Annotated in this window: 169 protein-coding genes, 1 tRNA gene and 1 pseudogene (1 of these 171 cut by a window edge); 53 read left to right on the top strand and 118 right to left on the bottom strand. The window is 69.9% G+C overall.

The annotated features are described in order from the left end of the window. The 5 genes and pseudogenes from TR46_RS15345 to TR46_RS37985 form a co-directional block, all read right to left on the bottom strand. On the bottom strand, nt 1-745 hold the 5' portion of the coding sequence (locus TR46_RS15345) for a DNA polymerase III subunit beta family protein (RefSeq protein ID WP_439654363.1). 380 nt of this gene lie to the left of the window's left edge; 745 of the gene's 1,125 nt are visible here — the first part of the coding sequence; the start codon lies at nt 743-745; the stop codon falls past the left edge of the window. A gap of 131 nt (nt 746-876) precedes the next feature. Further along, nucleotides 877-1,560, bottom strand: coding sequence for a DUF8010 domain-containing protein (locus TR46_RS15340; RefSeq protein WP_052432831.1), 684 nt, complete (start codon nt 1,558-1,560; stop codon nt 877-879). Next, nucleotides 1,557-1,979 (bottom strand): acyl-CoA thioesterase, encoded by a 423-nt coding sequence (locus TR46_RS15335; RefSeq protein ID WP_084718511.1) that lies wholly within the window; start codon nt 1,977-1,979, stop codon nt 1,557-1,559. The genes TR46_RS15340 and TR46_RS15335 overlap by 4 nt, the downstream gene beginning before the upstream one ends. Before the next feature lie 104 nt (nt 1,980-2,083). Next, a complete protein-coding gene (gene ettA, locus TR46_RS15330) occupies nt 2,084-3,748 on the bottom strand; it encodes an energy-dependent translational throttle protein EttA (protein WP_042400409.1) in 1,665 nt (554 codons plus the stop codon). 101 nt (nt 3,749-3,849) lie between these two features. Beyond that, a pseudogene (locus TR46_RS37985) lies at nt 3,850-4,206 on the bottom strand (single-stranded DNA-binding protein); the annotation flags it as partial. Nucleotides 4,207-4,349: 143 nt separating this feature from the next. Between TR46_RS37985 and TR46_RS15320 the strand changes: the two are divergent. The 11 genes from TR46_RS15320 to TR46_RS15280 all read left to right on the top strand — a co-directional run bounded on the left by TR46_RS15320 (nt 4,350) and on the right by TR46_RS15280 (nt 11,175). Then, nucleotides 4,350-4,832: a hypothetical protein gene (locus TR46_RS15320; protein ID WP_152626500.1), complete on the top strand. Its 483-nt coding sequence runs from the start codon at nt 4,350-4,352 to the stop codon at nt 4,830-4,832. Beyond that, nucleotides 4,829-5,560 carry an HNH endonuclease gene (locus TR46_RS41105; protein ID WP_063770597.1) on the top strand — a complete coding sequence of 244 codons (732 nt, stop codon included), beginning with the start codon at nt 4,829-4,831 and terminating at the stop codon, nt 5,558-5,560. Before TR46_RS15320 ends, TR46_RS41105 begins: the two co-directional genes overlap by 4 nt. After that, on the top strand, nt 5,557-6,042 hold the full coding sequence (locus TR46_RS15310; RefSeq protein ID WP_042400406.1) for a hypothetical protein: 486 nt from the start codon (nt 5,557-5,559) through the stop codon (nt 6,040-6,042). Before TR46_RS41105 ends, TR46_RS15310 begins: the two co-directional genes overlap by 4 nt. Nucleotides 6,043-6,080: 38 nt before the next feature. Beyond that, entirely contained in the window at nt 6,081-6,386 is a 306-nt protein-coding gene (locus TR46_RS15305; RefSeq protein ID WP_152626499.1) for a hypothetical protein, read from the top strand. After that, nucleotides 6,386-6,580, top strand: a complete 195-nt coding sequence (locus tag TR46_RS15300; protein ID WP_042400401.1) for a hypothetical protein — start codon at nt 6,386-6,388, stop codon at nt 6,578-6,580. Before TR46_RS15305 ends, TR46_RS15300 begins: the two co-directional genes overlap by 1 nt. Then, complete coding sequence (locus tag TR46_RS42325) at nt 6,577-6,726, top strand: hypothetical protein (RefSeq protein WP_161790139.1); 150 nt, start codon at nt 6,577-6,579, stop codon at nt 6,724-6,726. The genes TR46_RS15300 and TR46_RS42325 overlap by 4 nt, the downstream gene beginning before the upstream one ends. Nucleotides 6,727-6,831: 105 nt before the next feature. After that, nucleotides 6,832-7,077, top strand: coding sequence for a hypothetical protein (locus tag TR46_RS15295; protein ID WP_042400398.1), 246 nt, complete (start codon nt 6,832-6,834; stop codon nt 7,075-7,077). 61 nt (nt 7,078-7,138) lie between these two features. Further along, a complete protein-coding gene (locus tag TR46_RS37980; RefSeq protein ID WP_052432828.1) occupies nt 7,139-8,530 on the top strand; it encodes a GIY-YIG nuclease family protein in 1,392 nt (463 codons plus the stop codon). Between the two features lie 43 nt (nt 8,531-8,573). Beyond that, nucleotides 8,574-8,738, top strand: a complete 165-nt coding sequence (locus tag TR46_RS42320) for a hypothetical protein (protein ID WP_161790138.1) — start codon at nt 8,574-8,576, stop codon at nt 8,736-8,738. A gap of 77 nt (nt 8,739-8,815) precedes the next feature. Next, a complete protein-coding gene (locus TR46_RS15285) occupies nt 8,816-9,019 on the top strand; it encodes a hypothetical protein (RefSeq protein WP_042400396.1) in 204 nt (67 codons plus the stop codon). Beyond that, nucleotides 9,019-11,175, top strand: coding sequence for a cell division protein FtsK (locus TR46_RS15280; RefSeq protein ID WP_084718509.1), 2,157 nt, complete (start codon nt 9,019-9,021; stop codon nt 11,173-11,175). The genes TR46_RS15285 and TR46_RS15280 overlap by 1 nt, the downstream gene beginning before the upstream one ends. 445 nt (nt 11,176-11,620) lie before the next feature. Here the strand turns inward: TR46_RS15280 and TR46_RS15275 are convergent, their stop codons facing one another. From TR46_RS15275 to TR46_RS15250, 6 genes are all read right to left on the bottom strand, one after another. Beyond that, nucleotides 11,621-11,860: a hypothetical protein gene (locus TR46_RS15275; protein ID WP_042400393.1), complete on the bottom strand. Its 240-nt coding sequence runs from the start codon at nt 11,858-11,860 to the stop codon at nt 11,621-11,623. A 58-nt stretch (nt 11,861-11,918) separates the two neighbouring features. Then, entirely contained in the window at nt 11,919-12,296 is a 378-nt protein-coding gene (locus TR46_RS39440) for a hypothetical protein (protein WP_042400392.1), read from the bottom strand. Between the two features lie 180 nt (nt 12,297-12,476). After that, the gene (locus TR46_RS15265; protein ID WP_042400390.1) at nt 12,477-12,896 is read right to left on the bottom strand and encodes a DUF6907 domain-containing protein; all 420 of its coding nucleotides are present in this window, start codon (nt 12,894-12,896) and stop codon (nt 12,477-12,479) included. Nucleotides 12,897-13,090: 194 nt separating this feature from the next. Continuing rightward, the gene (locus TR46_RS15260) at nt 13,091-13,309 is read right to left on the bottom strand and encodes a hypothetical protein (protein WP_042400387.1); all 219 of its coding nucleotides are present in this window, start codon (nt 13,307-13,309) and stop codon (nt 13,091-13,093) included. Further along, the gene (locus tag TR46_RS15255; protein WP_042400385.1) at nt 13,309-13,488 is read right to left on the bottom strand and encodes a hypothetical protein; all 180 of its coding nucleotides are present in this window, start codon (nt 13,486-13,488) and stop codon (nt 13,309-13,311) included. Before TR46_RS15255 ends, TR46_RS15260 begins: the two co-directional genes overlap by 1 nt. Then, entirely contained in the window at nt 13,485-13,727 is a 243-nt protein-coding gene (locus TR46_RS15250; protein WP_042400383.1) for a hypothetical protein, read from the bottom strand. Before TR46_RS15250 ends, TR46_RS15255 begins: the two co-directional genes overlap by 4 nt. Nucleotides 13,728-13,820: 93 nt before the next feature. Between TR46_RS15250 and TR46_RS15245 the strand changes: the two genes are divergently transcribed. Next, nucleotides 13,821-14,585 carry a GntR family transcriptional regulator gene (locus TR46_RS15245; RefSeq protein WP_042400380.1) on the top strand — a complete coding sequence of 255 codons (765 nt, stop codon included), beginning with the start codon at nt 13,821-13,823 and terminating at the stop codon, nt 14,583-14,585. 155 nt (nt 14,586-14,740) lie between these two features. Here the strand turns inward: TR46_RS15245 and TR46_RS15240 are convergent, their stop codons facing one another. Beyond that, nucleotides 14,741-15,055 (bottom strand): hypothetical protein, encoded by a 315-nt coding sequence (locus tag TR46_RS15240; RefSeq protein WP_152626498.1) that lies wholly within the window; start codon nt 15,053-15,055, stop codon nt 14,741-14,743. 105 nt (nt 15,056-15,160) lie between these two features. Here TR46_RS15240 and TR46_RS43655 point away from each other — a divergent pair, with 105 nt between their 5' ends. Further along, a complete protein-coding gene (locus TR46_RS43655) occupies nt 15,161-15,940 on the top strand; it encodes a DUF4236 domain-containing protein (RefSeq protein WP_063770596.1) in 780 nt (259 codons plus the stop codon). Nucleotides 15,941-15,965: 25 nt separating this feature from the next. Here TR46_RS43655 and TR46_RS38850 read toward each other — a convergent pair whose 3' ends face one another. From TR46_RS38850 to TR46_RS44260, 23 genes are all read right to left on the bottom strand, one after another. Continuing rightward, complete coding sequence (locus tag TR46_RS38850; RefSeq protein ID WP_042400372.1) at nt 15,966-16,964, bottom strand: tyrosine-type recombinase/integrase; 999 nt, start codon at nt 16,962-16,964, stop codon at nt 15,966-15,968. A gap of 37 nt (nt 16,965-17,001) precedes the next feature. Continuing rightward, complete coding sequence (locus tag TR46_RS15225; RefSeq protein WP_042400366.1) at nt 17,002-17,460, bottom strand: hypothetical protein; 459 nt, start codon at nt 17,458-17,460, stop codon at nt 17,002-17,004. Nucleotides 17,461-17,523: 63 nt separating this feature from the next. Next, the gene (locus TR46_RS15220) at nt 17,524-17,823 is read right to left on the bottom strand and encodes a helix-turn-helix domain-containing protein (protein ID WP_042400360.1); all 300 of its coding nucleotides are present in this window, start codon (nt 17,821-17,823) and stop codon (nt 17,524-17,526) included. Nucleotides 17,824-17,978: 155 nt separating this feature from the next. Beyond that, nucleotides 17,979-18,416 (bottom strand): hypothetical protein, encoded by a 438-nt coding sequence (locus TR46_RS37970; RefSeq protein ID WP_152626496.1) that lies wholly within the window; start codon nt 18,414-18,416, stop codon nt 17,979-17,981. Further along, nucleotides 18,409-19,137, bottom strand: a complete 729-nt coding sequence (locus TR46_RS15210; protein ID WP_042400357.1) for a hypothetical protein — start codon at nt 19,135-19,137, stop codon at nt 18,409-18,411. Before TR46_RS15210 ends, TR46_RS37970 begins: the two co-directional genes overlap by 8 nt. Then, a complete protein-coding gene (locus TR46_RS37965) occupies nt 19,119-19,511 on the bottom strand; it encodes a helix-turn-helix domain-containing protein (protein ID WP_052432826.1) in 393 nt (130 codons plus the stop codon). Before TR46_RS37965 ends, TR46_RS15210 begins: the two co-directional genes overlap by 19 nt. Further along, complete coding sequence (locus tag TR46_RS15200; RefSeq protein WP_042400354.1) at nt 19,508-19,747, bottom strand: hypothetical protein; 240 nt, start codon at nt 19,745-19,747, stop codon at nt 19,508-19,510. Before TR46_RS15200 ends, TR46_RS37965 begins: the two co-directional genes overlap by 4 nt. Further along, nucleotides 19,737-20,243: a winged helix-turn-helix domain-containing protein gene (locus TR46_RS15195; protein WP_042400343.1), complete on the bottom strand. Its 507-nt coding sequence runs from the start codon at nt 20,241-20,243 to the stop codon at nt 19,737-19,739. Before TR46_RS15195 ends, TR46_RS15200 begins: the two co-directional genes overlap by 11 nt. Beyond that, a complete protein-coding gene (locus TR46_RS15190; RefSeq protein ID WP_042400340.1) occupies nt 20,237-20,491 on the bottom strand; it encodes a hypothetical protein in 255 nt (84 codons plus the stop codon). Before TR46_RS15190 ends, TR46_RS15195 begins: the two co-directional genes overlap by 7 nt. Next, on the bottom strand, nt 20,488-20,961 hold the full coding sequence (locus tag TR46_RS37960; protein ID WP_161790137.1) for a helix-turn-helix domain-containing protein: 474 nt from the start codon (nt 20,959-20,961) through the stop codon (nt 20,488-20,490). The genes TR46_RS15190 and TR46_RS37960 overlap by 4 nt, the downstream gene beginning before the upstream one ends. 285 nt (nt 20,962-21,246) lie before the next feature. After that, complete coding sequence (locus TR46_RS41100) at nt 21,247-21,444, bottom strand: hypothetical protein (protein ID WP_152626494.1); 198 nt, start codon at nt 21,442-21,444, stop codon at nt 21,247-21,249. A gap of 17 nt (nt 21,445-21,461) precedes the next feature. After that, nucleotides 21,462-21,668: a hypothetical protein gene (locus TR46_RS41095; RefSeq protein WP_152626493.1), complete on the bottom strand. Its 207-nt coding sequence runs from the start codon at nt 21,666-21,668 to the stop codon at nt 21,462-21,464. A 155-nt stretch (nt 21,669-21,823) separates the two neighbouring features. Further along, nucleotides 21,824-22,546: a hypothetical protein gene (locus TR46_RS15175; RefSeq protein WP_042400334.1), complete on the bottom strand. Its 723-nt coding sequence runs from the start codon at nt 22,544-22,546 to the stop codon at nt 21,824-21,826. Then, nucleotides 22,543-22,779, bottom strand: a complete 237-nt coding sequence (locus TR46_RS15170; protein WP_042400330.1) for a hypothetical protein — start codon at nt 22,777-22,779, stop codon at nt 22,543-22,545. The genes TR46_RS15175 and TR46_RS15170 overlap by 4 nt, the downstream gene beginning before the upstream one ends. 296 nt (nt 22,780-23,075) lie before the next feature. Next, a complete protein-coding gene (locus tag TR46_RS15165; protein WP_236655339.1) occupies nt 23,076-24,668 on the bottom strand; it encodes a DNA primase family protein in 1,593 nt (530 codons plus the stop codon). Beyond that, nucleotides 24,665-24,922 carry a hypothetical protein gene (locus tag TR46_RS15160; RefSeq protein WP_161790136.1) on the bottom strand — a complete coding sequence of 86 codons (258 nt, stop codon included), beginning with the start codon at nt 24,920-24,922 and terminating at the stop codon, nt 24,665-24,667. Before TR46_RS15160 ends, TR46_RS15165 begins: the two co-directional genes overlap by 4 nt. Continuing rightward, the gene (locus TR46_RS15155) at nt 24,919-25,233 is read right to left on the bottom strand and encodes a hypothetical protein (protein WP_042400313.1); all 315 of its coding nucleotides are present in this window, start codon (nt 25,231-25,233) and stop codon (nt 24,919-24,921) included. The genes TR46_RS15160 and TR46_RS15155 overlap by 4 nt, the downstream gene beginning before the upstream one ends. Before the next feature lie 174 nt (nt 25,234-25,407). Then, a complete protein-coding gene (locus TR46_RS15150; RefSeq protein ID WP_042400310.1) occupies nt 25,408-25,728 on the bottom strand; it encodes a hypothetical protein in 321 nt (106 codons plus the stop codon). Continuing rightward, nucleotides 25,725-26,078: a hypothetical protein gene (locus tag TR46_RS15145; RefSeq protein ID WP_042400307.1), complete on the bottom strand. Its 354-nt coding sequence runs from the start codon at nt 26,076-26,078 to the stop codon at nt 25,725-25,727. Before TR46_RS15145 ends, TR46_RS15150 begins: the two co-directional genes overlap by 4 nt. Continuing rightward, the gene (locus TR46_RS15140) at nt 26,078-26,374 is read right to left on the bottom strand and encodes a hypothetical protein (RefSeq protein WP_042400304.1); all 297 of its coding nucleotides are present in this window, start codon (nt 26,372-26,374) and stop codon (nt 26,078-26,080) included. Before TR46_RS15140 ends, TR46_RS15145 begins: the two co-directional genes overlap by 1 nt. Beyond that, nucleotides 26,371-26,706 carry a hypothetical protein gene (locus TR46_RS15135; RefSeq protein ID WP_042400301.1) on the bottom strand — a complete coding sequence of 112 codons (336 nt, stop codon included), beginning with the start codon at nt 26,704-26,706 and terminating at the stop codon, nt 26,371-26,373. The genes TR46_RS15140 and TR46_RS15135 overlap by 4 nt, the downstream gene beginning before the upstream one ends. A gap of 114 nt (nt 26,707-26,820) precedes the next feature. Continuing rightward, on the bottom strand, nt 26,821-27,006 hold the full coding sequence (locus TR46_RS15130) for a hypothetical protein (protein WP_042400298.1): 186 nt from the start codon (nt 27,004-27,006) through the stop codon (nt 26,821-26,823). Continuing rightward, a complete protein-coding gene (locus tag TR46_RS44260; RefSeq protein WP_236655341.1) occupies nt 27,006-27,209 on the bottom strand; it encodes a helix-turn-helix domain-containing protein in 204 nt (67 codons plus the stop codon). The genes TR46_RS15130 and TR46_RS44260 overlap by 1 nt, the downstream gene beginning before the upstream one ends. Before the next feature lie 163 nt (nt 27,210-27,372). Between TR46_RS44260 and TR46_RS15125 the strand changes: the two genes are divergently transcribed. Beyond that, nucleotides 27,373-28,269 (top strand): hypothetical protein, encoded by an 897-nt coding sequence (locus tag TR46_RS15125; protein WP_042400296.1) that lies wholly within the window; start codon nt 27,373-27,375, stop codon nt 28,267-28,269. Nucleotides 28,270-28,325: 56 nt separating this feature from the next. Here the strand turns inward: TR46_RS15125 and TR46_RS37955 are convergent, their stop codons facing one another. After that, complete coding sequence (locus TR46_RS37955) at nt 28,326-29,927, bottom strand: recombinase family protein (RefSeq protein ID WP_084718504.1); 1,602 nt, start codon at nt 29,925-29,927, stop codon at nt 28,326-28,328. Nucleotides 29,928-29,951: 24 nt separating this feature from the next. After that, nucleotides 29,952-30,134, bottom strand: a complete 183-nt coding sequence (locus tag TR46_RS15120) for a single-stranded DNA-binding protein (RefSeq protein WP_052432823.1) — start codon at nt 30,132-30,134, stop codon at nt 29,952-29,954. Nucleotides 30,135-30,580: 446 nt separating this feature from the next. Here TR46_RS15120 and TR46_RS15115 point away from each other — a divergent pair. From TR46_RS15115 to TR46_RS15095, 5 genes are all read left to right on the top strand, one after another. Next, a tRNA-Arg gene (locus TR46_RS15115) sits at nt 30,581-30,653 on the top strand. 114 nt (nt 30,654-30,767) lie between these two features. Then, on the top strand, nt 30,768-31,739 hold the full coding sequence (locus TR46_RS15110; RefSeq protein WP_042400293.1) for a tyrosine-type recombinase/integrase: 972 nt from the start codon (nt 30,768-30,770) through the stop codon (nt 31,737-31,739). A 244-nt stretch (nt 31,740-31,983) separates the two neighbouring features. Next, nucleotides 31,984-32,343: a helix-turn-helix domain-containing protein gene (locus TR46_RS15105; protein ID WP_042400291.1), complete on the top strand. Its 360-nt coding sequence runs from the start codon at nt 31,984-31,986 to the stop codon at nt 32,341-32,343. A 231-nt stretch (nt 32,344-32,574) separates the two neighbouring features. After that, nucleotides 32,575-32,976, top strand: coding sequence for a helix-turn-helix domain-containing protein (locus TR46_RS15100; RefSeq protein ID WP_042400288.1), 402 nt, complete (start codon nt 32,575-32,577; stop codon nt 32,974-32,976). A gap of 60 nt (nt 32,977-33,036) precedes the next feature. Further along, nucleotides 33,037-33,483, top strand: a complete 447-nt coding sequence (locus tag TR46_RS15095) for a hypothetical protein (protein ID WP_152626491.1) — start codon at nt 33,037-33,039, stop codon at nt 33,481-33,483. 8 nt (nt 33,484-33,491) lie between these two features. Here the strand turns inward: TR46_RS15095 and TR46_RS15090 are convergent, their stop codons facing one another. From TR46_RS15090 to TR46_RS15075, 3 genes are all read right to left on the bottom strand, one after another. After that, nucleotides 33,492-33,677, bottom strand: coding sequence for a hypothetical protein (locus TR46_RS15090; RefSeq protein ID WP_042400283.1), 186 nt, complete (start codon nt 33,675-33,677; stop codon nt 33,492-33,494). Nucleotides 33,678-33,912: 235 nt separating this feature from the next. Then, nucleotides 33,913-34,104 (bottom strand): hypothetical protein, encoded by a 192-nt coding sequence (locus TR46_RS15080; protein ID WP_042400278.1) that lies wholly within the window; start codon nt 34,102-34,104, stop codon nt 33,913-33,915. Between the two features lie 22 nt (nt 34,105-34,126). Continuing rightward, nucleotides 34,127-34,507: a hypothetical protein gene (locus TR46_RS15075; RefSeq protein WP_042400275.1), complete on the bottom strand. Its 381-nt coding sequence runs from the start codon at nt 34,505-34,507 to the stop codon at nt 34,127-34,129. 276 nt (nt 34,508-34,783) lie between these two features. Here TR46_RS15075 and TR46_RS15070 point away from each other — a divergent pair, with 276 nt between their 5' ends. The 5 genes from TR46_RS15070 to TR46_RS15050 are packed head-to-tail and all read left to right on the top strand — an operon-like array spanning nt 34,784 to nt 37,331. Beyond that, nucleotides 34,784-36,046 (top strand): NsdA family TPR-like regulatory protein, encoded by a 1,263-nt coding sequence (locus TR46_RS15070; protein ID WP_042400273.1) that lies wholly within the window; start codon nt 34,784-34,786, stop codon nt 36,044-36,046. After that, nucleotides 36,043-36,372 (top strand): 4a-hydroxytetrahydrobiopterin dehydratase, encoded by a 330-nt coding sequence (locus TR46_RS15065; protein WP_042400270.1) that lies wholly within the window; start codon nt 36,043-36,045, stop codon nt 36,370-36,372. The genes TR46_RS15070 and TR46_RS15065 overlap by 4 nt, the downstream gene beginning before the upstream one ends. A 47-nt stretch (nt 36,373-36,419) precedes the next feature. After that, a complete protein-coding gene (locus TR46_RS15060; protein WP_042400267.1) occupies nt 36,420-36,668 on the top strand; it encodes a hypothetical protein in 249 nt (82 codons plus the stop codon). Between the two features lie 45 nt (nt 36,669-36,713). Further along, nucleotides 36,714-36,935, top strand: coding sequence for a hypothetical protein (locus TR46_RS15055; RefSeq protein WP_042400265.1), 222 nt, complete (start codon nt 36,714-36,716; stop codon nt 36,933-36,935). A gap of 51 nt (nt 36,936-36,986) precedes the next feature. Then, nucleotides 36,987-37,331, top strand: coding sequence for a DUF8825 domain-containing protein (locus TR46_RS15050; RefSeq protein WP_042400262.1), 345 nt, complete (start codon nt 36,987-36,989; stop codon nt 37,329-37,331). Nucleotides 37,332-37,392: 61 nt separating this feature from the next. Here TR46_RS15050 and TR46_RS42315 read toward each other — a convergent pair whose 3' ends face one another. From TR46_RS42315 to TR46_RS42305, 30 genes are all read right to left on the bottom strand, one after another. Then, nucleotides 37,393-37,557 carry a hypothetical protein gene (locus tag TR46_RS42315; protein WP_161790135.1) on the bottom strand — a complete coding sequence of 55 codons (165 nt, stop codon included), beginning with the start codon at nt 37,555-37,557 and terminating at the stop codon, nt 37,393-37,395. A gap of 636 nt (nt 37,558-38,193) precedes the next feature. Further along, a complete protein-coding gene (locus tag TR46_RS41090; RefSeq protein ID WP_152626490.1) occupies nt 38,194-38,400 on the bottom strand; it encodes a hypothetical protein in 207 nt (68 codons plus the stop codon). Nucleotides 38,401-38,450: 50 nt separating this feature from the next. Beyond that, nucleotides 38,451-39,002: a hypothetical protein gene (locus TR46_RS15045; RefSeq protein ID WP_042400260.1), complete on the bottom strand. Its 552-nt coding sequence runs from the start codon at nt 39,000-39,002 to the stop codon at nt 38,451-38,453. Beyond that, the gene (locus TR46_RS37950) at nt 38,999-39,892 is read right to left on the bottom strand and encodes a glycoside hydrolase domain-containing protein (protein WP_052432822.1); all 894 of its coding nucleotides are present in this window, start codon (nt 39,890-39,892) and stop codon (nt 38,999-39,001) included. The genes TR46_RS15045 and TR46_RS37950 overlap by 4 nt, the downstream gene beginning before the upstream one ends. Then, entirely contained in the window at nt 39,889-40,341 is a 453-nt protein-coding gene (locus TR46_RS43420; protein ID WP_052432821.1) for a hypothetical protein, read from the bottom strand. Before TR46_RS43420 ends, TR46_RS37950 begins: the two co-directional genes overlap by 4 nt. 72 nt (nt 40,342-40,413) lie before the next feature. Beyond that, the gene (locus TR46_RS37945; RefSeq protein WP_052432820.1) at nt 40,414-40,803 is read right to left on the bottom strand and encodes a DUF1003 domain-containing protein; all 390 of its coding nucleotides are present in this window, start codon (nt 40,801-40,803) and stop codon (nt 40,414-40,416) included. Nucleotides 40,804-40,863: 60 nt separating this feature from the next. Then, nucleotides 40,864-41,307 carry a VIT1/CCC1 transporter family protein gene (locus tag TR46_RS15025; protein ID WP_152626489.1) on the bottom strand — a complete coding sequence of 148 codons (444 nt, stop codon included), beginning with the start codon at nt 41,305-41,307 and terminating at the stop codon, nt 40,864-40,866. A gap of 8 nt (nt 41,308-41,315) precedes the next feature. Further along, nucleotides 41,316-42,086 carry a collagen-like domain-containing protein gene (locus tag TR46_RS41085; RefSeq protein ID WP_152626488.1) on the bottom strand — a complete coding sequence of 257 codons (771 nt, stop codon included), beginning with the start codon at nt 42,084-42,086 and terminating at the stop codon, nt 41,316-41,318. A 29-nt stretch (nt 42,087-42,115) separates the two neighbouring features. Further along, entirely contained in the window at nt 42,116-42,484 is a 369-nt protein-coding gene (locus TR46_RS15015; RefSeq protein ID WP_152626487.1) for a hypothetical protein, read from the bottom strand. Nucleotides 42,485-42,532: 48 nt separating this feature from the next. Beyond that, nucleotides 42,533-44,008 carry a glycosyl hydrolase family 28-related protein gene (locus TR46_RS15010; protein ID WP_084718503.1) on the bottom strand — a complete coding sequence of 492 codons (1,476 nt, stop codon included), beginning with the start codon at nt 44,006-44,008 and terminating at the stop codon, nt 42,533-42,535. Then, nucleotides 44,005-44,310, bottom strand: a complete 306-nt coding sequence (locus TR46_RS15005) for a hypothetical protein (RefSeq protein WP_042400234.1) — start codon at nt 44,308-44,310, stop codon at nt 44,005-44,007. Before TR46_RS15005 ends, TR46_RS15010 begins: the two co-directional genes overlap by 4 nt. 8 nt (nt 44,311-44,318) lie before the next feature. Then, the gene (locus TR46_RS15000) at nt 44,319-45,509 is read right to left on the bottom strand and encodes a hypothetical protein (protein ID WP_152626486.1); all 1,191 of its coding nucleotides are present in this window, start codon (nt 45,507-45,509) and stop codon (nt 44,319-44,321) included. A gap of 17 nt (nt 45,510-45,526) precedes the next feature. Next, complete coding sequence (locus TR46_RS14995) at nt 45,527-46,609, bottom strand: hypothetical protein (RefSeq protein WP_042400221.1); 1,083 nt, start codon at nt 46,607-46,609, stop codon at nt 45,527-45,529. Nucleotides 46,610-46,625: 16 nt separating this feature from the next. After that, nucleotides 46,626-47,879: a phage distal tail protein gene (locus TR46_RS37940; protein ID WP_052432819.1), complete on the bottom strand. Its 1,254-nt coding sequence runs from the start codon at nt 47,877-47,879 to the stop codon at nt 46,626-46,628. Nucleotides 47,880-47,946: 67 nt separating this feature from the next. Next, nucleotides 47,947-52,089 (bottom strand): transglycosylase SLT domain-containing protein, encoded by a 4,143-nt coding sequence (locus TR46_RS14985; RefSeq protein ID WP_042400218.1) that lies wholly within the window; start codon nt 52,087-52,089, stop codon nt 47,947-47,949. Nucleotides 52,090-52,162: 73 nt separating this feature from the next. Next, nucleotides 52,163-52,483, bottom strand: a complete 321-nt coding sequence (locus TR46_RS14980) for a hypothetical protein (RefSeq protein ID WP_042400215.1) — start codon at nt 52,481-52,483, stop codon at nt 52,163-52,165. Continuing rightward, complete coding sequence (locus tag TR46_RS14975) at nt 52,483-52,884, bottom strand: hypothetical protein (protein WP_042400212.1); 402 nt, start codon at nt 52,882-52,884, stop codon at nt 52,483-52,485. Before TR46_RS14975 ends, TR46_RS14980 begins: the two co-directional genes overlap by 1 nt. An 82-nt stretch (nt 52,885-52,966) precedes the next feature. Next, on the bottom strand, nt 52,967-53,542 hold the full coding sequence (locus TR46_RS43650) for a helix-turn-helix domain-containing protein (protein ID WP_201776406.1): 576 nt from the start codon (nt 53,540-53,542) through the stop codon (nt 52,967-52,969). 63 nt (nt 53,543-53,605) lie between these two features. Then, nucleotides 53,606-54,109, bottom strand: a complete 504-nt coding sequence (locus tag TR46_RS14965; RefSeq protein ID WP_236655338.1) for a hypothetical protein — start codon at nt 54,107-54,109, stop codon at nt 53,606-53,608. A 182-nt stretch (nt 54,110-54,291) separates the two neighbouring features. Then, the gene (locus tag TR46_RS14960; RefSeq protein WP_042400202.1) at nt 54,292-54,657 is read right to left on the bottom strand and encodes a hypothetical protein; all 366 of its coding nucleotides are present in this window, start codon (nt 54,655-54,657) and stop codon (nt 54,292-54,294) included. Then, complete coding sequence (locus TR46_RS42310; protein WP_161790134.1) at nt 54,654-54,809, bottom strand: hypothetical protein; 156 nt, start codon at nt 54,807-54,809, stop codon at nt 54,654-54,656. Before TR46_RS42310 ends, TR46_RS14960 begins: the two co-directional genes overlap by 4 nt. Before the next feature lie 13 nt (nt 54,810-54,822). Beyond that, entirely contained in the window at nt 54,823-55,323 is a 501-nt protein-coding gene (locus tag TR46_RS14955; RefSeq protein WP_152626484.1) for a hypothetical protein, read from the bottom strand. Between the two features lie 18 nt (nt 55,324-55,341). Continuing rightward, entirely contained in the window at nt 55,342-55,719 is a 378-nt protein-coding gene (locus TR46_RS14950; RefSeq protein ID WP_052432817.1) for a hypothetical protein, read from the bottom strand. A 10-nt stretch (nt 55,720-55,729) separates the two neighbouring features. Beyond that, nucleotides 55,730-56,083, bottom strand: a complete 354-nt coding sequence (locus TR46_RS14945; protein ID WP_042400195.1) for a hypothetical protein — start codon at nt 56,081-56,083, stop codon at nt 55,730-55,732. Between the two features lie 10 nt (nt 56,084-56,093). Next, nucleotides 56,094-56,831 carry a hypothetical protein gene (locus TR46_RS14940; RefSeq protein WP_042400193.1) on the bottom strand — a complete coding sequence of 246 codons (738 nt, stop codon included), beginning with the start codon at nt 56,829-56,831 and terminating at the stop codon, nt 56,094-56,096. A gap of 3 nt (nt 56,832-56,834) precedes the next feature. Next, nucleotides 56,835-57,194 carry a hypothetical protein gene (locus tag TR46_RS14935; RefSeq protein ID WP_042400190.1) on the bottom strand — a complete coding sequence of 120 codons (360 nt, stop codon included), beginning with the start codon at nt 57,192-57,194 and terminating at the stop codon, nt 56,835-56,837. 9 nt (nt 57,195-57,203) lie between these two features. Next, nucleotides 57,204-57,647, bottom strand: a complete 444-nt coding sequence (locus TR46_RS14930) for a hypothetical protein (RefSeq protein WP_042400187.1) — start codon at nt 57,645-57,647, stop codon at nt 57,204-57,206. Nucleotides 57,648-57,698: 51 nt separating this feature from the next. After that, nucleotides 57,699-58,712: a GIY-YIG nuclease family protein gene (locus TR46_RS37935; protein WP_161790133.1), complete on the bottom strand. Its 1,014-nt coding sequence runs from the start codon at nt 58,710-58,712 to the stop codon at nt 57,699-57,701. Nucleotides 58,713-58,831: 119 nt separating this feature from the next. Then, a complete protein-coding gene (locus TR46_RS14920; protein ID WP_042400184.1) occupies nt 58,832-59,746 on the bottom strand; it encodes a major capsid protein in 915 nt (304 codons plus the stop codon). 88 nt (nt 59,747-59,834) lie between these two features. Further along, nucleotides 59,835-60,698, bottom strand: a complete 864-nt coding sequence (locus tag TR46_RS42305; protein WP_052432815.1) for a hypothetical protein — start codon at nt 60,696-60,698, stop codon at nt 59,835-59,837. A gap of 127 nt (nt 60,699-60,825) precedes the next feature. On the opposite strand from TR46_RS42305, the gene TR46_RS14910 reads away from it, so the two are divergent. After that, nucleotides 60,826-61,146: a hypothetical protein gene (locus tag TR46_RS14910; protein ID WP_152626479.1), complete on the top strand. Its 321-nt coding sequence runs from the start codon at nt 60,826-60,828 to the stop codon at nt 61,144-61,146. Here the strand turns inward: TR46_RS14910 and TR46_RS14905 are convergent. The 13 genes from TR46_RS14905 to TR46_RS14845 all read right to left on the bottom strand — a co-directional run bounded on the left by TR46_RS14905 (nt 61,112) and on the right by TR46_RS14845 (nt 71,352). Then, nucleotides 61,112-62,038 carry a phage minor capsid protein gene (locus tag TR46_RS14905; protein ID WP_042400179.1) on the bottom strand — a complete coding sequence of 309 codons (927 nt, stop codon included), beginning with the start codon at nt 62,036-62,038 and terminating at the stop codon, nt 61,112-61,114. The genes TR46_RS14910 and TR46_RS14905 overlap by 35 nt on opposite strands. A gap of 14 nt (nt 62,039-62,052) precedes the next feature. Further along, nucleotides 62,053-62,229 (bottom strand): hypothetical protein, encoded by a 177-nt coding sequence (locus TR46_RS42300; protein ID WP_161790132.1) that lies wholly within the window; start codon nt 62,227-62,229, stop codon nt 62,053-62,055. Between the two features lie 11 nt (nt 62,230-62,240). Beyond that, entirely contained in the window at nt 62,241-62,582 is a 342-nt protein-coding gene (locus tag TR46_RS14900; protein WP_042400178.1) for a hypothetical protein, read from the bottom strand. Between the two features lie 2 nt (nt 62,583-62,584). Continuing rightward, nucleotides 62,585-62,836 (bottom strand): hypothetical protein, encoded by a 252-nt coding sequence (locus tag TR46_RS14895; protein ID WP_042400176.1) that lies wholly within the window; start codon nt 62,834-62,836, stop codon nt 62,585-62,587. Between the two features lie 15 nt (nt 62,837-62,851). Then, complete coding sequence (locus tag TR46_RS14890; RefSeq protein ID WP_152626478.1) at nt 62,852-64,633, bottom strand: phage portal protein; 1,782 nt, start codon at nt 64,631-64,633, stop codon at nt 62,852-62,854. Nucleotides 64,634-64,649: 16 nt separating this feature from the next. Continuing rightward, on the bottom strand, nt 64,650-65,960 hold the full coding sequence (locus TR46_RS14885; RefSeq protein WP_042400174.1) for a PBSX family phage terminase large subunit: 1,311 nt from the start codon (nt 65,958-65,960) through the stop codon (nt 64,650-64,652). Nucleotides 65,961-65,963: 3 nt separating this feature from the next. After that, nucleotides 65,964-66,437 (bottom strand): hypothetical protein, encoded by a 474-nt coding sequence (locus TR46_RS14880; protein ID WP_042400173.1) that lies wholly within the window; start codon nt 66,435-66,437, stop codon nt 65,964-65,966. A 31-nt stretch (nt 66,438-66,468) separates the two neighbouring features. Beyond that, nucleotides 66,469-66,765, bottom strand: a complete 297-nt coding sequence (locus tag TR46_RS14875; RefSeq protein ID WP_042400170.1) for a hypothetical protein — start codon at nt 66,763-66,765, stop codon at nt 66,469-66,471. Between the two features lie 25 nt (nt 66,766-66,790). Then, entirely contained in the window at nt 66,791-67,243 is a 453-nt protein-coding gene (locus TR46_RS43085) for a hypothetical protein (RefSeq protein WP_042400167.1), read from the bottom strand. Nucleotides 67,244-67,400: 157 nt separating this feature from the next. Then, nucleotides 67,401-69,362 (bottom strand): hypothetical protein, encoded by a 1,962-nt coding sequence (locus TR46_RS14865; RefSeq protein ID WP_042400162.1) that lies wholly within the window; start codon nt 69,360-69,362, stop codon nt 67,401-67,403. 11 nt (nt 69,363-69,373) lie between these two features. Next, complete coding sequence (locus TR46_RS14860; RefSeq protein WP_152626477.1) at nt 69,374-69,751, bottom strand: hypothetical protein; 378 nt, start codon at nt 69,749-69,751, stop codon at nt 69,374-69,376. Nucleotides 69,752-70,290: 539 nt separating this feature from the next. Beyond that, on the bottom strand, nt 70,291-70,524 hold the full coding sequence (locus TR46_RS14850; RefSeq protein ID WP_042400153.1) for a MerR family transcriptional regulator: 234 nt from the start codon (nt 70,522-70,524) through the stop codon (nt 70,291-70,293). Nucleotides 70,525-70,638: 114 nt separating this feature from the next. Further along, nucleotides 70,639-71,352 (bottom strand): hypothetical protein, encoded by a 714-nt coding sequence (locus TR46_RS14845; RefSeq protein WP_042400149.1) that lies wholly within the window; start codon nt 71,350-71,352, stop codon nt 70,639-70,641. A gap of 155 nt (nt 71,353-71,507) precedes the next feature. Between TR46_RS14845 and TR46_RS14840 the strand changes: the two genes are divergently transcribed. Beyond that, nucleotides 71,508-71,687, top strand: a complete 180-nt coding sequence (locus TR46_RS14840) for a hypothetical protein (RefSeq protein ID WP_042400146.1) — start codon at nt 71,508-71,510, stop codon at nt 71,685-71,687. Between the two features lie 195 nt (nt 71,688-71,882). Here TR46_RS14840 and TR46_RS14835 read toward each other — a convergent pair whose 3' ends face one another. From TR46_RS14835 to TR46_RS14785, 11 genes are all read right to left on the bottom strand, one after another. Beyond that, on the bottom strand, nt 71,883-72,107 hold the full coding sequence (locus TR46_RS14835) for a hypothetical protein (RefSeq protein ID WP_152626475.1): 225 nt from the start codon (nt 72,105-72,107) through the stop codon (nt 71,883-71,885). 8 nt (nt 72,108-72,115) lie between these two features. Beyond that, nucleotides 72,116-72,316, bottom strand: a complete 201-nt coding sequence (locus tag TR46_RS14830) for a DUF4236 domain-containing protein (protein ID WP_042400139.1) — start codon at nt 72,314-72,316, stop codon at nt 72,116-72,118. A gap of 110 nt (nt 72,317-72,426) precedes the next feature. After that, entirely contained in the window at nt 72,427-72,837 is a 411-nt protein-coding gene (locus tag TR46_RS14825) for a hypothetical protein (protein ID WP_042400137.1), read from the bottom strand. Nucleotides 72,838-72,846: 9 nt separating this feature from the next. Beyond that, nucleotides 72,847-74,742, bottom strand: coding sequence for an FtsK/SpoIIIE domain-containing protein (locus tag TR46_RS14820; protein ID WP_042400134.1), 1,896 nt, complete (start codon nt 74,740-74,742; stop codon nt 72,847-72,849). Nucleotides 74,743-74,801: 59 nt separating this feature from the next. Then, nucleotides 74,802-75,653, bottom strand: a complete 852-nt coding sequence (locus TR46_RS44255) for a DUF2637 domain-containing protein (RefSeq protein WP_052432813.1) — start codon at nt 75,651-75,653, stop codon at nt 74,802-74,804. Next, nucleotides 75,650-75,961, bottom strand: coding sequence for a hypothetical protein (locus TR46_RS14810; RefSeq protein WP_042400131.1), 312 nt, complete (start codon nt 75,959-75,961; stop codon nt 75,650-75,652). Before TR46_RS14810 ends, TR46_RS44255 begins: the two co-directional genes overlap by 4 nt. 26 nt (nt 75,962-75,987) lie before the next feature. Next, nucleotides 75,988-76,194 (bottom strand): hypothetical protein, encoded by a 207-nt coding sequence (locus TR46_RS14805; RefSeq protein ID WP_042400129.1) that lies wholly within the window; start codon nt 76,192-76,194, stop codon nt 75,988-75,990. 30 nt (nt 76,195-76,224) lie between these two features. After that, complete coding sequence (locus tag TR46_RS14800; protein WP_042400126.1) at nt 76,225-76,434, bottom strand: hypothetical protein; 210 nt, start codon at nt 76,432-76,434, stop codon at nt 76,225-76,227. Then, the gene (locus TR46_RS14795; RefSeq protein ID WP_042400123.1) at nt 76,431-76,616 is read right to left on the bottom strand and encodes a hypothetical protein; all 186 of its coding nucleotides are present in this window, start codon (nt 76,614-76,616) and stop codon (nt 76,431-76,433) included. Before TR46_RS14795 ends, TR46_RS14800 begins: the two co-directional genes overlap by 4 nt. Nucleotides 76,617-76,695: 79 nt before the next feature. Further along, nucleotides 76,696-76,944 (bottom strand): hypothetical protein, encoded by a 249-nt coding sequence (locus tag TR46_RS14790; protein WP_042400122.1) that lies wholly within the window; start codon nt 76,942-76,944, stop codon nt 76,696-76,698. Beyond that, complete coding sequence (locus TR46_RS14785) at nt 76,941-77,282, bottom strand: hypothetical protein (RefSeq protein WP_042400119.1); 342 nt, start codon at nt 77,280-77,282, stop codon at nt 76,941-76,943. Before TR46_RS14785 ends, TR46_RS14790 begins: the two co-directional genes overlap by 4 nt. Before the next feature lie 157 nt (nt 77,283-77,439). Between TR46_RS14785 and TR46_RS41060 the strand changes: the two genes are divergently transcribed. After that, the gene (locus TR46_RS41060; protein WP_152626474.1) at nt 77,440-77,760 is read left to right on the top strand and encodes a hypothetical protein; all 321 of its coding nucleotides are present in this window, start codon (nt 77,440-77,442) and stop codon (nt 77,758-77,760) included. Further along, nucleotides 77,714-78,220 (top strand): GIY-YIG nuclease family protein, encoded by a 507-nt coding sequence (locus tag TR46_RS37915; protein WP_052432812.1) that lies wholly within the window; start codon nt 77,714-77,716, stop codon nt 78,218-78,220. The genes TR46_RS41060 and TR46_RS37915 overlap by 47 nt, the downstream gene beginning before the upstream one ends. A 59-nt stretch (nt 78,221-78,279) precedes the next feature. On the opposite strand, the gene TR46_RS45045 is transcribed toward TR46_RS37915, so the two are convergent. The 4 genes from TR46_RS45045 to TR46_RS14765 form a co-directional block, all read right to left on the bottom strand. Continuing rightward, nucleotides 78,280-78,411 (bottom strand): hypothetical protein, encoded by a 132-nt coding sequence (locus TR46_RS45045; protein ID WP_269084260.1) that lies wholly within the window; start codon nt 78,409-78,411, stop codon nt 78,280-78,282. A 10-nt stretch (nt 78,412-78,421) separates the two neighbouring features. Beyond that, nucleotides 78,422-78,916 (bottom strand): hypothetical protein, encoded by a 495-nt coding sequence (locus TR46_RS14775; protein ID WP_042400117.1) that lies wholly within the window; start codon nt 78,914-78,916, stop codon nt 78,422-78,424. A gap of 118 nt (nt 78,917-79,034) precedes the next feature. Next, nucleotides 79,035-79,250: a hypothetical protein gene (locus TR46_RS14770; RefSeq protein ID WP_042400112.1), complete on the bottom strand. Its 216-nt coding sequence runs from the start codon at nt 79,248-79,250 to the stop codon at nt 79,035-79,037. Between the two features lie 128 nt (nt 79,251-79,378). After that, nucleotides 79,379-79,831, bottom strand: coding sequence for a helix-turn-helix domain-containing protein (locus tag TR46_RS14765; protein ID WP_042400108.1), 453 nt, complete (start codon nt 79,829-79,831; stop codon nt 79,379-79,381). 240 nt (nt 79,832-80,071) lie between these two features. Here TR46_RS14765 and TR46_RS14760 point away from each other — a divergent pair, with 240 nt between their 5' ends. The 24 genes from TR46_RS14760 (at nt 80,072) to TR46_RS14650 (ending at nt 91,135) form a co-directional block, all read left to right on the top strand. Beyond that, complete coding sequence (locus tag TR46_RS14760) at nt 80,072-80,302, top strand: helix-turn-helix domain-containing protein (RefSeq protein WP_042400102.1); 231 nt, start codon at nt 80,072-80,074, stop codon at nt 80,300-80,302. 46 nt (nt 80,303-80,348) lie between these two features. Continuing rightward, nucleotides 80,349-81,233: a hypothetical protein gene (locus TR46_RS37910; protein ID WP_152626471.1), complete on the top strand. Its 885-nt coding sequence runs from the start codon at nt 80,349-80,351 to the stop codon at nt 81,231-81,233. Next, nucleotides 81,230-82,567 (top strand): replicative DNA helicase, encoded by a 1,338-nt coding sequence (locus TR46_RS14750; RefSeq protein WP_042400096.1) that lies wholly within the window; start codon nt 81,230-81,232, stop codon nt 82,565-82,567. The genes TR46_RS37910 and TR46_RS14750 overlap by 4 nt, the downstream gene beginning before the upstream one ends. Nucleotides 82,568-82,596: 29 nt before the next feature. Then, complete coding sequence (locus TR46_RS14745) at nt 82,597-83,040, top strand: DUF7448 domain-containing protein (RefSeq protein ID WP_042400091.1); 444 nt, start codon at nt 82,597-82,599, stop codon at nt 83,038-83,040. Between the two features lie 122 nt (nt 83,041-83,162). Beyond that, nucleotides 83,163-83,582 (top strand): hypothetical protein, encoded by a 420-nt coding sequence (locus TR46_RS14740; protein ID WP_042400085.1) that lies wholly within the window; start codon nt 83,163-83,165, stop codon nt 83,580-83,582. Beyond that, nucleotides 83,582-83,881: a hypothetical protein gene (locus TR46_RS14735; protein ID WP_042400079.1), complete on the top strand. Its 300-nt coding sequence runs from the start codon at nt 83,582-83,584 to the stop codon at nt 83,879-83,881. Before TR46_RS14740 ends, TR46_RS14735 begins: the two co-directional genes overlap by 1 nt. Next, nucleotides 83,874-84,419: a hypothetical protein gene (locus TR46_RS37905; RefSeq protein ID WP_052432810.1), complete on the top strand. Its 546-nt coding sequence runs from the start codon at nt 83,874-83,876 to the stop codon at nt 84,417-84,419. Before TR46_RS14735 ends, TR46_RS37905 begins: the two co-directional genes overlap by 8 nt. Next, the gene (locus TR46_RS14725) at nt 84,412-84,624 is read left to right on the top strand and encodes a hypothetical protein (RefSeq protein ID WP_042400076.1); all 213 of its coding nucleotides are present in this window, start codon (nt 84,412-84,414) and stop codon (nt 84,622-84,624) included. The genes TR46_RS37905 and TR46_RS14725 overlap by 8 nt, the downstream gene beginning before the upstream one ends. 32 nt (nt 84,625-84,656) lie before the next feature. Next, nucleotides 84,657-85,127, top strand: a complete 471-nt coding sequence (locus tag TR46_RS14720) for a hypothetical protein (RefSeq protein ID WP_042400073.1) — start codon at nt 84,657-84,659, stop codon at nt 85,125-85,127. A 71-nt stretch (nt 85,128-85,198) separates the two neighbouring features. Further along, nucleotides 85,199-85,531: a hypothetical protein gene (locus TR46_RS14715; RefSeq protein ID WP_042400070.1), complete on the top strand. Its 333-nt coding sequence runs from the start codon at nt 85,199-85,201 to the stop codon at nt 85,529-85,531. A 42-nt stretch (nt 85,532-85,573) separates the two neighbouring features. Then, on the top strand, nt 85,574-86,131 hold the full coding sequence (locus TR46_RS14710; RefSeq protein ID WP_042400069.1) for a hypothetical protein: 558 nt from the start codon (nt 85,574-85,576) through the stop codon (nt 86,129-86,131). After that, nucleotides 86,124-86,585: a hypothetical protein gene (locus TR46_RS14705; RefSeq protein ID WP_042400066.1), complete on the top strand. Its 462-nt coding sequence runs from the start codon at nt 86,124-86,126 to the stop codon at nt 86,583-86,585. Before TR46_RS14710 ends, TR46_RS14705 begins: the two co-directional genes overlap by 8 nt. Beyond that, a complete protein-coding gene (locus tag TR46_RS14700) occupies nt 86,582-86,827 on the top strand; it encodes a helix-turn-helix transcriptional regulator (protein WP_042400063.1) in 246 nt (81 codons plus the stop codon). Before TR46_RS14705 ends, TR46_RS14700 begins: the two co-directional genes overlap by 4 nt. Further along, nucleotides 86,824-87,072 carry a hypothetical protein gene (locus TR46_RS14695; RefSeq protein WP_042400061.1) on the top strand — a complete coding sequence of 83 codons (249 nt, stop codon included), beginning with the start codon at nt 86,824-86,826 and terminating at the stop codon, nt 87,070-87,072. Before TR46_RS14700 ends, TR46_RS14695 begins: the two co-directional genes overlap by 4 nt. A 79-nt stretch (nt 87,073-87,151) precedes the next feature. After that, nucleotides 87,152-87,967: a hypothetical protein gene (locus TR46_RS37900; RefSeq protein WP_052432809.1), complete on the top strand. Its 816-nt coding sequence runs from the start codon at nt 87,152-87,154 to the stop codon at nt 87,965-87,967. A 19-nt stretch (nt 87,968-87,986) separates the two neighbouring features. Next, nucleotides 87,987-88,433, top strand: coding sequence for a hypothetical protein (locus TR46_RS14685; protein WP_042400058.1), 447 nt, complete (start codon nt 87,987-87,989; stop codon nt 88,431-88,433). Next, the gene (locus TR46_RS14680) at nt 88,430-88,654 is read left to right on the top strand and encodes a hypothetical protein (RefSeq protein WP_042400055.1); all 225 of its coding nucleotides are present in this window, start codon (nt 88,430-88,432) and stop codon (nt 88,652-88,654) included. The genes TR46_RS14685 and TR46_RS14680 overlap by 4 nt, the downstream gene beginning before the upstream one ends. Beyond that, nucleotides 88,651-89,169: a DUF6221 family protein gene (locus TR46_RS14675; RefSeq protein WP_042400052.1), complete on the top strand. Its 519-nt coding sequence runs from the start codon at nt 88,651-88,653 to the stop codon at nt 89,167-89,169. Before TR46_RS14680 ends, TR46_RS14675 begins: the two co-directional genes overlap by 4 nt. Further along, the gene (locus TR46_RS14670) at nt 89,169-89,474 is read left to right on the top strand and encodes a hypothetical protein (protein ID WP_042400049.1); all 306 of its coding nucleotides are present in this window, start codon (nt 89,169-89,171) and stop codon (nt 89,472-89,474) included. Before TR46_RS14675 ends, TR46_RS14670 begins: the two co-directional genes overlap by 1 nt. Beyond that, entirely contained in the window at nt 89,471-89,827 is a 357-nt protein-coding gene (locus TR46_RS14665) for a hypothetical protein (protein ID WP_042400047.1), read from the top strand. The genes TR46_RS14670 and TR46_RS14665 overlap by 4 nt, the downstream gene beginning before the upstream one ends. After that, entirely contained in the window at nt 89,824-90,039 is a 216-nt protein-coding gene (locus TR46_RS14660) for a hypothetical protein (RefSeq protein ID WP_042400044.1), read from the top strand. Before TR46_RS14665 ends, TR46_RS14660 begins: the two co-directional genes overlap by 4 nt. Next, the gene (locus TR46_RS14655; protein ID WP_042400041.1) at nt 90,036-90,440 is read left to right on the top strand and encodes a hypothetical protein; all 405 of its coding nucleotides are present in this window, start codon (nt 90,036-90,038) and stop codon (nt 90,438-90,440) included. The genes TR46_RS14660 and TR46_RS14655 overlap by 4 nt, the downstream gene beginning before the upstream one ends. Nucleotides 90,441-90,478: 38 nt before the next feature. Further along, nucleotides 90,479-90,652 (top strand): hypothetical protein, encoded by a 174-nt coding sequence (locus tag TR46_RS42295; RefSeq protein WP_161790131.1) that lies wholly within the window; start codon nt 90,479-90,481, stop codon nt 90,650-90,652. 102 nt (nt 90,653-90,754) lie between these two features. Then, the gene (locus tag TR46_RS14650; RefSeq protein ID WP_042400040.1) at nt 90,755-91,135 is read left to right on the top strand and encodes a hypothetical protein; all 381 of its coding nucleotides are present in this window, start codon (nt 90,755-90,757) and stop codon (nt 91,133-91,135) included. Between the two features lie 52 nt (nt 91,136-91,187). Here the strand turns inward: TR46_RS14650 and TR46_RS14645 are convergent, their stop codons facing one another. From TR46_RS14645 to TR46_RS14565, 17 genes are all read right to left on the bottom strand, one after another. Beyond that, entirely contained in the window at nt 91,188-91,961 is a 774-nt protein-coding gene (locus tag TR46_RS14645; RefSeq protein ID WP_042400037.1) for a DNA-binding protein, read from the bottom strand. Between the two features lie 66 nt (nt 91,962-92,027). Next, nucleotides 92,028-92,339 carry a hypothetical protein gene (locus tag TR46_RS14640; RefSeq protein ID WP_042400034.1) on the bottom strand — a complete coding sequence of 104 codons (312 nt, stop codon included), beginning with the start codon at nt 92,337-92,339 and terminating at the stop codon, nt 92,028-92,030. A 1-nt stretch (nt 92,340) separates the two neighbouring features. Further along, complete coding sequence (locus tag TR46_RS37895; protein ID WP_052432808.1) at nt 92,341-93,003, bottom strand: hypothetical protein; 663 nt, start codon at nt 93,001-93,003, stop codon at nt 92,341-92,343. Further along, a complete protein-coding gene (locus TR46_RS14630; RefSeq protein ID WP_042400032.1) occupies nt 92,996-93,328 on the bottom strand; it encodes a hypothetical protein in 333 nt (110 codons plus the stop codon). The genes TR46_RS37895 and TR46_RS14630 overlap by 8 nt, the downstream gene beginning before the upstream one ends. Then, nucleotides 93,325-93,789, bottom strand: coding sequence for a hypothetical protein (locus TR46_RS37890; RefSeq protein ID WP_052432807.1), 465 nt, complete (start codon nt 93,787-93,789; stop codon nt 93,325-93,327). The genes TR46_RS14630 and TR46_RS37890 overlap by 4 nt, the downstream gene beginning before the upstream one ends. A 2-nt stretch (nt 93,790-93,791) precedes the next feature. Further along, on the bottom strand, nt 93,792-94,025 hold the full coding sequence (locus TR46_RS14620) for a hypothetical protein (RefSeq protein ID WP_042400030.1): 234 nt from the start codon (nt 94,023-94,025) through the stop codon (nt 93,792-93,794). Beyond that, nucleotides 94,022-94,210 (bottom strand): hypothetical protein, encoded by a 189-nt coding sequence (locus TR46_RS14615; protein ID WP_042400028.1) that lies wholly within the window; start codon nt 94,208-94,210, stop codon nt 94,022-94,024. The genes TR46_RS14620 and TR46_RS14615 overlap by 4 nt, the downstream gene beginning before the upstream one ends. After that, nucleotides 94,207-94,713, bottom strand: coding sequence for a hypothetical protein (locus TR46_RS14610; protein WP_042400025.1), 507 nt, complete (start codon nt 94,711-94,713; stop codon nt 94,207-94,209). The genes TR46_RS14615 and TR46_RS14610 overlap by 4 nt, the downstream gene beginning before the upstream one ends. Before the next feature lie 52 nt (nt 94,714-94,765). Beyond that, the gene (locus TR46_RS14605) at nt 94,766-94,951 is read right to left on the bottom strand and encodes a hypothetical protein (RefSeq protein WP_042400022.1); all 186 of its coding nucleotides are present in this window, start codon (nt 94,949-94,951) and stop codon (nt 94,766-94,768) included. A gap of 26 nt (nt 94,952-94,977) precedes the next feature. Further along, the gene (locus tag TR46_RS14600) at nt 94,978-96,591 is read right to left on the bottom strand and encodes a DNA cytosine methyltransferase (RefSeq protein ID WP_042400020.1); all 1,614 of its coding nucleotides are present in this window, start codon (nt 96,589-96,591) and stop codon (nt 94,978-94,980) included. A gap of 41 nt (nt 96,592-96,632) precedes the next feature. Beyond that, nucleotides 96,633-97,001: a hypothetical protein gene (locus TR46_RS14595; protein ID WP_042400015.1), complete on the bottom strand. Its 369-nt coding sequence runs from the start codon at nt 96,999-97,001 to the stop codon at nt 96,633-96,635. Then, nucleotides 96,998-97,399, bottom strand: a complete 402-nt coding sequence (locus TR46_RS14590) for a hypothetical protein (RefSeq protein ID WP_042400013.1) — start codon at nt 97,397-97,399, stop codon at nt 96,998-97,000. The genes TR46_RS14595 and TR46_RS14590 overlap by 4 nt, the downstream gene beginning before the upstream one ends. A 42-nt stretch (nt 97,400-97,441) precedes the next feature. Beyond that, entirely contained in the window at nt 97,442-98,089 is a 648-nt protein-coding gene (locus TR46_RS14585; protein WP_052432806.1) for an RNA polymerase sigma factor, read from the bottom strand. Then, nucleotides 98,086-98,997 (bottom strand): hypothetical protein, encoded by a 912-nt coding sequence (locus TR46_RS14580; RefSeq protein ID WP_042400010.1) that lies wholly within the window; start codon nt 98,995-98,997, stop codon nt 98,086-98,088. The genes TR46_RS14585 and TR46_RS14580 overlap by 4 nt, the downstream gene beginning before the upstream one ends. Nucleotides 98,998-99,090: 93 nt before the next feature. After that, the gene (locus TR46_RS14575; RefSeq protein ID WP_042400006.1) at nt 99,091-99,288 is read right to left on the bottom strand and encodes a hypothetical protein; all 198 of its coding nucleotides are present in this window, start codon (nt 99,286-99,288) and stop codon (nt 99,091-99,093) included. A gap of 30 nt (nt 99,289-99,318) precedes the next feature. Continuing rightward, nucleotides 99,319-99,612, bottom strand: a complete 294-nt coding sequence (locus tag TR46_RS14570; RefSeq protein WP_042400001.1) for a hypothetical protein — start codon at nt 99,610-99,612, stop codon at nt 99,319-99,321. An 11-nt stretch (nt 99,613-99,623) separates the two neighbouring features. After that, the gene (locus TR46_RS14565) at nt 99,624-99,968 is read right to left on the bottom strand and encodes a hypothetical protein (RefSeq protein ID WP_042399997.1); all 345 of its coding nucleotides are present in this window, start codon (nt 99,966-99,968) and stop codon (nt 99,624-99,626) included. 144 nt (nt 99,969-100,112) lie between these two features. On the opposite strand from TR46_RS14565, the gene TR46_RS14560 reads away from it, so the two are divergent. Then, entirely contained in the window at nt 100,113-100,394 is a 282-nt protein-coding gene (locus tag TR46_RS14560; protein ID WP_152626470.1) for a hypothetical protein, read from the top strand. Between the two features lie 98 nt (nt 100,395-100,492). Here TR46_RS14560 and TR46_RS14555 read toward each other — a convergent pair whose 3' ends face one another. The 3 genes from TR46_RS14555 to TR46_RS42290 form a co-directional block, all read right to left on the bottom strand. After that, the gene (locus TR46_RS14555) at nt 100,493-101,092 is read right to left on the bottom strand and encodes an SLOG family protein (protein ID WP_084718500.1); all 600 of its coding nucleotides are present in this window, start codon (nt 101,090-101,092) and stop codon (nt 100,493-100,495) included. Then, nucleotides 101,089-101,475 carry a zinc finger domain-containing protein gene (locus TR46_RS14550; protein WP_042399992.1) on the bottom strand — a complete coding sequence of 129 codons (387 nt, stop codon included), beginning with the start codon at nt 101,473-101,475 and terminating at the stop codon, nt 101,089-101,091. Before TR46_RS14550 ends, TR46_RS14555 begins: the two co-directional genes overlap by 4 nt. A gap of 97 nt (nt 101,476-101,572) precedes the next feature. Beyond that, a partial coding sequence (locus TR46_RS42290; protein WP_161790130.1) for a hypothetical protein occupies nt 101,573-102,550 on the bottom strand: 978 nt, incomplete at its 5' end.

Genomic DNA, 102,550 nt, shown 5'->3' with positions numbered 1-102,550 from the left:
GGACCGGACCGCCGGCCTGGCTGCCGCCGGCCTCCAGGGAGACGCGTTCGGGCTCGATGGTCAGCACCCCCTCGTCACCGGCGTCGAGCAGCGCGCGGACGGCGTCCACCAGCGCGGCCGGGACCAGGACCTGCGTCGCGGGGGCGGTCGCGCCCTTGCCGAGGGGGACCTGGGCGTGGGCGAGGCGGTAGCGGTCGGTGGCCACCAGGCGCAGGGCCTGCTCCTCGGGGTCGACGTCGAAGCAGACCCCGCCGAGCATGGGCAGTTCGGGATCGGTACTCACCGCGAAGCGGACGGCGTCCAGGGCGGCGGCGAGCGCCCGGGCGGGCAGCGTCAGGCGTACGGGGGCGGTGGTGCCGGTGGTGCTGGGCGTGTCGGACATGTGGTGCTCCCTCTGGGCGAGTAGGTCCCGGACCGTGGAGAGCTCACGACGGGCATCGTCCAAGCCGTCCTGCAGGCGCAGCAGATGCGCGTCCAGCAGCTTGCAGACCAGCGCGGCGTCCCGTCCGGCCCAACCGGCCAGGACCAGCCGCAGGTCCGCCAACGGCATACCGACCCGGCGCAGCCGGGCCAGCAGTCGCGCCTCGGCGCGCTGGTCGGGCCCGTACCAGCGGTAGCCGGTACCCGGATCCACTCGGACCGGGAGCAGGACTCCCGCGCCGTCGTAGAACCGCAGGGCGCTGACGGTCAGTCCGCTGGCTCGGGCCATCTCGCCGATGCTGAGCAAATCTGTCTGGCTCTCCACAGCCGTGACTCTGCTGGCTCGACCAGGTCGAGGGTCAAGCGGCGGCGTCATCTGCGTCGTCGTCATCCGCGTCGTCGGGCCGTTGTTCAGCGGGCCGTCGTCCGTTGGGCCGTTGTCCATCGGACTGTCGTTCAGCGGGTGGGGGACAGGCCCAGGCCCGCGCCGAGGGCCGGAGCCCTGCGGATGATCACTGCGCCGCGTGGGGCGGTGATCCGCAGCCAGGCGGGGTGCCGGTGCAGGGCGAGCGTCCGGGACTGCCGGAGCAGGCCGATCAGATGGGCGGCGTGTGCGGCGCGCATGGTCAGCCCGCTGGGGTGCAGCTGCCGGGACCAGATCGACTCGGCCAGGGCGTCGGGGTCGGCGCCGTCCCGACGGAACTCGGTGATCGCGGCCCGAACGGCGGCGTCCAGCAGGGCCGTGTCGAGGTCGGTGACGTGCTCCCAGGAGGTGCGCGGCGGCAGCAGCCCGGCCCAGGAGGGTCCGGTGACCGGCGGCGGGAGGATCAGGTCGCCGGTGCCGGAGACGCCGCTGCCATCACCCTCACCATCCGTATCGCCGTCGATGCCGTCCAGCAGCTGCCCCGCCGAGACGGTCGTGTCCAGTTCTGTCCCCTGGCCCTCGGCCAGCGGCACGGTCCGCACCACCAGTGGTCCGCTCTCGCCCAGCGGCAGCCGACCGAAGACGGCCAGGGCCCCCTTCGCGGTCTGCAACCGGACGGCGGCAGCCTTGTCGTAGCGGAGCAGCCTGGTGAGGAAGGCGCCCAGTTCGGGCAGCTCCCCAGGGTCGGCGAACCGGAGCGCGGTCACGGTGGTCACGCGGCTACCGCTGCGGTTTCCAGGTAGTCGAACAGGAACGCGCGCTCGCCGGGGGTGAGCCGACGGGGACGGGCCGCGGCCAGGTCGTAGGGGACCACGATCGTGGAGGCGCGGACGTAGACGGTCTCCTCGTCCTTGATCTCGTAGGCGACCGTGAAGGAGGCGTTGCCGAGCTTGGTCAGCCAGGTCTCGATGATGATCGGCTCCGGCCGGTAGACCAGGGGACGGAGGTAGTCGACCTCGTGCCGCGCCACCACGGAGCCCTCGGAGAACGCCTTCTCACCGGCCTCTCCGGCATTGGTGAAGGTGAAGTCGATCCGCGCCTCCTCGAGATAGCGCAGAAAGACCACGTTGTTGACGTGTCCGAACGCGTCCATGTCGGACCAGCGCAGCGGGCAAGCGTATATGTGGCGGGGCACGGTGGGTCTCCAGAACGGGGCTGGGAGGGAGCCGGGGCGGGCGGTGCGGTCATCTGCTGCCGCAGAGCCTGCCCCGGCGGTGTCGCGGGCGGGTGTCGCTTGGATCAGCCGCGGGTGAGCTTCTTGTAGGTGGCGCGGTGCGGACGGGCCGCGTCTGCGCCCAGGCGGTCGATCTTGTTCTTCTCGTAGGACTCGAAGTTGCCTTCGAACCAGTACCACTTGGAGTCGCCCTCGTAGGCGAGGATGTGGGTGGCGACCCGGTCCAGGAACCAGCGGTCGTGGGAGATGACCACGGCGCAGCCGGGGAACTCCAGCAGCGCGTTCTCCAGCGAACTGAGGGTCTCGACGTCCAGGTCGTTGGTGGGCTCGTCGAGCAGCAGCAGGTTCCCGCCGACCTTCAGGGTCAGCGCCAGGTTGAGGCGGTTGCGCTCACCACCGGAGAGGATGCCCGCGGGCTTCTGCTGGTCCGGGCCCTTGAAGCCGAACGCCGAGACATAGGCGCGGGACGGCATCTCGACCTGGCCGACGTTGATGTAGTCCAGTTCGTCGGAGACGACGGCCCACAGCGTCTTCTTGGGGTCGATGTTGGCACGGGTCTGGTCGACGTAGGAGACCTTGACGGTGTCACCGATGCGGACGGTGCCCGTGTCGGGCTCCTCCAGGCCGAGCAGCATCTTGAACAGCGTGGTCTTGCCGGCGCCGTTGGGGCCGATGATGCCGACGATGCCGTTGCGGGGCAGGGTGAAGCTCAGGTCGTCGACCAGCATCTTGTCGCCGAACGACTTGGAGAGGTTGTTGACCTCCACCACGACGCTGCCCAGACGCGGGCCCGGCGGGATCTGGATCTCCTCGAAGTCCAGCTTCCGCATCTTGTCCGCCTCGGCCGCCATCTCCTCGTAGCGGGCCAGACGGGCCTTGGACTTGGCCTGGCGGCCCTTGGCGTTGGAGCGGACCCACTCCAACTCCTCCTTGAGGCGCTTGGCGCGCTTCGCGTCCTTCTGGCCCTCGACCTTGAGGCGGGTCGCCTTGGTCTCCAGGTAGGTGGAGTAGTTGCCCTCGTAGGGGAAGGCGCGGCCGCGGTCCAGCTCCAGGATCCACTCGGCGACGTTGTCGAGGAAGTACCGGTCGTGGGTGACGGCGACGACAGTGCCGGCGTACTTCTCCAGGTGCTGCTCCAGCCACTGGACCGACTCGGCGTCCAGGTGGTTGGTGGGCTCGTCGAGCAGCAGCAGGTCGGGAGCCTCCAGCAGCAGCTTGCAGAGCGCGACGCGGCGCTTCTCACCACCGGAGAGGTTGTTCACCGGCCAGTCCCCGGGAGGGCAGCCCAGGGCGTCCATCGCCTGCTCCAGTTGGGCGTCCAGGTCCCAGGCGTTGGCGTGGTCGAGCTCCTCCTGGAGTGTGCCCATCTCCTCCAGCATCGCGTCCGAGTAGTCGGTCGCCATCAGTTCGGCGATCTCGTTGAAGCGGTTGAGCTTCCCCTTGATCTCGCGGACGCCGTCCTCGACGTTCTCCAGGACGGTCTTGCTCTCGTCCAACGGGGGCTCCTGCAGGAGCATGCCGACGCTGTAGCCCGGGGAGAGGAAGGCATCACCGTTGGACGGCTGCTCCAGGCCGGCCATGATCTTCAGCACGGTGGACTTGCCCGCGCCGTTGGGGCCCACGACGCCGATCTTCGCGCCAGGCAGGAAGCTGAGCGTCACGTCGTCAAGGATGACCTTGTCGCCGTGAGCCTTCCGTGCCTTGCGCATGGTGTAGATGTACTCAGCCAAGGTGAACCGTCCGGCGTCGTAGGGGGTTGGTTTACAGCCTTCCATTGTGCCGCACCCGGGGCGGCGCCCCGTACCCCGGTGAGGCGGGGCTCACACACCCGTTACACACCCGGTTCGCCGTCCCCCGCCGCGGCGGCTCCTACCAGGACCGGAGCGGGTGCCGCGGACCGCGGATCGGCCGGTGTCCCCTTTCCCTGGTCGCCGGGCAGTACCTCCTCCGGCCCGGCGGCCCGCGTCGAGGCCTTGGCCACCAGTTCGGGCCGCGCCCGCACGGCCCGGCGGAACGCCGAGGTTCCGCGAGACAGATCGTGCCCGATCGCAGTCGCCTCGATCTCGGCGGCGTAGCCCCGGGCCTTCCCCTCCCCGTTGTCCCACTCCCTCACCCGCATCCGCCCGGTCACCAGCAGTGGATCGCCCCGTCCGACGGAGGCGAGCACGTTCTCCGCCAACCACCTCCACCACTGAACGCGCTAGCAGAGAAAGCGGCCCCACCAGGAGATTCCAGCTCCGGGCAGGGCCTGACCGAGCACCTTGAGCAAACAAGGAGACGGCTGTGCAGGATCTTCGCACCCCTCAGACCACGTTCGCACCCCGCTCGCGCATGTCGAGCCTCCGCTCCGTCCGCGAGTTCACCACTCGAATCGTTGCCCGCGTCACCGCGGCAACCTCCGAGTTCCGCACCCCCGTGGTCCAGCCGGCCACGCAGCCCGAGCTGGCCGAGGTCGAGGCGGCCGAGCTGTTCACCGACGCGGACATGCCGCCGGTCGCCGACATCGAGACCGCAGCCGCCTCCTACTTCCGCGCCGCCGACGCCGCCCGCACCGCCGACCGGCAGAAGCGGGCCAGCAAGAAGGTCCTCAGCCGCTTGATGCCGGGCAGGTACGGCGACTGGGAGGTCACCCGCGAGCCGTCCGGCCGCATGGTGGCCGACCTGGAGGAAATCCGGGCCACGTATAAACGCTTGGGACTCGGGGTCGTGCCGATGCGCTCCTCGGCCCCCAGCCTCAAGGTCCGGCGCGTACAGCTGGACACCCCGTCCGAGGCCGTCAACGCGGAGTTCGTTGCCCTGGCGGGTGTGCGATGACCATCAACCTCTGCGCCGACTGCGGCGGACACCCCGATAAGACCGGCCTCCGCCGGGGCCGCTGCGGCGCCTGCTACCAGCGCCACCTCAAGGCGCTCAAGCAGGCCGGCGACTACACCAGCCTGCAGCCGGACCGCCCGCTGATCGACCGGCTCATGGAGAAGGTCGCCGCCGGATGGGGCGGCTGCCACATCTGGACCGGTCACGTGGCCAAGAGGACCGGCTACGGAGTCCTGTCCTTCGGCGGCGGTCCCGTCCTGGTTCACCGTGCCGCTCACGAGTTGCTGATCGGCCCGGTCCCGGAGGGCCTGCACGTCGACCACACCTGCCACAACCGGGACGCGTCCTGCGCTGGCGGTGCGACCTGCCTGCACCGGAGGTGCCTCAACGTGGGCCACCTGGAAGCCGTGCCACCCGGGACGAACCTCCTCCGGTCGCGCCACACGCTCGCGGCGGTCAACGCCGGGAAGACGCGGTGTCCGCAGGATCACGCCTACGACGAGGCCAACACGGTTGTCGGTCCCGAAGGGGCGCGTGGATGCCGCGAGTGCCGACGCGAGCGTGACCGTGCACGGCGGCGGCTAGCCCGACTTCACGCCGGACCGCAGTGCGGACACTTCAGCGCCGACGGAAAGAGCTGCACACGGCAGGCTGGCCACGCTGGCAAGCACCACGCCCAGCCTGCCCAGAGCCCGGCCGAGCTCGACGCCCTGGCCGGTGTCCGGTGAGCCCGGCCCTGGTCGCCGCCGTGCGGACCGCCGCACAGGCCGCCGAGACCACCGCTCCGTGCCTGCTGACCGAGTGCGACAGTGCGGGCCACCCGGAGGAGTGCACCCGCCTACTCGGCGAGGTTGCCGTCGCCGGACAGCTGGAGGTCAGCACCGAGCTGGTCGCCTCCGCCACCGGCCTGCACGTGTCCGTCCTCGGCATGGGCGCGCACCACGACGAGGCCCTGATCCAGCGCTGCCGCACCCGCGGCGAGCTCCTGGCGCTGGCCGGACAGTTCGCGGACGTGGCGGCGCTGATCGAGGCCGCAGTCGACCTGCTGCCCGAGGACACCACCGGCGTGTGCGCCGTCTGCGAGCGCACCTGGGACTGCGGCGACCTGCACCCCGACGGTGACGGCGACCCGGTGTGCGTCGACTGCCACCGCAGCGACACCAGCGCCGAGGACTACTCCGCGTACCGCTCGTACCTGTCGGGCCGGTGACCGCGATGACGACCACCCGGCCGCGCGCATCGGCGTCGATGTCTGCCACAGTCCTGCACCTGCTGCTCGCCACGCACCTCGAACTCGACGAACTGCCCATCGTCTGGCAGATCGAACTGGACCACACCATCCGCCCGTCCATCGCCGTCGACCACCCCGACGGGGAGCGCGCCACCCGGCTGCTGGGCGCCGCCCTGGAGTTGGACGTGCACGTGTCCAGCTACGCCGCGGCGGCCGGCCACCTCTCTCAGGTGCTGCGGATCGAAGGGCGCTGGGGCGGGGCGAGCTGGTCGATGGTGACCTACACCCGGCACGCCACTCCCCCCGTCGGGGAGGCGTCCTGATGGCCGCCAAGTTCCCCATCCCCCGGCCCACCGAGACGGCGGCCCTGGCCCGCCTGCAGCCCCGCCGCACCCCGGACCGCACGGCCCTGTTCTCCGACCTCGCCGTCACCCGCCGGCGGCGGGACCGCGAGGGCTTCGGCCTCGTCGGCCACGCCATCCTCCGCGCCGTCCTCGGCAGGGTCGGCGAGCCGTGACCGTCCTCCTGATCGGCCCGCCCGACGTGGTCCTGCTCGGGGTGTGCCGCCTCAAAATCGCCTTCTCCTCCGTGGAGCCCGGCCAGCCCGTACCCGTCCCCGACAGGCCCGGCTATGTCCGTGTCGTTGCCGTCGTGAAGTTCTAGCCCAACCCACCCCAGCGGCCGGCGGAAGGCCAGCAGAAACCACCGCCAGCGTGGCGGAGGTTCCGCCGAGGTCACCGCCGTGCCGCGGACCTGAAGGACACCACCGTGACCAGCACCCCGGGCACTATCGCCCGCTTCCTCACCCTGGGCGGCGCCCACGTCGTCCTCACCGTCGCCTACGACCCGCAGCCCAACCCCTGCGACCACACCCCCGTCTACGCCTGGCAGTGCGCCGGCTGCACCATCCGGCGCCGCTACAGCAGCCACACCGACTACGCCGACGCCCGAGACACCGCCAACGACCACGCCGGCACCTGCCGCTCCACCCCCCAGCCCGACACCGACCACTGACACCGTCCACCGACCGACCCTCGGGCTGAGGGTCGGTCACCAGAACCACCTGGAGTAGACCGTGAAGTTCAAAAGCGTCACCGAGTACATCAGGACGCCGCACACCATCGACGGCACCACCGTCATGGTCGACATCCCAAGGGAAACCCTGGTCCCCGTGGCCCCCAAGGACTGGGACGCCATCGTCGTCCGGGGCGTCCACGGCATCGTCCTGGCCCTCACCCTGATCTCCGTGATCTGGAGTACGACCAGCATCGCCGCTCTCCTGGGCGCGACCTGGGTGTCCTACCTCGCCGCCTCCCTGTTCGACCTGTCGTGGCTCACCGCCCTCGGGCTGGCGTTCATCGCACGCCACCGGCCGGACCGGCGACGCGTCGCAGACAGGCTTTCGTGGGTCCTGCTCGCCGTCACCGTGACGGCCCTGTTCGTTGAAGGGATGCGGTCGCGGTCTCTCGCACTCGCCTGCGTCGGGGCCACCGTCTCCATCCTGGCCAAGCTGCTGTGGTGGGTGTCCGCGAAGGTCACCGAGCCCACCCTCACCGCAGCCGACCGGCAGTGGATCGAGATCACCCTGTCCGAGGCATCCGCGAAGCTCGCCGTCGCCTCCGCCCGCCGACAGGTCCAGCGCACCGAGGACAACGCCGTCGCGCAGCTGCTCGCAATGGAAGCCAGCCGCCGCGGTACTCCGGGCGTCGGCACCGCCGCAGGGCAGCACGTCGCGGTCGGCGCCAAGGGTGAGCCGCTGCAGGCCGATTCGCGGACCAGTGCCCAGCTGCGTCGGGAACTCGACGCCACCCGGGAGAGCTTCGGCAAGGTCGTCCATGCCGCGCTCGACAGGGAGCAGAAGCGCAAGGCGTCGCGGCGTCAGCCCACCGGGGAGCTGGCGGGAACGCCAGGGGTCCGGGTCGCCGACGTGGCTGCGCTCCTGGGCTCGGCGCACCCGCCGATCGTGTACTTCGTGCAGAACGGCGACCGGGTCAAGATCGGCACGTCGCAGAACCTCAAGCGGCGCATCGACACCCTGTGCCTGCGTATGGAGGACGTGCTCCTGGTCGTCCACGGCAACGCGCGCACGGAGCGGGATCTCCACCTGCGTTTCGCCGAGCAGCGGGTTGGCGCCACGGAGTGGTTCGACCTCGCCGGCGACGTCGCCCAGTACCTCGCCGCCATGACTGGTCAGGTGGGGCCGGTGCCTGTGATGCACGGTGATGCGCCTGATGATGCGCCCCAGCTCACGGAGTCGGACGATGCCGCGCTCCCGGCGACGAAGACGGCCGCGATCCTCGCCGCATCATCGATGCTTCACCCCGAGGCGACGCCCGCCGACATCGCCCTGCACCTGGCTCAGAGCGGCCTCGCCGTGGATACCGCCTACATCCGCACCGTCCTTTCCCGTGCCGCCAAGCAGGCCCAGGAAGCCGAAGCCCAGGCCGGAACCGAGGGATACCTGTGACCGTCTTCCGTACCCTCGCCCGCATCACGGCCGGGTGACCGCCATGACCTTCAAAGGCGTAGCCGCCGTCGCGGTCGCTCTCCTCGCTGTCTGCCTGATGGCCCGAGGCGAGGCCGCCAGCACTCCGGCCCATCACCCGGCCATCCACGTGACCCTCACGCCGCACCACTCGGCCACACCGCACGCCGCGGCCAAACCCAAGCAGTAGCCCACCCCGTCCGGGCAGCCTCGGCCCCTTCAGTCTCTGAAGGCCGCGCTGCCCGGCCCCACCCTCCGGAGGTACCGATGCTCCGCACCGCCCGCCCCTCGACCCTGCTCCTGCTCGGCCTGCTGCTCCTCCTCTGCTACCAGCTGCGCGCCGTCGTGGTCCCCGCGACCACCGTGCTGGTGCCGTGGATCGTCGCCCAGCCGGGCGCCGTCCTGCTCCTGCTGGTCGCCGCCCTCTACTGGCGGGCCAAGCACCCGACCGCACAGGTCAGGTCCCGCTGATGGCCATCACCGACAGGGTCAACGGGCACCCGCAGCCCGTCCGGCTCGACAAGACGGTCCCCGGGCCGCGCCAGCCCATCGAGGGCACCGTCATCAGCACCGGCGCCGAGCAGCTGGCCGCCGAGGCCATCAGCGCTCCGCCGGGGCGCCCGGGGCTGGTTCGGCGTAGCACCCGTGCCGTGCGGGTGGCTGCCACCCATGAGCGCACGGCCGCGCTCGGCCGCTTCCTAGTCCGTCACCCCTCGTTCGTGGTCGCCGGCGGACTGGTCGCCGGCCGCCGGGCCTGGGACGGGCGTACAGCGGCCCGGTACGAGCGGATGATCCGCGCGGCGGAGGCCGTCGGCAACGTCGAGGCCGCGCAGGAGTGGGAAGCGCGCGGGGCCTCGTTCCGCGCCGCCCGCCACCGGCGCCGCATGGACCTGCTCGCCGCACCGATCCACGTCGCCCGCGGCGCCGCCATCGCGACCGTCCTGGGCGTCGGCACGCTCCTCGTCATCGGCATCGTCATGGCGATTGCCGAGCACCAGATCGCCGACGTCCTGGTCCCGGTCACCGGCGCCGTCGACACCGTGGCGTGGGTCTGCGCCGTCGTCGCGTTCCTGTGGGACCCGACCCTGACCGCGGTCCCGTTCGTCGCCCTGGCGGCGCTGTGGGCGGTCGGCCGTAAGCACGGCGCGGCTCCGGCGTGGATGCTGCCCGGCGGCAAGCTCAGCAATGAGGGCGCGCCGATCACCCCGTCGATCGTCGTCGTCGCCCTGCGCGACCTGGGCGTCGCCCCGCTGCGCACCTCCATCAAGGAGATGGGCGACGCCGGGGCCGCGATGCTCGGCCCGATCACCATGGCCGGCTGCGGGGTCGAGGTCGACGTCCATCTGCCCACCGGCTCGTCGACCGAGGACGTCATGAACCGGCGCCGGAAGCTGGCGGAGAACATGGGCCGCCACGAGCATGAGCTGTACATCAGCGTCGCCCCTGCCGCCCGCACCGTGCGTCTGTGGATCGCGGACAGTGGCGCCCTGGACGAGCCCGTGCCCGCCTCGCCGCTGGTCACCGACCCCACCATGACCGCCAGCTACAAGACAGGCCGCGCACCCTGGGGCCTGGACCTGCGTGGCGACGCCGCCAGCCTCAGCCTGTTCCAGAAACACGTGCTGGTGACCGGCCTGTCCAACCAGGGCAAGACCGCCAGCCTGCGGGCCCTGGCGCTGTGGCTCGCCCTCGACCCCACCGTCGACTTCCGCATCGGGGACCTCAAGGGCGTTGGGGACTGGGAGATGTTCGAGGGCCTGGCCTCGGTCCTGATCGAGGGCCCGACCGACGAGCACGTCATCGCCGTGACCGAGATGGTCGAGGCCGTGTTCGCCGAGCAGCAGCGCCGCCTGATGGCACCCAAGGGCACCGTGTTCCCGCCCCTGGTCGTCATCGTCGACGAGGCCCAGGTCGCCTACGGCTCCGGCGCCATCGGCGTGGACAAGCGGCCCTACGGCGGCGCCAAGGCCCTCAGCCGCTACTTCCAGGCCGTGAAGGGCATCCACGACCAGGGGCGGGCGGTGAACGTCACGATCTGGGAGGGCACCCAGGACCCGACCGACCAGAACCTGCCCAAGCGTTCGCGCGAGGGCAACCACATCCGGGCCGCGCTGGTCCTGGGCACGGAGTCGCAGGCCAAGATGGCGCTCGGCGAGTCCCCGGTCGAGGCGGGTGCTGCGCCGCACAAGCTGCGGCAGGGCCTGGACAAGGGACAGCTGGTCGTCGCCGGCGACGGCGTGCAGCTCCCGCCCGGCCAGGTGTCGCTGAACGTGCGCACGCACTACGTCAACGACGAGGAGGCCATGCAGATCACCGACCGCGCCAAGGCCCTGCGCTCCGGCGTCACCACCCGCGGCGTCGAGCCGGCCGCGCCGGTCGACCACCTGGCCGACATCGCCACTGTGATCGGCGACGAGGCCCGCGTCGGCACCGACGACATCCGCCAGCGGCTGACCGTCCTCAACCCGGCCGAGTACCGCAGCTGGACCGCATCCGATCTCAAGCAGGCACTGGAGCCGTTCGGGGCGGCGCCGTACAAGTCCAACGGCAACATGGTCGTCAGCCGGGATCGGGTCTTGGAAGCCCTTGCCGAGCGGGCCGCGGAGGGCGACTCCGACGAGTTTTGATCCGGGGAGGCGGCCGGGGAGGCGGGGAGTTCTCCCTCACCGCCTCCCTGGGCCGCCTCCCTCGGGCTGACCTGCATAGATGGCTGTTTAGGGAGGCAGGGAGGCGGGTGATCCGGCACCGTCCAGCAGCCCGGAGCGGCTACTGCGGCGGGGGTGCTGCGCCTCCCTCCCCGCTGATCTTCGTGCCGCCGCGCAGCCCGGGTCGCACGGGTACGCGCCAGTGCGTGCCCCTCGGGTGCTGGCCGGCCGTGACCGTCTGGGTCACGACTCGCAGGGCCGAATGGTCCTGGGGGCGACCGTGAGGCCGCTCAGCACCAGGTCGCCCCGGACCCCGGCCCGCCGGCCGGACCAAGCATCTTCCCCCTGCCTGGTCAGGCAATCAAGGGTCTGGGCCCCTCGGGCTGATGGCCACCTCGGGCAGGGCAACCGAATGGTGTCGACGGCCCTATTCGACGCTCCACACCTCGGGGCCGCCGCCCTGCCACCGCACCGACTCCGGGTCGTCGAGGGTGATGTCGTCCAGTCCGGCGCGGCGGGTGAACTCGATCACGTCGACGACGCCGTACGCGCTGCCCACGTACATGCCCAGGATGTCGACGCGTCGGAACGGCCGCGGGGCCTCGACCACGGGGTGCACCACGACGTGCGGCCGATGGGCGGCGGAATGCTCGGGATGATCGGTCATGGCTCCAGCGTCCGCCTGCTCCGGGTCGGTCGCACCTGGTGCGGGGTCGGAGGCCGGCTCAGCTGATCATGCCGTGGTGGCGGTTCCACGAAACCGCGTCACGGTATGCCTGGGCCATCCCCCACACCCAGAACACGAACACTCCGACGAAGCCGATAAGGATCACTGTCAGCAGCCACGACGCCAGCCACAGGCACAGGATCATCACGCCGATGGCAACATTCCCGCTGATCATCGAGCCGAGGCCGGGCAGGAAGAGCGACGCGATCACGGCGATCCCCGGCGACTTCGGCACCACGGTGCCCGGCGGGGCGATCACGGTTGGCTGCTGCTGCCACTGGGTGTTCTGCGGCAGCGCGCCCGGCTGCCATCGGGTGGACGCCGGAGGCGGTTCCGGGCCGGGCGTCCTGGGTTGCTGATCCGACATGGTGACCACGTCCCATCTGGGACTTCAACGCTACGTCGCCTCTGCGGCTGCGGCCCGTCGATCACCTTCACTCTGCCCACGGGACTACCGGGATTTGTGACTCCCCCGCGGGGTGTCGCAACCTCACGCGGGGGTGTCCGGCGCCGCGGACACCCTTCGGTCGGCCCGGCTGTAGCGATCCGCGTAGTTTTACCGCGCCTGCTGCACCTCGTCAGCGGCCCGCAGCTCGACAACCCGCACAGCCAGCGCGCGCAGCTGCTCGGCGTACACGGCCAGGGCGTCGGCGACGTTGGCGATGTCCTCAGGCTCGTACTCTTGGCAGCCGTCCTCCCAAGCCATCGACACGTAGATCTGCCGCTTCGCTGGGTCTTCGGCCCGCGGGTACTGGGTGATCTCCGCCATCGCCCGCAGCGCCAGCATGCCCGTTGTGGTGGCGACCTCCAGCTCGACGGGCGCGGCGGAGTGGTACTGGCCGACGCCCCACTCCTCCGCGGGTGCGTGGATCCCGTCGCACCATGTCGGGCACGGTCCGAGGACCTCGTTCGGGATCAGCGGCCCGTACAGCGGCAGCGGATGCCGCTCCGGCGGTCCGTCGTCGTCCACGTCCATGGTGCTGCTCCTCGGTGGTGGGGGTGCCGGCGGATGCGCCTACGCCGGCACCCCGAGGTGTTGCCGCCCGTCGTCCCTCCACAGGCGACGGGCGGCCGTCTGGTGCCGCCCGGGTGCCCTGCAGACCAAGGCGACCCGGGCGGCGTTCCCCGTCCGGCCGCGGCACCACCGCAGGGGGCCGGCCGGACGGGAGATCATTGCGCCGCGTGGTCCTCGGTCAGGTGGCGGGACAGCAGCACACGGACGTCCGTCGAGGCGCTCCCGTCGCCGGCTACCTTCGCGGCGAGCCGGACGTAGCGCTGGCACTCGGAGCAGTTCGGGACCGGCTTCGGCGGAGTGAACGTCAGCGGATCCGTCAGGCTGGCCACGCGCGGCAGGTCCGAGGGGCGGTCCTCGCCCAGGAAGTCACCCATCACCGCGCCGCCTCCGTGGTCTTGGTGTGGCAGTCGCACCCGCACGGAACGTCGATCCAGCCGAGCGCGGGATGCTCGTAGCCCGGGGCGTTGCAGTGCGAGTGCCCGTAGGGGAAGTTCGGGTCACGCTTTCCACTGCGGCAGGACGGGGTCAGGTAGACCTCGACGGTTTGGCTCATGGCACCTCCGTCTCGTTGATCTCGGACCAGACGATGACCGTGCCGTTGGCGCTGGTGCTGCCCCAGTCGTCGCCCCGCTGCACCACCTCTAAGGCGCACTGGAACTGAGCGATCGTGAGGTCGGCGGCGATGGGTGCGGCGATGCGCAGGCGTGCGCCGACCCGGGTTACCTGCGCCGGGGCGTGCGCCGCGTCCTCGACTTCGGCGAGCAATGTGGACGCACGGGTGCTGAGCTGCATACCGACCCCTATTAGCACGGTGTGACTGTGCCAATACAGTAGCGACGGTGTCGATACCCTGTCACTACCGCTCGACCGTGCTAGGGAGTGAATGTGACCGACACCGAGGCGACACCGCCGTATTTGCAGGTCGCCGACGCTCTCCGCACCCGGATCGCTACCGGCGCACTCGAAGCGGGCGCGCGCCTCCCCTCGCTGACCGAGTTGTCCGACGAGTTCGGCTACAGCGGCACCGTCGGACAGCGCGCCTACGCGCTGCTCGTCGACGAGGGCCTCGTCATCTCCCGCCCCGGAGCTGGCCACTACGTCCGCAGCCAGGCAGCGCCGACGGTCATGTTCCGCCGTCAGCGCGTCCGCGCCGGCCAGGGCTCACCCGTCGCCCAACTGCTCGCCGAACAGGGAGTCGTCGGCAGCTGGCAGCACGAATCCGGCACCGACCGGGCCAGCGAGGCTGTGGCCGCGCGCCTGGAGATCCCCGTGGGCGACGGCGTCATGCACACCCGGTACACCTACCTGGCGAACGGCGAGCCGGTGCAGATCGCGGAGAGCTGGGAGCCGCTCGACATCACCGGCGGATCACTGATCGTGCTCCCGGAGGCCGGCCCCTACGCCGGTATCGGTGTGGCCGACCGGATGGCGGTGGTCGGCGTCGACGTCGGCGTGCCGGTCGAGCAGGTCCGCGCCCGCACGGCTACCCGGGCCGAGGCCCAGCAACTCGGCTGCGCGCCCGCAGCACCGGTCATGGCCATCATGCGCACGTACTACGACCAGGCCAACGGGCGGCCGGTGGAGACCGCGGACATCGTGCTGCTCGGGTCGCGCTGGGTCAGCGAGTACGGCCACCGGCCACAGCTGTAGACCACGCGCCGCTACGACTCGCGCGGGCCCAGGAGCGCCTCCGCCTAGGGCGGCACCAGCGGCGAGGACCGGCCGAAGTGCCCCCGCTGCCGAGGACTCGGCGGGCAGGAGCCGCACGACCCGGAGTGCCCAGCCTGGGGGCTGCACCCCCGCGACTAGAGCGGCGTCGGGGCGTCGGGGCCCGAGCCGTAGGCGTTCGCGCAGGCCGCGCAGCGCCGGTTCTCGTTGACGCTGACGTCGCCCGGGAGCCAGCCGCTCCAGTCCTCGATAGGCCAGGTCTTGGCGCTGGAGCTCAGTTGCTGATCACACAGCGCCTTGAGAGACGGCGGTTCGCAGATGTGCCAGAGATGCAAGGGGCCCCGGAGTGCGCGGCCGTCGGGAGCCGGTTTCGCAGGGCCGTACTGGGCGCGGATCTCGTACATGCCGATCGCCTCCACCTCCATCGTCCGGCCGAGCAGGCAAGCGGGCATCCTGAAAGCAGCCGAAGGCCAGCACGCTGGGTAACGGCTCGGCAACACCGCGACGATCACCAGAGCTGTGGTGCCACGCTGGGGCCCTCTCACCAGGGGGCAGCCATGGGTTTCAGCTACCGCAAGTCGTTCAAGGCCGGACCGATCCGCGTCACCGCGTCCAAGTCCGGCATCAGCTACAGCGCCGGCGTGAAGGGCGCCCGGGTCACCAAGCGCGCCAACGGCCGGGTGACCACCCGCGTCTCGGCGCCGGGTACCGGGCTCAGCTACACCACCGGCAGCGGCAGGAAGTCCGCGGGCAAGACGACCCGCAGCACCCAGCCGGCCCCGGCGGTGCGGCCAGTCCCGACCAACGGCCAGCGGTCCACAGTGCTCCCCGAGCAGCCGCCCGCCGGCATGAAGCCCCTGCCGTTCAAGGGCTACCTGGCAACGGTGACCCTGCACCCGAACCGGATCGAGATCAGCCGCACCGTCATGGGCAAGCTCACCGGCAACCGGTCGTCGAGCATCCCGTGGCCGCAGATCGTCGCGGTGGACTTCCTCGAACCCACCCGGGCCAGGAACGGGCACATCCACTTCGTGACAGCCACGGATCCGCGGGGTCTGACCTCGACGGGCAACGGCGACCGAACGGCGGCTACGGCCCGCAACACGCACGCGATCATGTTCACCTGGCAGCAGCGCGCCCGGTACGAGCAGCTGCGCAACCTGCTCTCCGCCAACGTCCGCCCCGCGATGGCCGCCACCTCGGCGACGCCCACCGCGCCGACCACGGCGCCGGGCTACTCGGTCGCCGACGAGCTGGACAAGCTCGGGCGACTGTTCCAGCAGGGCATCCTGTCCGGCGCCGAGTTCGAAGCAGCCAAGGCCAAGCTGCTCGGTTAGCGCTCCGTCGTACCAGCGTGGCCCGTCACAGCCCGATGCCGCGCATCGGGTTGTCCCGCCATTTTTCGACGGGCCGGATGTACTCCAGCACCTGCGGGCTGGTCTTGGACCAGCGGCCGTGCTCGGCGATGAAGCTGGTCGGGTGACCGGCCTTCGCAGCCTCGGTTGGACCGCCGGCGCGCAGACCGTGCGCGGTGAAGTCCGCCGCGCCGTCCAGGCCCGCGGCCTCGGCGAGCCGCTGCACCGCCTCGTTCACGGCCGCCCCGGACATCCCGCCGGGCTGCAGCTGGCCCCAGCGGTTGATGCGGCGCAGCAGCGGACCCGCGGTGACGTCGTGCTCCGCCAGGACCTGGAGCCAGGCGCGGACCACGCGGACGGGGTCGGTGTCGGGGTGGACGCCGTGCGGGATGTGGGCCTCGGCACCGACAGCGTCCTGGTCGGTCTTGCTGGACCGCACCAGAACGGTGAGCCCGTCGTCGGTGAACCGGATGTCCTCGATCTGCAGCGCGGCGAGCTCGGAGCGGCGGGCCATCGCCGCGAAGCCGAGCACGATCAGGGCGCGATCCCGCAGCCCCTTCGGCGTCTTCGGGTCGGTGGCCTCGATCATCGCCCGGAGCGGCTTGAGGGTGACCGGCGGAGCCTTCCGCTTCCGCTTGCCCGCGGCGGCCCGGTCCCGTCGGTGGACCTTCAGTACGGCCAGGGCGGCGTCGGTCTCGGGCAGGCCGCGGTGCCCGGCGGTCCGGTGGGCGGTGCGGATCGCTGCGATGGCCTGCTCGATGGTGCTGGGGGCGCGGTCGAGGTCGGCGAGGTGGCTGACGTACTCCGCGAGGGTGTGCGCGGTGGCCGGCATCGGGGTGCGCCCGGTCGAGCCGCACCAGTCGGTGAAGATGTTCCACTGGCGGGCGTAGGCGCGGCGGGTATTCTCCGGCACCGAGCGGTCGAGCCGGTCCCGGGTGCTGTCCGAGACGGTGGAGTCGACCGTGGCGGGCAGCGGCACGGAGGCGGGGACCAGTTCGGCTGACATGCCATCAGTCTACCGGCCTGACCCTCGATAACATGGCTTATCGAGGGTCAGAACGATGTCCTAGGGCATCACGCTCGGCGGCCTCGGCGAGGGCTGCGCGGAGGTCTCGGCGGTGCTCGTACCACTCGACGATTGACCCGGTGTCGTGACGCAGGTGCGGCGGTACGAGGAACTTGGGCCAGTTGAACCATGCGACCGAGGCGTGCAGGAGCAGCATCACGAAGGAGCTGAACAGAAGAACTAGGGCGACGCCCGTCGTGGCCTGGCTGTTGATCAAGCCGATCAGGATTGATGCGTTCGTCAGTGCCAGCCAGCCTGCGAGGGGCACGATCCCCCTTTCGTGTCCCCTGATCACGGACGGGTTCGTCGTGCGGACTCCGGGCATCTCTGGTGCGCGATCGGAGTCGATCCAGTGAAGCCATGCGGCCCGCACCATGAACACGGACATGCAAGTCACGAAGACCAGCATGAAGATCCCGAAGCTGATGTTGGCCACGGATTGCCCCCCGGTCCCGCGCGAATGTGACGCATCAGTATGGGCGGGGATCAGCGACGTCGATCACCGGGGGTGGGTTGCGGCTGTGGTCCGGGCCGGATGGTCCGCGCCGGCGTCGTCGACCGCCGCGGTCAGTAGCGCCGCTCGCTCGTCCTCGCTCAGCCCCAACCGCTCGGCCAGCCTGCCGGCGACCGTCATGGAGGGCACCCGCTGCCCGGACTCCAACCGCACCAGGTAGCTCTGGGACAGACCGAGCAGCCGTGCCGCCTCGCGCCCGCGCAGCCCGGCCCGCATCCGGGCGGCGGCGAGCATCGGCCCGAGCTCGGGCGGCGGGAGACGGCGCTCCCTGATCATCGGCTCCATGGCCGTGCTCCTCTCGATGGTGGTACTGCACAACGCGCCGCCCTGCCCGGATTGGTCACGAGCAGGGGCGGCGCGCAGCTCGGCCGCACGCGTAGGCCGGGCTTCCAGCCGGCGCGGCGGTGGGGACCGCGAACAGCCGACGGGGGGTCAAGGGGTCAAGCCCTCCGGCGTCCGCGGGGCTTCTGCGCGGGGATGCCCAGGCCGGCGAGTTTGCCCGCGGTCGCCCAGGCGGCCACCACGTGCGGCTCAGCGTCCCGCACCTCCTGCTCGGTGATCTCACCCGCGTAGTCCTGGGTCAGCATCGCCCGCCGCGCCGACTGCTGCAGCACCCGCACATTCGCACCAGACAGCCCCGACGGCCCGCTACCGGCCGCACCGGCGTCCTGCCCGGTCTCCGGGGCCTGGACGGGCTGCTGCGCCCCTGCGGCGGCCTCCTGCACGGCAGCGGACACCCGCGCCACGAAGCCCGGCGAATCGGGCCCCAAGGCCGCGACCCGGGCCATAAACGCCGCCGAGTCGCACAGCGCCGCCGCGTCCGCGTGATGCGCCGCAGCCGCGAAGTGCACCGCCAGCTCGGCCGTGGACTCACTCACCGAGCTCACCGCGCATCCACCGGTCGACGTCCGTGTCGGACAGCGGCACCACCTCGCCCGAGCGCACGTGCGCCTGCATGCCGTTGTTGAGGTCCCCGCTGATCGGGTGCAGGACGCCGTTACGGCCCCGCAGCAGGTGATCGGGGCGCTTGGCCGCCGGCACCTCGACGACCGGCCGCGCCATGCCCGCGGCGCGCTCCACATCACCCGTGACGGCGTGCTGCAACGCCTGCTCGACCAGGTCCCGCACCGGCACCAGCTTGACCGCCTTGTGCACGATCGCGCGGCCCTCCACGGCCACGTGCCCCGAGGTGGCGCGCGGACCCGCCGGCGCCTTCGCCTCGACCTGCAGGTCCACCGCCGCGGCCACCAGGGCCGCCACCGTGGCATCGTGCCCGTCCGCGAGGGCACGCACCCTGGCGCAGACCCGGGCGACCTCGGCCAGGGCCTCCCGCAGCGCCTGGCCCGGCTCCGCAGCCGCAGTGTTCTCGACCTCCGCCCCCACCGCCGTCAGCGCCTCCAGGCGGGCCCGGACCCGCTCCGACTCGGCCCGCGCCTGCGCACCCTGGGCGGCGAGGTCCGCGTGACGCCACCGATCCCGGAGTCGGTGCAGGTGCTCGAAGGCGACCTTCCCGCCCGAGGCAAGCTCGGTCTCCGCCTGGTGTACCTCGGCGCGCGCCTGCTCGACGTCGGGGCCCTTCATCACGCTGCTCGCTGCCATGCCTGCTGTCTCCTGCCGTAGTCGGTCGCGCTTTCTGCGTCGACCTGCCAGTCCCGTCCCGGCTTGCGGGCGATCAACGCCCCCGTCTTCGAGAGGCGTCGTACCTGCCGCGGGCAGACACCCATCAGCTCGGCGGCCTCGTCGACCGTCAAGTAGCGGGTCACCGGTCCTGGCAGGCCCAGCATGCGCGGACGCCGTCCGCTAGCGGCCCCAGCCGTCACGCGCAGCTGTTCGCGCAGTTCCTCCAGGCCCGGAACGGTAGGCAGGGCGCCGTTGCGGGACGCGAACGCCGCGACGCCGTAGTGGAGCAGGGCGCCGACCAGGGCGGCCAACTCCGGTGGCACCACCACGCCGGGCACGTCGGTCTCGGTCACCCGCCACCACCAGCCAGCGACCGCAGCAGCACGGCCGTCGTCTCGGCCGCCTGCTCCCGACTCACCCCGTCCCGCTGCGCCATCACCGTCAACGACAACTCGGCGACCAGCAGCAGGCCCTCGACCAGCGGCAGATCCTCGCCGCAGTCACCGAGGAGAACCCGCTCGCCGTCGACGTCGCCGCGCAGCCGGGCACCCACCAGCGCGACCGCCCGACCCAGGTCATCAACTCGCACCGTCGGCCTCCGCATCCCGGTCGGTCTGGTATTCGCCCAGGCTCTGCGCCAGGGAACCGAGCAGGCTCTTCGCCGACTCCAGGCCCTCACTGCCCGCCATCCCGGCCAGCCGGACGTGACGATCCAGCAGCGTCGCCGCGCCACGGATGATCGCAAGACGCGACACGGCATCCGGCTGCGGCACCACATGCTCCAGATAGGCCGGCGCCTGGCCGCCCACGAACGACGACATCCGGTACGGGCGCGAGAGCCGGTCCAGCTCGCTGTTCGCCAAGTCCAGCAGCCTCGACGCCAACTGGGTACGCCGGGCCTGCCCGTCCGCGATCCTCGCCGCGGTAGCCGCCTCCGTGGCCGACCGGTCGAACAGGACTCCGAGGCCCTTCGCGTTCCGGGTCACCGTCGACGGCGCCACACCCAGATGCTCGGCGATCTGCCGCACTGACATGCCGCCCTCCGCGAGCTCGCACAGGCGCAGCCGCTGCTCATCGCTCAGCACGACCCACCACCCCGGGTGCTGCCGCCCGCGAGGCGCCTCAGGTGCACCCCGAGGAGCTCGGCGAGATCCCCGTCACCGACCTCCCGGCCGCCCGCCAAGCGCACGGCCTCGGCGGCGTAGTCCGCCAGGACCACCGCCACCGCCGGAAGGTCACAGTCCCCGATCAGCGCGGCCACGCCCTGCTCGTCACCACGCAGCTGCGCTGCCATCACGGCCAGGGCGTCGCGGGTGGCCCGGTCCACGCTCACAGGGCGCCTCCCGTCAGCGCCGACAGCCATGCGTCGACATCCGAGCAGCTGTCGGCGGCCGTGCGGTCCGCGTCGAGGAGTCGCACGTGCCGGTCCAGGAACACCGCTGCGGTCCGGGCGATCGCCAGCCGCGTCGTGGCGTCCGGCTGCGGCAGCACGTGCTCCAGGAACGTCGGTGCCTGTCCGCCCACGAACGCGTGCACCCGGCACGGGCGTGACAACTGGTCCAGCTCGCCGTTGGCCAGCTCGATGAGCCGCTCGGCGAGCTCGGCACGCCGGGCACGGCCGTCCGCGACCCGGGCCGCCGTCGCCCGCTCGGTCGCCGACCGGTCGAAGACCACACCGAGGCTCTTGGCGGCCCGCGTCACCGTGCTCGGCGCGACGGACAACTCGGCCGCGATCTGGCGCACCGACATGCCCGCGTCAGCGCGCTCGCAGATCGTCAAACGCTGCTGATCCGTCAGCGGCATCGCCTCCACCACCTTCCCGCGCGCGTGGGACGGGCCCGCAACGTGCGCTGCGCTGATCATGTCCGGTGGTGTTCCGCTAGCGGCTGTCGTGGCTGGGTGGGTCATGTGCGGTCCTTCGGGGGTGCTGGGGTCAAGGGGGTGGTGAGTTGGACGGCGGGCTGTTGTTTCGCGAACCGGACGGCGGGCTGTGGTTGGTGCGGCGGTTGCGGCAGGCCTTGTGGGACGGCCGATAGGGCCGTTCGTGACCGGTCGGGTGCTGTCCAGCGCGCGTGTGGGATGGGCCTCTTAGGCGACGGCTCGGGGTGCCGCAACCTGGTGGAGTTCGACGATGTAGGGCCGGCCGCAGACGGGGGTGCGGAGGCCGAGGGCGAGGTGTCGGTGGGCGGCGCCGCAGCCGGGGCAGCGGGTGACGATGACCTGTTCGGCGCCGCTGGTTACGAGGACGGCGCCGACGACGGTGGGCGGGACGGGAGCGCTGAGCATGTTGGTCTCCGTGCTGTTCAGGTGGGGTTGACGATGTGGTCGCGGACGGGGATCCACTGGAGCCCGCAGGTGCTCTCGGAGCACTCCAGGACTTCTCGGCGGCGCCGGCCGATGGTGGCGATCCCGACCGGGCTGCATCGGCGGACGGATCGGCAGGACGGGCACATGAGCTTCACGATGGCCGGCTTGCTGCTCCGACTGACCCTGGTGAGGCGGCTGGTCAACTTGGTCTCCTTGGTCGGTGCGGTGCCGGTTGGGGCGTTGGGGTAGGTTCCGCCGCATGACGTGGATGCATCTGTTGGAGTTGGTCGGGGTCGGGGTTGTGGTGGGTTTCGGTGTTCGGTGGGTGCGGAGCCGCGTCGACCCGAAGTGAGCGGGGTCATCGGCTGACTCGGTCGCGGGCGTGCTCGTACTCGGCTCGCGCTTTGATGAACGCCTCGCTGCTGCCGCCCTTGTCGGGGTGGGCGTCGCGCATGGCGATCTTGAGCCGCTTCAACTCCAGCTCGGAGACCGGTGCGTACGGGTACTCGGAGCGGAACGGCGGCGGGATGAACGGCTTGTCGTTCGGGAGCTCCGGCGGCTTGGCGTAGATCTTGTTGTAGCGGCTGGAGTAGACCCAGCCGCGGGCCTCGAAGTCCTGCCGGTCGATGTAGCCGCGTTCGTACTCGCCGGGCTCGCTGCTGCGCAGGAAGTAGATCCGCCGGGGCGTGGTCTTGGTGACCGGGAGTCGCACGATCCTGGAGTGGACCCAGTGGCAGGCGCCGTGGTCGTAGTAGCCGCGTTCGACGGCGTAGAGGTTGACCGGGGTCTCGCCGGCGGCTGTGCGCTTCTTGTCCTCGGCCTTGGCCTGGGCGTGCTTCTCGGCGATGACGGCCGCGAGCTTCAGTTCGGCGTCGTCGTCGTTGATGCGGATGCTGGCGTACTGGCCGACGGCGAGCAGGACGGCCGCGCGGTTGGCTTTCCTGGCGGCGTCGTTGCGGTTGGAGGCCCAGCCGTGCCGGTCTTCACCGCCGACGATGCGGGCGGTCCAGAACCATCGGCCTCCGCCGGGGCAGCGTCCCCAGATGATCGAGGGCGGGGTGTGGTCTTCGGGCCGGGTCATGGTGCCTCCTCGGCCTGCTGGTGGTTGGCGATCATGCGGAGTCGTGCTTCCCGGGCGGAATTGCGCCTGCGGACTCCGGCTGTACGGCTTGCCGTGAACTCGGCGCGGGTCTGCTGCTGGGCTTCCCGGCGCCGGGCTGCCGCGGCGACCTGCTCGGCGATGCGGCGCTCGGCCGAGGCGCGGAGGATCACGGCGAGGTCGGCTGCAGGGTCCCGTTCTGGGTCGTGGTTCATGGGCGGCTTCTCTTGATCGGAGATGGACCGGGTTGGACCGGGTCGGACCGAAGGAACCCGGTCCAGGAAAGGTGCAGGTGGGAGGCCGTTTTGAGTGGCGTGGACCGGGTGGACCGGGTTCCGCTGCATTGTTTGGAGCTGTCGTTCCTGCGCATGCGCCCGCACACGAGAAGTTCTCTGTAGAACCCGGTCCACCCGGTCCACCCGGTCCACGCACGCTCTGATCTGCGGCTTTACCGGCCCGGGTGCGGCCTGGAACCCGGTCCGAACCCGGTCCGAACCCGGTCCAAGATCGTTCATGACCCGACCTGCCCGAGCGTGACGCCCTGGTACATCCGGACCTTGACCTTGTTCACGAGCGGCCGGGTCTGTCGCAACCCGGGAACTGCGGCCAGCAGGTTGCGGCCGAAGGTCTCCTTGGTGCCCTTGTGATCGCGGCCCGAGTCCTTGCACCAGTCAGCCCAGGCCTCGTACAGAAGGTCGGTCGGTACGCGGTGCTCGGGACCGACGGTGCACAGCTCTCCGAGGAACGCCTTGATCGGCGAGACCGAGGCGGCGAGCATGGCGACCGCGTCGGCCGAGGACTTCGGCTCGCTGAACCGGCCGCGCTCGATGAGGCTCTGCAGGCCGTCGAGCGACCAGTTCAAGATGCCCGGCAGCTCCCGGTTGAGGTCGCCCTCCAGGGCTCGGTCCTCCTTGCCGAGGAACGAGTTCACCATCGTCAGCACGATCAGCCGGCTGGCGATAGCGCCGGATGCGTCCGCGAAGGCGGGCAGCTCGTTGGACAGCAGCAGGAACCGGACCGGGATGCGGCCGGTCCACGGGTCGCGGTACTTGCGGTCCACGTCGAGGGTGTCCTCGCCCGAGATGGACAGGAGGCGCTCGACCACGACCTCGGTGCCGATCCGGGGGAGGCGGGCGTCGGAGACGATGGCCAGCGTCTTGTCCAGCAGTGGCGACAGGCCGAAGTTCGTCGACAGGCCAGCCAGGGTCGGGCCAGCCATGTTCGCCTTGCCGACCAGCGCGGTCAGGGTTCGGGCGATAGTGCCCTTCCCGGAGCGCGGCGGCCCGATGATCAGCATCATCTTCTGCAGGTCGGTGCGCCCCGAGAGGATGTAGCCGAACCACTCCTGCACGGCCAAGACCGCCTCGGGATCCCCGGGCCACAGGGAGGACAGGAATCCGATCCAGCGAACGGGCACGGGCGCGTCGGCGACGTAGTCGAACGGGACGGAGACCCGGTTGAAGTACAGAGGCGTCAGCGGCTGCAGCTGTCGCGTCGAGATGTCCAGCAACCCGTTGCGGCAGGCGATCACGGGCGCCCGGCTGGCAGTCGACTCCGGAGCGGCCAACCATCCGGGGGTCTCAACATCGGAAGGAAGGTGGACGATGGACGCCAGAGCCTCCATGAGGTTGCCGACCTTGCCGGATGTCGGCGCCCAGGGAGCAGTCTTTTGCTCGCCCTTCCTGTCGACGTACTGATAGGTCGCGTGCTCCAGCCGCGGGTACAGGTCAGCCCGCATCGCATCGCCGTCGACCGCAATCCAGTGCGGTCCTACCCAGAGCACCCAATCTCCGTGCCACCGGCGGAGCTTCAGAGCTCGCCCGTGCAGCCACGCAGGCAGGAGCTCACGTGCGACGGCCATCGGATTGGTCGGGCTCGGGAGGATCTGCTCCTCCCGAGCCACGCCCTCCGCCGGGTCCACCTCGTCCGGCGGTTCTCCTTGGTACCGCGTGTCGCGGGCTTCGGCCTCGTCCGCCTCGCGCAGGTAGTCGGGATAGTCACCGAGGTCGTTCGGGTCTTCGTCCCAGAAGGGCGCCTTCTCCACCCCGTCTCGGTAGTCGGGCATGACGTCCGGCTGACCGTCGTCGTTCCGGTCGACGGTCACGCGGACTCCCGCAGGTCGTGCTCACGCGCCGCGCGGGCCGCGTCGGCTTCGTCGTACCGCTGCTGGCGGGCCGCCTGCCAGGTGGCGTTCAGCTCTGCCCAGGGCGGCTGCTTGCGGGACCGGATCAGCTGCTGGCGGATCGGCTCCCACCGAGCGTTGTCCTCGGCCTCCACGCGGCGCCGCTCGTCGGCGCGGACGTGCTCCTCGAACTGCTCCATGAAGGCCTCGAAGATGGTGTCGCTCATCTCCATCACTCGCTCACCTCCTTCGCCACGTCGGCGGTCACGCCGCCGATAGCGCGCTGGAGGCGCTGTCCGGCGGCGTGGACGGAGCGGGCGGAAGGCTGGGTGCGGAGGTAGCCGCGCACCCTGTGCAGCAGGTCTTCGAAAGCCCGTCGGCTGGCGTACGGGTCGGGCGGCAGCTCGCCGGCCGTGACGGCACCGGACAGGAGCCTGAGCTCCGGGTCGGTGGTGCGCAGGTCGGCGTCGCACAGCTGGGCGAGCTTCTCTGCGGGGGTGCGGCGGCGGCAACCACCCTCGCGGCAGCCGCCTTGGTCCATGGTCACTTGCGGTTCTCCATCTGGAGGTGCTTGGTATGGGGCCCGGGACGGGGCGGTGGAGCTGGAGGGTTTGCCCCGGTCCCGGGTGCTGCGGTGCTGTGTGGTCCTTGCTGGGCGTCCCCGCGCCCGGACCGCCGGCCTTGCCAGCAGCGGAGCTACTGGCCGTCCCGGCGCGGAGGATCAGCCGTCACGGATGACCTCGTTGAAGACCTCGGCGACCTCGTTGAACGTGATCGGCGGGTAGCCCAACTTGATGGCGGTCAAGGCACGGGCGGAGACCTCGAACTCGGCGGCGTTCTTCGCCGCGATCTCCGGGGAGGCCCCGTGCGCGGCGAGCCAGCGCTCGGCGGCGAAGGGGTCGTCGTCGGCCCACGGCGCCGGGTTGTCCTGCATCATCCGGAGCACCAACTTGTACGAGGCCTCGGCGATCTCGTCCCCGACCCCGAGAGGCTGGACGGCCAGGAGGAAGTCCAGGTGCATGTGGATCTCGTCGGCGTTCACTGGCCCCTGCCCATCTGGGCCCGGAAGCCGCGGATCTTGGTGAGCCACTGCTCGGCGGCGGCGATCAGCTCGTCGGCCTCACCCGCCGTCAGGTCGGTCTCGATGCTGCTGTCCTCGGCCCCCATGAAGCGCAGGTACGTCTGGACGGCCTCGCCGTCCTCGACGAGCTGGAACAGCTGGGCCTCGACAACGAGCCCGCCCTCGGGGCCGGGTGCGTCGAGCTTGGCGGAGTCGCCGTGGTGCGACGTCCATCCGTACTGCCGCCGATCGCCGGAGTTGCCGGTGAAGGTCTCCGCGGCCCAGGCGGGCGCGGCGGTGGGGTGGGTGAAGGTGTTGTTGCCCTTGGGCATCACGCACCTCCGAGGGCGTCGACCTGGTCGGCGAGGACGACCAGGTCGTCGGCGAACCGGTGCAGGCCCGGCGCCAGGGCGCGGACCGCAGCCGGCGTGAGCGCGGCGAGGCCCTGCCCGGTCTGGACGGACAGGAGGATCTCCGTCAGGGCGGGGAAGCCCGGCTCCGCCAGCCAGGACTGGATCTGTCCGACGAGGGTGATGCCGTCGGACCCGTCGGTGACGACGATCTCGGTCTTGGCGCCCTCGATGGGGTCGTTGTTCACGGCGGTCGACTCGTCCACGGTGGCGATCACATCGACACCTCGATGACCTCGTCGGGGATGCCGTACCGGTCGTGGATGATCGCTTCCACCAGGTCCCGGCCGATGCGGGTGCCGTCGTATCCGACCATCAGGACCGGCTCGGCACCCGGGTAGGCGGCGACCCAGGCGCAGGAGAGCACGCTGCCCTTCCTGGGCTTCGTGAAGCGGATGAGGCCCGCGCTGAACGGCTTGGGGAGGTCCGCCACCGGGGTGCTGTAGCGGGCGTAGGCGGTGCGGGGGTGGGTGGTCGCGTCGTCACCGCTGAAGATCGACGGCGGTGTGCCGACGGTGGTGGTGCCTTCGAGCTGTTGGGCTGGCATCATTGCCAGTAGCTCCTTCCAATTCGTGCGCCCTCGCCTGCTAGCTGCGGACGCGATTTGGTTGGCGAACATGGCCTCGGTGGTGTGAAGACCCCGGGGCCTTCGCCGTTTTCTGGGTTAGGCCGCTGTGTGGGCCAAGGTGCTGGTGACCTGCTGGGGCCAGCCGCTGGCGCTGTACATCGAGCCGGTCGTGCTGTCGAGAAGCCAGGTGCCTGCGCGCTGGAACAGCGGCTCGGTTCCGTCTTCGCTGTCGAGTAGCGGCATGACGACGAACCAACGGGGCGAATCGGTCTGATCGGCCATCAGATCGCCTCCCGGAGTGCTCGAAGTACCTGCACGTATCGCTCGAAGACCGTGGGGTTGCGGGGCGTCTGACGAACACCCGTTTCCCAGTGGCCGACCGCAGCCGTGGTCACTCCGACGATGCGAGCGACCTCGGCCTGAGACAGACCAGCCGCCTCCCGCAAAGCTCGCCGCTGAGCAGGAGTTGGCAGGTCGGCGTGCATGGCCACGCGCTCGTGGACTAGCTCCGCAATCTGCTGCGTAGGTTTCACGTAGTCATCATCGTCTATGTTTCCGACTTTAGCAAGACAGACGAACCTGCCTAGTTCTAGCCAATGCGGCGATGGCATCTCGATCCGACATGTCGACTTGTGGGATGCTCCGGCCATGAGCCCCAACCAGCACTCGCCCGACTCCGGCGCGGCCCAGAGCGGGAGCGTGCAGATCAGCAGCCCGGAGCCGGATGCGGCTGCACGGGGAGTTGCCTGCCATTTCGCCTGGGGGAGCGGCGACCTCCGCGCAACCGGGGATGTCTCACGCGGCGAGCAGGGCCTTGTGGTCACTCGGGTGGAGATCACCGCGCCGAGCCGTGCGGGTATCACTCATGGGCTGCTCCGGCGCGTCCCGCTGGGGGATGTGCTGCGCTTCGCGAACACCTCGAGCATGGTCAACGACCCGAACATCGTGGCCCTGACTACCGGGATTCGACCGGCGCGGCCGGCCGATGACTACGTGATCCCGCCGGGGCGCGTGCTCGTGACCGATGAGCTCCTTCGTCACGTTGCTCTCGTGTACCTGGAAGAGAGCGCGCCCGGGAAGGACCGGGCAGTGCTGCAGCGCTTGGAGGAGCGGCTCGGCCGACCAAAGGGAACGGTCCGCGGGTGGGTCCAGCGCGCCCGCGAAGCTGGCTGGCTCGGCGCTGCAGTCCAGGGGCGTATGGGTGCGGAGCCCGGCACGAAGTTGCTTCTGTGGCTGGGCGAGCAGATGAATAGTGATGAGGTGCTGATCAAGGAGTTCGCCCGCCTGGCGACGGCTCTGCACGCCGACGATCCGGCTGCGGTGGCAGCGGGGGCACTCCGCGCCTGGCGCAGCTTTGGCCTGTCCGACTTCCCGCACCGGACCGGCATCAGGCCCTCCGAGGTGTACGTCGCTGCAGAGATCCTCTACGAGCGCACCGCTGACGAGGAGCTCGCGGCGCGCGTTGCCGCCGGCGCTGACGAGGACGAGGCGTTCGACCAGATCGTCGCCGAGATCGGCGAAAGGCTGGACCAGGCCGGGGCGTAGGCAGAATGAGCGGCCTGGCAGGAATCGTGCTGCCAGGCCGCGCGCGTTCTCGGTGTCTATCCCAGTCGAGTGCCCGGCGGCACGGTGAACACGGGAGCCCCAGGGGTCCCACGAAGCCTCTCAGGGACCTCCAGGACGACCGCGGGGGCCGTGTTGAGTTCCCCGGTCACCGGATGCTCCAGCGTGCCCGGAGCGTGGACCGTGACGGCGAACTCCTGCTCCAGCAAGAACGCGCGCCGCTCCAGTCGGTCGCACCGCTCCCAGCGCTGCCCGTACGTCTCCCCGCTGCCCACGGTCCGGGTCGAAGCCCGGCGTACCGGCAGGGCGAGCAGCCGGTCGACCTGGTCGCAGGCGCGGGCGTGCAGCCGCTCGTACCGGCGCTTGCCCTCGGGGGAGTCGTACTTGCCCACCAGGTAGTCATCCTCCAACTCGTCGAGCCGCCGACGCGCCTCCATGATCTCGGCGCTGTAGTCCTCGCCGGGATCATGGTCGAGCCGGGTGATCTCGCTCTGCCCGAGGATGAACAGCAGGGCGGCGCCGACCTCGCGCTCGGCCGAGTCGACGTCGATGTTGGCGGGGCTGGCGCAGTCGTGCCCCTTTCGTTCGCCCTGGCAGCGGTAGTAGCAGTACTCGCGGGTCCCGCTCTTGAGCTTCTTGGTCTGCCGATGCTGGTACAAGTTGGTACCGCAGCTGCCGCACTTGGCGACGCCCTGCAGCATCGACTCAGCTCGGGCCGCACGCTCCACCGTGGTGCCGCGGGCCATCATCGCCGTCCTGGCCTTCATCCACTCCGACGGCGTCACCACCGGCGTGGTGGTGGCCATCACGGGGTTGCCGTCCTCGTCATAGACGATCTTCGCTGCCCGGAGGAAGCGGCCGTCCTCCGCCTTGGTCTTCTCGGTCCGGTAGCCGGCGCAGACCGGGTTCCGCACGATCTGCTGCACGACGTCCGCAGTCCACCGCTGACGCGTCTCCGCAGGCTCCGCACCACGCAGCTCCGCGCGCTTGTCGCCCCAGGTGAGCACTCCCGCGGCGTTGAGGCGCCGGGCGATCTCGGCGGTGGAGACGCCCTCGGTGACGTCGCGGATGATGCCGCGCAGGATCTCGGCGTATTCGGGCTCTGGGACGAGCGTCTTGCCCCCGGTGGGCAGATCCACTGCGCGGTAGCCCATGGGCCACGGAGCGCCCGCGTAGCGGCCGATCTGACGGAGCCTGGCATGGGAGCCGCGGGTGCGCTCCCGGATGGTCTCCAGCTCGCCCTCGGCGAACGCGGCGATGATCGTGGCGAACATCTTGCCCATGGCGGTGCTGAGGTCGAAGCCCTCGGTCACGCTGACGATGGCGATGCCGTGCTCTTCGGCCCAGTCCCGCAGCTCGACGAAGTGGGCGGCGCGTCGGGTGAGGCGGTCGAGCTTCCATACGACTAGGGCGTCGAACCGCTCCGGGGTGGCCAGCCACGGGCCGAGCTCGGGGCGGGCGAATGGTCGGATGCCGCCGGACACGTCCACGTCCTCCGACCAGCCGACCATCACGTTCCCGGTGGCCTGGGCCCAGTTCTTGACGAGGGCGCGCTGTCGCTCGATGGACGTCGACTCGTCCGTCTCGTTACTCAATCGAAGTACGCCGACAACGCGAAGGGGGTGTTTCCCGAGAGCCATGCGGGCTATTCTATAGTCAGGCGTTCAGGAGCACGACCAGACGGTGTAGAAGCTGGTGTCCCCGTCCACCCACACCTCCCGCTGCTTGTCGAACCGCCGGTCGGTGGCCGCCAGCCGAAAGCTGGCCACCGGCACCCCGTTCGCGGTGGTCGCGTACCGCACATCCGAGGCCACATGCCCCACGACCGTCACCAGCGTGCTGTTCATCGCGCCGTACCCCTGTCCCGTGAGCTGCTGTCCGGGAACCAGCCTGGAGCAGAACGCCGCCCTGCGGTGGCGGTGGCCGCGGATCTGTGGACAACCTGGAGGGTGTGGAAAAGGCCCTCACTCGATCGGGTGTACTTAGGGGCCCGTACCCGTGTGTCACGGCGGTCGCGGCCAGCTCCCCCGCAGGTCCCTGACCGTACACGCTCAGTAACCGGCCCGACCATAACGGCTGAGGCAGCAGCGCCGTAACGAGTGGACAACAGCCCGCCCTCTTGGCTCCCGCACCGCTGCGCCCAAGGATCCCACCTGCGATTATCAGACCGCCCAAGCGGGGGTTAAGGCCTACACCACCCCCGTCGGCACACCAGGTGCGGAGCCAACCGGCGCTTATCCTGTCCCACGGCAGGACCCAGCCCGGCACACCACCCCGGCGTCTGTCCCGCCCCGCCCCCGTAGCTCAGTGGATAGAGCAGGTGCCTTCTAAGCACTTGGCCGCAGGTTCGAGTCCTGCCGGGGGCACAAACCCAGTCTGACCAGCAGTGCAGCGGAGCATCATAGTCCGCCCGGCCTGTGCATATCGCTCTTCCGCCAAGTGCCTATGAGCAACGGGGTCAGTGGTCTACCTTCACGAACATGACCACAGCCGTGAGTTTCAGCAGCAGCGACCAGCCGGCCCCCTTCGACTTCGGACCCCTCCTCAACTCCTGGAAGCGGTCCCTGAAATCGCGCAACGTCGCCGAGCAGACCCTCAAGGTCTACGGCACGGCCGGCGAGCGGATGCGCCGCTACATCCTCACGTACAAGCCGCCGGAGCCCGACGCCCTACCCGCGCCCGAAACTCTGGACGCCGTCCACCGCGAGCATCTGGAGGCGTGGATCACCCACGAGATCGAAACCACCTCCGCGTCGTCCGCAAACGTCAGGTTCCGGCCGATGAAGACGTTCTTCAACTGGCTCGTCGACGAGGAGGAGCTCGACCGCTCCCCGATGCGGAGCATGCGGGCGCCGACGCCGGGCGAGAAGGAGGTGCCCGTCATCTCCGACAACGCGCTGAAGGCGCTGATCACCGTCTGCTCCGGGAAGGACTTCGCGTCCCGCCGCGACCTGGCGATCATCATGCTGTTCATCGACACTGGCGTGCGCCTGACCGAGCTGACGGCGCGCAGCATCGGCGACATCGACCTCGACCTGCAGGTCCTGCGGGTGCTGGGGAAGAGCAACCGCGAGCGGGCGGTGCCCATCGGCCGCACCGCGGCGACTGCCGTCGACCGCTACCTGCGCGCCCTGTCCAAGCACGGCTGCTCCACGGAGCCGGACGCCCCGCTGTGGGTCGGGGTCAAGAGCAAGGCGCCGTTCACGATCTGGGGCGTGGGCACCATGCTGGAGCGCCGGGCCGAAGAGGCCGGCCTCGGGCACATCCACCCGCACCAGTTCAGGCATACGTTCGCGCACCTGTGGAAGGTCAACGGCGGCAACGAGGACGACCTGATGCGGATCACCGGCTGGCGGTCCCGGCAGATGCTGGCCCGGTATGCGGCCAGCGCCGGCGCCGAGAGAGCGAGAAACGCCCACAAGAACCTGAGTCCGGGTGACAATCTCAAGTAGAGCGACCGCCCCCGCCGGAAGGTGGGGGCGGCCTGTTGGACTGCGTCTCCGTCATATGGGCGGAGCGGCGTACCTCGCGAGTAACGCCTTCCGCAGCCCGCTTGTGGGCCTGCGACGTCAGAGCGCGGCGTGCGCGCCTCTGGTCGACAGGGGTTGGTGGGGTGTCGGTGCGGGGGCCGGGATGCGACCGCTAGCGGGGCGGGTGGCCCGCGAGCACACCTAACCGCGGAGGCCGAACCCTTTCATGATCCAGAAACCCGAAAAGCTTTTCGTGGTCTATCAGCGGTTCCACCTCCAGCGTTGCTGTGTGCCGAAAGATCAAATCGACCCGTCCGTGCGCCAGGAGATCCAGCGCGTCGGCCGCAACATCGCGGGCCTCCGCAAATGGCGCGGACTCGGGCAAGAGGCACTGCGGGACCTTTCCGGCGTCAGCGACCGCCAGATCCAGCACATGGAAGCCGGCTCCAGCGACCTCGGCCTGAGCTTCCACATCCGTATCGCCCGTGCCCTGCGAGTGCCGCTGTTCTGGCTGTACACCGAGGACTGGCCGCGCTTCGCCGAGGAGCAGGAGTGCCCGGAGGCGGAGGGTGAACCGCAGGACTGACACAGCTTCAACTGCCCTATAAGTCCGACATGATGCTCCCGATCGCTGATCCGGTTGAGTGCCTTCCGTTACGGCACGGTAAGGATCGTGACAGGGCTTTGCCCCTGTGTCTAGATTTTTGGGATATTTTCCAAATCCCGCCTTCGCCAAGGCTGGCGCAATGGCCCAACAGCAGCGAACATGTGTCTCGGAAACCTGGACACACCCCGACGCCCCGAACGGCAGGTACGCATGGCCCAGCCGCCGCCCCGCACGAACCTGTCCGACCTGGTCCACGCCTACCGCACCGACAACGGGATCAACCTGGACGCCTTCGCCAAGGCGTGCGTGCTGCCCGACGGCGACAGCACCCTGTCCCGTTCCTGGATCAACCAGCTGGAAAACAACACGTTCAATGAGATCCCCAAGCCGATGCGCCTCGAAGCCCTCGCCACGGGCATGGACATGGACCCGCGCGAGGTCACGATCGTCGCCATCGAACAGTGGCTGGGCATCCGCGCCATCGTGCGCCCGCACCCCACGAAGCCCGGCCAGAAGGTCAAGGTCATCCTGAGCATCGAGGGCCTCAGCGACGACGAGATTGACAAGGTTGTCGCGGACTCCGTCGCGTCCGTGGCCCTCGACGCACCCTAGCCCGTGGATCACAGACCTGGCATCGTGATGGACCCGCGCCGCGCCACAGGGGAGGACGACATGCCCGCATCCGTCTACCGCATCGCCGAGCCAGGACTCCTGGAGCCGGGCGAGGCATGCCGCGTCACCATCGACGGCGACAACATCGTCACCTGGTGCGCGCCCGGCGAGATCACGCAGGCTCTCATCGACGACCTCGACGAGGCGAAGCGGTACCACATGCAGTCGGGCCAGTGGCAGCTGCAGCCCGACGCCAGCACCGAGGCCGTGGCGCCCGAACGCAACGAGGGCCGCGGTGTCGCCCGCGCCCGCTACGAGTTGGTCGACGCGGACCTGCTGCCCGACGGGAAGCTCTGCTTCGCCGTCGAGACCGCGGGCGACCTGGTGTGGCGTGTCCACCGCGACCACATGACGGAACGGTTCCGCGACCAGATCAACGCATACCTGCGGCGCATCGTCGGCGACGGGCTGCTGCGGCAGGCCTGGGTCAGCGACACAGCCGGCTGAGCCCGCCCTCACCGGCAGCCCTCAGTCTCGGCAAGCCGCTCGTGCGCCAGGGTCCAGATCGCCGTCAGGCACGTCCGGCAGTACTCGCCGCGGCATGCCGGCTCGTCCGTGGCGGTCACGTCGGCGAGCTGCGTGCAGCAGCCGCAATGCCCCAGCGTCCAGGCGAGGGCGTCAAGGGCGTCGGCGACGGTCACTGCTCGCAGCCCTCGCCGGCCGGAGGCTGGTGGTCCTCGGTGAGGTGCCGCTGCAGTAGCACGCGGGCGTCGATCAGCTCGGTCCGCGGCGCCCGGGCGGTCGTCTCCCGGGCGAGCCGAGCGCATTGGGCACAGCCCGGGACCGGTTCGGGCGGTGGTGGGGGCAGGCCCGTGGACAGGTGCTGCACGGGGCGCGGGTAATCCGTGGGGCGGTCCTTGCCGAGGAAGTCGCGGATCACCGCACCGCCCCCGCAGCTTCGCGCCTGCGCCGCCGCATGGCCTCCAACGCGTCTGCGTAGCAGGTCAGGTGGCCCAGGTCGACGATCGGCCCGTCGTCTCCTATCCGGTGCACGACGGTGCCGGACGGCGGCTCGGTGCACATCTCGCACTGCGTGTCGACGGACTCGAAGGATGAGGTCTCGAGCATGAGGGTGTCTCCAAGGTGAGAGTCAGGCGGCGGTGGAAGTACGCTCGGCATCCAGCGCGGCGGCAAGCCACGCCGGGCCGGTGAGGACTTCGCGGTCGGGCATGAACAGCCAGCTCGCGACCGCGCAGTGGTCGGCGTGCGGATCCGGGACGACGACCAGCGCGTCCGTGGCCAGCAGCCGGCAGCCGTCCGGGTAGGAGCCGCTGGAGCCCGGCCGCACCCACCAGTACGTCACCTGCGACGGCCGGTGATGCAGCACAGGGCCGACGAGGCCCCGGTCCGCTTCCTCGTCCAGCAGGCGCGCCAGGGCAGGTAGGCCGAGTGCGTCGGGGACGCGGACCACCGGGCGGTCACCGCCGACCGTGATCAGGGCCGTGCGCGTGCCCCGGGTCGGGATCGGCATCGGGCCCAGCCAAGTGGGCCACGACGGGCCTAGCTGTGACACTGCTCCCCCTGCTGCTCTCGAAATACGACAACCGGCCAGAGACACGCGCCACCGTGGAACCGCCCCCGGGGTCAAGGACTCGCCGGGAAACTCCGCGCAGTTCAGTGATTTTGAGACCGTTCGGTCACGCCCTGTGCTCACATACGTCAGCATGGTGCGTAGGCCATTTCGGCCACGAGGTACGCCAGCGGCATCTCACCGTCATCTCAGCGGCATCACCCTGCGGAGACCCTCATGACGCGCAACGATCCACCACATGGCGGCAACAACCGGCTCCGCGCGGCCCGGCTCAAGCAGGGGTGGCGCTCCCAGGAGACCGCCGCCGCCGCGATCAGCCGCGCCGGGCGCCGCGTCCTGGAAGACCCCTCCTTCGAGGTCGCGGTACGCACCTACCGCAAGTGGGAGTCGAACGACCCGGGCTGGCCACGCGAGGAGTACCAGGCTGCCATCGAGGCCGCGATCGGTGAGCCCTTGACCCGTCTCGGGTTCAAGCCCCCCAAGGACTATCCCTCAGATGCCACCGAGGACGACGTGGACCGCCGCGCCTTCGTGACGGCCACGGCCGCCGCGCTCACTGCCGGGCCCATCCCGGCCCGGGTCGTGGACCCCGAGCTGGTTCCGTACTTCCAGCAGCAATTGGAGGGCCACTACCGCGCGGACATGATGCTGGGCCCGCTGGAACTCATCGGCACGGTGTCGGAGCAGTACGCCCTGATCGACAAGCTGTCCCGTGTCGCCTCCGGCGAAACCCGCCGCGCCCTGCTGCGCTCCGGGGCGGCCTACGCGGCGTTGATCGGTTGGCTGTACCAGGACGCCGGAGACCTCGCCGCAGCCGCGTTCTGGCGCGGCGTCACCGGGGAGATAGCGGCACGGTCCCGCGACGCGCAGCTGTACGGCTACGCCCTGGTCAACCACGCCTCCGTCCGCACCGACCTGGGCGACGGCGTCGGCGTCACCGACCTGTGCGAAGCCGCGCTCGCCAATCCGCGGCAGCTCGCCCCAAAGGTCCGCGTGATGGCGCTGCAGCAGCAAGCCCACGGGGCGTCACTGACCGGCGACCGCGCCGAAGTCGACCGCCTCCTCACCCAAGCCTCACGCCTGGTGGCCCGCGTCCAGGACGACATGCCCTGGGGCAACGCCGTCCGCCGCACACCCGGCTACCTGGAAGTGCAGCGAGCCACCTGCTACGGCCGCCTCGGCGCCTACACCGAAGCCGCAGCCCTGTGGCAGCAGGTCATCGCACCTGCAGCCAGTATCGGCCGGCGCGACACCGGCGTTTGGATGGCCCGCCATGCCACCGTGTGCGCCCGGGCGAAGCAAGCGGATCAGGCGGCGGAGCTCGGCGCGCAGGCCGCGCAAATCGCCGTCGAGACCGGATCCGCGAGGATGCGGCGGGAGTTGGCTGCCCTGTCGGTTGCGATGCGGCCGTGGCAGGATGCACCGGTCGGGCGGGAGCTGTCGGAGGCCCTCGCACCAGCACTTGAGGGAGCGTCGTGAGCGGACCGGTGGCACTGACCGAGGACGAGATCGGTGCGCGGCTGGCGCAGCTGCCGCCGCAGTGGGAGCGGGTCGGTGACACGATCACCCGCCTGGTGCCGGTGCGGTATCACGCCGGGGTGGCGCTGATTGTCCACGTCGCCGACATTTCGCGCCTCACCCACCACCACGCCGACATCAACCTGACGTTCGACGGGGTGCGATTCACGATCACGACGCACGATGCCGGCGGGGTGCTGACGGCCGCCGACTTCGACCTCGCCGAGCGGATCGACGTGATCGCTTCGGGGCATGCCGCAGCCTGGGATCTCGCGCCGCTGGGCTGACGCCTCCTCCGGGGTGCGGGGACTATGCCAACTGGGATGATGGATCAGTGCACCATCTCCCCGAGGACCCCGACGCCGTGGACCCGCAGCGCCTGGTCGAGGCAGCGAACCGGGCGATCCGCAGCTACGTGCGCTCGCTGCCTGGGGGCCGGATCGTCCTGGAGGAGCAGCAGGCCCGGTACGGGGCGCTACTGGAGCAGTACCAGGAAGCGCTCGGGCTGAGGAAGGCCGCGCGCGCCCGGGAGCGGGCGGACGAGCCGGAGGGCGACAGAGGCCGGGCGCTGGTAGGTGTGTGACCGTTTCGCTGCGCACGCCAGGGCGTCGGGGCATAGCGTTCTGCCATGAGTACACCGCAAGAAATCAAGGCCGATGTCCTGGCGTCCATCGAGGCGGAGTTCGCGAAGACGGAGATCGCCTATCCGACCTCCACTGTCCTGTGTCGCTTCAAGCACTACGACCAGGAAGCGACCGAGCAGGCGCTGCGTGAGCTTGTCGATGACGGCAAGATCAAGATGAACACCCCGTCGGGCGGACGCCCCATCGTCACCTGGGTGGACAAGTAGCCCGGCCCCGCCTCCCGCACGATTGTCCGACCCTCGCCGTAGGGTGCGGCCATGCCCGATGCACTCCCCATCCCCGACGACCTGATCCAGCTCCAGCGCGCCTACGACCAGGCCACAGCCGAGCTCAACGAGCACGTGGCCCGCGTCACCGCCGAGCAGAAGGAACGATTCCCCGACCCGCCCGGTGTGATCCACGACGCCGACCAAGCCCTGCTCCGAGCGACCTGGAGCGACGAAGACAACGCCATGCTCGACCAGCTACGCGCTGCCCAGGTCGCCGCGCTCGCCGCCATGAACCAGCACCCCGTCATGCGACAGGCCATGGCCGAGGGACAGTGGCCCGCCATACAGGAAGCGCGGCAGAAGGCGGCGCGGGGCAGCGGCGAGCAGAGCTGAGGCATCCTAGACACGCAGAATCGCCCGGCCCCGATTGCGCCGGGGCCGGGCGATTCAGTCACTACACGGCCAGCATCAAACCGCTGGCCACTATCTTCGCGAACTCGACCTGCTGCGCCGACCAGCCGCGTCTCCGCGCCAAAGCGTCGATCTCCTCGTTGAACAGCATGTGGATGACGTGCGCGACGACATACCCGATCACGACCTGCTGAACTTTCTTCGACATCGGGGGTACCTCCTTTCTGGTGTAGGTGCCGGGCAGTCTCGCACCCGGCACTGACAATCCGAGGCTGCCTCCCCTGCTGGGGCGCGTTCAAGGAGAGCAGCCTCGGGCGTCCCGTATCTCCGTGTCGGGCATCACAAAGAAGCCCCCCTCGCCCACCCCGGGAAGGGGTGAGCGACGGGGGCTTTGTCCTCCGGGTCGATGGGAGGGGCCGACTCCGGCCGGAACCTAGCCAGGCCCCTCCCGCGCAAGCCCCTACGGGCCAAGGGGTCGACCGCAGTCCACCCGGCCCCAGCGTACGGCCGCCAACAGCAGAACGGCCCGCCGTCAGCCGAAGCCGACGACGGGCCGAAGGCCGGGCGAACCGGCTATCAGGGCGGGGTGGCAGGGATCAGCTTCCAGGCAGCTGACGCCCGCCGGTGCTACGGCCGCAGCCGAGGGCCGCCGGACAACCCATTCCCTACGCGCCACCCCTAATTGGGAGCAACAAGGCGGTACAGGAGTCCACCGTCCGACCCCCTGTGAGATCCGGCGACGGGGCTGCCTCTCAAGCGGAGCGAATCACGCTCACCGGGACTCCCACCCGGATACCGCAGCCTCAACTGTAGGCCGACTTCTTCGACAAGTCGGGCCACTTCTTCAGGGAACGCTCACGACGGCCCCGCAGGACATGCAGTGCGGCACACCGGAGTACCCGGTCACCGTGCCCTCGGAGTCGAGCACGACCGCGCCCGGACCATCGTCGGTCCGCAGCACGAACCACGCGTCGCCACACGGGCACATCAATCCGTCGTACACCCGCTCAGCAGCACGGCGACGGCGCTCATTCAGATCACTGATCGTCATGACACCAGCGTCGACTACCCGCAGTGCCGTACCCAAAGGGAACGGGCGAACTACTTCGCCCGCAGCACCTCGGCGAGGTCGTTCGGCGCGACGTCGTAAGGGGCGCGCCCGTCCATGAAGACGTGCTCCTTCGCGGCCTGGTACGCACAGTCTTGATACTGCGAACAGATGTACTCGTTGCGGTCCTCGACCTGCCGCTTCAACGCAGCCGCCGCGAACGGGACGTGCAGCCGGACAGCAGCCTGCCGCAGGTACACGTCCCACGCGTAGCCGTCGCCGAGATGATCGACACCCCAGGCGACGATGATCTGCCGCTGCTCCGGGGTCAGAGCGAAGTGGCCCGATGACCACAGGATGCGCGGGTCGTCCAGTCGGTAGGTGTTCCGGCGCGCGCCGCCCGGCCACGCCTCCAAGGCGTGCACCGTCCCGTCCGCGTCCACCCGCTCGACCAGGAAGACATGCCGGTACAGCGAGTCCCGATCCGCGCTGCGCCAATGTCCCTGCGCCACCTCGTCCAGGAACTCCGCCACGCGAAGCGCCCCGCCGCCCACGCCCGAGACGGGGATCAGGCCGAAGTCGCCTGGCAGAACCGGCGCGGTCACTTCGTCTTCACGGGCGCAGGCGTCAGCGCCGCGACCGCCTTCTCCAGCGTCGCGATCTGCGCCGCGGCAGCCGCCCGCTCCGCCGCCAGCGTGGCCCGCAGAGCCGCCACCTCACCCACTACCGACGGCAGGTCCTTGCCCGTCGGCAGCGGGATCGACGGGTCCAGGGCGCGGCGCAGCCAGTACACCGTGGCGCCTGCCATGCGGTCCCGGTCGAACTGGCCGCCGGTCGAACCCGACTCCAGCTTCGCGGCGACGCCGTCGATGATGTCCTGCTTGTCCTGGGGTGTCACAACGTCCTCCGGAGGAGTCGGGGTGGGGGTGATGGGCCGCGGGTACTCGCCGAAGTCGGCCGTCTCCGCGTAGTCGATGTCCGCGTTGCCGCCGAGGACGATGGCGCCGGTCTGACGGATCGAGGCGTGCGACGACCACCGGCCGCCCGACCAGGCGACGGTCTGCCACAGGTAGGTGTAGCCCGCGGTGTGAGCGCCCTCGATCACCGTGAAGCCGCCGTAGACGCCGGTCAGGGCCCTGCCCACGACCGAGGCCGCACCGGCGAAGTACTGCGCGACCGACGACCAGCTGGTGTCCTCGTCGACGGCGAAGTAGATCGGCATGTTCGACGGCAGCCCGTCCGTCTGCCGCTGAGACTCAGCCGCCCGCGCATCCGACACGCCAGCCGCATAGCCCTGCGTCGCCCGGCCCGTCGTCGTCTCCCAGACCACCACCGTGCCCAGACCGGCCGCCGAGTAGGCGTGGACCTCCGACGGGGTCAGGTTCTTCGACGAGTCCGTGGAGAAGTAGCGGGCGACCCACTTCGCGCCGGTCGCCTGGATCTGGGCCACCGTCGGGCGCGCCCACGCGATGTCTACGCCGAGCTCGGCAGTCACGAGATCAGCCCCTTCACGAAGTGCTGACCTTCAAAATCGGAGGCAGACGCGACATGCGCGCCGCCGTGCCCGCGATGGTGGAACTGGCAGAGCCACTCCAGGTTGGCCGCTGTCTCAACCCACGCCCCGACCTCGTCCGGCGTCGACACACCCGGGTACTGGCGCTCCAGCGCAGCCAGGTCGACCTCGTTCTGCAGCGCCCACTCGATGTGCGTGTGATGCAACTCCAGCGGCTTGTCCAGGACGCAGTCCGCGAAGTCACCGCGCCGCTTCCCGACCGCGCACTGGTACACCTCGGGGTCGTGCTTCGTGGCCTGGTGGTAGTGGTTGAAGTCCCGGTAGTGCGGGTCGCCCGGGCGCGAACCGTGCTCCGGGTAGTGAACGGTGTAGCGGTGAGACTCGGCCTGGTCGTGCGCGACGACGACATGGTCCGGTACGGGTGCGGCCATCAACGGCCTCCAGGGTGAGGGTGAGCAAGACGAAGCCCCCGGGCGGTGGCGCGGGGGCGGAAGGGGAAAGGGTCAGGGCTGGAGGGTGTCCGGCGGGAGCTTCCCCTGAAGGTGCCAGGCGTGGAGCTCGGCGACCTGCTGGCGCGTGTCGGCCAGCTTTGCGAGGATCTCCGACTGCTGCCGGTTGATCTCCAGCAACTGCTCGCCGTTCTGGAACGTGTGCAGCGCCAACTCGCTGTTGATGCGGTCGCCGCGGTTCGCCGCGATCTGCAGGACCACGCCCTGCACAGAGGCCACGAAGCTCAACCCCAGGTTCAGCTTCAGCTCCCCAGGGTCAACCACAAGCGCCATCCACACCCCGATGGAGGCGATGATGAAACCGAGCATCGTCCAGGTGCCGAACCAGTGCTTCAGTCCGTCGGCGGCGCGCTCTCCGATCGACAGTTCCGTGCCGGTGCGCACGTGGGGGTGCCGAGCCCACAGGTGCCTGCCTGTCTCAACCACCGTTGGCCGCCTTTCTCTTCATGCCGCGCTCCCGGGCAGGAACAGGCCGCACATCAGCACGACCGCGAAAATCAGGGCGAGTACCGCGCCGGTCTCCGCCAGCGCCCGCAGTCGGCTGCGGCCGGTGCGCATCAGGGCGACGAGAACGCCGATGCCCGCGCAGATCACCACCGACGACACCAGCGCTGCCGTGCCCGTCGCCACCGCATACGGAAGGGCGGGCAGTACCGCCCCGAAGCCCGTTGCGGCGCCCATGACGCACGACGCCCCGAGCCCGCTGTCGGACTCCGACAGCCACTCGCCGCCCGCCATCGACAGCGCCGAACTGATCGCACCCGACAGTGCGGCCGGAAAGATCAGATTCTGGTGGCCCAGCAGGTACAGGAGCACGCCGATCAGCGACATCATGCCGTCCGACAAGCCGAAAATCGCAGGCCGGGTGAAACGGCGAAGACGAGTCACGCTGCTCCTCACCTCGGGCCAGTCCCCGTCGCCGACGGCGTGCGGGACTTCGAGGTCGACTGCTGCTTCAGCGCCGCGGCCGACGTCGACGGCGACGGAGACGGGGACGGGCTGGGCGGCGGCGAGGACGGCGGCGTCGAGGTGCCCGACTCCGGGCAGTGGAACGACGTCGCACCAGGCGAATCCGGCACGCACGTGTAGGTGTGCGTCGTCCCCGACGGATCGGTCCACATCCACGTCCACGACGACGGCGGCGATCCAGCGGCCCCGGGATCTCCCTTGGCCCCCTGCGGCCCGGGAACCGTCGAGTCCTTGCCCGGGACGCCTTGCGCCCCCTGGGGGCCGGCCACGGTCGACGCCGGCCCGGGAACACCCTGCGGCCCAGGCACGGTTGAGTCCTTCCCCGGAGGACCGGACGGACCGGGCGAGGGGTGGATCATCGTGGCGACCAGGGCCGCGATCGCCTGCGGGTCGGGGCTGACACCGTCCTTGCCGGCCGGTCCCTGCGGTCCGACGACGCTCTGGCCGGCGGCGCCTGTCGCTCCGGGGACGTTCTTGACGATCGTGGTCGCGGGCGGGGCCGACGGGGTCACGCCGTGCTGCTGCAACTGGGTGCGGGTCTTGTCCAGGGCCGTCGACAGCTGCGTGATCGCCGTCGACTGCGCGGTCTGAGACCGCTCATACGAATTCAACGTCGACCGCATCGACAGCAGTTGCAGCACCACATATGCGCAGCCCAACAGCACCACGACGGCAATCAGGGCCTGCAGCTGCGGCATCCAGCGCGGCTTATCCTCGGCGGCCCCTGTCACTTACCCGCCCCCTTCGACGCTGCCCACGCGGTCACGACGACCCCGATGAAGCCGACCACCACGCCCAGGACCAGCCACAGCTCCCGGCGCGTCATCCCGGGGCGTTTCTTCAGCGTCTCCACGTCGTCCCGCAGAGGCTTGATGACGTCGTCCCGCAACTGGCGCAGGTCCTCGTCGTGCTCCCGCTCCAGGCGCTGTGCCTCAACGTCCCGGATCCGCTGCGCCTCCGCGAACGCCGTCGTCGACACGGTGTCGCGGGCCAGGTTCGTGATCCTGGTGTCGAGCTCGCCGTGGATCCGGTCCGTGCGCTGCTCGTGGTTCTGCAACCGCCAGGCGACTTCATTAGCCGTGGGGTCATCGGCCACTTCGCCCCCTCGCTTGTGGTGCCAGCCCGCTCAGACACGGCAGGGTCGTCAGCAGCCGACCGCGGTCTGCGTCGCCAGGGTCGCCGTCGTCGCGGACCACTTCAGGAACCAGCCGGCAGGCAGGCGCACGACCATCATCTGGCCCGCCGTCGCCGTGGAGCTGCTGATCAGGGTGTGGGACGGGGTGCTGGTCGGGCCGATCGCCAGCGTGTTCGCCGTGCCCGCGGTGCCGACCGTCAGGTACACCATGTAGTCGCGGGTTGTGTCCGACAGTTGCGCGGCGGTGCCGTTCGCGAACGTCGGCGTCAGCGTGGGCGCGGACCCGGCGGTGGTGGTGCCGCCGTTCGCCGACAGCAGGCCCGTGGACACCACGCCGGGTAGTGTCACTGCGGCCTGGGCCGGGGTGTTGATCGTTCCGCTGGCGTAGCTGCCCGACTTGAACGAACACACCGTGACCTGCGCCAGCGACGTGACCGTCTTCAGCTCGATGTGGTAGTTCGGCAGGTTCGTGTACCCGGCGTCGAGCCAGAAATTGCAGTGCCCGATCGTGACCGAGTCGACGGCCCCGAACGTGTCGTCGACGGTGATCGACCCGTAGGTGTTGTTCGCGGCCTGCCCGTTGCTGTGCAGCGTGCACGCGACCACGTCGACGCTGGATCCGGCGATGTAGATGCCGTGCTGCAGGTTGCGGTCCACGCCGCAGTTGCTGATCTCCACGCCGCGTATGGCGGCGGGGACGTTGATGCCGGTGCGGTTGCCCCACACGTCGCAGCCCTGGACGTGGGTGACGAAACTGGTGAGGATGCCGTCGAGGGTGTTCTGGCCGATGGTGCAGTTCGCGACGAGGCTGTCCGAGCCGGAGCAGTTGACGCCGTAGCCGCCGCAGTTGTACACCACACACTCGGTGATCTTGTTGTTCTGGCGGAACTGCTGCGTTTCGATGCCCGAACTGAACGCGTCGTGGACGTACAGCCGTGTCAGGTGCCACTGGGCTTCCTCGGCGGAACTCCCGGCGGTGAACAGGATCGCCGAGCCGCCACCCGTCTGGTTGGCCTTGTTGCCGTTCAGCTGCAGGTCCGTGATCCGGCCGGAGCCGTGGCCGGTCGGGATCGTGAACATGCTGGAGTTCGCGCCGTTGGCCAACTTGATGATCGACACCATGGCGCCGGTGTCGTGCGTGTAGGTGCCGGACCCGGCACCCACGAGCACGGCCTTGTCGGGCAGGGTGATCGCCGCACTGATCAGGTAGGTGCCGGGCGGGAAGTACACCGGTCCGACGGCGGCGTTCACGGCGTTCTGGATCGCAGTGGTCGAGTCCGTGGCACCGGTCGGGTCGGCGTGGTACGCGGTGACGGGTACCGTGTCGGCGGCCTGCCAGGACGTGTTGCCCGCCGCGTCGGACGTCAGCACGCTGCCCATTGCCGGGCCCGTCGTCACCTGTATCGCGGGCAGTACCAGTGGGCCGGTCATCGTGTCCCCCGTCTTGCTGACTTTGCTCTGCGCCCCGAACGTGCTTGCCGTCATGTCAACTTCCCCAAGATCACATAGGTCTGTGTGGCACCCACCGGCAGCACCAGCACCGCATCGGACGCCACCGGCGTGTAGGCGGCAACATGCTGGTAGGGCCCGGACAGAGTCGTCGCCCCGTTGATGAGCACACTCGGGTCGCCCGAGGTGTACGCCGGGTCGATCACCGCAGGCAGCGCCGCCAGCGGAAACCCCGAATCGATGCACGCGGTACGCGACTCCAGGACACGCAGGCGGCGCAGCATGTCCGCGACCGTGGCCGCGAACCGGTCCTGGATCGAACGCGGATACAGCGCCACCGTGCCCCCTAGCCGACAATCGCGGCGCTCGTCGACAACTGGGTGTACTCAGACTGCTGAGGGCCCGGCGGATAGCAGGTCCAGCCCACAACCCGCACCTGCTGCTGCAACCCGGGCGAACCGTCGGACCGCGGCGGATGCAACGGCGACGTCGCCATCAGGGTCGTGGTGTCGCCCAGCACAATGTCGCGCAGCATCGGATGACCGCCGCCACCCACGTTGATCGTCGGCAGCGTCATCGCCTGCGACCGCAGCACGACCTGCCCGTCGGCGAACGCGTCGACCTGCGCCTGCGACCGCACCACCGAGCCCTGCCACGTCACCGTCGACTCCATCAGCGGATACCCGGCGTCCAAATCCGGCAGGTCCGCGCCGTGCGGGTACTGCGACTGCCACTGCAGGGGTCCGCCGTTCGGTGGGGCGGTCGCCCACACCAGGTTGCTGCTCTGCGATCCGGTGCGCTGGTAGCCGTAGTCCAGGACGTTGCCCGGATACGTCAGTGTGTAGCCCGACGCGGCGGCGGTGCGACCCATCTGCAAGTACGCCAGCCGCAGGAACACCGCCAGGTTGCCCGTGGAGTCCAGGCCGGGCACGAACGCGTACTCCAGGTTCCCCGACGCGCACATGTCCTGCCACGTACTGGAGACCTGCGTGAGATCCGAATAGGTGTACGACGCCGTCCACGGAATCCCCGAGAACGCCGCCGGACCCGACGGCACCACCAGGCGCGCCACACCGCCGGTCGCAGCAACGAGCGCGAGGTAGGCGGCGTTGCGGGTCGCCGGCGGTGACACCCCCACCTCGATGTACGACGACTGTTTGCTCATGCCGTAGCGCACCAGGTCGATGAACGCCTGAAACAGGTCGACCTGTGGATACTCCAGCGTGTCCGTGATCAGGCGGTGTGACCAGATGCTGTCCAGGGTCTGCGCGCTGATCGGCAGCGTCCCCGACTGGCGGGACATGTCCGGCCAGTCCCACACCACCCCGGCCCACACCGGGTAGCCGTCCTGCAGCACCCACAGGACGCAGCGGCGGCACTCCAGGGCGGCGACCGCCGGGCCGTTCACGGAGTACAGCTCGTTGAGGGCCAGCGACCCCGACAGGGACCCGTTGCCGTTGAGCTGCATCCCGAACGACTGCACCGTCAGCGGCAGCGAGTCCGCGAGGACCCGGCCCGACACCAGGTCGGTGGCCACATACGTGTACGTGGCCATCAGAGCACGACCGGGGAGACCCGCATCACCGACGGCGACCCGCTGGACGCATACAGGGTCACCTGGACCCCCGACGAGTCGATGCCCTGCAACTTGAAGGACACGGTGTGCGTGCCCGCCGACGGTGTCGTGCCCTGCGACGCCGAGGTGTAGGCGGTGAACGAGCCGCCGCCGCGCACCACCCCGTCCGAGGCCGTGTTCAGCACCACCATCTGGTCTATCAGGCTGCCGTCGACCATGGCCTGCAGGTTCGCGCCGAACTCGCCGTGACTGGCCAGCATGGCCAGGCCGGTGGCCTTCACGTAGATCGAAATGTCGGTGCTGCCGTCCACGGTGATCGTCGTCGACAGCACCGTGACGACCGAGCCGCTCGTCGAAATCGTCGGCGACGTCTTGAACAGGGTCTGCGGCGGCCACGGCAGCACCTTGAGCTGCTGCGCACCGCCCACGTTCGTGTTGTGGTAGAACGACCCGCTCGCACCGTCGTACGCGACCTGACCTACGTAGCCCGTCGCCGAGCCCTTCGGCGCGACCAGCACCCCGCCAGTCGTCGTCGTGAAACTTCGCTTGTCCGTGACCAGGCCACCGGTCATCGAACTCGTCCCCGCAGGCACCGACAACTGAGCCAGGATCAGGGAGTTCGCCGGTGCACCCGGCGCGGAAGGCGACGGCGCCGCAGTCCCCGTGAGGATCTGCACCTGCCCGAACGAAGTGCTGTTGCCGTTGTCGACAACGTTCGCCACCACAATGTCGATCCGCGGATTCGACGGATCCGCCGTCTGCACCGTCAGCGTCGCCTGCGTGGACAGCGTCGACGCATAACCCCCGGCCGTCGGCGTCGCCGAGTTCGGCACCACGAACGAACCCGGCTGCACCAGCACCGTCATACCGGTCCCCGCCGTCGCCTGCAGGCCGGCGCCGCCCACCACGCCGGCGAGCAGCCCGATGCTGGTGCCCGTGACGATGCCCTGGTCGTAGAAGTAGGCGCTGACGCCGGAGTTGCGGAGGTCGTTGCCGCCGTTGGCGTCGTACGTGCAGCCTGTGAGCCACAGCGGCAGGCTCGTGGTCACCGAGGTCGTCACAGCAGCAGTCCTCTTTTCAGACCCACGAATCGGCCCAGTAGTACGTGACGGTGGCTCCGCTGGCGGCGATGCCGCCGAACTGCACCTGGTTGCTGCCCGGTGCCAGTTGCCACCAGCTGGACGCGGCGTCGGCGGGCCAGTACGTGCCGCCGGTGGAGGGAATGCCGGGGCTGGTGGACGTCATGGTCGGGTTGACGTATCCCTGTTTGTTCAGGAAGTCCACGACCAGGACCTGCCCTGCGGCGAGCGACAGGGTGGACCAGGACACGGTCTGCCCGGTGGTGGTGTTCGACAGCGTCGGCGCGACCACCGGCCCCGTCATCACGGCCACCGCCGGGGTCTGGAAGTTCCCGCCGTTGGTGGCTGTTGCGGCGCCGGGTGCGGCGGCGGCTTGCAGGGTGAACGGGACGGTGAACGGCTCGATCATGCCGCCGCCGACACCGGCCGGAGTCAGGCCGATAGCCAGAGAGCGCTGCGTCACCGCGTACTTGCGCGGGTCGGGCGCCACCAGGCCGATCGTGAACGTGACATCACCCAATGTCGGGTACGCCTCGGTGACCTTGCCGGAGCGCCGTACCCACGCGAACTTCGGGACCGGCTCGTCGTAGCGCAGTTTCGCCAGGTCGGAGATCGGCACCGCCTGCTGCAGCAGCGCCCGGGCGGTGTCCCGCAGCGCCTGGGTGGGCGCCGACGCGGTGACCGTCAGCGTCAACTGGCGGGCCGCGTAGTACTGCGGGGACGCCCACGCGCCGTGGTCGCCCGAGCGGGCGATGACCCCGGCGCCCTGCACGTCCGGGCCGTCCCAGCCCTCCAGCTTCTGCCATAGCCAGCAGATGCCGTTCGCGTCGACCTGCCCGAACTCGATGTCGAGCCCCGCGGCGCCGTAGATCAGGCCGCCGGTCCAGTAGCCGGTGTCGCGCGCCGGGGCGGACGGCTGGAAGCCTCCCGCGACGGGGAAGTTTTCGACGCCGAGGAACACATCGGGGCCGTACGGGCACGTCCAGTTCGCGACGTAGACGCCCTGCGCGGTGCTGGCGGGGATGTACCACGTGCACGCGTACTGGCCCACCCCCGTGCGCCACACCTGGCCCGGCGTCGGACTGGACGCCCCCTGGTAGGTGAACGGGCCCGCCGTGTCGGGCACGAATCCGATCTCGGAGCCGTACGTGATGTCGAGGGTGACGTTGGTGGGGTCGGTGAGGGTTCCTGACTCCTCGTTGTAGAAGTTGAGGTAGAGCACGTACGGCTGGCCCGCGACCGCGCCGGACAAGCGATCACCTCCGTCTCACCCATGGATCACGGTCAGGGAAACGAGGGCGGCCACGGCGCCGGGAGGGTCAGGCCCCACCCAATGCGAGTGCAAGGTCACGACGCATTGCGGCCTGCTGTTCGGGATTGGGCCACATCGTGCCATTGAAATTCTGTACGACGTTGACCCCTCGTCCCAGCCCGCTGGCCCCGACACCCTGGGAGGTGAGCTGGCGCACGATGGCGACGAACGCCGCGGACTCCTGCGGGGTGAGGACCGCCTCGGGCTTCCCGAGATGGTTGACGGGCATCGAATCCGGCATGAGCCAGCCGCCGGAGTCGTACCCGACGTAGCTGCCCCCGGAGGCGAGGGAGCGGATGCCGGGCACGTTGCCGACCGTCCCGTATCGCGACTTGATGTAGTTGATCGCCGCCGCGATGTTCGCGACCGGGTCGAAGATGTTGCTGCTGGTTCCGGCCTGGTGGTAGGCCTGGAACGTCGACATGATCGTCTGCATGACGCCGCGGGACGGATCCCCGGCCATGGCGTTGGAGTCGGTGTTGTTGATCGCGTTGGGGTTGTCGCCCGACTCGTAGTGCCCGATCGTCTCCAGGTCCGGCAGCCACCCGGCCCCCACACCGGTGAGCTGGACGGCCTGCTGGAACCACTGTGCAACGGTTCCAGATGGCGTGGACGGGGTGGACGTGCCGCCGGAGCCGCCACTGCTGCCGGTGAACATCGACACGATGGCCTTGGTCAGGTGGCCGATCAGCGTCGTCGGCACCCCGAGCATCATCTTGGCGTAGTTGCCGACCGCATTGGTGCCCACCAGGGCAGTCAGCGCGTTGCTGAGCGCCGTGGTGTTGCCCGTCGCCAGTGCAGCAGTGATCTTCGCCATGTCGACGGCCTTGCTCGCCGCCGAGGTGACGCCGTGCCAGATCGACCCGGCCAGACCAGCGATACCGCCGCCGGAGTAGTGGCCGCCGCCGGACCCGCGTCCGCCGCCGTACTTCGCGTTGAGGGCGTTGACGGTACCCGGGCCGATGGCCCGGACCGCCTCGGGCACCAGGACGCCTTCACCCGGCGACAGCACCGCGGGGACGGAGTCGCGCCCCGGCGCGTACCCGGGAAGAACACCGCCGGCGGCCAGGGGCGTGATGTCAGGCAGGTTGAGGCTGCTCAGGCCCACGGCGCCGACGACCTTGTTCCACAGGGCCTCGATGCCACCCTTGTAGACGGTGTTGATCAAGAAGTTTACGGGCGTCTTGAACGTGGTCTCCAGGGACGACCAGATCGTCTTGAACATCGAAACGAACCCGGACGCGCCGGCCACGATCCCGTGCCACAGCGGATCGAAGACGTTGTGCCACATCCACAGGGCCACGGACTCCAGGACCGTGAACTCCTGGCGGATCATCTCGAAGTACAGCTTGATCCCGTTGTTGTACAGCCAGGACGCCCCCGCTTCGATGCCGTGCCACATGGGGTCGAACACGTTGTGCCACAGGAACAGCGCCTCAGCCGAGATCGCGGAGAACGCGGCCTGCACGCCCTGGCGGAACCACGTGAAGTGCCCGTAGGCGTAGACCACTCCGCCGACCAGGGCCGCGATCGCCAGTGCCACGATCGAGATCGGATTGGCGTCCATGACCAGGTTGAACGCGCCCTGCACGATCGTCCAGATCTTCATCGCGGCGATGATCCCCAGCACGATCGACGCCAGCGGGCGCACCCAGCTGATGTTCGCGGCCAGGAAGGTGTTCAGGCCCTGCAGGACAGCGCTCACCACCCGCAGCGCGCCCGCCAGCCCGGAGCCGAAGATGCTGACCAGCGGCGTCACCGCGGGCAGCAGTTGCACCGCCACGGTGACCAGCTGGACCAGCGCCGGAGCCGCCTCCTGGAGCGCCTGCGTGAGCTGCGCGCCCAGCAGGCCGACCAGCATCCGGAAGGACGGCAGGAGCTGCACCAGCAGCGGAGCCAGGGTCTTCGCGAGCTGCCCGACGACACCGCCCAGCAGTGTTCCGACCGGCCCCAAGGCCTTACCCAGGACCGTGCCCAGCAGCGACAAGGAACTGGTGAACGGGGCGACCGCGGTGACGACGTTCGTCAGACCGCCGGCCAGTCCGCCGATCAGGTTCGCGAGCCCGTCGACCGCGCCCTTCTGCGAACCGACCTTCGCAAGCGCCCCCACGAACCCCGTCAGAGCGGGCACAACGATCTGAGCGAACCGGACGCCGTTGGCGACCAGCCCGTCCAACACCTTGGCCCCAGACGCGGACTGCAGCGACCGGCCGACCTTCGCGAACACCCCCGAGATCACATTGCCGACCTGGCCCACACCCTGGGTCAGCTTCGGCATGCCCGCCATCAGGCCCGTAAGCATCAGCGACACGCCCGGCGCGATCGCGTTCTGCGCCACCCCCGCCATCGCATGAAAGGCGGTACGCATCGACAGGATCTGCTCGACCACCGCGCGCGCCGCCGGGGTCAGGCGCGACATGTCCTTCTGGAACAGCAGCGCGGCCTGGTTCTCCGTCGACATCGTCGCAGCCCACTGGAGCTGCTGCTCCTTGATGGTGTTCGACACGTTCTGCTCGGCGATCGCAACGGTCCGCGCATCCATGCGCCGCTGGAACGCTGCCTGCTCCTGCGCCGCCGACAACTGCATCTGCGCCTGCTTGACCTGCGAGGCGTTGTTCAGCTCCGTCAGCGTCAACTGCCGCTGCGCATCCGCATACTGCGCCTGCGCGTCGAGCTGCTGGTACTGCGCCGCCGTGACGCCCTGCTTGGCCTGGATGACGGTCTGCTGCCCGGCAACGCCCTCCTTGTTGACCAGGTTCGCCTTGTACTGCGCCGCGGTCTGCTGGTCCTGCGCGTCGGTGAGCTGCTGCTGGGCCTGCGCCACAGCCAGGGACGCCTGCTGGCGGTCCAGCAGCGTCGAATAGGCGTTCTGGTCGACCAGGCGCTGCTGGTAGATGGCCTGCTTGATCGCCAACTGTGCCTGTTGCACGTTCAGCTTCGAGTCCGCGAGCTGGTCGTTGAGCTGCCGGATCTGCTCCCGCGCGGTCTCCCACGCCTGCGTCAGGTTGTACTGCGCCTCCGACAGCCCGTAGTTGGCCTCCTCGACGCCCTGCTGGGCCTGCCGCACCGACTGCAACGCCTGGACCTGCTGCTCGGCGGCGTTCCGCTCCGTCGAGGCGAGGTTCATCTCCGCGGACTCGATGGACTCCGCCGACGTGATCGCGTCCTGGGCGGCCTGCATGTGCGCCTGGCCGACCTGGTTCTGCGCCTGCTGGACCGCGACCTGGTTCGAGAACTGCGTCGCGGCTTTCTGCTGCGGCGTCATGCCGATGTTCATCGACGCCTGGTGCGCCGCCGACACGGCCTCGCCGATCCCGCCGAGGCCCAGGATCCCCGCGCCACCGAGCAGACCCAGGCCCATGCCCGCACCGGCGATGCCCGGCGCCAGAGCGGTGACGCCCGCGGTCAGGCTGGCGCCCAGGGCGTGCTCGCCCAGGAACGACATGACACCGCCGCCGGCACTGCTCAGGAACTGGCCGCCCTGGTCGCCGGCGCCCTGCAGGCGGCGGGTGACACCGCCGAGCAGGGCACGGAACCGGCTGGCCCGCTCCTCTGCCGGCTCCGCGGCGGGCTCCTCGCCGTGACCGCCGGCGCCGATGAACCGGCCGCGGCTGTCCCGCAGGTAGGACCGGCCGACGCCGCCTTCGCCCTCCCCGCTGCCCCCGCCGGCGAAGCGGCCCTGGGCGTCGCGCGCGTAGACCCGCGGTGAGGCGGAGTCCTCGTTCAGGGCGGCAAGTCGGGCCCTGGCCTCGTCGAGTTTGGCGTCGAACTCGCCCGTGTTCAGGGTGACGTCGGGGCGGGCGTGTTCGGCGTCGAGCTCCTGGATCCTCTCGCGGGCCTCGTCGAGTTTCGCGTCGAGGTCATCGGTCCCGAGAGCCACATCGGGCCGCGCGGACCGGGAGTCGAGCTCGTCGAGCTTCTCGTGCGCCTCGTCGGCCGCGGCCGACAACTGCTCGCTGTTCAGGTGCAGCGACGCCTCGGACCGGTCGCCGCCGAACTCGTCCAGGCGCGCCTTCGCGTCGTCGAGCTTGGCGTCGAACGCGGCGGTGTCCAGGTCCACGCGGGCACGCCCGCGCACCCCGGCCAGCGCCTCGTCGACCGCGGCCTGGACCTTCTCCTTGAAGCCCTCCGTGTCCGGAGTGACCTCCACCCAAGCTTTTGCGACGCGGAAACCTTCGGGGATCGGAAGTCACCTCCGACCACACCAGGGGGCGCAAGCCCGATCAGTTGAAGCTGAAAATGCCCTTGAGTGCCGGGTCGGCCTGCAACGTGGCCTGCGTTCCCGGGTTCCACTCACGGCTCTCACCCCGCGGCGCCGAGACCCGACCCTGCGGTGACGGCGACGGGTTCTCTTCCTGCTCGGCCATCACCCGGGACCGCATCGCGCCCTCGTAGGCGGGCAGCCGCCACGCCAGGCGCATCAGCGTCGGACCGTCCAGCGCCGTGATGTCGTCGACGCGATGGAACACCGACATGTCCGAGGCGATGTCGTCCAGGCAGTGCACCACCCACCGCAACTGATGCCAGCGGTCACTGCCGACCATCAGGCTTTTGGGGCCTCGATCGTCCCCAACGTCAGACCCTGAACGGTCTCCAGCACCCACGCCACATGCTCCTGCGTGAGGGACTCGCAGTGGCTCAGCGCCGTGTAGCCGTCCTCGCCGAGCATCGCCCGCAGCAGGAACAGGTCCGCCGCGGCCGGGCCGAGGCGCTCCGCCGCGTCGAGGTACTGCAGGGCGATGTTCGCGCGCGGCTTGCGCGGCACCGAGTACATGACGTCGTCGATCTCGAACAGGTCGACGGTCTCCTGCGGCTCCGCTTCCGCCGAGGACAGTCGCAGCGGCTCGAACGGAACCCCCGCCGCGGTGCGCGCAGGCAGCGCAACCACGGGAGGAGCCTTCTTCGCAGCGGTCTTCTTGGTGGGGGCCGTGACCCGTGCAGCCATGGGTGATACTCCGAGGGTGTGAGAGTGAGGGTGGACATGCGGAAGCCCGGCACTCGGGGAGTGCCGGGCTTCCGAGGTGTGGCTAGCGGTGCGTCTGGCGCAGCACCACTGCGCTGATGGTGGCCTGGTGGACGCCGTACTCGTCGCCGAGAGCCTGCTGGCTCACGCCTCCTGCGGCGTATCTCCTTCGCACCTCAGCTACTTGTTCGGCGGTCAGCTTCGCATTCGCGTGATCCGCCCCGGTCTGGCCGTCGTATCGCTGATGGCAGGTCTTGCACAGCGACCGATAGTTCGCGACGTTTCCGGTGTCAGTGCCATGAATGTGCGACCACTCGTACTTGCGACTTGCGCAGCCGACCGATGGCCGCCATTCGCAGCGATCGGCGCGGCCTCGCGCTCGGCTCACTCGCTGGTGAAGGGCTTGGTACTTCGCGTCCGAGCCCTTCCAAGCGTAGTGCTCCTCGCCGCGCAGTTGCCTGCTGCGTCCTTCGAGGTGCTGCCTTGTGGTGGAGCAACTCTTCGAGCAGAAGCGCTTGCTGCCGTCTGCGCGGACAAGGGCTTCTTTGCTGCAGGACTCGCAGACTATTCGGACATGTGCCTTGAGGCGTCCGCGACCGTCGGGAAGGTATTCGTGCTCGGGATTTTTGGGCCTCGCCATAGGCCCAATTCTACCCGTAGCACATCCTATTTGTTATGCGCTTAGGTCAACTGACCTGCGAAATCAGCTCGTTTGGTCGGCGATGTGCACCGGTGCGATGCTGCTGCTGACGAAATATGCCTGAAAAGTGCAGTCGATGCTCTGCTGGGTCTTCTTGTCGAACGCCAGAGTCGCCTTGACCTGCGACAGGACCTTGCGGACGATGACGCGGCGCAGCGCCGGAGCGCCGGTGGACAGCATCGGCGCCCACCCGTCGATGATCAGCGCCGCATAGGTGGGCTGCGACGCTGACGACCCGACGTTGATGTCCATCGTCGAGTACCCGGAGTTCGTGGCCACCGTCGCGATGTTGTTCAGCGCCGTGTTCAGGTTCGCCAGCGTCATCTCGCTCAGCTTCGTGGTCACGGAGAACTTCATCTCCGTCAGGCGCGCACCGACCTCCATGATGATCTGGTCGACCTGCAGCGCCGTGTACGTGTTGTCGACCTCGTACGTGGTACCGCCGTCAGTGCCGCCCACATCGGTCCACGGAGACGACGGAGGCGTGACCGTGCCGTTCGGCGTCACCGCCGAGTCCAGCGGCTCCGCGGAACCGAACGGGGCGACATAGAGCCGCGCCGGCCCCATGACGAGATTGCCTGCATTGACCGAAATCGGAATCGTCTCCTTGGGTCAGGGCGCCCAAGGCCGGGCGCGGGCATGAAAAAAGCCCGCACATGGCGGGCGACGGTTTGGCGTTGCGGGGACCGCTAGAGGACGCCGGTGTTCTGCAGCAGGGCGCAGGTCACGTTCGCGGTCGTGCCGAACGTGACCTGGATCAGGCCCCCGGGCTGGTTCTCGTCGGCCGGGAACGGCCCGATCGCGTTGATCGCCGACGATGTCAGCACTGGCGTGAGTGGACTCACCGCCTGGCCTTCGATGGTGGTGCCGATCGCGACCGAGCACGTCGACCCGCCGGAGGTGACGTTGACGAGCAGCACCTCGCGGCCGGTGTTGACGAACGACACCCCGGTGTTGGATCCGAGGGTTCCGGCGGCCAGCAGGGCGGTGAGGTTCACCGGCGCGGCCGATCCGGTCCGCGGCTGCGGCGTGGCATTCAGGGACAGAAGAGTCACTGCTGCTCGTCCTTCCTGGGCTGGGCCTTGACGGCCTTGGCGGGCGTCTCGGCGGGCTCCTCAACGAGGAGGCCCTGCGCGCGGAGCACCGGAACCTCGTCGTCGGGCACCTCGATCGGCTCCTGGAAGAGAGTCACTTTGACCATGGGCATGGGCAGTTCCTTGTCAGGGGAGGGTGTCGTGGGCCATCACCCACGACAGCTGTACGTCGCCCGTCACCCGGGCGTAGTCGGCCTGGTCGTCGTACATGCGCCGGAACGCCGTGGCGACCGTCGCGGACTGCACCACGGCCAGCGGGTAGGCCACGCCGTTGACGACCGGCGTCAGCGGGCGCGGGATCCGGTACCGGTCCCACGTGGCCCGCAGCACGGCGCGCGACAGGGCTAGGGCCTGGTTCCAGGGCGGCTTGTTACTGCCTGGAGTCGTCGCCCAGCAGTCGACCTGCACCACCGGGCGCGACACGGGCAGCATCGGGTCCGGGTTGCCGCCCACGACCGCGACGGTCACAAACCCCGTCTCGATCCACGACGCCACCGAGCCGTCCGCGTTGACGTCCGGCGGCAGCACCGTGCCCACCATGTCCGCCGACAGGCCCGTGATCGACGCCAGCCACGCAGCGGCCACGTTCTCGTCGTTCGCCTCAAGCGGCACCGCAGGAGTGGACACGGGCCCACCTCCTCCCGACTACTCGCCCCGTTGCTGGTAGACCGCCGGCCGAAGGAATGGCTGGGCGGCGATGTCGGGGATGGTGACCCTGCGGACAGGGTGGAGAGCGCCGGCCCAGAACAGGGCCTTCTTGTTGCTCGCCTCGATCACGTGGGCGTGGGTGCCCATCTCCACGTAGTAGGCGTAGGACTTCTCTTCGCTGCCCGTCGCGGACACGATGAGGTTGCCGCCTTCGACGTGGCTCTCGATGGATTCCCGCAGGTCGCCGGTGCGTTCGGGGCAGTAGCGGCGGGCGTCGGTGGCGATGTCCGGACCGAGGCGCGTCTCGAAGAACTCTTCGATGGCGGCGTCGACGTTCTCGCGCCAGTCGTCGTCGACCTCCACGCGGGTCGCCATGGATGGCCTCCTAGTCGGAGCCGGGTGTGACGCCGGAGCGCCACCGCAGCGTGAGGAGCTTGTCGGGGGTGATGCCCGTGGGGCCGGTGGGCTGCAACTGGATGTCGTTGATCATGTAGTAGTTGCCCGTGGACTCGTCCATGATCGTGTCCGAGGTGAGGACATCGACCCATCCCGCGACGACTGCGGTCGAGGTGCGGACCGTGCGCGGAGTCTGCGTCGCCGGGTCGAAGACCTGCTTCGAGGACTCCACGACCCCCGCCGGGACCCGCTCGTAGAGCACGGTGCCGACGTCCGACAGGTCGCCGTAGGCGTTCGCCTGCGTACCGCGCATGATCGTCAGCCGGGTGTTCGCCATCTGCATCACAGCGCACCTACCAGTTGATCAGCGGAGCGGACGGCAGCACGCCGGCAACCTGGAGGATCGCCGCGGCCTGAGGTGCGAGCGGAGGGAACATCTGGTTCTGCGCCGACGCGGCACGCGTCTGCGAGACGCCGCCCATCGACGTGCTGGAGTACTGCGACTTCACGTTCGCGAAGTCGTTGTTTGCGAGGATGAACTGCGCCTGAGCCGACGTCGCCCGCATGAACACGTTCACGACACCCGCGTCGATGGGCATGCCGTCCGCATCGGTGGCATACACCGCGGCGACCAGGACCCGGTCGATGACCTCCGTGGCACGGCGCAGAGCGACCGTCACAAGGTCGTCCGGGGTGAACATGTCCGCAGACCAGTCCCGGTACTGGGCGGCGCTCGCATAAACGCCCGGCGCGGGCAGCGTCGCCGGGAACGCCGACACGGTCACGGCCTGCGCGTAGGTGACCGCCCCCGCCGTCCCGGTGGCCGACCACAGCACCGCATAGTCGCCCGGCGGCACCGTGGCCGCTGGAAGCCACTCGTAGCTGAAGTTGGAGTTGCCCGCAGCGACAACCCCCACGGACGTCGGCCCCAGGACCGGCGTGCTACTGCCGTTGGCCGTGATGGTGATCGTGACGCCCGTCACGGCCTGCGGCAGCCCCGACGCGTAGAACGTCTCGAACATCACCTGGAAGGTGACCGCCCCACCCGGCAGGACAGCCTTGTACAGGTCACTGCTGTAGGGGACGGTCACCTGTCACACCTCCGGGACGGGCGGCTGCATCTCCGGCGGAGTCGTCAGCTCCACGAGCTGCGCCTTCGTCAGGCCTGCCGCCTCGTCCGCGGTGCAGGCGCCGATCGCGACGGCGAACTCCTGCCACTCTGCGATCTTCGCAGCGGCCTTCGGGCGCACCGGGGCCTCAACGTCGCCGGCCGGAGCCCCAGAGGGCCCCTCGACCACCTCGGCCACTTCGACTGCCTCGACCCACGGGCTGCCGTCCTCGGCGACCCGCTGCAGGTCGCCGTGCTCCCACTGCTGCTCGATGGTCGAGTGCAGCGGGAGCGTCATCGCGATGACATGGCCACTGGGCGCCTTGAAATGGATCAACTCGGTCATGGGTGCGCCTCAGCTGACGGTCACGGGGATCTGGTAGACCCACACCGACATCGAGGTCGCCGCGGTCCAGTCCAGCCACAGGGCGCCGCCCGTGTTGATGAAGCGGTCCGTGGTGAACGGGCCGATGACCTGCGTGGTGCTGGCGGCCACGGCCACGGACAGGTCCCCGAGGGTTCCCTGCGTGAACACCGTGTTCGCCGGAGCCGGGATGCCGCTGTTGACCGCGCCGTTCGCGGCACCGGTGTAGCCGGCTCCGCGCACGATGACGCTGTGCGAGGCGGTGTCGGCGTTGGTGACGACCAGAACGACCTGGAACGGTCCGAACGTGGCCGGGCTGCCAGCAACGTTGAGCGCGACGACGTTGCCGTTCGTGGCGTCCACGGTGCCGGTGGCACCCTGGGCGATACCGGCGTCGTAGGCCAGCTGAACGGGAGTGAGTGCGGTACGAGCCATGGAAGGGCTTCTCCTGCCTTAAGGACGAAGGCAGGAGAGAGCCCTGCCCGTTTACGTGGTGACGTGCGGCCAGATCACGCCGCTCTTGATCTTCGAGATGGTGTTCGGATGCACGCCGAACTGACCGGCCAGATCCTTGTTCCGCGCCCCCGCGGCCAGCAGCCGCCTGATCGCCGCAACCTGCTCCTCGGTGAGCTTCGCCTTCGGATTCCCAGCGCCCCGCGACTGCTGCGAGATCTGCTCACGACGCGCAGCCGAAGGAGCACTCCCCCGATTGGCCCGACCGACCGCCGCGAACCGGGCACGGTGCTCGTCAGTCACCTCGCGCTTCGCCCAACCGTTCTGACGAACCGCCTTCATCGCCGCCGCCAGCTCCGGAGTCACCACGTGAGTCCAGATCTGCCCGCGCCGAATCTGGTAGACCGCGCTCTCCGAAACGCCCACCTCAGCCGCCAACTCGGCGGGATGCGCGCCAGCGAGAAGCCGATCGCAGATCCCCCGAACCGTCGACTCGTCCAACTTGCTGCCCGGGTTGCGGTCGCCCTGCACGCGGCGGCGCTTCCCTGCCAGGTTGTCCGGCTTGAGGCAGGCGGCCTTGGCGGCGTCGCTCATCTTGAGGCGAGCCCCTGGTGTGTGGACTAGACCCCGCGCGGGGCTCCGTATGTCGGAGGTCAGGTTGAAGACCGCCCGGCCGGCTTCCTTGGCCGTGTCGAGATGGCGCTGTTCTGCGGGGATCAGCTGGGCCGGATCCGCGATCTCTTCGAGCAAGGCGAAGGTGAAGGCGGCTTCGCCGTGCTCGTCCCAACTGGCCTGGAGGAGCCGGTTGTGATGGTCGCGGCGCCGCAGTCGAGCCTTGTGTGCCTTCCATCGCCGCCGGACGTTGTCCGACGAGCCGATGTAGATGCACCCTTCCGGGCCGGTGATCTCGTAGATGCCACCGGTCTCCGGCGCCCTCACGAGCGCGAGCGGGTCACCGTGGCGGTACCACCGCTGGTAGTGCATCCGGCACCAGCCGCGCGCCTCCGCCGGATCCGGGCAGCGGTCGATCTCACAGAGGATATCCACCCTCTGATAATACCGCGTTCTGTAAAACCAGGAATGCATTTCCGAGAACGCGCGGCCGAGCCCAGGAAAGCGGCGACGAGAGCACGGTCGGGAGGCTGCCTGACTTGCAACGCCGCAGGTCAGATGCCAGTCGGGCGCTGCACGTAGGCCACGGCCGTAGCGTCGGGGCGAACCATCTTCGCGCCGTAGACGTGCAGACCACGAACGCCGTCAGCTATCGTAGTCTGTAGGCGAAGTGCTTCCGTTTCGGTGATCTGCTCGCCGTACGTGATGCCCATGGGGTGTCCGGCCTGGATGGCCCACACGCCGGTGCCGGCGCCGCCGGCGACGGGCTGGGGGGCGTTGTTGGACTTGAGGACGTTGAAGTTGGACACCTGGCCCATGAAGCCGCGCTGGAACGTCTCCGAGGGCTGGCCCTGCATGTCGGTGACGGACACGAACGCCTGGGTCTGGGAGAGCAGGCTCTCGGCCCACGGGGGCACGATCAGGTAGCGGTCGTCGTCGGGCACGTTGTTCTGGTCGAGGATGACCTTCAGCGGCTCGGTGACCTGGGTGTAGAAGTCGGCGGGGTGCCAGGTGCTGGAGCCGCCGATGGCGTAGGGCAGCGGGGTGAGGGGTGCCCCGGTGGAGCCGAGGACGTTCCCTGCGGCGACCTGGGTGTACTTGGAGGCGATGTACTGGTCGGCGGCGTCGGCGAGGCGGTACGCGGCGCGGCTTTCCAGGTAGGCCTGCATGTCGCCGGCGGCCTGGCGGCGGTCGACGTCGTCGATGGCGAAGGAGAAGCTCTTGGCCTGGTCGATGAGCAGGGTCAGTCCGGCGTCGGACAGCTGCTCGTAGGTGATGGTGCCGCCGGGCTTGTAGTCCGACACGGTGGGGTCGCCGAACTGGGTGATGTGGACGGTGTTCCCGGGCCCGCTGATCTCGCCCTCGTAGTCGCTGTTGACGACCATGGGGGAGCCGTAGACCAGCTTCTTCTGGAGCGCGGCCAGGATGACCTTCGACCAAATTGCGGGGATAAAGTTGACAAACGACACGTCTGTCCCTTTCTGCGCATGTAAATGCCCCGACGGACTCGCCGGGGCGTTGCGTCACAGGCGCACGGGGACTTCCGTGCGCGATGGGTTAGCGGCGCTTCTTCTGAGGCGCGTAGCCGAGGTCGATCAGGAGCCCGGCGTTCTGTGCGGTGACGACCTCGTCGGCGCTGGCGCGCGTGACGTCGTCGAGGGTCCACTGGCGGTTTCCGCCGGGGGAGCCGTTGAACTCGCCGCCGGAGCGCGCCACGGCGGGCTGCTTCGGCGCGGCAGGTTCGGCGGCGGGGGCCTTGAACTGGGTGCCGCCCTCAACTGCGGTCTTGATTGCTTCGCCGAGGCGCTCGGCAAAGTCGTCGCTGGCCGGGTCGAGTCCCTGGACCGCGGTCATGAAGGTGCGGGAGTCCAGGAGTGCGTCGCCGTTGCCGCCGTGCTTGGCGGCGTTGCGCAGGACCGCGAGTTCGACCTGCTGTGCCCGCATCGCGGTGTCGCGCTGGGCGAGGTCGGTGCGGGCCTGTTCCTGGGCGGCCTGGAGGTCGGCGGCGAGCTTGGCCGGGTCCGGCGGCTGTTCGTCGGCGGCGAGGCCGAGTGCGACGGCGAGGGCCTTGTCGCGCTTCGCGCGGTCGGCCTTGTCGGCGTCCAGGGCTTGCTGCAGTGCGGTGAGCTGCTGTTCGGCGGCCTGCCGCTTGGCGCGCTCGCCCTTGAAGTCGTCGCGGATCGCGGCGATCGTCCGCGCGGTCTTGTCCGCATCGGTCGACGCGGCGCCGGGGTCCTCCGGCTGGGGTGCCGGCGGGGTCTCGACGGGTGCGGCCGGTGCTTCCGGGGCGGGGTCCGCTGCGGGGGCGGGCGGTGTTTCTACGGCCGGTTCGGATCCGCCCGCGATGGGGTAGATGGGCTGGCCGTTCCTGCGGTAGCCGAGTACCACGCCAGGCGGTGTCGACAGGGTTCGGTGCTGCATTGCTGCCCTCCGGGGGCGTCGTGGCCCGCACCGGGCGGGTCGCGTTGGGGTGTGCGTGGCTGCCAGGCCGGCTGGCAGCCGAACCCGCCCACGCGGGGCGGGTGGTCTATGGGGTTACCGTTGGGCCATGAGTGAGCAGGCGAACGGCATGGAGCGATTCCTGGTCTCGAACGAGGGCGCGTACGGCGGCGGCTCGGAACTCGCCCACGACTTCGAGAAGTGCGACTGGGCGCCCTGTATCGACGGCCTGAATCTGTTGCAGGTGCTGGCGGTCGCCGAGGAGCACCTGGCGGCCTGCAATGGCCAGCGGCAGCCGATCCCCGCCCGTGTCGAGCTCTCGCCTGCGGGGAAACTCGTTGCAGACGCGTGGGGCCCGCAGATCGCAGCGTCGCTTCGGGCGACGCGCCGTCTGGTCAGCGCTCCCGGAACGGGTGCTGACGGCGCCTGAGGTCAAGGCGGATCAGGCCCAGTTCACGGCGGGCTGTCGTGCGGGCCTGCGGCGTCACCGCTGCCGCCATGCGCCGGTGTGCGGCGCGTTGGCGGCGGTCGAGGGTCCGCTGGCGCTGCGCTGCCGTGTAGGCCGCGGCGGACCGGGCCAGGTCGGTCGGGCTCGGCACGGCAGTGAGCATCCCCGGGGTACCCCAGGAGCAGCGGCAGTTCGGGTGCCTGAACCCGGTGGCCTTGGCGTCGGCCAGGGTTGGGAATCCCGGGGTCGCACCGGTCAGCGACAGACTGCGGCCGAGCCAGGGGCGGCACAGCCTGCAAGAGCCTTCGGTGCTGTGCGTTCCTACGACGACCAGGTCGACGCCGATGCGGGTGAGCTCGTCGGCCTGCCGCTCGTCCCACGCGTTGGAGACGGCGGTGCGGGTGGCCATCTCCGCGTAGCCGGCGAGGTTCCAGCGTCGCCCGGCCCGGTCGACGAACCCGACCAGGCCCTGCGCGGCAAGGGCGTCGAGGGCCAGTTGCGCGACGCGGATGCGGGGTACCGACGCGGCCGGCTGCTGGGGGGATGCGGTTGCGGCGGCGAGCGCGTCCTGCGCCGACACGGCAGCGGACTGTACGGCGGCCTCGAACGACGGGGCGAGATCGGCGGGCAGTTGGCGGTCGGCGAGGAGCGCCCGGTGGACCGCCGCCGTGAGGACGGTGTCGGTGGTCCTGGCCAGTTGCTTTCGTGCCACGGTCGGCAGCAGGGATCCGGTGGCGACGCGCTTGGCCAGCATGGCGACGGTCGCGATCACGGCGAGCTCCGCCTGCGCGACAGCGGCACCGACGTGCGCCCCGATCTGCTGGGCGTGGTCTTCCCGGGCATCGCCAGAGGTGGACGGCAGTGGCGTGGCCATCGCACCCCCTGCGGTCAGGACCCGGAGCCGCCCTGCGGGGTGGGCTTCGCGTCCGGCGCCTTGCTCAGGCCGGGCTTGGCGAGCTGGGCGCGCTCCAGCGCAGTTCCCTGGGTAGCGCCTGGGGTACGGGGCGGGGGCTGGGCGCCGGGAGTCCTGTGCGGGCGGCCGGCTGGCGGCATCTGCTTGGCCATCGCGACTCTCCTCAGTACTGGTTCATGAACGGGGTGAAGCCGGTGGGGCTGCCGGCGACCACCGGCGTGTTGGTGTCAGCGGGAGTCGACGCCGACCGAACGTCGGGCGGGTTCGGGTTCATGCCGACGGTCTGCGTGACCTGACACGTCGGGTCGGCGTCGCTGGCTGCGGTACCGCGCAGTGACGGGGGTCCGGCGGGCGTTGAGGTCGCGTCGCGGCCGTTCTCCCACGCGGCGGGCCCGGTGACCGCGTGCGTGGGGGTGCGCGCGGAGCTCGCGGCCAGATGTGCGGGCTTGGTGCTGTCGGGTGCGCCGGGGGTGCGGCGCTGGGCGTCCTGCGGGGTCGCGGCCATGGCTACTTGCCCTTCTTGGAGCGGTTCGCGGCGGCGGTCTTCTGGCCCTGCCCCAGGACGTTCGCCGCGAAGTTCGCCCGCTTGGCCGCGGTCGGCCCGAAGTCGCCGCGCTGTGCGGCGGCCATCTTCCCGGGCGGGATGGGCTTGTCGGCGGGCACGCCGAGCTGCTTGTGGAGCGCGCCCTTCTTGAAGGTGACTGCCTTCTTGCCCGGCGACTTGATGGTCTGCTTGCCCTTGCTCTTGCTGTCCGCCATCTCCGCGTCCTCTCTCTAGGATTCGTCCTGGGACTCGTACATGTCGGACACGTTCGCCAGGGCCTCGGCCTGTTGGGCGACGTCCGTTGCGCCGATCGCGTCTGGGATCTCCGCGAGCGCGTCGGCGACGGACTCGCCGGGCTGGCCTCCGATGGCGACCTTGGCGCGGGCCAGGATGTTGATGTCCATCTCCTGGTAGATCCGCTGGACTTCCTTGGCAACGTCCTGCGGGGTCCAGTCCGGGTGGACGGTCGCGACGGCGGTCTCGATCGAGGCGGATTCGGCGCCGCGCAGCGCCGCGACGGTCTGCGCGAGTTCGAGCTGGTCCGGGAGGACCGCGTCGGGCCAGTCGACATCGGGCCGCACGGGCGTGATGGCCTGGCCGAACTCGGAGTTGGAGATGGCCATGAGGCCGTAGACGATGTCCGCGAGCGCAGGCCGCCAATAGTTGATCTTCTTGCCGCGGGTGGTCAGCGACTTCCGCTCCCGCGCCACGACCTCCGTCGCGGTCTGCGCGATGTCACCGGTGAGCCCCATGGTCTGGCCGGAGTAGCCGGCCTGCGTGACGATCTGCTCGATGATGCTCTGGCAGGTCTGCTGGTGCTCCTCCCAGCGGATGTTGAACTGTTGCGGCATGATCTGGTCGCCGATGGAGCCCTCGCCGGAGATGAGGCCGCCGACCGGAACGAACACCTCGCGCTCCGGCTCGAACACCGCGCCCTTGCCCCGGCCGATGTTGTCCAGGTAGGAGTGCGGCACGATCAGCCTGGCCTTGCCCAACCGGATGTCCCGCATCCAGGAGGAGAAGGCCTCGTCGAGGCCGTCCATCATGCCTTCGAGGCCCGAGAAGTCACTGCGGCCGAGCGGTGCGGCCTGGGGGCCCATGTCCCGCCAGATCCGATTCGGCCGCATGTTGGGGATGTACACGACGGTGGAGGCGTCGAACGGGGCGTCGGGGAACGAGATTCCGTCGCCCGTGGACATGGCCTGCGCGTACGGGGCGGTCTCGGGGAAGTCGGTGAGCGCCACCGGGCGCCCCAGGTCCTTCTGGGTGCCCTGGTAGACGCCGTGCAGAATCACGTTCTGCGACGGGATGTGCTTCTCCAGGTGCCGGACAACGTCCTTGCCCTCGTCGCGGATCACCGACCAGAACGTCACCGCGACCAGACGGTTGTACCGGAACTCCGGCACGGCGCAGTCCGGCGGCACGATGTCGATCCACGGATGGTCGGCGATGTCGGTGTCCCACACGACCCGCAGGAACACCCCGCCGAGGGCCGACGCGCACTCCGCCGCCTCCAGCAGCGTCGAGTGCATGCCGTCGTCCAGCAGCTCGGAAAGGTAGTCCTGGGCGCCGGAGTCCTGATCGCACTTCAGCGTGGGCGGCTGCGCGAACAGCAGGCTCGCCGAGGTCGACGCCAAGTCGCCTGCGATCGGCACGTGGTAGTTCGTGCGCTTTTCCCCGGGCGGGGTGGGCTGGCCCCAGAAAAACCGGCGGATGCTGCCGAGCAGGCCGCCGCGGAACTGCCCCGGCCGCGGGGAGGGCATGCCCGCCTCGCCGGTCGTGGCGAAGTACTGGCGCCCGAGCGGACTGTTCGCGCCGATCGAGTAGTAGGCGCGCATCAGCTCGTCGGGGCTGCCGGACCACCACGCGGACCAGATGCGCTGGTCGTAGTTGACCGGGTTGAAGCGGACCGGCGGCCACGGCTGGTTGGTAGTCGGCAGCATGTTCTGCGCGCGGGCGTCGGTGACGGGCATTCCCTGCAGCAGCGGCATCGACGGCATAGGCACGGTCATGGTCACCGGCCTTTCGTTACGCCGCTATGGCAAGTGGGATCGAGGAGTGCCAGAGGGAGCGCGTGGTCATCACGGCGTACCTGAGGGCGTCCAGGCCGTGGTCGGCCATCTTGATCGGTTTGTCTTCGCCCTTGCGGGCGGCTTTGTCGTCCCAGGCGTAGCCGGGGATCTCCGCGAGGAGCGCCGGGCAGTCGCGGCTGACCTTCAGGCGTCCGGCGGCCATCAGGCTCGACACGGTTCGGATGCCGTCCAGGACCGCGTTGTTGCCTGCGACCGGGTTCATGCCCTCCCGGTGCAGCTGCACCCGGAACGAGGCGGCCGACGGGTCCACGATCATGTAGCGCGGTTGCACGCCGCGCAGCCACGTCCCGTCGGGGCGACGGCTGGCAGGCACGGGTACTTCCTGCAGCCACTCGCGGACCCGCTCCGTGTACTCGGCGTCGGTCATCTGCCGGTGCGCCTGGCGGGAGTCGTGCCTCCACTCGGAGACCACGTACAGGCGCGAGTCCGTGCCCAGGCCCAGCAGGACGGCGTGCAGCGGGTTGCTGGTGCCGTAGTCGATCGCGGCGCACAGCCACTGCGAGATCGGCGGGATGATGTCGACGACGTGCCGCTGCTCGTCCCACATGTCGTAGATCGCGCCTTCGGCGGCGACCCACAGGCCCTCGATGAACCGTTTCCGCCACAGGCCGGTGAACTCGGAGGACAGGGCGTCGATGTAGGCCGTGGATAGGTACGGGTTGTCGGCGAGGCGGAACGAGAACCGGGCCAGGTCGAGCCGGTCCTCGCCCTCGCTGCGCAGGAGCTGCCCGGAATGGTCCAGCCAGGTGGAGGACCGCTGCAGGTAGTCCTTGAGGAGCCAGTGCGCCGGCGAGTCGGGGTTGGTGGTGCCGAAGAGCTTCGCGCCGTCGACGGACAGGCGGGTGAGCAGCATCGACCAGTACGACTCGGGGAGCGTCGACACCTCGTCGGCATACGCGCCCACCAGGGTCAGGCCCCGGATCTTCTCCTGGGCGCGCTCGTCGTTCGCGCCGGCCACGTACACCCGCCGGCCGAGGAGCCACAGTTCGCCGCTGCCCGCGATGAGCTTGCAGCGTGAGGGGCCGAGCCACTCCGTGAGTACGTCGATGACGTTGCGCTTGAGGGTGCGCTCGGTCTTGCCCGTCATCAGGAGGTTGCCGGGCGGCGCCTCGCGAACGAACTTGAGCCACCGCATGAGGCTCGACACGGTCTTGGAGGACCGCACCGAGCCTTCCCACAGGTTGATGCGGGCGTCGGCGAGCCGCACTGACTCCAGGCCCTTGCCGGTCAGTGGTGCGATGGACACGGGTTAGCCGGTCTCGCCGAGCATTCCGCGCAGCCAGTCGTCGACCGCGTTGACGCCGCCGGTGTCGGCGTCGTGCTGCTCCAGGCGCAGGCTCTTGTCCACGCAGATGCCCACCGCGTTGTAGGCGGCGCGGGCCTCCTGCAGCGGCGGCAGATCAACGTCGACGATTTCGGTGCGCTGCGGGGTGCTGACAACGACCTGGTAGGGCTCCCAGGCGCGCTTGCGGAACCGCTGGGCATCGTCGAGGAGGTCCAGGGACAGTTGGATCCGCGCCGCCTTGGCGTCGATGACCTTGACGCGGGTGGCTTTCTCTGTCATGGACCGGTCGAAGGCGTCGGTGATGCCTGCCCGCTTTGCGATGCCGGTGACGCTGGCGGCGCTGACGCCGTGGTCGCGGGCGATCTGGTTGCGGGCTTTCTGCCCGGCCCGGATGTCGGCGAGGACCGCGTCGCGCTTCTCGTCAGGGATTAGGGCCATGGTGCTCGCCTCCCCTGGGTTGGTGTCGGGGTCAGGCGGAGGTGGTGGGGGCGGCCGGTCCGGCGGGGTCGATGGGCGGCTGCTCGGTGCTGGTGAGGTCCTTGGCGTCGGCGACGGCTTCGCTGGTGAGGGTCTTGGCGTCGGCTTCGGCTTCGGCGACGACGGGTGCGGCGTCGTGCTCGACCTGCCGGGCGTCGGCGACGGCCTCGGTCTCCAGCTGGGTGGCGTCGCCGTGGAGCTTGGCGGCCAGGGGGTGGCCGATGGACTCCAGCTTGGCGATGACCTCGTGGAGAAGGACCTTGGCTTCGGTGAGGATCTGGATGGACATGGTGACTCCTACAGGTGAGGGTTGGTTACGCGTTGTCCGTGCGGCAGGTGGCGCAGACGCCGAGGCTTTCGCAGGCGGGGCAGCGTTCGCCGTCGAGGTGGCCGCGGCCTTCGCAGCGCGCGCACTCTCGGCCGCCGCCGCAGTCTTGGCACGGCAGCGCCGGACCATCTGAGTACGATGTGGGGCTTTCGTCTGGCTCGGGCCAGTGCCACGAGCCGCCGGGGTGGTTGAGCGCGCCGCCGCCGGGCTGGGGAGGCATCGGGTCGGGCTCGACGGCAACCTCGTGGTGCTCGCAGCCTCGGTTGAAGAAGAAGCCGGTCGGGTTGAGTACGGCGAGGCTGACGATCTCCCGACCTTCGCCCTTGCTCTCCGGCGACACCTCGGTGATCACGGCAGCGCGGCACTCCTTGCTGTACTCGCCGCCCGGTGTGCCGTAGCTGACGTAGTGAACGATGCGGCCGACAGAGGGCTGCGGCATGCGGGTACTCCATGGGGTGGGTCGGGCAGGAATTCGGCGTACTGGCGCGGATCACAACGGCGCCCGTCGTGCCACCAGCGCTGGTCGCTGAGCAGCGCCGGTCCGTTGCAGTTGGAGCAGCGGCCGAGGATCGGAGGCCAGTCGTCGAACGGGTCGGTCACGCGATCTGGGTCCAGTTCCCCGACGGCGACGGCACGGCTTCCAGCGAGCTCCACTGCGAGGCGAGGGTCTTCGTCGCAGAGCCGCTGATGGTCTGGCCGCCCGTCGTGGCCACGGTGACGGTGCCCGTGCCGACGTTGACGATCACGACGCGCCGGGCGCGGCCGACAGCGGTCGGCAGCGTCACCGTGGTCGTACCGGTGACCTCTACGACCTCGTCGAGCGGCGTCAGCGTGTAGGCGCTACTGACCGCCGCAGTCGCGAACGAAACCTGGTCGTTGACGATGTCGAAGCCCGGCGGATGGTCGATCGTGATCGGCAGGGTGACCTCGCCGGTCAGGATCACCTGACCCTTGGCCGCCGCCGACGGGGCGCCAGCGCCGTTGTCGCCGAACAGGACCGTGCCCTCGGTGTCCAGCAGCAGGTGCAGGAACGGGCCCACGCCACCGGAACCGCCGCCGACGATGTACAGGTGGTAGTGGCACGCCTCCACCGACACGAACCCACGGATCGCATGGACCGACCCGACGGAGCCGAAGTACAGGCCCACGGGGCACAGCCCGGCCCAGCAGTACAGCAGTCGCACCCCGAACATGTCAGTGTGCTCGGTGACGAACGCGGCGTACGTGTACCCGCCGTGGCAGGTGACGTTGTCGAGGATGCACAGGTCGTTGTTGCCGGACGCTGGCATCAGCAGCCCGATGGACAGGCCGGTGCCGAACACTCCCGGGTTGCCGAAGTCGCCGTTCGCGACCGTACCCAGGGATCCGTAGCCGACGTCGTGGAGGGCGGCGTTCGCGCAGCCGTCGAAGTCCATCGCGGTGTAGCCCAGACCGTCTGCGGAGTGCGTGGTGCGCAGCGACAGGCCCCGCATCACGACGTCGACGTTGGTGTACACGCCGGGTGCGACACCATAGCCGCCGGGCTGCGACGGTCCGCCGAGCAGCGACGGGTTGCCGTGGTTCGTGATGCTCGTGGCCTGCGCCGACGGACCCGCGAACACGCCGAAGGACACGAGGGTGCTGCCGCTCATCTGCGGCGGGACCTGCTGCCAGTACTGCACCGCCGCACCGTCGCCAGCACCCTGGAACGTCAGCACCAGCTTGTTGCCGGTGCTGGAGACGACGGGGATCGTCAGCTGCGCGTTGCCCGATGCGGTGGTGACCAGGGGGCCGCCGATGCCGTAGAACTCGCCGAGGGCCGCGGGGATCAGCACCGTCGCTGCGCCGCCGTGGGATTGTGCGTAGGCGACGGCGTCGTTGATGGCGCTCTGGATCGCCGTGGTGTCGTCGCTCGCCCACATGATCGTCAGACCGGTCAGGGCCGTCCCGGTGGCGTTGACGGCATTCAGGGTGATCTGGTTGCTGGACTGCTTGCTGGCGGCGGTCGCGACCAGGGTCGTCACGCCGGTCGCACCGGCGCCCTTGGCCATGACGAGCATGTTGGCTGTGACGTTTCCGAACTTGCCGCTGGCCGAGGTGACTACGGCACTTCCCGACGCCATGACGCCGTCGGTGACGATCTGCCCGTCACCCTTCGCGCCGTACGCCCGAACAACGTCGAACACCCACGGCTGCAGGGGCTGGTACTTCGTGGCCGCGTCAGCGATCGCACCGGACTGCGCAGCACTCGCGGCCCCGAACGCGTCGAACGCGCCCGCCGCCTGAGTGGCCGCCGAGCCGAGCCCGAGGTTCGTGCGGGCCACGCTCGCGCTGAGAACGTCGGACAAGTTGTTCGCCGCAACCAGCGCGCCCGCGGTGCCGCCAACGGTCACGCCCGAGCTGGGCCACAGTCCGGCGACGCGCGGCCCGTACAGGACCACGCTCGACGGAAAGTTCGTCTTGTCGAAGTAGAAGTCGCCGTCGACGCCCACCGCGCTGGTGGGCGCGCCGATACCGGACAGGATCGTGTTGCCGCGCGGACCCTGGACGCCAGCCGCGGAGACGATGACGTTGGGCACAGTCACCCCTCTCAGGCCGCAGGGGCGAGTTCGGAGAACACGACGCCGCGAACCCAGACCATGGCGGTCGGGCCGCCGGGGTTCATCCACAGGTCGTACGGGTACGCGTTGCCGGCCAGGAGCGCGGTGGCGGTGGGCGACAGGACCACGAGGATCGTGGAGGTCGCGGCGGTCACGGTGATGTAGCCCTGGGCGGTGGCCTGGGTGCTGGTGACGGTGACCATGCCGGGTTGGGTGCGGTCCACGGTGTTGGGGCGGATCACGAACTCGAACTCTGCGGTGCTGATGTCGATCAGGCTGCCGTTGTCGTTCTTGAGCTCGTAGGCGTCGTCGTTCCACTGGGATCCGCAGGTGACGGTGATGTCGTGGTGTAGCGGAAGCTCAGGCACGGTCACCGCCTTCGAAGCTGGGGCGTCGGCTTGAGCAGCCTCGATTAAGGCGCCACTGCTAGACGCCACCCCTCCGCGGAGGCAGAGGGTTGATGTCGCGGCCCGGCTGGACGGGGAAGTCGACCGGGCCGCGACAGGCCCGCGGCGACCCTCGGCGCACACGAGCCCACCCCGACAGCCGCCAGGGCGAGGCCATCAGGGAGATCAGGCGGCCTCAGCGACCGTTCTGGCGCCGGGAACTGTCCCGGCTCAGAGTCGTGCGACACAGGCAGTAGCCAGCCCGCGGGCGCTCTGGATAGACGACCATCGGCACCCGCATCTCAGCGGCAAGGCGCCCCTCGGAGCGCAGTAGTGGTGCGTACTCCAGGGCAGCCCACAGCTGATCGTCGGTCAGGTCGCTGCGGCCGTAGAGGCCGGCGGCGATGCGGTCGGCCTCAAAGCCAGGGCGCGGCATCGTCATCCGAGACGAGGACTCGCGCCGGTCGGGGAGGGTGGGGCCGGGCTTCAAGGGTCCTCCATGCGATGGCGCAACAGCTCGGTCAGGCTGCCTGGTGAACCGGATACACCCGGCGGGCCCGCTCGCGGGTGGCCTTCTCGGCCCGGATCACGTCGACGGCGCGCACCAGGACCCGGCCCCGCCAGTCCCGGCCGGCGTCTTCCAGCAGCCCGCGGCGACGCCACTTGTGCACCGCATCGACCGTAACTTCGGCGAGTTCGGCAGCCTCAGCAACCGTCCAGACGTCCTTCTGCAAGGTGGCCGCGACATCAATCACCGGGCACCTCCAGGTACGCAAAAGGCCTCGAAGTCAGCGACTCCGAGGCCCTCGAAAGCTCTACGAGTGGGCATGATCTCCCGCGAGAACTTTAGACATGTCCAAAGTCCCTGGTCAAGCGGCGATGCCCGCGAACTTTGCCGCGGCGGTGAGTCGCTCCACGTAGGCGGCGTACTCGTCGTTCGTCATGACGGTCCGGCAGCCCGGATCCACGCACTCCACCACGCCGTTCACCGACCGCAGCCACGGGCCGCCGCACGACCGGCAGGCGGCCAGGCGCTTCGCCGCCGGCTGCTCGTCCTGCTTGCAGAACACCTCGGCGGAGCGGTGCCAGCCGTGGATCTGCCACGCCGGGTTGCCGGAGCGCCCGCCGTGGGACTCGGTGGCGCAGGGGTGCTCGGCGAGGAGCCAGCGCAGGTGGATGACGAGGGTCCCGATGGCGCGGCCAACGCTGACGCCGGTGGTGTCGGGGTCCTCGACGGGTTCGTCCATGTACTCGCGGACGTCGTTGGCGAGGATGAGGATGCCTTCGCCGAGGCCGTCCGCGAACAGGCGGGCGGCCTGCCCGGGCCAGGGCGGCGATTGGAGGCCGACGCGGCCGATCGTGCCGACCAACTTCGCGTGGGTGCCGTCGAGTCCTTCGAGGTAGATCGCCTGCAGGAGCTCGGGGAGCTGCTGGAGTTGGGTGTGCGCGGTGGAGTAGCAGGCCCAGCAGTGGACGGGCTCACCGGGGATGGGCTGGAGGGTGTGCGGGTCGCCGATTTCTTCGGCTCGCCGCCAGGGGGCGTTGCATCGACCTGGGCACGGCTGGGGGATGACTGAGGGCATGACGCAGGCTCCCGGGTGACAGGAGTGGCAGGGGCTGCTTGAAGTATGCGCCTGTGACGGTCGCTGCGTGTAACCATCAGCGGGGTGACCTGCGTGGCGTGACGGATTGCCGGGAATGCCGTGCACGCGTGCGAACGGAGCGTCACGATAGGCCCATGGACACCATGGTGACGGTTCACGCGAAGACTCGTGAAGCGGCCGAGAAGCTCCTCGCCGAACTGTGCGCCAACAACGACCTGTTGCCCGTCGCGGGCGGACGCGTCTCGCAGGTGCTGGGTCGCGACGACCGGTGGATGGGCCGCGCCGAACCCCGGCCGGAACGCGAAGCGTCGTAGACGCGCCTCGGCCCCGCCGACGGGGGATGCGGCGGGGCCGGGGCAGGCGCGTCTTCCCGCCTGAGATCAGGATGCACCCGAGGCGGGCACGACGAGGCGGAATCACCAGACCTGCACCCGGACGCGCCGGAGCCCCGCCGTGTGCGTTCGGCGGGGCTCCGGGATGCGTCAGCGGGCAGCTGAGGTCCCGTCAGGCTAGCCGGGGCGTGACGACAATGTCACGTCGATCACGGGCCGCTGGGTGAACGCCGCCTGGAGGCGAGCGAAGGCCCGCGTGATGCTGGCATTGCTGTAGCCGACGGTCTTGGCGAACGCATCCCAGTCCACCGCGACCAACGGCACCGGCTCGGGCTCCGGCTGGGCGTGGCGCTCCAGTTGGTGGCAGGCGCGGGTGACACTCGGGTACGGGCGCACGGTCATGGCCGCCATCATCCTCTCCGTCGTCGGCTGCCGCTGGTACTGCGCCAGGACAGGCCCTTGCCGACCCGGACCGATGTGGTGCGCCGACCGGTCGTCGAGATGGTTTCGTGCAGCCGACCGGAGCCAAGCGTGATCGACATCGACTTGCTGCCGAGGTTCAGCCGGACACCCGGCAGCAACTTGAAGGACTTGCGGAAGCGGAACGACACGGTGACTCCTTAGTGGTGGTGGATGGAATGCAGGACCGTGCCGATCAGGCAGGACCAGAAGATGACGCGGCCCGTCCAGACAGAGATCCGGCGGCCGACGGTCCGGCGCCTCACAGTCGGACTTTGACGTGCCGACTGTCCTGGATCGTCACGTTCGTACCGCCGGACACCGGCGCCGACTTCGACTTGATCAACGCCACCAGGGCGGCCAACGCACCCAGCACCGCGGCCAGGCCCCACAGGTACGGGCCCGCCGCCCGGATGCCCATGCCGGCCAGGTCCACGCCGAGGCCGCACAGCGCAACGCAGCCGCCCAGGGCCAGCGGGCGCACCACCCACGGGTCCAGGCCGCGGCGCTGGGGCGCGGGCAGCGGCTCGGGCTGATGCACCACGACCGGGGCCGGCGCGGCCAGGCGCTCCACCGGGACCGGCAGGAAGCGCTGGCGGTCGGCCTCGGCGAGCGCGGCAGCGACCGGATCCCACTCGGCGCGGCCCTCAAGGGCATCCAGGTAGTCGGACATGACGGCCTCTCAGGCTGCTTCGGCGTGGCGGGCGAGGATGAAGACCTTGGAGGCGTCGCGGCGACCGCCGTCGACGACCCAGCCGCGGGCCTTCCAGGACTGGATCGGGTCGGAGATCGACGTGCGCTGGTTCAGGCCCGTCCCGGCGACCTCGGCGAGGAGTTCGAGGATCGTCGCGCCCTCGGCGCCGCGCCGGTCCAGGGCCTGCCACAGGGACTGCCGGTTCGCGGGGATCTCGGAGCCGTCAGGGAAGCAGGGCACGGACTTCAGCAGCCGCGGCTTCGTGCCGCCGCCGTCCGGCGGGGTTCCGTCCGGGTCGGCCTTGCGGGTGGCGTTGAGGCGCGCGGTCGCGGCGATCTGGCCGTCGCCGATCCAGTAGGCGCGGGCTTCCTGCGGCTGCCCGTACCGCTTCGAGGAGATCATCAGCTTGCCGGGGGCGTCCAGGTCCTGCAGCCGCCAGCCGGCGCCGAGCGCACCGGCGCCGAGGATCAGGTTCACGGTCACGGACTCGTTGACGCCCAGGCCGATGCGGGTGCCGTACTGCTGGCGGGCGTCGGTGCCCTTGCCGCCGAACGCGCGCTCGGACGGGGACTGGGTGGCGGCGAGGATCCGGATGCCCATGGCGCGGGCGACCTGGTTGAGGGTGATGAGCCGGTCGGCGACCTTCGGGGTCTGCCGGACCAACTCGGCCAGCTCGTCGATGACCAGCACCCAGGCGTCGCCGTGGCCCCACTCGGGCGAGTCGGGGTCGGCGTCGGGGTTGCCGGGGATCCACTTGCGGACCGGCTCACCGTCCGGGCCGCGCAGGGTGGCGAGGTGCTCGCCGCGGAGTTCCATCTCACGCACGACGTAGTCCGCGACGGCCTCGGCACCCTCGGCCCCGGAGGCCAGGGCGTGCATGACGGCCTGCCAGGGGCCGAGTTCCAGGGCGCCGGGCTTCATGTCGATGCCGAGGATCTTGACGTCGGGGCAGCCTGCGAGGTTGGCGATGATGACGTTGAGGAGACCCGACTTGCCCTTGTCGGTGGCCCCGGCGACGAGGATGTGGTCGGCCATGACGTCGAGGAGGATCGGGGTGCCGTCCGCGAACAGGCCCACTGTCATGGCCTGCTTCACGGAGGTGATCGACGGGCCGGGCCACGGGATGGGGTCGGCGAGCGGGTCGACGGTCTGCATCCGGATGATCAGCTGGTTGCCCTGCGGGCCCTGGCCCAGCGTGAGCCGTCCGGGCAGACCGAGGTTGGTGCGCAGCTGCTCGCGCTTCGCGGACACCGCACCCGGGCTCGTGGCCCGGCCCGGCGGCAGGGTCACCAGGGCGACCCAGCCGCTGGCGTTCGACTGGAACGCGTCGATGGACAGCGGCGTGGCACCCAGGGCTGCCAGGGCCCGGTAGATCGCGGTCTCCTCCGCGCTGCCACCCGTGATGCCAGGGGCCTGCGCTGCCAGCCCCATGCCACCTGCCAGGGTGCCAGCCTTGGCGGCCTGGACGTGGAGTGCCAACCGCTCGTGCCGGTGCCGGGTCAACCAGGGGATGTAGACGGCGTAGCTGGCAGCGGTGGCAATAGCACTGGCAATCAGGCCGGCGGTCGACGGGCCGGCCATGGCGTTGATGCCGGCGTCGGCGAGGATCGCGGTCAGTCCGGCTCCGGCGGAGGCGAGGTGCTGGTGCTTGTGCTTGAGGGCCAAGCCGGCGAGTGCCCCGGAGGCTGCGGTGGCCGCACCGTAGGCCAGGCCGGTTCCCAGGCCGACGCCGGAAAGGTTCTCGGTCCAGGCGATGCCGGTCAGGGCGGCGTTCCCGGCGAGCGGAGCGGCCTCGTAGCGGCGTCGGGAGCACCAGGCGGCGAACGTCTCCAGGCTGCCCGCGAGGGAAGCGCCGTGACGTGACGTGGTGACGGCTGGGAGCATCGGTGCAGGCCGGAGCGTTTTCGAGAGCTGCGGGGTCGGCGTCACGTCACTGGGGGCGGTCATGATGCCGCCCGGAGCGCTTTGGCCAGATCGGCGTGCCCTGCTTCGGCGGCGGCGGAGCGCAACTGCTGCGCGCGGGAGCGGCCCACGCCGAGGGCGTCGGCGAGTGCCTTGTCCGATGGGGCGCGGCCGAGGGCTGCGGCGAGCTTGCGGTAGGTGTCGGCGACCTCGTCGAGATCCCGGGCCTCGCTGGCGGCAGCGAGGGTGCTGTCCGAAGTGCCAGCGGCTGCCGCGGGCGCCTTGCCAGGGGTGGCGGGCCGCGGGCTGGCAGGCGTGCCAGCGGGGGCCGCGCCGGGCTCTGGCACGGTCCTGCCAGGGGTGGCAGCCGGGGGAGTGGCAGGGGTGGCAGGGGCGCTGGCAGCCGCTCGACTGGCAGGCTCTGGCGGTGCGCTGGCAGGCGCACTGCTGCCACTGCCAGTCTCCGCCCGGCTGCCACCTGAGAGGTTCTCGTGGATCTGCCGCATCAGCGCGCCGAACGCCAGAAGCGCCGCGCACGGTGGCACGGCGGCAACGACGTAGGTCATGCCGGGGGCGTGGCTGCCGACGCCGGCGACGTTGAGGGCAATGGATCCGGTGGAGCCGATGACGGCCAGGACGATGGCGGCCCTGTCGGTCAGGCGCTGCAGTGATGCGCTGAGGATCAGGGCTTCGCCGATGACGATGAACAGGTCGACGGTCGCGGGCCATGCCCAGGCGCGGCTGCCGTCGAGTCCGTAGTGCCTGGCGACGTCGTGCAGGTGTTCGTAGGAGAGCCAGAACGCGGTACCGGTCAGGGCGATGGTGGCGATGACGGTGCCCAGCGCGATGCGGCGCAGTGTCGCGGGTGAGGCCATCGGCTTGTCCTCGGTCACGGCGTGGATGCTCCCGTTCGTGCGATGGCGTTGATGTCCCAGCGGTTGAGGGCGTTGAGGCCTGCGATGCAGCCGCGGAGGATGGCGTGGAGGGTGAGGCAGGCGGCGACGAGGACGCAGCGGGTGGTGTTGATGAGGGTGGTGTCGCGGTTGAGGTGGAGGAGTCGGATGGCGCCGAGGACGACGGCGACGTAGGCGATCACCCCGAACACCAGCCCCGGGATCAGGGCCGGCGTGTAGTACCCGGTGAGGAGTCCGGCCGCTACGGCGAGCAGGGCGATCAGTGCGGTCGTTGGGCTGGTGTTCACGGCCGGGCTCCTCTCTGGGGGCTGGGTCAGCTGCTTTCGGGCGGGGCGACGTCGATGTAGCGGAATGCCTCGAACGCTGCGCCGCGAGGGTCGGCCGTCGACTGGGTGATCTTCGTGGCGGCCTTGTGGTCCCCGGCATTGACGAGGCGGGCGATCTCGCGGATCTGGGCGTCGGTGGCGTAGGGCTTCTCGTCGGACGAGGTGTTGCTGGGCTGGCGGCTGAACAGGCCCATGACGGGCTCCTTCCGGGTTGGGTGGTGCGGCTAGTGCTGTTTCCAGTACGTGAGCGGGTCGGTGTCGGCGGGGACGTTGCGGGCGACGATCTCCGAGTGGGTTGTTCCGCAGCTCGTGCAGCGGCCTTTGAAGCGGATGTTGACGCAGGTGGTGAGGATCCCGGCGGCGAGTTTGGTGTAGCCGACGGTGGAGGTGAGGAAGCTGGTGCCTCCGCAGCTGCACGTGGTGGCCCTGGTCACCGGGTTCCCAGTTCGTTGGCGATCTCGGTGGGGGTGAGGGCGTAGCCGTCGGGGCCGGTGGCGTTGTAGTACATGGGTTCGCCGTTGCGGGGCGGGTGGACGGTGGTGCCTTTCCAGGTGTCGCCGTTGCCGTCGACGATCTCGGCGGGGGCGTCGGGGTGGAGCATTTTGAACAGGTCCATCGGGGGCTCCTTCGGTCGGTCGTGGGGCCGGGCCGTCCCGCGTGGGGGTTGCAGGACAGCCCGGCCGATCTGGGGGGGTTCAGCGGTAGCGGCGGGAGAAGCCGTCGCCGTTCTTCGGCCGGGAGAAGGTGCCGTCGGGGCGCCGGTTGACGCGCTCGACGCCCTTGTAGTGCGGGTGGTCGGTGACGATGTCGGCGTGGTCGCCGTGGATCTCGACGCCGTAGGGCTCGATGTACACGCACTCGGGGGCACCGGGGCCGTCGGCCTCGGGTGCCTCGGTGATGGTGGTGCCGTTGGTCAGGGTGATGGTGAAGGCGTCCCAGCTCATGCCGCGTTGCCTCCGTCCCCGTCGCCGAACGCGGCCCAGGCTGCGGGGCGTTCGATGCTGCCGTGCCAGCCGTCGTCGACGTCGCTGCCGCGCAAGGCCTCGGTGACCTGCTGCGCGGTCATGGACGGGGCGGTGTGCGGCGCGGTGGGGATGGAGGCGGGGTCGATGTGGCCGCGCCAGTCGCGGGGGCTCAGCGGGGCGGCGTCACCGTAGGCGCCGAGGGCGTGGTCGACGTCGAAGTCGGTCGGCAGCGACAGAGCCACGCTGTGGGAGCCGGAGTCGATCAGCCGCGTCGGGTCTGTGCTGGAGATCGCACCGTCTGTACCATGCGAAACCATGGGCTTGCCTTCCCGTCAAGGTCAAGGGCTTGCTCTAGGCCCCCGTTCCGCCGCCTCAGAAACCGCGGAACGGGGGTCGCTCTCTGTCGGAAGAGCGTGCTTCCCATGGAAGCACTGATATTGACTTGAGGTCAAGGTCATGGGAGATACTACCGGTGTGCCCGAAAACGGCGGACCCACAGGGGAGGTGCAGGAGTTGGTGACCCTCGCTGAGATCGCCCGTCGCGTCGTCGATCTGGGCTACGCGCAGACGATGACGAGGGAGCGCGTGAGCCAGCTCTCGAAGACCGACCCGAACTGGCCCGTCCCGCGCGAGTCGTGGAAGAAGCTCGGGCCGTACTTCCAGATCCCGTGGCCGCCCATCGAGGAGTACTTCCGGAATCGGAAGCCCGTGCACGGCGTCCACCGCAGCAAGAGAGAGACCGGCGCGAATGACGCAGCGCTCAACCAGCGGCGAGATGATCAACCGAACGAATGACGAGGAGGTCGCCCTCTACCGGTTCTTCGACCGGGAGGGGCAGGTCCTGTACATCGGGATATGCCTGGAGCCTGCGAAGCGCTGGTACTCGCACGCCGACCGGAGTTGGTGGCGCAACGTCACTAGCTACAAGGTCACCTGGTACCCGTCTCGCAGCGAGGCTGCGCTTGCCGAAGGCAAGGCCATTGCCGCCGAGCGGCCGAAGCACAACGTGGTGTTCAACCGGGGCCGCAAGCGCGCATGCGGGTCGCCCGTCCTGACTGGAATCGTGCTCAACGGCTACGGGGGGCGGCGCTTCTCGGCGCTTGAACTGGCTCTTGAGAGCGGGTTCTCGACAACCTCGGCCCACAACACGCTGCGGGCACTGGTTGCCGCTGGTCGTGCCGAGATCGTTGGCGCGCCAAAGTGGTCCGAGGCGCGCTACTACAGCCTGGTCGCCGCCGACCCGCCGGCCGAGTAGCCCCGGACATGCAGAAGCGCCCGCCACCGTGGAGGTGGCGGGCGCTTCGTCGTGCTCGGCTACAGCGGCAGCGTGGTGCCGCCCTTGCATGCCTTGTTGGGGTTGTCGGGCAGGCTGTGCGGGGTGGTGGGCTGGCCGGGCTTGGAGCCGATGCGCTGCCCGCAGCTGGGGCATTTGCCGTTCGGTGCCATGGTGACTCCCTCAGACGTGGGCGTCGAGCTTGAAGTACGAAGACGGCCGGGGTTCGGATCCGCGGGAGGCGGCGAGGCCGTTGACGAAGATCTTCGATCCGTCGTGGAAGTGGACGGTCAGGCCGTGGCTGATCGCACCGGGGTTCTCCCGCTGGGAGTAGCGGAGCATCGCGGCGACCTCCCCGGCAGCGTCGGCCTGGAGCAGCACGGCGGCGATGGCGCCTTCGACGGCCGCGGTGTCGACTCGCTCCCCGGCGAGGTTCGGCATCGGCAGTTCGGCCTGCCGCTCGCCGGTGACGGGTTCGCCTTCGGGCTGGCTGTAGACGTCGCCGGGGCGGGAGGTGGCGGTGATCTGCCACCAGGTGCGAGCCCCGTTGTCGTGGTGGATGACGAGGCCGTAGGGGGAGCGGTCGTGTCCGGCGTCGGCGAAGGTCTCGGTTTTGGTGATGCCGGGCAATGCGGGGAGGTGGTTGGCGAGCAGGGTCTGGAATCGGTCCGGGCGCATGCCTCCACGTTAGCGGCAGGTTCGAGCGCTGGGGCGACGACGGCTAGGGTTGGTGGTGAAGGCCACCTGCCGGGCGCACTGGAAGGTGGCCTTCACGGTACGCCGGTGGCGCGCCCGCTCAGTCGCCTCCGTTGATCGCGGCGAGGAGCAGCCACATTTCCAGGAGGGGTGTGCCGCCGACCCATTCGCGGTGCCCGCACGGCTCGTAGTGGACCTCGACGCGCCCGTTGTCGGCGTACTCGGTGACCTTCTCGGTCGGGTGGCCGCAGACGAGGCAGGGTGGTGTGGGCTGGCCTGCCGCGGTCGAAACGGTGAACGCGCTGATGCCGGTCATGCCTGGCACGGTACGGGCGCGGGCGGCCGGGTGTGGTGGGTGCGGGTGAAACCACCCGGGCGAGGGACGTGGGCGTGTAGAAGGCGCGCGCCGGGTCCCTTCGCTGGCAGACGCGCGCCGGGGACAGGCTAGCCGTCCGAGGCGGGCTGCTCATCCTCGATGTGGCCGTGGCCCAGCTCGGTGGCGAGCGCCTTGACCATCCGGATGAAGCGCCGTGTGTCCTGGTCGGTGATTCTGAAGCGGGACGCGTACATGGTCAGGTAGACGCTCTCGATGTCCCGCGAGGAGAGCGGCGGGGCCGGGGAGTCGTCGAGGTCCCACTGGGGCGGGAAGTCGTCGGGTGTGGCTGATCCGGCGCGGATCATGACCTCGGGCAGCTTGAGGCCTAGCGCTTTGGCGAGGCCGCGCTGGCCTTCGATGGCGGGGACGCTGAGGCCGCGTACTGCTCGGCTCATCTGGGCGGGGTCGATGCCGGAGGCTTCGGCGAGGCGTGAGGTCATGCCGCGCTGGTCGAGGTCGAAGCCGGCGATGCGGGCGCGTTCGCGCAGCCAGCGGGCGAAGTCGTCGTGTTCGCCGCTCATGCCCCGTCCGTTTCGTGTGCGCGCCCATCAATACGTGCAGATCGTAGCGTGCGCGCTACCCGCTGTCGTTGATCGGGGTCACATTCGTGCAGGTCGTGGCCAAATTCGGTCGCCTGCCAGGGGGTGCCGCGCACCAGTCTCGTTGTAGCGCCACAGCAAATGGGGTATGCTTTGTGTAGCGGCACACGGTGCTCGCACTGCACCTCCCTGCCAAAACGCACCCACATCGAAAGGCCATCTGTGGCCACCTACAAGCTCAACCTCGCCACCCTCCAAGCTGCTGCCACCCTCGCCGGAGATGTCCGAAACGACGGCCGGCTGCACCTCTCACGAATCTCCCGCCGCTCCGGCGTCGACCCCGGCGTCCTCTCCCGGATCACCCGGCAGGAGAACCGCCCCAGTCTCGCCACGCTCGGCCAACTCGCCACTGCCTACAAGCTCACCGTCGACAAGTTCATGCTCGCGGACTGACGCGCCCGGCCAGCGACTCCTGACGCGACGTTCGAGAGAAGAGCACGTGAGCCTTGATGCGATGGACTGGGTGTGGAACCACTCCAGCTCCAAGGGGGTGGGCCGCCTCGTGCTGCTGGCCCTCGCCGACAAGGCTCTGCCGGCCGCCAGAGAATGCAAGGCCTACGGGTCCGTGACCTTTCTCCAGCAGCGGGCGAACTGCACCCGCGAGGCCGTCACCGACGCGATCCAGGTGCTCCTGAAAGCCGGAGAACTGGAAGTCGTTGAGGGCGAGAAAGGCCGCTACGGAGCCAGCGTGTATCGGCTCCGTGGAGCAGTCGGCCACCGGCGACCCGAGACCACCAATCGGTCGGCTCACCCGACCGATCCCAAATCTGAAATCGGTCGGCCTACCCGACCAGGGGTGGTCGGCTCACCCGACCAATCCGAAGCGGAATCGGTCGGCTCACCCGACCACATCACCACCACCCCACCAGAGACCACCACCTCCGCACCTGCCGACCCGCCTGCCTCCACCACCCCAGGAGGAGGCGGAGGAGACCAGCAACAAGCAGCCGAGACCTTCCTCCAGTCGCTGCCCGGACCCTGGGCCGTCGGACGCGCCACGGCCGCCAAGCTCGCCCCGCAGCTCCTGGAAGCCATCCACGCACAGGGCTGGGACTTGGACGACGACCTCGCCACCGAGTTGACGAAGAACCCCGGTGGGATCAAGAACTTCATCACCGTCCTGCCCGTCCGCATCGCCGACCTGATCAAGAAGCCCACCGCCAAGACCCGCGCCTCGCCCGGCGGCCCAACCACCCCGTGGTGCGAGGACGAGGACTGCAACCCCGCCACCCGGCGTCGCACCACCGAAGACGCCGACGGATTCCGCAGCTCCGCGCCATGCCGAACCTGCCACCCCGACCACACCAAGGACGCCGCCGCATGAACGACCAGCCCGAGCACCTCGAGGAAGAGGACCCGCGTCCGCGTGACCTCTCCGCCGAACGGGCACTCCTCGGCAGCATGCTCCTCGGCGAACGAGCCATCGACGACGCCACCGACACCCTCGCCGGCCCCGGCGACTACTACCGCACCGCCCACGCCACCATTCACACCGCAATCCTCGAAGTCCACGGACAACCCGGCATCACACCCGACCCGATCACCGTCGGCGCGCAGCTCCTCAAAGTCGGAGAGCTCGACCGCATCGGCGGCAGCGAATACCTGCACCGCCTCGTCGCCGCTGTGCCGGTCAGCGCCAACGCCGACTGGTACGCCGGCATCGTCCGCGACACCGCCAAGCTCCGCCGCATCTACGAGATCGCCGCCCGCACCGTCCGCCGCAGCCTCGAGCGCGACAACCCCGACGACATCCTCGACACCACCATCGCCGACCTCCAAGCCCTGATCCTCGGCTCGCCCAAGGACGCACCCAAGCTGTCCGTAGGGGAGCGGTGGGACGACTTCATCGACCAGCTCGAGGCAGGCGAGGACCCCAACGCCCTCGACACCCCGTGGAAGGACCTGAATGAGGTCACCAGCTTCAAGCCCGGCGACCTGATCGCGGTCGGCGCGGAGACCTCCGGCGGCAAGTCGCTCCTCGGCTTCAACTGCGCCGCGCACGTGGCACTGCGCCGCAACCGGCCCGTCCTCGTCGCCTCCATGGAGATGGGCGGCACCGAACTGCTGGCCCGCCTCACCGCCGCCGAAGCCAGCGTGAACCTGTCCAGGCTCGTCAACCGCAAGCTGATCGAACCGGACTGGGAGCGCATCGCCAAGGTCGCCGACCGGCTCCGCAACGCCACCAACTTCATCCTCGACGACTCACCCGGCCTGTCCCTGTCCAAGATCCGCGCCCGGGTCCGGTGGATGCACTCCACGGGCAACCCGCCAGCCCTCGTCGTCGCGGACTACCTCCAACTGATCGCACCCGAGGGGCCGGGCTCGAGGAACCGCACCCAGGAAGTCGCCGACATCTCGCGCGGCCTGAAGCTCCTCGCCATGGAGTTCCAGGTCCCCGTGATGGCACTGGCCCAGTTCAACCGGGGGCAGGTCGGCCGCAAGCCGCTGGTGTCCGATTTCAAGGACTCCAGCCAGATCGAGCAGGACTCCAACGTGATCCTGCTGATCTCCAAGGACATCCCCGACGACCCCGCCAACCCGGGCCCCGACAACGGCGTCCGCCACCTCGAGGTCGGCAAGAACCGCAACGGGCCGCGCGGACGCGAAGTCGACCTCGAGCAGCAGGGCCACTACGCCCGGCTCGTCACGCTCGTCTGATCAACCCTCAACCGAAAGCGAGTCCCACCATGTCCGAAGCAGTGAGCTACGAGATCGAGACCCTGTCCGACGAGGTCGACGACGGCACGATGCCGAGGAACGTCAGCGCGCTCGCTGACGCGGTCGTTGGGCACCGGATCGTAATGATCGAGAGGGACGCCGTAATCCCGGAGTCGGCGAACAGCTGGCGCGGCCGGGGCACGGCTCTGACGCTCGACAGCGGCAAGCGGGTCTTCCTCGTCGATACCGACGACTGCTGCGCGTTCACAGAGCTGGAGGCGTTCCTGCTGCACCCGGAGCGCATCGACCACGTCATCACCGGCGTCGGCACGACGGACGAGTTCACGCGCTGGCACATCTACGCGGACATGGGCGACGTGCTGGAGCTGACCGTGGGCTGGTCGAGCGGCAACCCGTTCTACTACGGCTACGGCTTCCAGATTGCAGTCGTGGACGAGCCGGCCCAGGGCTGACCTGCCCCACCGCCCTCTCCGGCGTGCGGTTTTGGCGGGGCGGATGGGGCCGTTCCCTGACCTGATCATGCGTCAGGATGAGATGATAAACCCACACAAACTATCCCAAAAGGATCACCCTCATGTCTGAGCCCGCCGACCCTCTCGACCTCCCCACCGCGACCCTCGAAGCCCTGATCGACGTCGGCAACCAGACGCTCGCGGACTACTACCACGACCGCGCCTGCGCCTGCTCCACCTGGCCCGCCAAGTGCCAGTCCCGGCTGCGGAAGGGCGAGTGGGACACCGACGCGTTCGCCATCGCCCTCCCCAAGATCCTCGCCGTGTGGCAGGCCATGCAGGGCACCGACGCCGAGATGAACGCCGCCCTCGCCCCGTACCTGGCCGACGTGCGCGCCGACGGCATCAACGACGTCCTCGACACCCTGCTGACGTCACTGCGGATCGCCCCCGACCCCGCGCGCGTGGCGGGCATCAACTTCGCCATCGGCGTCGCCCAAGGCGCACGCGACCGCAAGCCCGTGGCGAAGGCGGCCGGCTGATGCCCGAACCCACCGCCGTCGACCCGCCGCTGCCCGACGCCCTGCTCACCCTCTTCGCCAACCGTGCGGCCGAACGCCGCCAGCAGGCAGCCGAACGCTTCGGCACCTTCACCGAGCGGGAGCGGGTGCTGATGAAGGAAGCCGCCGTCATGGGCTACGTCCAGGGCACCAGGCACCCCAAGGGCGACGACTTCCCGAAGGACAGCTGGATCCTGTCCACGGTCATCGAGGCCTGCCTCAGCAACCCCGACCTGTACCGCACCATCAGCGGCTACGTCGAGGAGGCCGAGGATGCCTGACCTCGACGCCGCGATCACCTACGGCCCTGGCGGTGTCCGCTGCGGTTGCGGCCGTGACGCCCACTCCAACCTCAGCCCTTGCCAGGAGGGCCCGACCATGTCCGACATCCAGAACCCGACCGGCCTGTCCGACTACGACTGGCTGGAGTTCGTCGCTTTCGTCTGGAAGGTCGAGAACGAGGGCTACGAGTACGCCGCCGAGAACTACAGCCCCGACTTCGAGGACACGGGCCTGCCGGTGGACGGCGACGACCTGCGCGACCTGTACCACCGGTACTTCGATGCGGTCGAGATCTGGGCCGAGACTGTTGGCACGCAGGAGGCCGTCGACCTGCACAACAACCACGTCGACGAGGCCCGGCAGCGGCGCGATGACGCCTGCTTGTGGGGTGCGCGTGCCCAGAACGGCAACGTGCTGACCTGCAAGTCCCGGCAGGGGGCCGAGTTCTTCGTCAAGGACCCGTCGTGGGCCTGCGTCGCACTGCTGCACCGGGACGTTCCCGGTGGCGAGTGGACCGAGGTCGCCGACGATGCCTGACGACCTGGACCTGTCGGAGTTGAACCCGCTCATCCGCAAGATCAACGCCGAGATGACCAAAGAACCCGGCGCGCTGATGCTCCGCCCCGAGTTCCTCGCCGCCCTCGCAGCCCGCGCCACGCTCGCCGCAGCCGCCTTCGTCGGCAACCCGCTCGCCTGGCACCACTGCAACAGCTGCGACGGGCACAGCTGCCCCGACACCTGACCCGCCCTCACCGATCGGAGATCACCATGGGAATGAGCACCACCGCGAAGCTGATCTACGGCTACCGTCTGCGCGCCGACGAGGACGGCTGGCAGGTTAAGGAGATCCACCCCAAGGACAGCGACCTGTGGGGCCTGAATCTCGACTGGCTCGGCGAGGACGACGAGTTCCAGGACAAGGCTGAGGAGCGGCTGATGGCCGCCGTCGGCTACGAGGAAGGCGACTTCGACGCCGACCCGGACGCGTGGCGTCAGCGCCGCCGCGACGCCGAGGCCAGGATCGGCGTCGAGTTCGAGCACGGCGGCTACCAGTTCGGGGACCTGTTCCTGTCCGCGAAGAAGCACTCGGCCTATCTGGGCGAGCTGACGGTCATCGACCCGGCCGTACTGGCGGCCGAGGCCAACGCGGAGGCCGACGAGAGGCTCCGCGCCGCACTGGCCGTGCTGGGCCTCACGCCGCTGGAGGAGCGGCCCGCGTGGCTGCTCACCGCCTGCCGAGGCTGACCCACCCCGCCCGCTTGCTGCCTGGTCGCGCCGGCCAGGCAGCAACCACCCCGACCACGCTGGAGTAAGCCATGATCAACGTTCACGTCACGGACGGCCCGTTCGGCGACGGCGTCCGCGTCTTCATCCTCAACGAGGGCCCCGGCGGCCGGTACCTTCACCGGCCCGGCGGTCAGCCGTCCATGCAGGAGATCACCGAGGGCAGCGCCGACGTCGAGCCGTCGATCACCCTCGGCGGCGAGGAAGCCCGCGCGCTCCTCGACTCGCTGATGCGGTACTACCACGGCGCGGAGGACAGTCGGGCGCTGCGCCGGGACTACGAGGCCGAGCGGAAGCGCGTGGATACCCAGGCCGACGTGATCGCCGACATCGCCCGCAGCCTCGCAGCCCAGCGCACCTCCTAACCTTCTCCGCCCGGCCGCCGGGCCAACGAAAGGACCACCCGCATGACCAAGCGCCGCCCGAAGCCCAAGCCCCGCCGCGAACCAGACGCGGTGATCAGCATCGTGTCCGACCTGGCCCCCGACGGCCGAACCTACGTCGCCACGATCCACCTCGACGGCGACACGGCCCGCACCCTGAACCGCGACCAGGGCATCGCCTGGGCCAGCACCGTCCTCACGGCAGCAGCCCAGGCCGAGCACGACGCCCTGGTGATTAGGCAGTTGGCCGGGAAGGTCGGCATGGCGCTGGACCTGGCCTGCGTCGGGGACCTGCGCGCGGACCGGCCGCCGCTGGACGACGCTGCGACCGCGCCGCTGCGCCTGGAGCCGGGCGTGAACGCCAAGATGGAGCCGTTCCTCGCCCTGTACATCAACGGTGAGCAGATGGGCCAGTGGACCTGTCAGGACGCCCGGGAGCACGCCACGGGGATCCTGGAGGTCATGGCCGCCGTGGACTTGGACGCCGCCTACTACCGGTTCCTGACGGGCTCGGTCAAGGTTGACCCGCCCGAGGCCCGGGGCATCGTGGGACTCCTCGCCGAGGACGGCGCCCATGCATGATCCACTGGTTGTCGCGTTCGAGATCCGCCGCCCGTGGCCGAGGCAGGACTCCTGGAAGACCGAGCTGGCCGCCCGTCAGGGCGTCCGCTGGAGGTTCGGCGGCACGTACTCCGTGGTCGCCGGTCGCGGCCTGTACTGGCCCTGCATGATCACGGTGTGGCATCGGGAGCCCGGCGGCCACGACAGCCTCACCGTCTGCGGGCGACGCACCCAGCGGGCCGACGGCACCTGGCGCCGGTCGCGCCTGTGGGTTGCCCACGTCCATCACTGGCGTGTGCAGGTCGGGCCCTTGCAGGAGGCCCGGCGCAGGCTGCTGACGCGCTGCTCGGAGTGCGGCGGCCGGTCGACGAAGGCGCGTCCGGTCAACCTCGGTACCTGGAACGGGCCGCGTGGGCCGTGGTGGCGCGGGGAGCCCGGGCTGAGGCACATGGACTGCCGCGGAGGTGCGCAGTGATCGCCTTCACCCGTTTCACCGTCCGCCGTCAGCAGGCCCGCGAGGCCCGCATTGTGGCGTGGCTGGCGGCCCACCCGGGCGGCTGCCTGGGCGACGACATCGTGCAGGGTGTCGGCGGGTGGCCGGGTGCGGTGTACGCGGCTTTGGGGCGCCTGGAGGAGCGTGGGCGGGTCGTGCGTGGGTGGCGGGCGGTGGATGGCGGGCGGCGGGTGTTCTACACGCTCGACGGGGGCAGCGAGTGACGGTCTACCTGTCGGAGCGCGCCGTGATCCTCTGCACGGCCATGGTCGTCACCGCGGTCAACCTGCCGGTCGCGGCGGTGGTGATGGTGGCGTCGGGCATGGACGGCCGCTGGTGGACGGCGGCCGGGATGTTCGTCGGGGTGCTGGCGGTGTTGTCGGCGGCCGGGGCGTGGGTGGCGGACTGGGTGCTGGAGCGGATCATGCCGAGCGGGGCGACCCAGGCTGACCTGCGGGATTCGACCTGATCAACTCCGGTAAAGCCGCCCGATCATGGGCAAACCGCGAGATAATGTGACGAACCATTAGATACCGGAAGGCAGTGCCGTGTTCATCCGCTACGACCCCGACAAGTGGACACCCCAGCAAGGCACCGGCTACCACACCTACAAGAGCCTCGAAGTCGGTCAGATCACCGTCTGGGAGCGCCGCCCGTACCGCGTAGTCGAGGTCCGCGAACGCGATCAGACCGACTGGCCCGAGCGCTTCCGCGACATGTGGGTCGAGGCGAACATGCCCAACCCGGCAACCTGGTACCGGCGGCCGATGGTCGTCGTCCTCCAGGACATCGACCAGCCCACCGCCAAGCCGCTGCACCTGATGGGCCCTGCCGACGCCCACTGGGATGTCATCCCGGAGCACTACTGGGTGTGCCGCCTGTGCGGTGAACTGCCGCCCTGCCGGGAAGTCCACACCAACGCTGTCATGGCACGGGCGGCGGAGCGCATGGCCGAAGAGATGGCGATCATGCCGGGCTGCTGCCACGCCTGCCGCGAACCGATCACCCGGCGGCAGAAGGCCATCGTGTTCACCGGCCCGAACCTGATCCGCCCCGACCTGCCCGACGGCTCGGTAATCTTCCACCAGCGCAACTCCTGCAGCGGCTCCGCTGTCCGCTACGACGAACGCTGGGCCAAGGCCACCGGCAACAAGCGGCGGTTCTACTGCGGCGGCCACATGACGGTCCACCTGGACAAGAGCACCTCGTGCACCGAGATGGCCGAATGCCCCGGCGACGTGTCCCACCGCTCCCGGGAATGGCACCACCCCGAGCATCGGGACCGCTTCCCGCAGGCGGAGTGGTGCTGGTGCCTGGCTGGCGCTGAGGCTCCGGCGCGCACCGACGACTCCGCCCTGTTCTGACCCTCACCCTGGAGACCCGATGGACATCGAAGAGGCCCGCCGACGGCTGGCTGCCAACCCGCCGCAGGGCGACCCGACCGCAGGGGCGAGGCGACCGCTGGTGCCCGCTCCCGAGGACTTCGACGGCTGCAGTTCGTCCAGTTGCCGTCCCCGCAACAAGCCCTGGCAGCACACCTTCGCGTGGGGCCTGTGCGCGCATGCCCCGGAGTCGGCCCGGCCCGAGCCCCGGATCAGCCTGCTTGGGACGTACCTGGACGTCGACGGCGAGATGTCGATCGGGACGACATCGTTCACGCTGACCGAGATGGCCGCGAAGATCGAGGCCGCGCTGCGGGAAGTCAAGATCACCTTGGGCCCGAACGCGGTCGGCATCCTGGAGCGCGGCGGAACCGTCACCCTGTCCGGCGGCGAATACCAGGCCATGGCGCTGACCGTCGCTGCGATGCTCACGGAGGTCGACCTGTGAGCCGCAAGCCGCCGCCGGTTCGCGACTTCCCGCTGCGCGTCCGTCTCGCCAGCGGCCGGATCGTGCACGCCGCCTACACCCACGGCCTCTACGTCGACGGAGCAGGCATGACCGCCTGCCGGATCCTCTTCAGCCCGGACGACACCCAACTGCCCGAGAACACGAACGTCGACTGCGCCCACTGCTTGCAGCACAGCGCCATGAAGGAGACCAGCCAGTGACCGCCTCGATCGCAGAGTTGGCCGACGCCATCCGAAAGCAGCTCGACAAGGACGAGAGCCTCGCCCGAGAAGCCAGCGGAGACACCGTCGTCGGCACGCCCGGCCACTGGACGCCTGCCCCCGACGGTGACGAGTGGGTGGCGTCGGACTACCAGGGCGACGTGGAGCTGCTCGTGGCCCTGCGCCCGGGACTGCCCCGGCCGCCGCAGGTGACCTCGGGCTACTGGGGTGTCGTGTGCGAGGACGGCTCCGACCATTCCGACGCCGAGGGCTGGGGTCTGCGGGCCCAGTTCCGGCACGCCGCGCGACAGGATCCCGCTACGACGCTGGCGCGGGTCGGCCGGCTGCGCACCCTCGTCACCCGCATGCTCGCCGAGCCGCACGGTCTCGTCGACGACGGTGCTGGCGGCTACGACTGCCCGCGCCGGGGGACGAGCGCCGCCTGCCAGTGCGGCCGGGATGAGCGTGTCCGCGCCTACCTGGCGCTGCTGCTGCCTGAGACCACGGAGACCTGATGGCCGTCTTTCAGATCAGCCTCGCCGACTGCCTCGACGGAGCCCGGCCACCCGACCAGATCCTCACGCTGGCCGTCGTCGACGACACGGTGTTCGTGGCCGTCGAGAAGTACACGGAGGTCGACGCGAAGGAGAGCCGCCAGAAGGAGAAGGCGATGATCGCCGTGAGTCTCCCGTCGCTTCGGGAAGCGCTGGAACTGCTGGCCAACGACCGCAGCCGCGAGGACCTGCGCCCGGTCGACGGCGAGCACGGGGACATGGGTGCGCGCCTCAAAGGCCCGCGCGCTGGGTGGGTGAAGCTGTGACTGATCTCGAAGTCCTGACCGCCGCCGTGCGGGAACTCCGCGAGCGCCCGTCCGGCCTGCCTCAGTCCTGTAACGCGGCCCTGGCCACGGTCGTCGCCTCGGTGGCGGAGTGCGTGCAGGAGGAGGGCGTGATCGAGGACGCGACCAGCGACAGCGTCCTGCAACTTGCCCGGCTGATCGTCGGCTGGCGGCCGGAGCACTGCCGCTGGTGCGACCGGGAGATCGAAGACAAGGCCGAGCCCGCCATGGGAGGCCCACGACCGCCACGGTGGGTGCACTACCCCGGCGGCTACAGCATCTGCTTCCCGCAGCAACCCGGCAGCACGTGGGCCGCGCCGAAGGAGGAGACGTGACCGAGCCCGCAGACTTCCTGACCGTGGAGCTCGCCGACGGCGGGACGTGGACGCGCCTGGACCGGCTCACGGACGGCCGGGTCATGTGCGCACTGTGCTTCGACTACTGCACCCGCGATCAGCTCAACCCGCTGCCGGGTGGCTTCGTCGAGGACGTGTGCAAGGCGTGCGCGGCAGCCGAGGCCGCGGCACTGGCTGGGAGGCAGAAGTGACTGAGTCGCGCCTGTTCGTGATCTGGCTCGACGCCTCGGACGGCTCCGTCATCACCCACGACGGCGTGCAGTGGCCAGACGGGACCGTGTCCATCCGCAACCGGAACCACTACCTGGGTGCCACCTGGGGCAGCCCGGAGACCGCCGCGCAGATGACGCACGGCAAGCTGGCCCGCGTCGTCTGGGCAGACGAGCAGACCACGGAGGGCCGCCAGCTGGTCGGCGAGTGCGGCTACGTCCGGCGGCGTTGGGACGGCCCGTACCGCATGGATGACCGCTGTATCGGTCCGGCTGGCCACGCCGACCACGGGCCCTGGCAGATGCTGCCGACCGGGCCGCCTACCCCGGCAACACCCATGACTTCCGCCTCCGGGGCGGACTCGCAGCCCACCCGGCTGTGATCAACGGGCCGACCGGCCCACGACCGAGGAGACTCACGATGGACACGAACTTCAAGACCAAGACCGCGCCGGCCGCCGGGCGACGCTCGCTGATCCGTCTCGCCGACGACAAGATGCGCGAGGGCCAGTCCGCCACCACGATGCTGGGCCGGGTGCTGCGAGAGACCGGGCGGAAGAGCATCGAGGTCGCCGCGTTTGGTTCCTCCGTGTAGGACTGCACCGCCGACGCCCCTGCTGCTGCGGCAGGGGCGTCGTCACGTCGTGGCTGGTGGGCTGGGTGGTACGTTCCTCCCCGTAGTCGCATAATCGAACACATGCCCGAACGACGTCGCGGAATCCAACCCCACAACTGGCCCAAGCGCCTGCCCCCGCCCAGCGACCCCGACCTGCCCGTCCGCGTCATCGCCTGGGTCCGGGAGGCCCTGCCCGCGGAGGAGTGGCGCGTCGAAGCGTTGCGGCGCCGGCCGTGGGAGCTGGTCGGGCAGTCCGTGTTCGTGATCGATCGGATGATCGAGTCGCTGCGGGAGTCCTACCGGGAGACCCGCGACGTGTACGGCCCCGTCCTCGGACCGGCCGAACTGGCCCCGTACCTCGCCGCCCACACCGCCGAAGCCGAACGGTTGAGCGCGCTGCGGGCACAGTTCGTGGAGGTCGAGGCGGCACTCACCGCCGCCGGGAGGATCATGCCGCTGTGACCGCGCGACGAAGGCGGCCAGCCCCGGAGTGGGACTGACCGCCTTCGATGGTTCACGGGGCCAGCGGTGGGCGCGCTGCCAGCTCCGCCTGCATTCGATCCAGGTCAGCGCGGAGCGCCCGCAGCCCGTCGCCCCGCGCGCTGATCCGATCCAGCTCGGCGCGGATGGATTTCAGCTCCTGCTTCTGGGCCTGTCGCGCAGCCCGGTACGCCTCGACCGGGCTGCGCTGGATCAACGCCTCCGGGATCGGCGGGAGGTCCTCGACCGGGACGTTGCCCGCCGGGTAGCCGCCGCGCGTGGCAGGCCCGTGCGACGGAAAGTGGTGGACCTGCTCCCGCTGCTGCTCCCGATCCAGTCGCGGTTCCTCGTCGAGCCACTCCGCGCAGTCCTGGTGCGCCATCAGACCGCCCCAGCACGGCTCCAGGCCCGCCAGGTCGTCCATGCCGCAGATCGGGCAGCAGCCAGGCGCACAGCCCCTCCCGCCGGGGAACGCGGGCTCGCGGGCCGCCGCCTCCGATGCGGCCCGGCAGTCGGGGCGGTCGCCGTGGAAATGCTGCACGATCGGGCCGTTGGTGTGCTTGAAGCTGAGGCCGTCCCGGATACGCCTCCCGCAGTGAGCGCAGTCGACGACCGACTCCGGGAGCGCGAGGTGCCGCTGATGCTCGGACCGCAGCATAAGACCGGCCTGAAAGGTGAAGAGCGGGACCAGGCCCAGCGACGCCATCCAGAAGTTTGCGGCCACGAACTTGATCAGCAGCTCGACCGCGGCAAACAGGATCGGCGCGGCGACGAACAGCCACCGGTAGTGGCGGCAGTAGCAGGTCACGGCTCCTCCTGGTGCTGGCCGGCGTCGGGCAGGCGAGGGCCAGGAGCAGGGCGAGGATGGTGGCGATCATCGGGCGGCCTCCAGCGGCTCGTAGGTCCGGGCGAACACCTCAGCGTCGACGGCCCAGTGCTCGCCCAGGACGCCCCGCAGCAGCCAGCTGCCGGGTGGTGCGGCGAAGGGCTCGTTGCGGTGCTCCATGGTGTGCAGCAGGAGCAGCGGTGTCTGGTCGAGTGAGGGCGCCTTCGTGGCGTGGTCGAACCAGTGGCGGTATCCGGCGAAGTCCTTGCCGAGGAACGCCTCGACTTCGGCGAAGTTGCTGCCGGTCCAGCGGACGGCGTCGTTCTCGGTGGGCAGGCGGCGGACACGGGTGATCGGCATGTCAGGACTCCTGGGTGGTGGTCGTGCCGGGGCAGCGGACGGGCGTCATGCCCGGCTGCGGGGCCCAGTCGTGGGCGGAGTGCGGGTGCATCGGCTCGCCGCCGAACCTCCGCATCAGGGTGGAGAAGCACGGCATGACGATCACGTCCTCGGCGGCCGGGGTGGGCGCGTCGTCGTCCATGGCCGCGTACCAGCCGTGCAGGTCATCCGACTCGACCGCCCGGACCGGAGCAAGGGCAGCCTCTGCGGCCCGTGCGCGCACAGCCCAGCGGCGGGCTTGGACCACGGCAGCCTCCCGCGCATGGGCCTCGTACTGGGCTTCCTCCAGGTGGTCCAGGCCCTGCCGGTCGTGGCCCGCGATCCAACTCATGGCATTGGACATGTGATCGATCGTGGCCCGCGCGCCAGCGAGCTCGGCCTCGGCCTTCTCCGCACGCTCTTGCAGCCGGTCGACGTCGCCCTGGACCTCGCCCATCACCGCCTCGGCGATGGCGTCGACCGGCCCGGCGATGTCCGCCACGACACCGAAGTGCAGCACGGTGGGCTGGATCGGGTGCGCGGCATCGCACGCGGCCTCGTCGGCCAGGTCGCAGCAGCCGTCGCACAAGAACGCGGCCTTACGCAGCACGGCGGCGAGACGGGCACGCAGGGTGGGTTCAGGCATGGTCTTCCTTCCACTTGGCGGCGAGCGCCAGGGCCTGCGGGACGGTGCGCCCGTTGATGATCATCAGTGGCGCCGCCTCCTTCGCCAGCGCGAGAGCCGCATCCAGGTCGAACAGGCACTGCAAGTACGGGCGGTCCTCGAAGGTCAGGTCGCCATTGAGGTAGCCGAAGCCGTCGGTGACGACCCACTTCCCGTCGCGCTTCTGCTCGACGTGCAGGGCCCAGACGTGGGCATCGGGTGCACTGTCGGCCGGGATGCACGTCACGGTGAAGCGGGAGGCGCTGACGAACACCTCAGGCGGCTCGGGCACCTCCGCCCCGGTCACTGCTCGCCGTCCTCGACCGGCGCGACGACAACAGCGGCGGGCGCGGCGAGCAGGTGCAGGATCTGCCGCCCAACGTCCGACAGGACGGGATCGGCAGGAGTAAGCCGGGCCCACTCGGCAGCCTGCACGGCCACCGCGGCGATGGCAGCCTCGTAGCGCTGCATCCGGTCGGCGTCCAGGGCGGCAATCGCGTCGGCGTTGAGTAGCTCCACCATGTACGTGGCAACGCCCTCGGAGTACGTCTCAGTGATCGGCGGGCAGCAGTCATACACCCCGGTCTCGTCGCGGTCGATGCCGATGTCGGGGATGCCGGGATGGCCCGGGTCGGGACAGACGGGGCCGTAGCCGGTGAGGGACTCGCTGTCGGTGATGACGGTCCGCCAGCGGCGCGGCGTCGTGCCGTCGTGGCCGGCGTCGAGGTAGCGGTAGGCGGCGGCGCGGAGAGTGGGCAGGTCGGTCATGGTCAGTCCTTGCTCTCGGTCGGGGCGGTGGGGTCGGCGGCCATGCGGCGCAGGTCTCCAGCGGCGCGGTTGGTCACGCCGTACTTCTTCGTCAGCCAGTCGGCGGCCTCGTTGAGCACCTCGGCGCGATGCGCGGCCTCGTACTCGTCGAGGCATTCGTCGACCATCGATACCGGCTGGTGGGCCATGGCCACGGCGAGGGCGAACGGGACTCGCAGGTCATCGCGTGCGGTCACTGTTCGCTCCTGCTGGCCAGCCCGAGCACCACGGCGGTCGCGCAGGGCCAGCGGACGGCGCGTCGCGCATGCACGGTGCAACGGACGCAGATCTCCTGCTCCTCGGTGTCGCCGCAGACCTCGCAGCCACCACACCGTTGCTCATTGATCAGCAGCGGCTCGTGGCCGAAGTCGCGGGCGGTCACTGGTCGGCCCCAGCGGCAACGGCGGGGAACACGCCGGGGTGAGCGGCGACCCAGTCCGTCCACCGCTTCGACGGCTTGTCGTCCCCGTGGTTGTGGATGCGACCCATCAGGTCGGCCAGCGACAGCGGCCCAACCTGCCGGTCGGCGAACCGGGGCGACTGCGGCACGTACCTCGGCCCCATCGTCCACGTGCGCCGCCGATAGCCCCAGTCGTCCTCGCCGTACTTGATGAACGTGACGCCGTTCGCGCCGCCGTCCACATCGAGCAGACGCTCGGCCAACTTCGCCTTGTAGCGCTCGTTGTACCAGTAGGCGATGTACTCCTCATTGAACGAGCCGAGCATCGCGGCCTCGGCATCGGTCGGGCGCACCGGGGACTCGCGGTCGAACGAGGTGATGTAGCACCAGTCCGGGTGCGACGACGTCACGGCGACGCGCAGGGCGGTCAGCGGGTCGTCGCGGTCGGCGTCGGTACCGAACGGCCAGTCAGCGGGCTCGGGCACAGCGGGCTCCTTGGGGTTCATGCGCCCGCAGCGGGCGCGATGGGGGGTGGGGTCAGGCAGGTTCGCCGAGCTTCTCCAGGCGGCGGGCGATGGTCTCCAGCTGGACGGCCAGGCGTTCCTGGTCCTCTGCGTCCGGGTAGTAGCGGTCGAGTTCCCACATGTTGAGGCCGTCTCGGATGGCCGCGGCGACCAGCTGATGGGCGCGCCGGCGGATCTCGCGGTCGGGGGTGTCGGACACGGACAGCTCCAAGGTCGGGACGGCGGTCAGGCGGGCATGGGGATGCCGGACGCGGCAGACGCGACATGGGCGGCGAGCAGCGGCGGGACGGCGTTCCCAACCTGCTCAAACTGCTTCGTGCGGGTCCCCTGCCACGGGTAGTCGCCAGGGAAGGACTGCGGGACAGCGGCCTCCTGGACGGTGATGCGGACCGTCTCCGGGCTGGCGAACTGGGACTCGCCGCCCGGGTCGCGGTCACGGTGGCCGGGTGGGGCGATGCGGTTCGTGGCGCAGACCGTGGTCGCCGGCCGCTCCTGCGTCCAGGCGCACAGATCCGCGCGACCGGTGATGGTCACGGCCGGCTCGTCCTGGCTGCGCTCGGCTCGACCTTCGCCGGCGACGGACTGACCGGAGCGCAGCACCCAGGACACGTCGTTGCCCCGATGCCCGAAGAACAGGGTGCCTGCGGGCTCGTCCATCGCCCGGACGCAGGCGTTGGCGTTGGTGTTGTTCCGCAGCACCCACTCGACGCGGGCCGCATTGTTGCCGAACGTCATCGTCGGGGCGGGCTCGTCAGCCTCACGAACAGCGGCCCGGGGCTGGTTGCCGTTGCGCAGCGTCCACTGCTCGCCGGTCTTCGTGGTCACCGTGGGCGCGGGCTGGGACTCCGGGTTCACCAACTGGCGTTCGCCGTCGGCCCGGAAGTGGCCACGGTTGGTGTGCAGGATCCAGGAGCGGGTCTTCTCGGTCAGCGCCCACGACGGCCGGTCGGCGGAGAACTCGTTGCCTCCGGACGTCTTGCGGTCGCCGCGGGTGTTGACGGTCTGCTCGGCGGCCCAGCCGAGGGCCTGGGCCATGGACACCCAGCGGGGCAGCTCGGGCGCGAACAGGGAGTCCTGGCCGATGTCGGCGAGGGCGTTCTCGCGCCGGGGGTCGTAGTGCGTGGCGGCTGGCGGCTGGACGGTCCGGGTGCGGGAGGCGATGAGGATCGCGCGGGTGCGGGTCTGCGGGACGCCGTAGTCGGCGGAGTTGAGCTTCCCGGTCCAGGCGGACCAGCCCAGGCGGCGGAGTTCCTCGGCGTAGACATCCCACAGCGGTTGGACGGCGGGGACCTGCTCCAGGGCGACCCATTCCAGGATCCCGTCGGCGGCGAGGAGTTCGGCTATCCAGCGGGCGGGCTCCATCACCAGGGCGGCGCAGGCGGCGTCCGTGCCGGCTGCGGCTTCCAGCTGGGTGTCGGTGCGCTGCTTCTCGGGTGCCTTCTTGGCGTTGGCTTCGCGGAGTTCGGCCAGGGCGACGGGGTGGATCGCGGCGATGACTTCGCCACGGCAGTCGTCGCCGCGGAACAACCGGCGGATGCCGTCGGCGAGGAGGTCGATGACGCGGCGCCCGGTGCCCTTGCCTGCGGAGGAGAACAGGGTGCAGGGCGGTGAGGCGATCAGGCCGCGCAGGAGGTGGGCCATGTGCCGGGTCGGGTAGGTGGCGACGTCGGCCTGGATGGTGAGGTGGCCGGCGGCATGGCGGGTGAGGCATGCGGAGCGGTCCCACTCGATGCCGATGTCGGTGATCCCGAGGTGGCGGCGGATGCCCTCGGACCAGCCGCCGGGACCGGCGAAGAGATCGATGGTGACGCCGGTCGGCTCGGCGGTGGTGTGGTTCACGGTGCTCCTCAGGTGGTCGGTGGGCGCGGTCCGCGCCGGGGTCAGAAGCGCGGGCAGCCGTGCTGGTGGACGGGCTCCGTGGTGCAGGCGCACGGGGCGGCGGCGGGCGCGGTGGCGAGGTCGGTGCAGCCGCATGCGTGCTGAGTGCAGGGGCGCTCGGTCTTGCCGAGGCTGCCGACGTGCCACGGGGCGAGGTGGTGGCAGTTGGAGCAGGTCGCGACGGGATGCGTGTACTCGGCCAGGGCGGCGCGCAAGCGGGTGATCTCGGCGGCGTAGGGCGCGGTGACCTTCTCGGCGATCTCGGCGGCGATGTTCAGGCCGGTCAAGCCGGGGGCGAGTCCGCCGACCATGCTGACGGCGGCCTTCCGGGCTGCGGCTGCGAGCTGCTCATCGGTCAGGTGCTCGGTCATCGCTGGACTCCCGTCGTGCTGAGGCTCATCGAGTGCTGCTCCCAGCGGGTCAGGGCCGGGTCGAGGTGCACGTTCAGGGCGTCGGCCAGGAACGGGCGGCCGAGGCGCTCACCGCACTGGCAGTGCGGCACCAGCGGGTGCCCGCTGTCCGGGGTGTGTCCGATCAGCCGCTCCATGGGCGCGACGAAGGACGCGCTCGGGCGGGAGGGCATGGGCAGGCGATGGCTGCACTGGCACGAGAACCAGAACTCGCAGTCCCCGTACTCGATCACCAGCGCATGCCCGGGGGCGTGCTCCAGGACCAGGGCATGGCCGCCCTGGAGCGTCTCGCGGAAGTCGGGGTCGACGGGCGTGCTGGGCTTCGGGAGGAACAGGGCGGGTGCGGTGGGCTCGGTCACGGTGTCTCCTGGTGGGGTGGCCGCCGGGGCGGCCAGGCGAGGTCAGGCTGCAGCGGCCCGGCGGGCGCGCTGCTGACGGCGGTTGGCGATGGTCTGCGCAGCCGTCCGGCGCCCGCGCTGGCCGGACTTGCCCCACATGCGGGACGGCGTCTCGTGCTCGTGCCACAGCACCCGGTAGGCGGCGCGCGCGTCCTTCAAGTGGGTCCGGAACGTGCCCAGCGTCTTCCCGAGGGTCGCCGCGGCCTCCGCGTGGTCGCCGTCGTGGACCGCCAGCGCATACAGCACCTGCTGGTGAGTGACCGACAGTCGCGGCCAGATCTGGCGCAGCGCCGTGCGGTCCACAACCGCATCCTCAGGCGATGCAGCACTACGGCGGGCGAGTTCCCAGTACCGCTGGTAGGCGGCGATGTCGCCCTCGGCGGAGCCCCACGTGCGGGCCTTGCCCCAGGTGTGCTGGTGGTCCTGCGCGGCACGGTCGACGGCGCGGGCACCGATGACGACCAGGAGGCCGCCGGCGGGGGCTTCGTCGGCTGTGGCGAGGGCTACGGCGATGGCATCCCAGGCGGTCTCGTAGCGGTCGACGAGGTCCAGGTTCCGGCCGCCGAACGCCCGGAGGGTGGCGATGCGGGCGAGCCGGTCGAGGTCGTCCATGGAGAAGCCGTGCCACAGGGACTCGCGGGTGGGGTTCACTCGGCGGCCCCGGCAGGGTTGTCGGTGGCCATGCCCTTGGTGGCGTCTTGGAACCGGCGCCACGCGTAGCCGGGCTCCTTGGCCCACGCCTGCGCCCGGCCGACCAGGAGGGGTGCCATGGCGGCTACGTCCTGTTCCGCGGCGATGCCGTAGGCGACGAGCCCGCCGGTGGATGTCTGTACGTCGAGGTGCCACTGGTCGCCGATGGCGTAGGCCACGACACGGCCGCGGGTGCCGGCGTCGGGCTCATAGGCGTAGAAGCTGACGCGGTCGGACCAGTCGTCGCCGAGGAAGAGCGGCGGCTGTGGTCGCAGTTCAGCTTTGGGCGTTCCAGTGTCGGCGACCATGAACAGGTCGCGGATGTTCTGCGCGGGATCCAGGGCCGCCTTCAGCATGCGGATCACCTCGCCCACGGGGAGGCCGTCTTGCGCGCCGAGGACGCCAACGACGCTGCGGACGTTATGAAGGGCGAGCCGGTCGGCTTCCGCGATGCGGTCGAATCCGCTGTCAGATCGCGCGCCGGACCGCAGGCTGATCATGTGGCGGGTGTCTGTGGCGATCTGCTTGACCAGGGCGACGCGCTCCGGCTTGGGGCAATCGGGCAGTACCTCGACTGCGCGCAGGATTCGGGTGAGGTCGGTGATCCAGCGGTCCACCGCGGCGCGGGCGTAGGCGTCGGCGCGTCGGGCGAGGTCGATGCGTTCCGCGGTCCTCACGGCGTCGCCGTGCTTGCGCTGTTCGACGAGGACGCTCATGTACCGGTCGTTGATGGCGATGCGCTCCCGCTCGCAGTCCACGGCGTACCGGTTGAGGACGTCAAGGTCGGACAGGGCATCGAGGGGCTCGCCCTGGATGGCGTACTGCTTGCGGAGTTGAGCGACTCTGTCAACGGCGGTGAGCGTGGTCATGGCGTGTTCTCCGGTCGGTCAGCGGTTCGGTCGGGTCGGTTGGCTGGGTGCCTCGCAGGGTGCACGCGGGGAGGTCGCGCACCCGGGCGGTACTCAGACGGCGGGGCGGTCGGCGGCGCTGGGCGTGCCGCGCATGATGCGGGCGGTGCGGTCCTGGCTCTGCCTGGCCCACTGGCCGATGGCGGACTGTCGGGCGTGGTAGAGGCCGAATCGGGCGACCGTGGTGTCGCCGATCAGCGGCTCTACCTCGGCGCGGGCTTCGGGGCTGAGTTCAGACCAGGTGGGCAGCATGTGGAGCTCCTTCGGGAGGGTGGGCGGTGGCTAGGCGGTGGTGCGGATCTGCTTGCAGGTGTCGCAGGTGACGGTGGCCAGGTGCTTCGCGAAGCGGGTCTCGGCCCAGGTCCTGTCGTTGCCAGCGGGCGCGCCGCACAGGGTCTGGGAGCCGTTCTCGCTGGCGCTGTACTGCACTCGGTAAAAGCCGTCGCCGCGCTTGCGGGCGATCTTCTTGCGGATGTGGACAGGCCCGGACTTGGCGGCCTCCGTGCGCTCGCGCTGCTGCCGGGCCTGGTCGGCGAGGTGCTGCTCGACCATCGCTCGGGCTTCGTCCTCGGTCATGGCGGTGGCTCCTAGGCGGCGAGTGCGTGGGCTGCGGCGATGTAGGCCGCCTTGCGGGGCTTGTAGGCGCTGACGAGCAGCTGGACCTGCGCGGTGGTGAAGTGCTGGACCCGGTGGGAGTGGCCGTCGCGTCCGGCGATGGTGCGGTTGGTGCGGGTGATCCGGACGGGCTGGACGTGGAGGCGCTTGGCGACGGTCCGCAGGCCGTTGACGAAGCCGGTCACGTCCTTCTTGTCGACTCCGGCGGCGAGGGCGTGGGTGGCGAGGGATCGGCCGCGGTTCAGGGAGGCTGTCAGGTGGGTCTGGGTGGAGCGGGCCCTCACGATCCGGCGGGCTTCGCGGCTGCTGGCGATCATCGGGTCCCCCTGAGTTCGAAGTGCCAACTTTCTTGGCACTTCGATAGTGGCAGACCTGCTCTCTTGATCGCAACAAAGTTGGCAATAAATCATGGACAAAGACTGCCTAGTCAGTTGGCAGTCCGCCATGAGACCATTCCACCCATGACGCCGAAGCCCCCGCCCAAGGAAATGGCCGCCTGGCTCCGCAGGCTCGACCGCGCCGCCGCAGCTCACGCCAGCACGAGGACCGCGCTCGACGAGCTTGTCGCCGACGCGCGTGCAGCCGGCGTCCCGCTGACCACCATCGAGAAGCACGTGCCCTACAGCCGCGAATGGGCGCGCAAGATCGCCGACGAGGTGGACGGTCGCCGAGCAGCGTCCGGCGACAGCGACCCGATCCCCGCCGAGCCGACCGCGAGCAGCACACGCACCCAGGTCGACTAGCCCCGCCCCCGCCTCCAGCCGGCCGCCACCGCGGACCGGCCCCGTGGCATGCCGACGCGCGCTGATCCTGCGGCGACCGGTCAGGTTCAGCGGGGCGCTCACCGCGGCCCCCTCGGGTCGTAAGCCCGCCACGGCAGGCCAGCGAGCCGGGCCCGGCGCAGACAGTCCGCGGTCCCAGCCGAGTCCTCCGTCGCCGAGGCGAAGAACGCCAGGCAGATCCGTGGCTCGTCCAGGCGCAGCACGGTGTTGACCATGAGCTGGTTGCGGTAGGCGCCGGCCTGCGGGCAGTAGTCGGCGCCGCCGCGTCCGGGTTTGCGGTGGCCGGGTTTGCAGTTGGGTCCGCAGGGCCCGTTCCAGTCGGCGGGGTGTCCGATTTCGAACACGCCGGGGTGCTGGAGTGCCCACTTGGCGGCGAGCGTGTCGGCTCCGGGCGCGGTGCCGTGAATGATCGTCAGGCGTTGGCGGCCGAAGTGGCGGGCTTCGTCCCAGGCTTGGGTGAGGGCGGCGTCGAGGACGTCGCGGTGCACCTTGGCCTTGAAGGCACGCGAGCCGGTGACGAGGACCCAGGCGCCAGAGGGGCGCTCAGAGGTCTCAGGCGGCCCCGTGGCGGCCTGCGGGGCTATCGCCGGACCGGAGGGGCGACGAGCGCCTGAGGGGGCTGTGGCGGCGCCAGAGCGCGCCGGGGCGGGGGCATTCACGCCAGAGCCTCCGCAGCCGTCCGACGAGCACGGTGAAAATCCTTCGCCCGCACCCCGTAGTCGTTACGGCAGCGCTCGTTCACCGACGCCCCGCAGCGCGTGCACTCCACCTGGAGCATCGCCGCCGGCGGAACCGGGACGGTGCCCTTCACGGGCGCCGGTACGGCAGCGCTGCCCTTCGCGGCCGGCGGCGTCTTCGACCGGCGCCGACCACCCTCCGGCCCCCGAGGCGGATCCGCTGGCCTCGGCGCGATGGCGGCGGCAGCGGCAAGCTTCGAGATCCGGTGCAGCAGTTGCGGAGTGACAGGCCAGTGCTCGCTGATGGCGTGGCGGGTCAGGACGCGTCGGACGTTCAACTCGGCGGCGGTGATGGTGGCGGGCATGCTGCTCCGTTCGGATGCGGCAACTGTCGGGGGACGGCGGATGGGCAAAAGCGGCAACTGGACAGCGGGCTACGGCTGGACCGGTTGGACTGCGGGCTCAACCGGTATCGGCGTCGGCGGCGATGGCGGCCTCGATTTGGGCGAGGCGGTCGCTGACGGGTGGCGGCAGTGGTGTGGCGGGGCTGGCTGCCTGCTGTTCGTGGGGCCAGAGCGGGCCTTTGCCGCCGGGTAGGCCGACGAGGAGGGAGGCCTGGCCGGTGGGTTCGGGGCGTTCGCGTTCGGCCCAGTCCTGCCAGCGGGCGCCCCAGGCGTCGGGGAGGGCGGTGCGCTGGTCGCTGGTCATGCGGCGTACGAAGCGGCGGGTCATGTCGGCGAGTTGCTGGCCGGTGAGGACGGGGCGTCCGTCGGCGGTGCGGGCTTGTTGGGCGGTGCGGATGTCGTCGGGGCTTGGTTGCCAGGCGGAGTTGATCAGTGAGAGCGCCTGTGGCTGGGCCCCGGTACTACGTTCAGGACTCTCTCTCTGGGGACCATTAGTGGTTGGGGACGGGACGGGACGGGACGGGGCAGTGTTACTAACGGCGTTACGAATTGCTGCGACCTGCGGTGATGTGTCGTCTTCACCGTTGGTTACCGTCGCGTAGAAGTCTTGTTGATGTTCGTTTCGCGTCGCGTTCGCGTCGGTTTCGCGTTCCGGGCCGCGATTCGTAACGGCGTTACGGTCGCCTTTCGCGGCGCTCTTCCGGCGGTCGCGGAACGCCTGCTGCCGGGCCGCGTTCGAGTCCCTCGCCGAGCGCACCTGGTCCCGGGTCGGGTTGTAGTCGTGGTAGTCGTGGATGCGCCAGCCGACGCCGGCGATCTCCTCCCACAGGCCGCACTTGACCAGTTCCACGGCACGCGCCTGCGGGTTGCGGACGTCGGAGACCATGCGGAGTTCCCCGGCCGCAATGACGCCGTCGGTGAGGTTCTCGGAGCTCCAGCAGATCGCCGAGACGTAGAGCCGGAAAGCGGAGTCCGATATCGGCCGGACTTTGCGGTTCGACGGGAACCGGTCATCAAGTCGTGCCCACGGCATCAG

It is taken from the genome of Streptacidiphilus carbonis, from assembly GCF_000787775.1.
Classification (GTDB): Bacteria; Actinomycetota; Actinomycetes; order Streptomycetales; family Streptomycetaceae; genus Streptacidiphilus; species Streptacidiphilus carbonis.
This window is presented reverse-complemented; position numbering and strand designations above follow the sequence as displayed.

Excerpts from the sequence above, each read along its gene's own strand:
- TR46_RS15320 (WP_152626500.1), top strand. The coding sequence starts at position 4,350 with ATGTCGAGCCTCCGCTCCGTCCGCGAGTTCACCACTCGAATCGTTGCC.
- TR46_RS41105 (WP_063770597.1), top strand. The coding sequence starts at position 4,829 with ATGACCATCAACCTCTGCGCCGACTGCGGCGGACACCCCGATAAGACC.
- TR46_RS15305 (WP_152626499.1), top strand. The coding sequence starts at position 6,081 with ATGTCTGCCACAGTCCTGCACCTGCTGCTCGCCACGCACCTCGAACTC.
- TR46_RS15300 (WP_042400401.1), top strand. The coding sequence starts at position 6,386 with ATGGCCGCCAAGTTCCCCATCCCCCGGCCCACCGAGACGGCGGCCCTG.
- TR46_RS42320 (WP_161790138.1), top strand. The coding sequence starts at position 8,574 with ATGACCTTCAAAGGCGTAGCCGCCGTCGCGGTCGCTCTCCTCGCTGTC.
- TR46_RS15285 (WP_042400396.1), top strand. The coding sequence starts at position 8,816 with ATGCTCCGCACCGCCCGCCCCTCGACCCTGCTCCTGCTCGGCCTGCTG.
- TR46_RS15280 (WP_084718509.1), top strand. The coding sequence starts at position 9,019 with ATGGCCATCACCGACAGGGTCAACGGGCACCCGCAGCCCGTCCGGCTC.
- TR46_RS15275 (WP_042400393.1), bottom strand. The coding sequence starts at position 11,860 with ATGACCGATCATCCCGAGCATTCCGCCGCCCATCGGCCGCACGTCGTG.
- TR46_RS15265 (WP_042400390.1), bottom strand. The coding sequence starts at position 12,896 with ATGGACGTGGACGACGACGGACCGCCGGAGCGGCATCCGCTGCCGCTG.
- TR46_RS15260 (WP_042400387.1), bottom strand. The coding sequence starts at position 13,309 with ATGGGTGACTTCCTGGGCGAGGACCGCCCCTCGGACCTGCCGCGCGTG.
- TR46_RS15255 (WP_042400385.1), bottom strand. The coding sequence starts at position 13,488 with ATGAGCCAAACCGTCGAGGTCTACCTGACCCCGTCCTGCCGCAGTGGA.
- TR46_RS15250 (WP_042400383.1), bottom strand. The coding sequence starts at position 13,727 with ATGCAGCTCAGCACCCGTGCGTCCACATTGCTCGCCGAAGTCGAGGAC.
- TR46_RS15240 (WP_152626498.1), bottom strand. The coding sequence starts at position 15,055 with ATGCCCGCTTGCCTGCTCGGCCGGACGATGGAGGTGGAGGCGATCGGC.
- TR46_RS43655 (WP_063770596.1), top strand. The coding sequence starts at position 15,161 with ATGGGTTTCAGCTACCGCAAGTCGTTCAAGGCCGGACCGATCCGCGTC.
- TR46_RS38850 (WP_042400372.1), bottom strand. The coding sequence starts at position 16,964 with ATGTCAGCCGAACTGGTCCCCGCCTCCGTGCCGCTGCCCGCCACGGTC.
- TR46_RS15220 (WP_042400360.1), bottom strand. The coding sequence starts at position 17,823 with ATGGAGCCGATGATCAGGGAGCGCCGTCTCCCGCCGCCCGAGCTCGGG.
- TR46_RS15210 (WP_042400357.1), bottom strand. The coding sequence starts at position 19,137 with ATGGCAGCGAGCAGCGTGATGAAGGGCCCCGACGTCGAGCAGGCGCGC.
- TR46_RS37960 (WP_161790137.1), bottom strand. The coding sequence starts at position 20,961 with ATGCCGCTGACGGATCAGCAGCGTTTGACGATCTGCGAGCGCGCTGAC.
- TR46_RS41100 (WP_152626494.1), bottom strand. The coding sequence starts at position 21,444 with ATGCTCAGCGCTCCCGTCCCGCCCACCGTCGTCGGCGCCGTCCTCGTA.
- TR46_RS15175 (WP_042400334.1), bottom strand. The coding sequence starts at position 22,546 with ATGACCCGGCCCGAAGACCACACCCCGCCCTCGATCATCTGGGGACGC.
- TR46_RS15170 (WP_042400330.1), bottom strand. The coding sequence starts at position 22,779 with ATGAACCACGACCCAGAACGGGACCCTGCAGCCGACCTCGCCGTGATC.
- TR46_RS15145 (WP_042400307.1), bottom strand. The coding sequence starts at position 26,078 with ATGCCCAAGGGCAACAACACCTTCACCCACCCCACCGCCGCGCCCGCC.
- TR46_RS15135 (WP_042400301.1), bottom strand. The coding sequence starts at position 26,706 with ATGATGCCAGCCCAACAGCTCGAAGGCACCACCACCGTCGGCACACCG.
- TR46_RS15130 (WP_042400298.1), bottom strand. The coding sequence starts at position 27,006 with ATGGCCGATCAGACCGATTCGCCCCGTTGGTTCGTCGTCATGCCGCTA.
- TR46_RS44260 (WP_236655341.1), bottom strand. The coding sequence starts at position 27,209 with ATGCACGCCGACCTGCCAACTCCTGCTCAGCGGCGAGCTTTGCGGGAG.
- TR46_RS15125 (WP_042400296.1), top strand. The coding sequence starts at position 27,373 with ATGAGCCCCAACCAGCACTCGCCCGACTCCGGCGCGGCCCAGAGCGGG.
- TR46_RS37955 (WP_084718504.1), bottom strand. The coding sequence starts at position 29,927 with ATGGCTCTCGGGAAACACCCCCTTCGCGTTGTCGGCGTACTTCGATTG.
- TR46_RS15120 (WP_052432823.1), bottom strand. The coding sequence starts at position 30,134 with ATGAACAGCACGCTGGTGACGGTCGTGGGGCATGTGGCCTCGGATGTG.
- TR46_RS15110 (WP_042400293.1), top strand. The coding sequence starts at position 30,768 with ATGACCACAGCCGTGAGTTTCAGCAGCAGCGACCAGCCGGCCCCCTTC.
- TR46_RS15105 (WP_042400291.1), top strand. The coding sequence starts at position 31,984 with ATGATCCAGAAACCCGAAAAGCTTTTCGTGGTCTATCAGCGGTTCCAC.
- TR46_RS15100 (WP_042400288.1), top strand. The coding sequence starts at position 32,575 with ATGGCCCAGCCGCCGCCCCGCACGAACCTGTCCGACCTGGTCCACGCC.
- TR46_RS15095 (WP_152626491.1), top strand. The coding sequence starts at position 33,037 with ATGCCCGCATCCGTCTACCGCATCGCCGAGCCAGGACTCCTGGAGCCG.
- TR46_RS15080 (WP_042400278.1), bottom strand. The coding sequence starts at position 34,104 with ATGCTCGAGACCTCATCCTTCGAGTCCGTCGACACGCAGTGCGAGATG.
- TR46_RS15075 (WP_042400275.1), bottom strand. The coding sequence starts at position 34,507 with ATGCCGATCCCGACCCGGGGCACGCGCACGGCCCTGATCACGGTCGGC.
- TR46_RS15070 (WP_042400273.1), top strand. The coding sequence starts at position 34,784 with ATGACGCGCAACGATCCACCACATGGCGGCAACAACCGGCTCCGCGCG.
- TR46_RS15055 (WP_042400265.1), top strand. The coding sequence starts at position 36,714 with ATGAGTACACCGCAAGAAATCAAGGCCGATGTCCTGGCGTCCATCGAG.
- TR46_RS15050 (WP_042400262.1), top strand. The coding sequence starts at position 36,987 with ATGCCCGATGCACTCCCCATCCCCGACGACCTGATCCAGCTCCAGCGC.
- TR46_RS42315 (WP_161790135.1), bottom strand. The coding sequence starts at position 37,557 with ATGTCGAAGAAAGTTCAGCAGGTCGTGATCGGGTATGTCGTCGCGCAC.
- TR46_RS41090 (WP_152626490.1), bottom strand. The coding sequence starts at position 38,400 with ATGACGATCAGTGATCTGAATGAGCGCCGTCGCCGTGCTGCTGAGCGG.
- TR46_RS43420 (WP_052432821.1), bottom strand. The coding sequence starts at position 40,341 with ATGGCCGCACCCGTACCGGACCATGTCGTCGTCGCGCACGACCAGGCC.
- TR46_RS41085 (WP_152626488.1), bottom strand. The coding sequence starts at position 42,086 with ATGCCGCAGCTGCAGGCCCTGATTGCCGTCGTGGTGCTGTTGGGCTGC.
- TR46_RS15010 (WP_084718503.1), bottom strand. The coding sequence starts at position 44,008 with ATGACGGCAAGCACGTTCGGGGCGCAGAGCAAAGTCAGCAAGACGGGG.
- TR46_RS14980 (WP_042400215.1), bottom strand. The coding sequence starts at position 52,483 with ATGGTCGGCAGTGACCGCTGGCATCAGTTGCGGTGGGTGGTGCACTGC.
- TR46_RS14975 (WP_042400212.1), bottom strand. The coding sequence starts at position 52,884 with ATGGCTGCACGGGTCACGGCCCCCACCAAGAAGACCGCTGCGAAGAAG.
- TR46_RS43650 (WP_201776406.1), bottom strand. The coding sequence starts at position 53,542 with ATGGCGAGGCCCAAAAATCCCGAGCACGAATACCTTCCCGACGGTCGC.
- TR46_RS42310 (WP_161790134.1), bottom strand. The coding sequence starts at position 54,809 with ATGCCCATGGTCAAAGTGACTCTCTTCCAGGAGCCGATCGAGGTGCCC.
- TR46_RS14950 (WP_052432817.1), bottom strand. The coding sequence starts at position 55,719 with ATGGCGACCCGCGTGGAGGTCGACGACGACTGGCGCGAGAACGTCGAC.
- TR46_RS14945 (WP_042400195.1), bottom strand. The coding sequence starts at position 56,083 with ATGCAGATGGCGAACACCCGGCTGACGATCATGCGCGGTACGCAGGCG.
- TR46_RS14935 (WP_042400190.1), bottom strand. The coding sequence starts at position 57,194 with ATGACCGAGTTGATCCATTTCAAGGCGCCCAGTGGCCATGTCATCGCG.
- TR46_RS14930 (WP_042400187.1), bottom strand. The coding sequence starts at position 57,647 with ATGGCTCGTACCGCACTCACTCCCGTTCAGCTGGCCTACGACGCCGGT.
- TR46_RS42305 (WP_052432815.1), bottom strand. The coding sequence starts at position 60,698 with ATGCAGCACCGAACCCTGTCGACACCGCCTGGCGTGGTACTCGGCTAC.
- TR46_RS14910 (WP_152626479.1), top strand. The coding sequence starts at position 60,826 with ATGAGTGAGCAGGCGAACGGCATGGAGCGATTCCTGGTCTCGAACGAG.
- TR46_RS14905 (WP_042400179.1), bottom strand. The coding sequence starts at position 62,038 with ATGGCCACGCCACTGCCGTCCACCTCTGGCGATGCCCGGGAAGACCAC.
- TR46_RS42300 (WP_161790132.1), bottom strand. The coding sequence starts at position 62,229 with ATGGCCAAGCAGATGCCGCCAGCCGGCCGCCCGCACAGGACTCCCGGC.
- TR46_RS14900 (WP_042400178.1), bottom strand. The coding sequence starts at position 62,582 with ATGGCCGCGACCCCGCAGGACGCCCAGCGCCGCACCCCCGGCGCACCC.
- TR46_RS14895 (WP_042400176.1), bottom strand. The coding sequence starts at position 62,836 with ATGGCGGACAGCAAGAGCAAGGGCAAGCAGACCATCAAGTCGCCGGGC.
- TR46_RS14890 (WP_152626478.1), bottom strand. The coding sequence starts at position 64,633 with ATGACCGTGCCTATGCCGTCGATGCCGCTGCTGCAGGGAATGCCCGTC.
- TR46_RS14880 (WP_042400173.1), bottom strand. The coding sequence starts at position 66,437 with ATGGCCCTAATCCCTGACGAGAAGCGCGACGCGGTCCTCGCCGACATC.
- TR46_RS14875 (WP_042400170.1), bottom strand. The coding sequence starts at position 66,765 with ATGTCCATCCAGATCCTCACCGAAGCCAAGGTCCTTCTCCACGAGGTC.
- TR46_RS43085 (WP_042400167.1), bottom strand. The coding sequence starts at position 67,243 with ATGCCGCAGCCCTCTGTCGGCCGCATCGTTCACTACGTCAGCTACGGC.
- TR46_RS14845 (WP_042400149.1), bottom strand. The coding sequence starts at position 71,352 with ATGCCCTCAGTCATCCCCCAGCCGTGCCCAGGTCGATGCAACGCCCCC.
- TR46_RS14840 (WP_042400146.1), top strand. The coding sequence starts at position 71,508 with ATGGACACCATGGTGACGGTTCACGCGAAGACTCGTGAAGCGGCCGAG.
- TR46_RS14835 (WP_152626475.1), bottom strand. The coding sequence starts at position 72,107 with ATGACCGTGCGCCCGTACCCGAGTGTCACCCGCGCCTGCCACCAACTG.
- TR46_RS14825 (WP_042400137.1), bottom strand. The coding sequence starts at position 72,837 with ATGTCCGACTACCTGGATGCCCTTGAGGGCCGCGCCGAGTGGGATCCG.
- TR46_RS14820 (WP_042400134.1), bottom strand. The coding sequence starts at position 74,742 with ATGCTCCCAGCCGTCACCACGTCACGTCACGGCGCTTCCCTCGCGGGC.
- TR46_RS14805 (WP_042400129.1), bottom strand. The coding sequence starts at position 76,194 with ATGGGCCTGTTCAGCCGCCAGCCCAGCAACACCTCGTCCGACGAGAAG.
- TR46_RS14795 (WP_042400123.1), bottom strand. The coding sequence starts at position 76,616 with ATGGACCTGTTCAAAATGCTCCACCCCGACGCCCCCGCCGAGATCGTC.
- TR46_RS14790 (WP_042400122.1), bottom strand. The coding sequence starts at position 76,944 with ATGAGCTGGGACGCCTTCACCATCACCCTGACCAACGGCACCACCATC.
- TR46_RS14785 (WP_042400119.1), bottom strand. The coding sequence starts at position 77,282 with ATGGTTTCGCATGGTACAGACGGTGCGATCTCCAGCACAGACCCGACG.
- TR46_RS37915 (WP_052432812.1), top strand. The coding sequence starts at position 77,714 with ATGACGCAGCGCTCAACCAGCGGCGAGATGATCAACCGAACGAATGAC.
- TR46_RS45045 (WP_269084260.1), bottom strand. The coding sequence starts at position 78,411 with ATGGCACCGAACGGCAAATGCCCCAGCTGCGGGCAGCGCATCGGCTCC.
- TR46_RS14775 (WP_042400117.1), bottom strand. The coding sequence starts at position 78,916 with ATGCGCCCGGACCGATTCCAGACCCTGCTCGCCAACCACCTCCCCGCA.
- TR46_RS14770 (WP_042400112.1), bottom strand. The coding sequence starts at position 79,250 with ATGACCGGCATCAGCGCGTTCACCGTTTCGACCGCGGCAGGCCAGCCC.
- TR46_RS14765 (WP_042400108.1), bottom strand. The coding sequence starts at position 79,831 with ATGAGCGGCGAACACGACGACTTCGCCCGCTGGCTGCGCGAACGCGCC.
- TR46_RS14750 (WP_042400096.1), top strand. The coding sequence starts at position 81,230 with ATGAACGACCAGCCCGAGCACCTCGAGGAAGAGGACCCGCGTCCGCGT.
- TR46_RS14745 (WP_042400091.1), top strand. The coding sequence starts at position 82,597 with ATGTCCGAAGCAGTGAGCTACGAGATCGAGACCCTGTCCGACGAGGTC.
- TR46_RS14740 (WP_042400085.1), top strand. The coding sequence starts at position 83,163 with ATGTCTGAGCCCGCCGACCCTCTCGACCTCCCCACCGCGACCCTCGAA.
- TR46_RS14735 (WP_042400079.1), top strand. The coding sequence starts at position 83,582 with ATGCCCGAACCCACCGCCGTCGACCCGCCGCTGCCCGACGCCCTGCTC.
- TR46_RS37905 (WP_052432810.1), top strand. The coding sequence starts at position 83,874 with ATGCCTGACCTCGACGCCGCGATCACCTACGGCCCTGGCGGTGTCCGC.
- TR46_RS14725 (WP_042400076.1), top strand. The coding sequence starts at position 84,412 with ATGCCTGACGACCTGGACCTGTCGGAGTTGAACCCGCTCATCCGCAAG.
- TR46_RS14720 (WP_042400073.1), top strand. The coding sequence starts at position 84,657 with ATGAGCACCACCGCGAAGCTGATCTACGGCTACCGTCTGCGCGCCGAC.
- TR46_RS14715 (WP_042400070.1), top strand. The coding sequence starts at position 85,199 with ATGATCAACGTTCACGTCACGGACGGCCCGTTCGGCGACGGCGTCCGC.
- TR46_RS14710 (WP_042400069.1), top strand. The coding sequence starts at position 85,574 with ATGACCAAGCGCCGCCCGAAGCCCAAGCCCCGCCGCGAACCAGACGCG.
- TR46_RS14705 (WP_042400066.1), top strand. The coding sequence starts at position 86,124 with ATGCATGATCCACTGGTTGTCGCGTTCGAGATCCGCCGCCCGTGGCCG.
- TR46_RS14685 (WP_042400058.1), top strand. The coding sequence starts at position 87,987 with ATGGACATCGAAGAGGCCCGCCGACGGCTGGCTGCCAACCCGCCGCAG.
- TR46_RS14670 (WP_042400049.1), top strand. The coding sequence starts at position 89,169 with ATGGCCGTCTTTCAGATCAGCCTCGCCGACTGCCTCGACGGAGCCCGG.
- TR46_RS42295 (WP_161790131.1), top strand. The coding sequence starts at position 90,479 with ATGGACACGAACTTCAAGACCAAGACCGCGCCGGCCGCCGGGCGACGC.
- TR46_RS14650 (WP_042400040.1), top strand. The coding sequence starts at position 90,755 with ATGCCCGAACGACGTCGCGGAATCCAACCCCACAACTGGCCCAAGCGC.
- TR46_RS14640 (WP_042400034.1), bottom strand. The coding sequence starts at position 92,339 with ATGCCGATCACCCGTGTCCGCCGCCTGCCCACCGAGAACGACGCCGTC.
- TR46_RS37895 (WP_052432808.1), bottom strand. The coding sequence starts at position 93,003 with ATGCCTGAACCCACCCTGCGTGCCCGTCTCGCCGCCGTGCTGCGTAAG.
- TR46_RS37890 (WP_052432807.1), bottom strand. The coding sequence starts at position 93,789 with ATGACCGACCTGCCCACTCTCCGCGCCGCCGCCTACCGCTACCTCGAC.
- TR46_RS14595 (WP_042400015.1), bottom strand. The coding sequence starts at position 97,001 with ATGACCGAGCACCTGACCGATGAGCAGCTCGCAGCCGCAGCCCGGAAG.
- TR46_RS14580 (WP_042400010.1), bottom strand. The coding sequence starts at position 98,997 with ATGACCACGCTCACCGCCGTTGACAGAGTCGCTCAACTCCGCAAGCAG.
- TR46_RS14575 (WP_042400006.1), bottom strand. The coding sequence starts at position 99,288 with ATGCTGCCCACCTGGTCTGAACTCAGCCCCGAAGCCCGCGCCGAGGTA.
- TR46_RS14570 (WP_042400001.1), bottom strand. The coding sequence starts at position 99,612 with ATGACCGAGGACGAAGCCCGAGCGATGGTCGAGCAGCACCTCGCCGAC.
- TR46_RS14565 (WP_042399997.1), bottom strand. The coding sequence starts at position 99,968 with ATGATCGCCAGCAGCCGCGAAGCCCGCCGGATCGTGAGGGCCCGCTCC.
- TR46_RS14560 (WP_152626470.1), top strand. The coding sequence starts at position 100,113 with ATGACGCCGAAGCCCCCGCCCAAGGAAATGGCCGCCTGGCTCCGCAGG.
- TR46_RS14550 (WP_042399992.1), bottom strand. The coding sequence starts at position 101,475 with ATGCCCGCCACCATCACCGCCGCCGAGTTGAACGTCCGACGCGTCCTG.